The sequence below is a fragment of the Flavobacterium psychroterrae genome, assembly GCF_018380615.1.
Taxonomy (GTDB): Bacteria; Bacteroidota; Bacteroidia; order Flavobacteriales; family Flavobacteriaceae; genus Flavobacterium; species Flavobacterium psychroterrae.
Map to the genome: position 1 here is coordinate 1 of NZ_JAGYVZ010000018.1, position 115,343 is coordinate 115,343.

Annotated in this window: 92 protein-coding genes and 1 pseudogene (1 of these 93 running past the window's edge); 49 read left to right on the forward strand and 44 right to left on the reverse strand. The window is 34.1% G+C overall.

Annotated elements, in window-relative coordinates; all coding sequences use genetic code 11:
• The 5 genes and pseudogenes from KHA90_RS17645 to KHA90_RS17665 all read left to right on the forward strand — a co-directional run.
• Nucleotides 1-108: pseudogene (locus KHA90_RS17645) on the forward strand (IS982 family transposase); the annotation flags it as partial.
• 196 nt (nt 109-304) lie between these two features.
• On the forward strand, nt 305-1,747 hold the full coding sequence (locus KHA90_RS17650) for a hypothetical protein (RefSeq protein WP_213303758.1): 1,443 nt from the start codon (nt 305-307) through the stop codon (nt 1,745-1,747).
• Nucleotides 1,748-1,840: 93 nt separating this feature from the next.
• On the forward strand, nt 1,841-2,359 hold the full coding sequence (locus tag KHA90_RS17655; protein ID WP_213303760.1) for a ferritin: 519 nt from the start codon (nt 1,841-1,843) through the stop codon (nt 2,357-2,359).
• 80 nt (nt 2,360-2,439) lie between these two features.
• Nucleotides 2,440-2,625 carry a hypothetical protein gene (locus KHA90_RS17660; protein ID WP_213303763.1) on the forward strand — a complete coding sequence of 62 codons (186 nt, stop codon included), beginning with the start codon at nt 2,440-2,442 and terminating at the stop codon, nt 2,623-2,625.
• A gap of 88 nt (nt 2,626-2,713) precedes the next feature.
• Nucleotides 2,714-3,406, forward strand: a complete 693-nt coding sequence (locus KHA90_RS17665) for a DUF2461 domain-containing protein (RefSeq protein ID WP_213303766.1) — start codon at nt 2,714-2,716, stop codon at nt 3,404-3,406.
• Nucleotides 3,407-3,475: 69 nt separating this feature from the next.
• Here the strand turns inward: KHA90_RS17665 and KHA90_RS17670 are convergent, their stop codons facing one another.
• Complete coding sequence (locus tag KHA90_RS17670) at nt 3,476-3,805, reverse strand: single-stranded DNA-binding protein (protein ID WP_213303768.1); 330 nt, start codon at nt 3,803-3,805, stop codon at nt 3,476-3,478.
• A gap of 176 nt (nt 3,806-3,981) precedes the next feature.
• Here KHA90_RS17670 and KHA90_RS17675 point away from each other — a divergent pair, with 176 nt between their 5' ends.
• From KHA90_RS17675 to KHA90_RS17685, 3 genes are read left to right on the forward strand one after another with little or no spacing between them, the layout of a single operon-like run.
• Nucleotides 3,982-5,511: a carbon-nitrogen hydrolase family protein gene (locus KHA90_RS17675; RefSeq protein WP_213303771.1), complete on the forward strand. Its 1,530-nt coding sequence runs from the start codon at nt 3,982-3,984 to the stop codon at nt 5,509-5,511.
• Entirely contained in the window at nt 5,508-5,855 is a 348-nt protein-coding gene (locus tag KHA90_RS17680; protein ID WP_213303774.1) for a hypothetical protein, read from the forward strand. The genes KHA90_RS17675 and KHA90_RS17680 overlap by 4 nt, the downstream gene beginning before the upstream one ends.
• 12 nt (nt 5,856-5,867) lie before the next feature.
• Nucleotides 5,868-8,261: a M28 family peptidase gene (locus KHA90_RS17685; RefSeq protein ID WP_213303777.1), complete on the forward strand. Its 2,394-nt coding sequence runs from the start codon at nt 5,868-5,870 to the stop codon at nt 8,259-8,261.
• A gap of 58 nt (nt 8,262-8,319) precedes the next feature.
• Here KHA90_RS17685 and KHA90_RS17690 read toward each other — a convergent pair whose 3' ends face one another.
• Nucleotides 8,320-8,715, reverse strand: coding sequence for a rhodanese-like domain-containing protein (locus KHA90_RS17690; RefSeq protein WP_213303779.1), 396 nt, complete (start codon nt 8,713-8,715; stop codon nt 8,320-8,322).
• A 145-nt stretch (nt 8,716-8,860) separates the two neighbouring features.
• Between KHA90_RS17690 and KHA90_RS17695 the strand changes: the two genes are divergently transcribed.
• The 10 genes from KHA90_RS17695 (at nt 8,861) to KHA90_RS17740 (ending at nt 18,856) form a co-directional block, all read left to right on the forward strand.
• Nucleotides 8,861-9,763 carry a LysR family transcriptional regulator gene (locus KHA90_RS17695; protein WP_213303782.1) on the forward strand — a complete coding sequence of 301 codons (903 nt, stop codon included), beginning with the start codon at nt 8,861-8,863 and terminating at the stop codon, nt 9,761-9,763.
• Nucleotides 9,748-10,197: a GNAT family N-acetyltransferase gene (locus tag KHA90_RS17700; protein ID WP_213303785.1), complete on the forward strand. Its 450-nt coding sequence runs from the start codon at nt 9,748-9,750 to the stop codon at nt 10,195-10,197. The genes KHA90_RS17695 and KHA90_RS17700 overlap by 16 nt, the downstream gene beginning before the upstream one ends.
• A gap of 121 nt (nt 10,198-10,318) precedes the next feature.
• Nucleotides 10,319-11,143 carry an SDR family oxidoreductase gene (locus KHA90_RS17705; protein ID WP_213303788.1) on the forward strand — a complete coding sequence of 275 codons (825 nt, stop codon included), beginning with the start codon at nt 10,319-10,321 and terminating at the stop codon, nt 11,141-11,143.
• A 149-nt stretch (nt 11,144-11,292) separates the two neighbouring features.
• Nucleotides 11,293-11,769: a methylated-DNA--[protein]-cysteine S-methyltransferase gene (locus KHA90_RS17710; protein ID WP_213303791.1), complete on the forward strand. Its 477-nt coding sequence runs from the start codon at nt 11,293-11,295 to the stop codon at nt 11,767-11,769.
• 137 nt (nt 11,770-11,906) lie between these two features.
• Entirely contained in the window at nt 11,907-12,620 is a 714-nt protein-coding gene (locus KHA90_RS17715; protein ID WP_213303794.1) for a 3'-5' exonuclease, read from the forward strand.
• Between the two features lie 77 nt (nt 12,621-12,697).
• On the forward strand, nt 12,698-13,774 hold the full coding sequence (locus KHA90_RS17720; protein ID WP_213303797.1) for a winged helix DNA-binding domain-containing protein: 1,077 nt from the start codon (nt 12,698-12,700) through the stop codon (nt 13,772-13,774).
• A 311-nt stretch (nt 13,775-14,085) separates the two neighbouring features.
• Nucleotides 14,086-15,525: a nucleoside recognition domain-containing protein gene (locus KHA90_RS17725; protein ID WP_213303799.1), complete on the forward strand. Its 1,440-nt coding sequence runs from the start codon at nt 14,086-14,088 to the stop codon at nt 15,523-15,525.
• A gap of 281 nt (nt 15,526-15,806) precedes the next feature.
• The gene (gene tnpA, locus KHA90_RS17730; RefSeq protein ID WP_213303802.1) at nt 15,807-16,268 is read left to right on the forward strand and encodes an IS200/IS605 family transposase; all 462 of its coding nucleotides are present in this window, start codon (nt 15,807-15,809) and stop codon (nt 16,266-16,268) included.
• A gap of 182 nt (nt 16,269-16,450) precedes the next feature.
• On the forward strand, nt 16,451-17,182 hold the full coding sequence (locus KHA90_RS17735; RefSeq protein ID WP_213303804.1) for a hypothetical protein: 732 nt from the start codon (nt 16,451-16,453) through the stop codon (nt 17,180-17,182).
• Between the two features lie 69 nt (nt 17,183-17,251).
• The gene (locus KHA90_RS17740) at nt 17,252-18,856 is read left to right on the forward strand and encodes a fumarate hydratase (RefSeq protein WP_213303807.1); all 1,605 of its coding nucleotides are present in this window, start codon (nt 17,252-17,254) and stop codon (nt 18,854-18,856) included.
• Between the two features lie 174 nt (nt 18,857-19,030).
• On the opposite strand, the gene KHA90_RS17745 is transcribed toward KHA90_RS17740, so the two are convergent.
• The 3 genes from KHA90_RS17745 to KHA90_RS17755 form a co-directional block, all read right to left on the reverse strand.
• Nucleotides 19,031-19,531 (reverse strand): PAS domain-containing protein, encoded by a 501-nt coding sequence (locus KHA90_RS17745; protein ID WP_213303810.1) that lies wholly within the window; start codon nt 19,529-19,531, stop codon nt 19,031-19,033.
• Nucleotides 19,532-19,630: 99 nt separating this feature from the next.
• Nucleotides 19,631-20,713: a DNA polymerase IV gene (dinB, locus tag KHA90_RS17750; protein WP_213303824.1), complete on the reverse strand. Its 1,083-nt coding sequence runs from the start codon at nt 20,711-20,713 to the stop codon at nt 19,631-19,633.
• A 104-nt stretch (nt 20,714-20,817) separates the two neighbouring features.
• On the reverse strand, nt 20,818-21,324 hold the full coding sequence (locus tag KHA90_RS17755) for a hypothetical protein (protein ID WP_213303827.1): 507 nt from the start codon (nt 21,322-21,324) through the stop codon (nt 20,818-20,820).
• A gap of 157 nt (nt 21,325-21,481) precedes the next feature.
• On the opposite strand from KHA90_RS17755, the gene KHA90_RS17760 reads away from it, so the two are divergent.
• Both KHA90_RS17760 and KHA90_RS17765 read left to right on the forward strand, forming a co-directional pair.
• Nucleotides 21,482-22,216 carry a metallophosphoesterase family protein gene (locus KHA90_RS17760; protein ID WP_213303830.1) on the forward strand — a complete coding sequence of 245 codons (735 nt, stop codon included), beginning with the start codon at nt 21,482-21,484 and terminating at the stop codon, nt 22,214-22,216.
• A 50-nt stretch (nt 22,217-22,266) separates the two neighbouring features.
• Nucleotides 22,267-22,794 carry a DUF6646 family protein gene (locus tag KHA90_RS17765; RefSeq protein ID WP_213303833.1) on the forward strand — a complete coding sequence of 176 codons (528 nt, stop codon included), beginning with the start codon at nt 22,267-22,269 and terminating at the stop codon, nt 22,792-22,794.
• 197 nt (nt 22,795-22,991) lie between these two features.
• Here KHA90_RS17765 and KHA90_RS17770 read toward each other — a convergent pair whose 3' ends face one another.
• The 8 genes from KHA90_RS17770 to KHA90_RS17805 all read right to left on the reverse strand — a co-directional run bounded on the left by KHA90_RS17770 (nt 22,992) and on the right by KHA90_RS17805 (nt 34,214).
• Nucleotides 22,992-23,879 (reverse strand): SAM hydrolase/SAM-dependent halogenase family protein, encoded by an 888-nt coding sequence (locus KHA90_RS17770; protein WP_213303836.1) that lies wholly within the window; start codon nt 23,877-23,879, stop codon nt 22,992-22,994.
• A 150-nt stretch (nt 23,880-24,029) separates the two neighbouring features.
• A complete protein-coding gene (locus KHA90_RS17775; protein WP_213303839.1) occupies nt 24,030-26,810 on the reverse strand; it encodes a M4 family metallopeptidase in 2,781 nt (926 codons plus the stop codon).
• 366 nt (nt 26,811-27,176) lie between these two features.
• Nucleotides 27,177-27,830 (reverse strand): CoA transferase subunit B, encoded by a 654-nt coding sequence (locus KHA90_RS17780; RefSeq protein WP_213303842.1) that lies wholly within the window; start codon nt 27,828-27,830, stop codon nt 27,177-27,179.
• A gap of 95 nt (nt 27,831-27,925) precedes the next feature.
• Nucleotides 27,926-28,822 (reverse strand): class A beta-lactamase, subclass A2, encoded by an 897-nt coding sequence (bla, locus tag KHA90_RS17785; RefSeq protein ID WP_213303845.1) that lies wholly within the window; start codon nt 28,820-28,822, stop codon nt 27,926-27,928.
• A gap of 173 nt (nt 28,823-28,995) precedes the next feature.
• Nucleotides 28,996-29,697 (reverse strand): CoA transferase subunit A, encoded by a 702-nt coding sequence (locus KHA90_RS17790; RefSeq protein WP_213303847.1) that lies wholly within the window; start codon nt 29,695-29,697, stop codon nt 28,996-28,998.
• Between the two features lie 391 nt (nt 29,698-30,088).
• Entirely contained in the window at nt 30,089-32,395 is a 2,307-nt protein-coding gene (locus KHA90_RS17795; protein ID WP_213303855.1) for a penicillin-binding protein 1A, read from the reverse strand.
• Between the two features lie 12 nt (nt 32,396-32,407).
• Nucleotides 32,408-32,887 (reverse strand): gliding motility lipoprotein GldH, encoded by a 480-nt coding sequence (locus KHA90_RS17800; RefSeq protein ID WP_213303859.1) that lies wholly within the window; start codon nt 32,885-32,887, stop codon nt 32,408-32,410.
• Nucleotides 32,871-34,214 (reverse strand): PSP1 domain-containing protein, encoded by a 1,344-nt coding sequence (locus tag KHA90_RS17805; RefSeq protein ID WP_213303862.1) that lies wholly within the window; start codon nt 34,212-34,214, stop codon nt 32,871-32,873. Before KHA90_RS17805 ends, KHA90_RS17800 begins: the two co-directional genes overlap by 17 nt.
• A 343-nt stretch (nt 34,215-34,557) precedes the next feature.
• On the opposite strand from KHA90_RS17805, the gene KHA90_RS17810 reads away from it, so the two are divergent.
• The 3 genes from KHA90_RS17810 to KHA90_RS17820 all read left to right on the forward strand — a co-directional run bounded on the left by KHA90_RS17810 (nt 34,558) and on the right by KHA90_RS17820 (nt 38,050).
• The gene (locus tag KHA90_RS17810; RefSeq protein WP_213303865.1) at nt 34,558-35,739 is read left to right on the forward strand and encodes an ankyrin repeat domain-containing protein; all 1,182 of its coding nucleotides are present in this window, start codon (nt 34,558-34,560) and stop codon (nt 35,737-35,739) included.
• 34 nt (nt 35,740-35,773) lie between these two features.
• Complete coding sequence (locus KHA90_RS17815) at nt 35,774-37,114, forward strand: ankyrin repeat domain-containing protein (RefSeq protein WP_244860415.1); 1,341 nt, start codon at nt 35,774-35,776, stop codon at nt 37,112-37,114.
• Nucleotides 37,115-37,294: 180 nt separating this feature from the next.
• On the forward strand, nt 37,295-38,050 hold the full coding sequence (locus tag KHA90_RS17820) for a hypothetical protein (RefSeq protein WP_244860417.1): 756 nt from the start codon (nt 37,295-37,297) through the stop codon (nt 38,048-38,050).
• A gap of 72 nt (nt 38,051-38,122) precedes the next feature.
• On the opposite strand, the gene KHA90_RS17825 is transcribed toward KHA90_RS17820, so the two are convergent.
• The 10 genes from KHA90_RS17825 to KHA90_RS17870 all read right to left on the reverse strand — a co-directional run bounded on the left by KHA90_RS17825 (nt 38,123) and on the right by KHA90_RS17870 (nt 48,712).
• A complete protein-coding gene (locus KHA90_RS17825) occupies nt 38,123-38,353 on the reverse strand; it encodes a ferredoxin (RefSeq protein ID WP_199003158.1) in 231 nt (76 codons plus the stop codon).
• Nucleotides 38,353-39,594, reverse strand: a complete 1,242-nt coding sequence (locus KHA90_RS17830; RefSeq protein ID WP_213303871.1) for a peptidase U32 family protein — start codon at nt 39,592-39,594, stop codon at nt 38,353-38,355. The genes KHA90_RS17825 and KHA90_RS17830 overlap by 1 nt, the downstream gene beginning before the upstream one ends.
• 6 nt (nt 39,595-39,600) lie before the next feature.
• On the reverse strand, nt 39,601-40,968 hold the full coding sequence (gene trhO, locus KHA90_RS17835) for an oxygen-dependent tRNA uridine(34) hydroxylase TrhO (protein ID WP_213303874.1): 1,368 nt from the start codon (nt 40,966-40,968) through the stop codon (nt 39,601-39,603).
• Nucleotides 40,969-41,253: 285 nt separating this feature from the next.
• Nucleotides 41,254-41,664 carry a BrxA/BrxB family bacilliredoxin gene (locus KHA90_RS17840; protein WP_056247939.1) on the reverse strand — a complete coding sequence of 137 codons (411 nt, stop codon included), beginning with the start codon at nt 41,662-41,664 and terminating at the stop codon, nt 41,254-41,256.
• 145 nt (nt 41,665-41,809) lie between these two features.
• On the reverse strand, nt 41,810-42,277 hold the full coding sequence (locus KHA90_RS17845; RefSeq protein ID WP_213303877.1) for an ArsR/SmtB family transcription factor: 468 nt from the start codon (nt 42,275-42,277) through the stop codon (nt 41,810-41,812).
• Nucleotides 42,278-42,657: 380 nt separating this feature from the next.
• Nucleotides 42,658-43,821, reverse strand: coding sequence for a lycopene cyclase family protein (locus KHA90_RS17850; protein ID WP_213303880.1), 1,164 nt, complete (start codon nt 43,819-43,821; stop codon nt 42,658-42,660).
• An 18-nt stretch (nt 43,822-43,839) separates the two neighbouring features.
• Nucleotides 43,840-44,304: a thioredoxin family protein gene (locus KHA90_RS17855; protein WP_213303883.1), complete on the reverse strand. Its 465-nt coding sequence runs from the start codon at nt 44,302-44,304 to the stop codon at nt 43,840-43,842.
• 290 nt (nt 44,305-44,594) lie between these two features.
• Nucleotides 44,595-46,856: a TonB-dependent receptor gene (locus tag KHA90_RS17860; RefSeq protein WP_213303886.1), complete on the reverse strand. Its 2,262-nt coding sequence runs from the start codon at nt 46,854-46,856 to the stop codon at nt 44,595-44,597.
• Nucleotides 46,857-47,436: 580 nt separating this feature from the next.
• Nucleotides 47,437-48,348 (reverse strand): NAD(P)/FAD-dependent oxidoreductase, encoded by a 912-nt coding sequence (locus tag KHA90_RS17865; RefSeq protein ID WP_213303889.1) that lies wholly within the window; start codon nt 48,346-48,348, stop codon nt 47,437-47,439.
• Nucleotides 48,349-48,358: 10 nt separating this feature from the next.
• Nucleotides 48,359-48,712, reverse strand: a complete 354-nt coding sequence (locus tag KHA90_RS17870; protein ID WP_213303891.1) for a MerC domain-containing protein — start codon at nt 48,710-48,712, stop codon at nt 48,359-48,361.
• Between the two features lie 93 nt (nt 48,713-48,805).
• Here KHA90_RS17870 and KHA90_RS17875 point away from each other — a divergent pair, with 93 nt between their 5' ends.
• The 3 genes from KHA90_RS17875 (at nt 48,806) to KHA90_RS17885 (ending at nt 51,886) form a co-directional block, all read left to right on the forward strand.
• Nucleotides 48,806-49,198: a Fur family transcriptional regulator gene (locus KHA90_RS17875; protein ID WP_213303894.1), complete on the forward strand. Its 393-nt coding sequence runs from the start codon at nt 48,806-48,808 to the stop codon at nt 49,196-49,198.
• 74 nt (nt 49,199-49,272) lie between these two features.
• Nucleotides 49,273-51,144 (forward strand): Nramp family divalent metal transporter, encoded by a 1,872-nt coding sequence (locus KHA90_RS17880; protein WP_213303897.1) that lies wholly within the window; start codon nt 49,273-49,275, stop codon nt 51,142-51,144.
• A gap of 88 nt (nt 51,145-51,232) precedes the next feature.
• On the forward strand, nt 51,233-51,886 hold the full coding sequence (locus tag KHA90_RS17885) for a metal-dependent transcriptional regulator (RefSeq protein WP_213303899.1): 654 nt from the start codon (nt 51,233-51,235) through the stop codon (nt 51,884-51,886).
• 122 nt (nt 51,887-52,008) lie between these two features.
• On the opposite strand, the gene KHA90_RS17890 is transcribed toward KHA90_RS17885, so the two are convergent.
• The 6 genes from KHA90_RS17890 to KHA90_RS17915 all read right to left on the reverse strand — a co-directional run bounded on the left by KHA90_RS17890 (nt 52,009) and on the right by KHA90_RS17915 (nt 57,662).
• Nucleotides 52,009-52,410, reverse strand: coding sequence for a hypothetical protein (locus tag KHA90_RS17890; protein WP_213303902.1), 402 nt, complete (start codon nt 52,408-52,410; stop codon nt 52,009-52,011).
• 187 nt (nt 52,411-52,597) lie between these two features.
• Nucleotides 52,598-53,380 (reverse strand): enoyl-CoA hydratase/isomerase family protein, encoded by a 783-nt coding sequence (locus KHA90_RS17895; RefSeq protein WP_213303905.1) that lies wholly within the window; start codon nt 53,378-53,380, stop codon nt 52,598-52,600.
• 10 nt (nt 53,381-53,390) lie between these two features.
• Nucleotides 53,391-54,806, reverse strand: coding sequence for a sensor histidine kinase (locus KHA90_RS17900; RefSeq protein ID WP_213304106.1), 1,416 nt, complete (start codon nt 54,804-54,806; stop codon nt 53,391-53,393).
• 125 nt (nt 54,807-54,931) lie between these two features.
• Nucleotides 54,932-55,471: a CopD family protein gene (locus KHA90_RS17905; protein ID WP_213303920.1), complete on the reverse strand. Its 540-nt coding sequence runs from the start codon at nt 55,469-55,471 to the stop codon at nt 54,932-54,934.
• Nucleotides 55,472-55,561: 90 nt separating this feature from the next.
• Nucleotides 55,562-56,575: a ferrochelatase gene (gene hemH / locus KHA90_RS17910; protein WP_213303923.1), complete on the reverse strand. Its 1,014-nt coding sequence runs from the start codon at nt 56,573-56,575 to the stop codon at nt 55,562-55,564.
• A gap of 214 nt (nt 56,576-56,789) precedes the next feature.
• Nucleotides 56,790-57,662 (reverse strand): helix-turn-helix domain-containing protein, encoded by an 873-nt coding sequence (locus KHA90_RS17915; protein WP_026982335.1) that lies wholly within the window; start codon nt 57,660-57,662, stop codon nt 56,790-56,792.
• Between the two features lie 228 nt (nt 57,663-57,890).
• Between KHA90_RS17915 and hemA the strand changes: the two genes are divergently transcribed.
• From hemA to KHA90_RS17970, 11 genes are all read left to right on the forward strand, one after another.
• Nucleotides 57,891-59,141, forward strand: coding sequence for a glutamyl-tRNA reductase (gene hemA / locus KHA90_RS17920; RefSeq protein ID WP_213303926.1), 1,251 nt, complete (start codon nt 57,891-57,893; stop codon nt 59,139-59,141).
• Nucleotides 59,142-59,246: 105 nt separating this feature from the next.
• On the forward strand, nt 59,247-60,170 hold the full coding sequence (hemC, locus tag KHA90_RS17925; RefSeq protein WP_213303939.1) for a hydroxymethylbilane synthase: 924 nt from the start codon (nt 59,247-59,249) through the stop codon (nt 60,168-60,170).
• Nucleotides 60,170-60,844 (forward strand): uroporphyrinogen-III synthase, encoded by a 675-nt coding sequence (locus KHA90_RS17930; RefSeq protein ID WP_213303942.1) that lies wholly within the window; start codon nt 60,170-60,172, stop codon nt 60,842-60,844. The genes hemC and KHA90_RS17930 overlap by 1 nt, the downstream gene beginning before the upstream one ends.
• Nucleotides 60,845-60,922: 78 nt before the next feature.
• Nucleotides 60,923-61,948, forward strand: coding sequence for a uroporphyrinogen decarboxylase (gene hemE / locus KHA90_RS17935; protein WP_213303945.1), 1,026 nt, complete (start codon nt 60,923-60,925; stop codon nt 61,946-61,948).
• Nucleotides 61,949-62,039: 91 nt separating this feature from the next.
• Nucleotides 62,040-62,738 carry a hypothetical protein gene (locus KHA90_RS17940; protein WP_213303948.1) on the forward strand — a complete coding sequence of 233 codons (699 nt, stop codon included), beginning with the start codon at nt 62,040-62,042 and terminating at the stop codon, nt 62,736-62,738.
• Between the two features lie 2 nt (nt 62,739-62,740).
• The gene (locus tag KHA90_RS17945; RefSeq protein ID WP_213303950.1) at nt 62,741-63,118 is read left to right on the forward strand and encodes a hypothetical protein; all 378 of its coding nucleotides are present in this window, start codon (nt 62,741-62,743) and stop codon (nt 63,116-63,118) included.
• A gap of 2 nt (nt 63,119-63,120) precedes the next feature.
• Nucleotides 63,121-63,666: a GNAT family N-acetyltransferase gene (locus KHA90_RS17950; protein ID WP_213303953.1), complete on the forward strand. Its 546-nt coding sequence runs from the start codon at nt 63,121-63,123 to the stop codon at nt 63,664-63,666.
• Nucleotides 63,656-64,078 (forward strand): hypothetical protein, encoded by a 423-nt coding sequence (locus tag KHA90_RS17955; protein WP_213303956.1) that lies wholly within the window; start codon nt 63,656-63,658, stop codon nt 64,076-64,078. Before KHA90_RS17950 ends, KHA90_RS17955 begins: the two co-directional genes overlap by 11 nt.
• 6 nt (nt 64,079-64,084) lie before the next feature.
• The gene (gene hemF, locus KHA90_RS17960) at nt 64,085-64,987 is read left to right on the forward strand and encodes an oxygen-dependent coproporphyrinogen oxidase (RefSeq protein WP_213303970.1); all 903 of its coding nucleotides are present in this window, start codon (nt 64,085-64,087) and stop codon (nt 64,985-64,987) included.
• Nucleotides 64,988-65,073: 86 nt separating this feature from the next.
• Nucleotides 65,074-66,015 carry a DUF4421 family protein gene (locus KHA90_RS17965; protein ID WP_213303973.1) on the forward strand — a complete coding sequence of 314 codons (942 nt, stop codon included), beginning with the start codon at nt 65,074-65,076 and terminating at the stop codon, nt 66,013-66,015.
• Between the two features lie 48 nt (nt 66,016-66,063).
• Nucleotides 66,064-66,966 (forward strand): fructose bisphosphate aldolase, encoded by a 903-nt coding sequence (locus KHA90_RS17970; RefSeq protein ID WP_213303976.1) that lies wholly within the window; start codon nt 66,064-66,066, stop codon nt 66,964-66,966.
• 97 nt (nt 66,967-67,063) lie between these two features.
• Here the strand turns inward: KHA90_RS17970 and KHA90_RS17975 are convergent, their stop codons facing one another.
• Both KHA90_RS17975 and KHA90_RS17980 read right to left on the reverse strand, forming a co-directional pair.
• On the reverse strand, nt 67,064-68,845 hold the full coding sequence (locus tag KHA90_RS17975; protein ID WP_213303979.1) for a hypothetical protein: 1,782 nt from the start codon (nt 68,843-68,845) through the stop codon (nt 67,064-67,066).
• Between the two features lie 3 nt (nt 68,846-68,848).
• Nucleotides 68,849-69,481 carry a hypothetical protein gene (locus KHA90_RS17980; protein ID WP_213303982.1) on the reverse strand — a complete coding sequence of 211 codons (633 nt, stop codon included), beginning with the start codon at nt 69,479-69,481 and terminating at the stop codon, nt 68,849-68,851.
• A gap of 268 nt (nt 69,482-69,749) precedes the next feature.
• Between KHA90_RS17980 and hemB the strand changes: the two genes are divergently transcribed.
• The 3 genes from hemB to KHA90_RS17995 all read left to right on the forward strand — a co-directional run bounded on the left by hemB (nt 69,750) and on the right by KHA90_RS17995 (nt 71,672).
• Entirely contained in the window at nt 69,750-70,742 is a 993-nt protein-coding gene (gene hemB, locus KHA90_RS17985; RefSeq protein ID WP_213303985.1) for a porphobilinogen synthase, read from the forward strand.
• A gap of 2 nt (nt 70,743-70,744) precedes the next feature.
• Nucleotides 70,745-71,146: a c-type cytochrome gene (locus tag KHA90_RS17990; protein ID WP_213303988.1), complete on the forward strand. Its 402-nt coding sequence runs from the start codon at nt 70,745-70,747 to the stop codon at nt 71,144-71,146.
• Nucleotides 71,147-71,222: 76 nt separating this feature from the next.
• On the forward strand, nt 71,223-71,672 hold the full coding sequence (locus KHA90_RS17995; RefSeq protein ID WP_213303991.1) for a GyrI-like domain-containing protein: 450 nt from the start codon (nt 71,223-71,225) through the stop codon (nt 71,670-71,672).
• A gap of 58 nt (nt 71,673-71,730) precedes the next feature.
• On the opposite strand, the gene KHA90_RS18000 is transcribed toward KHA90_RS17995, so the two are convergent.
• A complete protein-coding gene (locus tag KHA90_RS18000; RefSeq protein WP_213303994.1) occupies nt 71,731-73,791 on the reverse strand; it encodes a M13 family metallopeptidase in 2,061 nt (686 codons plus the stop codon).
• 211 nt (nt 73,792-74,002) lie between these two features.
• On the reverse strand, nt 74,003-76,063 hold the full coding sequence (locus tag KHA90_RS18005; protein ID WP_213303997.1) for a M13 family metallopeptidase: 2,061 nt from the start codon (nt 76,061-76,063) through the stop codon (nt 74,003-74,005).
• A gap of 202 nt (nt 76,064-76,265) precedes the next feature.
• Here KHA90_RS18005 and KHA90_RS18010 point away from each other — a divergent pair, with 202 nt between their 5' ends.
• The 5 genes from KHA90_RS18010 (at nt 76,266) to KHA90_RS18030 (ending at nt 80,613) form a co-directional block, all read left to right on the forward strand.
• Nucleotides 76,266-77,189, forward strand: a complete 924-nt coding sequence (locus tag KHA90_RS18010) for a DMT family transporter (RefSeq protein WP_213304000.1) — start codon at nt 76,266-76,268, stop codon at nt 77,187-77,189.
• 185 nt (nt 77,190-77,374) lie between these two features.
• Nucleotides 77,375-78,040: an SCO family protein gene (locus KHA90_RS18015; RefSeq protein WP_213304002.1), complete on the forward strand. Its 666-nt coding sequence runs from the start codon at nt 77,375-77,377 to the stop codon at nt 78,038-78,040.
• A 104-nt stretch (nt 78,041-78,144) separates the two neighbouring features.
• Nucleotides 78,145-78,384: a FeoA family protein gene (locus KHA90_RS18020; protein WP_017495803.1), complete on the forward strand. Its 240-nt coding sequence runs from the start codon at nt 78,145-78,147 to the stop codon at nt 78,382-78,384.
• Entirely contained in the window at nt 78,384-80,483 is a 2,100-nt protein-coding gene (feoB, locus tag KHA90_RS18025) for a ferrous iron transport protein B (protein WP_213304005.1), read from the forward strand. The genes KHA90_RS18020 and feoB overlap by 1 nt, the downstream gene beginning before the upstream one ends.
• Before the next feature lie 7 nt (nt 80,484-80,490).
• The gene (locus KHA90_RS18030; RefSeq protein WP_173968938.1) at nt 80,491-80,613 is read left to right on the forward strand and encodes a FeoB-associated Cys-rich membrane protein; all 123 of its coding nucleotides are present in this window, start codon (nt 80,491-80,493) and stop codon (nt 80,611-80,613) included.
• Nucleotides 80,614-81,188: 575 nt separating this feature from the next.
• On the opposite strand, the gene KHA90_RS18035 is transcribed toward KHA90_RS18030, so the two are convergent.
• The 3 genes from KHA90_RS18035 to KHA90_RS18045 all read right to left on the reverse strand — a co-directional run bounded on the left by KHA90_RS18035 (nt 81,189) and on the right by KHA90_RS18045 (nt 83,846).
• Nucleotides 81,189-81,842: an HD domain-containing protein gene (locus KHA90_RS18035; protein WP_213304008.1), complete on the reverse strand. Its 654-nt coding sequence runs from the start codon at nt 81,840-81,842 to the stop codon at nt 81,189-81,191.
• A gap of 218 nt (nt 81,843-82,060) precedes the next feature.
• Nucleotides 82,061-83,053, reverse strand: a complete 993-nt coding sequence (locus KHA90_RS18040) for an acyl-ACP desaturase (RefSeq protein WP_213304011.1) — start codon at nt 83,051-83,053, stop codon at nt 82,061-82,063.
• A 52-nt stretch (nt 83,054-83,105) separates the two neighbouring features.
• Entirely contained in the window at nt 83,106-83,846 is a 741-nt protein-coding gene (locus KHA90_RS18045; RefSeq protein ID WP_213304014.1) for a lysophospholipid acyltransferase family protein, read from the reverse strand.
• 126 nt (nt 83,847-83,972) lie between these two features.
• Between KHA90_RS18045 and rnpA the strand changes: the two genes are divergently transcribed.
• The 4 genes from rnpA to KHA90_RS18060 all read left to right on the forward strand — a co-directional run bounded on the left by rnpA (nt 83,973) and on the right by KHA90_RS18060 (nt 86,938).
• On the forward strand, nt 83,973-84,377 hold the full coding sequence (gene rnpA, locus KHA90_RS18050) for a ribonuclease P protein component (protein ID WP_213304017.1): 405 nt from the start codon (nt 83,973-83,975) through the stop codon (nt 84,375-84,377).
• Nucleotides 84,378-84,469: 92 nt separating this feature from the next.
• Nucleotides 84,470-84,739: a hypothetical protein gene (locus KHA90_RS25455; RefSeq protein ID WP_244860419.1), complete on the forward strand. Its 270-nt coding sequence runs from the start codon at nt 84,470-84,472 to the stop codon at nt 84,737-84,739.
• A complete protein-coding gene (locus KHA90_RS18055) occupies nt 84,723-85,298 on the forward strand; it encodes a DUF4349 domain-containing protein (protein WP_244860421.1) in 576 nt (191 codons plus the stop codon). The genes KHA90_RS25455 and KHA90_RS18055 overlap by 17 nt, the downstream gene beginning before the upstream one ends.
• A 2-nt stretch (nt 85,299-85,300) precedes the next feature.
• Complete coding sequence (locus KHA90_RS18060; protein WP_213304032.1) at nt 85,301-86,938, forward strand: S41 family peptidase; 1,638 nt, start codon at nt 85,301-85,303, stop codon at nt 86,936-86,938.
• A gap of 63 nt (nt 86,939-87,001) precedes the next feature.
• On the opposite strand, the gene KHA90_RS18065 is transcribed toward KHA90_RS18060, so the two are convergent.
• The 8 genes from KHA90_RS18065 to KHA90_RS18100 all read right to left on the reverse strand — a co-directional run.
• Complete coding sequence (locus KHA90_RS18065) at nt 87,002-87,997, reverse strand: hypothetical protein (RefSeq protein ID WP_213304034.1); 996 nt, start codon at nt 87,995-87,997, stop codon at nt 87,002-87,004.
• Between the two features lie 236 nt (nt 87,998-88,233).
• On the reverse strand, nt 88,234-88,683 hold the full coding sequence (locus tag KHA90_RS18070) for a GNAT family N-acetyltransferase (protein ID WP_213304036.1): 450 nt from the start codon (nt 88,681-88,683) through the stop codon (nt 88,234-88,236).
• Nucleotides 88,684-88,706: 23 nt separating this feature from the next.
• Nucleotides 88,707-89,675: a DUF4837 family protein gene (locus KHA90_RS18075; RefSeq protein ID WP_213304037.1), complete on the reverse strand. Its 969-nt coding sequence runs from the start codon at nt 89,673-89,675 to the stop codon at nt 88,707-88,709.
• Between the two features lie 47 nt (nt 89,676-89,722).
• Nucleotides 89,723-91,561 carry a LysM peptidoglycan-binding domain-containing protein gene (locus KHA90_RS18080; RefSeq protein WP_213304049.1) on the reverse strand — a complete coding sequence of 613 codons (1,839 nt, stop codon included), beginning with the start codon at nt 91,559-91,561 and terminating at the stop codon, nt 89,723-89,725.
• Between the two features lie 110 nt (nt 91,562-91,671).
• Nucleotides 91,672-92,859 (reverse strand): phosphoglycerate kinase, encoded by a 1,188-nt coding sequence (locus KHA90_RS18085; protein ID WP_213304052.1) that lies wholly within the window; start codon nt 92,857-92,859, stop codon nt 91,672-91,674.
• Between the two features lie 145 nt (nt 92,860-93,004).
• A complete protein-coding gene (locus KHA90_RS18090; protein WP_213304055.1) occupies nt 93,005-93,979 on the reverse strand; it encodes a PorP/SprF family type IX secretion system membrane protein in 975 nt (324 codons plus the stop codon).
• A 44-nt stretch (nt 93,980-94,023) separates the two neighbouring features.
• On the reverse strand, nt 94,024-111,567 hold the full coding sequence (locus KHA90_RS18095; protein ID WP_213304069.1) for a T9SS type B sorting domain-containing protein: 17,544 nt from the start codon (nt 111,565-111,567) through the stop codon (nt 94,024-94,026).
• Nucleotides 111,568-111,697: 130 nt separating this feature from the next.
• Nucleotides 111,698-115,343, reverse strand: the 3' portion of a protein-coding gene (locus KHA90_RS18100) for a PorP/SprF family type IX secretion system membrane protein (protein WP_213304082.1). 1,169 nt of this gene lie beyond the right edge of the window; 3,646 of the gene's 4,815 nt are visible here — the last part of the coding sequence; its start codon lies beyond the right edge, outside the window; it ends in the stop codon at nt 111,698-111,700.

The following is a 115,343-nucleotide window of genomic DNA, read 5'->3' on the forward strand; positions in this document are numbered from 1 at the left end:
TTTAAAACAAGAATATTAGCAAAAATAGCAGCACTTACATTGGTTCAATATATTAACAAATTTATATTTGACAGACCAATTAATAATATTAAAAATCAAATAATTTAATTTCACCCAACGGGTTAAAATAATATATTTTTACAATCAAAAATCAAGTCCTAAAGAAATTCTTTAGGACTTTTTTTATACCTTTAAGTTAAATAATTGTCCGCTTTGTTTGTGTCTGTATTATTATAATAACCTTATAAATAATGACTTAAAAATAAAGAGATAAATTTGGAATAATTATTGTTGCTTAAAAATCATGAAAAAATCATTACTATTTCTTCTACTAATCTACAAATCAGCATTGTTAGGTCAAACAGTATTGAATACTTATCCAATAGATTTAAAAAGATATGATGAAAAAAATCAGGTTCTGAATGTAGAGAATACAACGACACATGATGTTTTTGCTTTTGTAGTAAATTCTCAAAACCTCACCATCTTAAAATATAATAGCGCTTTATTTTTAAAAGATGAATTTATTCTTTCACGTGCGAATATAGCAGACAAAGCCCTAATTGGTTATAGTTTTAGTGAAGATGGAAATCCAACTTTGTATTGGTCAGTAAAAGATTTTTCAACCATTTTGGTTATCAAATATTACCTTGAAAATAAAACTTATAAAATTTTAAATTTTAAATATCCTTCTTCGCAAGAGTACGTAGTAGGTGCTTTTCAGAAAAATAATTTATTTTATATTGTCTCTAAGGATATTTCAAAACCAGCATTAACAACTTATACTTTTACAAATGGAATGGTAGAAGAACGAATATTTGATTTCTCTGAGTTCACTTTTAAGAATAGAAAAACACAATCTGTGACTTTCAGTCAAATTCTTGCCGAAAATCCTATTGAAAAAATTGAATCAGATGAATATAGTCCTTTGGATAAAAGCACAAAAAAAAGCAAAATGTATATGATGGGCAATCACCTCATATTGACTTTTGACCATAATCCTAAAGAGACTCAAATTTTTGACTTGAATTTGGAAAATCATGAGATTATCGAAAATAAAATTTCCCAATCTGTCACTAAAAGTCCAAGAAGATTAAGCAATTCTTTTTTTTATAATAATAAAATATACCAGATCAATACCACTCAGGAGGAACTTTTATTGGATATAAAGGATTATCATTCCGGTGAAACAATCAAAACTTTTAAAGTATCTCAAAATGATACAATCCGTTTTAAAAGTTCGCCTTTATTAATGCAACGTGATATCGAAAAACCAAGAGAATTAAAAAAAACAAGTAAGTTTTTACAGCGTCTTTCTTATACAGACATTGGGTTATCTGTTTTTAAAAGCAACGAAAACACTTTAATCACTTTGGGAGGAGTTCCAAGAATCGAACAAATAATGTATGCTGTTAATGATGGATTTAATTCATGGGATTATACGCAGACATTTCACAATGAAACTGTATTTTTTGAAAGCACATTGAATAAAAACAATGAATTTGTAAATTTAATACAGCAACCTCTAGCGCTTGACAACATTAACTATTTTTTAGATCATAATAGAAAAGCATCATTACCAAGCATTATAAAATTTAAGAATTATTACATTCTTGGCTATTACGACACTTCAAAGAAAGAATATATAATGCGAAAATTCACAGATGGATTTATCTCCGAAGAACCACAAAATCCGATAATTGATAAAGCTGTTTTTTCAAAATCTTTTCCGGTTGAGAATCCTTAAACTTATTGAGAATTAATCCAAATGTACTGGGTTTATGGATTTCCAAAAAACGGAATGGATTATTTTTTCTAACTTTACAAAAAAGTCATTATTATGTTATCAAAAAATATAGAAGCAGCATTAAATAAGCAAATCCGCATAGAGGCAGAATCTTCACAAACCTACCTTTCTATGGCTTGTTGGGCTGAAGTACACGGATTAGAGGGAATTGCACAATTTATGTATACCCAATCAGACGAAGAGCGCGCACACATGCTTAAATTAGTTAAGTATGTAAATGAACGCGGAGGTCACGCTCAAATTACGGATCTAAAAGCCCCAAAAACATCTTATTCTACATTTAAAGAAATGTTTGAAGCACTTTACAACCATGAGATTTATGTTTCAGAATCTATTAATGAATTGGTACACATTACTTTTTCTGAAAAAGATTATGCAACACATAATTTCTTACAATGGTACGTAGCAGAACAAATTGAGGAAGAAGCAACAGCAAAATCTATCCTTGATAAAATCAACTTAATTGGGGATGATAAAGGGGGATTATATTTATTCGACCGTGATATTCAGCAATTAACAGTTACAAGTTCTATTGCTATTAACCCAAAATAAAAAAGTTAAAGTTTATTTAGAATACTTAAAAATAACTATTTTCTTTTATATTTGCTCCTGTTTTTAAATACGGAGGAAAATTGAGCAAGAAAGAAAAAGATAAGGACAAGAAAAAGGACAAAAAGAAAAAGAAGAATAAAGAAGTCCTTGACAAAATCAAAAAGTTGGAAAACTGTAAATCATCTTGTTGTGAGAAATACAAAAAAAGTGAAAAGAAACGCTGCTCGCGTTGTCCTATGTTTGATTTATTTAAAAAAACTGCTTAACAAAATATATAAAAACCCACCAATAAATTTGGTGGGTTTTTAGTTTAATTACAGTTACCTTCTTATCTTAGAGATTCAAAATCAACTTATGAAAAACAATATTATTATACCTAAATCCAGTCTTGATTTTTTGACTCAACTCAAAGAAAACAATAACAAAGTCTGGTTTGATGCTAATAAACCTAAATACCTTGAAGAATTAAATCATATTGAAACTTTCGCAGGAGCTTTACTTCAGGAATTATCCAAAACTGATGTTTTAGAAACGGCTTCAGGCAAGAAAAGTGTTTATAGAATTTACCGTGATATTCGTTTCGCTAAAGACAAAACTCCTTTTAAAACCTTTTGGGGAGGCAGTTTTACTCGAGCAACAAGTCAAAGGCGCGGTGGATATTATTTTCATCTCGAAAAAGGAAATAGTTTTTTTGCAGGCGGTTTCTGGGGACCAAATGCGGGAGATTTAAAACGCGTAAGAAGCGAATTTGCTCACGATTCTAAACCAATGCAAAAAATATTAAAGTCAAAAATATTTGTCAGCACTTTTGGAACTTTACAAGGCGAACAACTTAAAACGGCCCCAAAAGGATATGATGTGACTCATGAAGCGATTGATTTATTGCGTTACAAACAGTTTTTGATCATCAAACGTTTTACTGATGATGAAGTTTTAAGTCCAGATTTTTTAAATCTGGCTTTAGAAACCTGTCAAAACATGAGACCCTTTTTTGACTATATGAGCGAAGTACTTACAACTGATGTAAATGGCGCTTCGATTATATAACTACATCAAAATTATAAAACCCTACAGGTTTTAAAACCTGTAGGGTTTGAATATCAAATTTTTTAAACGTTATTTAAGCAGCAAAATCTCATTGACAACGACTTCGGTTACATATCTCTTCTCCCCGTTTTTATCATCATAACTTCTGTGGGTTAACTTTCCCTCTATCGCTACTTCTTTGCCCTTCACCACATATTTCTCAATAATTTCAGCAGTTTTCCCCCAAGCTGTGACACGATGCCATTCGGTTTGCTCGACTTTTTCACCTTTATCATTGGTGTATTTATCGTTTGTAGCAATAGTCAAATGAGCTAATTTCCTCCCATTTTCTAATGTTTTAATTTCCGGATCGTTTCCTACATTACCAATTAATTGTACTCTGTTTTTCATTGCATTCATGGCGTATATTATTTAAATGTTCATATAAAGAATTCGTTTATCAAATTCAACATGGCAAAGATGCGACGAGCTTCAAAAGTTATTCGGTTGTAAACTAATTACTTTCGGTTGTAACTAATTGTAAGCGTTTGTAAATGGAAATAATTTTTTGTATATTTAACAGAAATCATACTACAATGCAAACAAAAATCAATAAAGTCGAATTAAGAAATTTAGAATTCGATGACTATCAGCAGTTAAAAAATTCAATGGTTGAATCCTATCCTGAAATGGCTAATTCATACTGGAGAGCAAATGACATAAAAAAATTATTATCAATATTTCCTGAAGGTCAATTAGTTATATTAGTTGACGGAATAGTTGTGGGATCTGCACTATCACTAATCGTAGACGAAAAGCTTGTAGATAAAAAACACAACTATAGACAGATTATTGGCGATTATACTTTTTCAACCCATAATAAAGATGGCGAAATCTTATATGGGATCGATGTTTTTATCCATCCTCATTATCGCGGTTTACGTTTGGGACGTCGTTTATACGATGCCCGAAAAGAATTATGCGAACAATTAAACTTAAAAGCGATTGTTTTTGCAGGAAGAATTCCAAGTTACAGCCAACATTCAAAAAAGCTGACTCCAAAAGCTTATATTGACAAGGTAAAACATAAAGAATTACATGATCCCGTACTTTCATTTCAGTTAAGCAATGATTTTCACGTGTTGAGAATCATCAAAAACTATCTTGAAGGCGATGAAGAATCAAAGGAATTTGCTGTTCTTTTAGAATGGAATAATGTTTATTATGACGAAAGTCCAAAACTTATTAATCTAGAAAAAAGCGTTATCCGTTTAGGATTAGTACAATGGCAAATGCGCCAATTAAATAATCTCGAAGAGTTTTTTGAACAAGCCGAGTTTTTTATTGATGTAGTTTCAGGTTATGGAAGTGACTTTGCTTTGTTTCCGGAACTATTTATTGCGCCCTTAATGGCAGATTATAATCATTTATCAGAAGCTGAAGCTATTCGTGAACTTGCAAGATATTCTGACCCAATCAGAAAACGTTTTCAGGAATTTGCTATCTCTTACAATATCAATATTATCACGGGAAGTATGCCTCTTTTAGAAAACAACAATTTATTTAATGTTGGCTTTTTATGCAAAAGAGACGGAACTTCAGAAATGTATACTAAAATTCACGTTACGCCAAACGAAGTGCAACATTGGGGAATGAAAGGCGGATCGCAATTTAAAACCTTTGATACGGATTGCGGTAAAATTGGAATCCTGATTTGCTATGATGTTGAGTTTCCGGAACTTTCCAGAATTTTAGCTAATGAAGGAATGAATATTTTATTTGTTCCGTTTTTAACCGATACTCAAAATGCTTATACACGAGTTAAACATTGTTCTCAGGCGCGTGCGATTGAAAACGAATGTTACGTTGCCATTGCCGGTTGCGTTGGGAATTTACCAAAGGTAAATAATATGGACATTCAATATGCGCAGGCATCTGTATTTACGCCTTCGGATTTTGCTTTCCCAAGTAATGGAATAAAAGCAGAAGCAACGCCAAATACAGAAATGACTTTGATTGTGGATGTTGATTTGAATTTGCTAAAACAACTTCACGAACACGGAAGTGTAAGGATTTTGAAAGACAGAAGGACTGATCTATATGAAATTAAAAAAATAGAAGCATGAAAACATGTCTCGAATGTTCTGATAAAATTGTAGGTCGGGAAGACAAGAAATTCTGTTCGGATAGTTGTCGGAATGCTTACAACAATAAGATAAATAAGGACAGTAATAATTTCATGCGAAATGTAAATAACAAATTACGAAAAAATTATCGTATTTTGTCTGAATTAAATACGGAAGGGAAATCAAAAGCAACGCGGGATAAAATGATCAATAAAGGTTTTGATTTCGATTTCTTTACCAATATCTTGCAGACCAAAACAGGAAATACCTACTACTTCCTCTATGATCAAGGATATCGCTCTTTGGAAAATGATTATTTTATGCTTGTTAAAAAAGAAATATAGTACGCATTCATCATGAAAAAAAACCCTACCTCAATTCTGGCCATAGTCTGCATTTTAGCAATTCTTGGTATCATTTACGCCTCAATGATGCCACAATGGATTTCGAAAAATGAAGAAGCTCTTGCCGAATTTTCTACTGAAAGAGCCTTAAACCAAGTCGAAATTATTGCTCAAAAACCTCATTATGTGGGTTCGACCAATCATGAACTGGTTGCAAATTATTTAAAACTTGAACTTAACCGGATAGGTTTAGAAACTTCTGTTCAGGAAGGTTTTACTTTAAATGGAAAGGGTCTTTTAGTTAAATCCAAGAATATTCTTGCCCGAATAAAAGGAACCAACAACTCAAAGGCACTTTTGCTATTATCACATTATGATAGTGCTCCACATTCATTTTCAAAAGGTGCAAGCGACGATGCCTCAGGAGTTGCTACAATTTTAGAAGGAATTCGTGCTTTTTTATACGCAAAACAGCCTCACAAAAATGACATTATTATTCTGTTTTCTGATGCTGAAGAATTAGGTTTAAACGGTGCGGCACTTTTTGTAAACAAACATCCGTGGGCAAAAGAAGTTGGTTTAGTTATCAATTTTGAAGCAAGAGGTTCATCAGGACCAAGTTATATGCTGATGGAAACCAATAAAGGAAATCAGGCACTTGTAAAAGAATTTTCTAAAGCAAAAACGCAATATCCGGTTTCGAATTCTTTGATGTACAGCATTTATAAAATGCTCCCAAACGATACTGATTTAACCGTTTTTAGAGAACAGGGAAATATTCAGGGATTCAATTTTGCTTTCATCGATGGTCATTACAATTATCACACGCAACAAGACGATGTTCAGCATTTAAACAAAACTACATTAGCACATCAGGGAACTTATTTGATGCCATTGCTTAAATACTTTTCAAACGTAGATTTAAACTCAACAAACTCAACCGAAGATGATGTTTATTTTAGCGCTCCGTTCTCTTTCATAAGTTATCCTTTTGCATGGGTTTTCCCCATGACAATTATCGCTTTAGGCTTATTGATTCTTTTTATTTTTATTGGAAAAGCCAAGCGTGTGATTACTTTCAGAGAAATTTTCAGAGGATTTGTTCCGCTTTTAGGATCAATAGTCATTTCAGGATTAGTTACTTTTTTAGGATGGAAAATTATCTTAGAAATCTACCCACAATATTCAGATCTCCTAAACGGATTCACGTATAACGGTCACGCTTATATTGGCGCTTTTGTCACATTAAGTATTGCCATCTCTTTTGCTTTCTATCACCATTTTTCAGAAGCAAAAATTACAATGAACCATTTTGTAGCGCCTTTGCTACTTTGGATTATCATTAATGCATTTCTGGCGAATAGCTTAACTGGTGCTGGTTTTCTTATTATTCCGGTTTATTTTGGAATACTATTATTCGGGGTTTTTGTCATCACGCAGCATTATAGTTTAGGCATGAACTTATTATTCAGCATTCCTGCTTTAGCAATTGTAGCGCCCTTTATAATCATGTTCCCGGTTGGTTTAGGACTTAAAATTTTATACGGAAGCGCAATTCTAACCGTTTTACTTTTCGGACTATTACTTCCTGTTTTTGGTGCATTCTTTAAAAAAGGGGTCTGGACGATGCTCTTTTTTGCCCTTTCGATTGGATTTTTCATATACGCAGGTTATCATTCAGGTTACGAACACGGAAAAGCAAAATCAAACAGTTTAGTTTACATTTATAATGGTAATACAAACTCAGCAATTTGGGCAACTTATGACACGAATTTAGACCAATGGACTAAATCATATTTAGGAGAAAAAAATCAAAAAGCAGTTGGTCTAAATGCTCTTCCACTAGCAAGTAAATACAATTCAGGCTTTACTTATAGCGCAATTGCTCCAGTTGTTAATGTGCCAAAACCAACAATTGCATTTTTAAAAGATAGCGTTGTGGGGAATAACAGATATCTAAAAATAAAAATCACACCCAACCGAAAGGTAAACCGTTATGATATTTATGCGAATCCAAAAATGAACTTTTTCAACTTTAAAGCCAACGGAGTTGAAACTTCAGGTCAAAAAGGAAATCGTTTAGAGCGAGAGGGCGGAAAAATATTATGTTATTATGTTGTTGGAAATGAACCGCTAGTTATGGATTTCTACATTAATAAATCGTCTGTTTTTGATATGGATTTAATAGAAAGTTCATTCGATTTGATGACAAATCCTTTATTGCAGGTCAAACCAAGAAGTGACTGGATGATGCCAACTCCTTTTGTTTTGAATGATGCAATTTTAATTCAACAAAAAATTAAGAGATATACAGAACCGGCCACTGCTTTAAGGCCAGCAACTACAGTAAAAGATACTACCATAATTGCAAAAGATAGTTTAACACCAGTTGTAAAGCCGGAATAAACACATTCAGTTTTAAAATAAAAAAGGCAAACTTTAATTATAAAGTTTGCCTTTTCATTTAACAAGCACATTCGATTTTTGAGCCGGATGTTATTCCGTTTGTACCTTCGGTGGCATAACCGTCAAACTTCCACCACTCTATTCCGCCAATTAATTCTTTTACTTTAAAGCCTAATTTTGCCATATTCAAAGCGCCTCTAGTTGAAGCATTACACCCAATTCCGTCACAATAAGTAATATATAAAACCTCTTTATCCAGGTGTTTTGTTGCTTCCATCGTCATTTGGCGATGAGGAATATTAATCGCCGTTGGGATATGTTCGGCTTCAAAGCCAAAAGCCTTTCTGGCGTCAATAACAATTACTTTTTCTCCATTATTTAAAGCTTCAAACAAATCAGACGGATCCATTTCGAACGCCAGTTTATTCTCATAATGTTTAATTTGTTCTTCCATTTTTTCAGTTTAGTGTTTTTAGTTATTCAAAAGTAATCCAACATTATCGTCAATAAAAACGAAAAGAATTCATCAAGTTGATTACTTCTTTTCATGAATAAGCCATCCTGAAATTTCGTTTCTTTGTATTCTAATTCCCGAAAAAATGGAAATACGTCATTTACGATTAATAAAAGCAATTGTTGAAGAAGGAAGTATCACTAAGGCGATTGACAAATTGCATTTGACGCAATCAGCGTTGAGCCACCAACTTAAAGAAGCGGAATATCAATTAGGAACGCCCATTTTCCTGAGAACGAATAAAAAATTAGTTCTGACCAAAGCCGGTGAAAAAATCTACGAATTGGCAAATGAAATTCTGGACAAACTTTCACAAGCCGAATCTCAAATCAAGCAAATGGTGTATGGAGAACATGGCGAAATCAGAATTAGCACAGAATGTTTTTCGAGTTATCATTGGCTGCCGCCGGTTTTAAAACAATTTCACTTATTATATCCCAATGTCGATTTGAAAATTGTAACCGAAGCAACCCATATTCCTTTACAAAAATTATTAGAAAATGTAATTGATATTGCGATTATAAGCGATCAAATCAAAGACAATAACATCAAATATATCGAGCTTTTTCAGGATGAAGTTGTAATGGCAGTTTCTGAAAATCATGCCTGGGCAAATAAAAAATACGTCGTTGCCGAAGATTTTATCAACGAACATTTATTGATTCATTCTCTTCCGATGGAAACGGTTACAATTCACCAATTTGTTTTGGCTCCAGCCAAGGTAACTCCAAAAAAGATCACGCCTTTACCTTTAACCGAAGCTTCTCTGGAAATGGTAAAAGCCGATATGGGCGTAATGTCAATGGCAAAGTGGGCATTGTTACCACATTTAAAAAACAATCCAATTAAAGCCATTAAAATTGGGAAGAATGGTTTGAAAAGAAAACACTTTATCGCAATCAGAGAAAATCAGCAATATCCAGACTATTTTCATCATTTTATTACCTTTTTACAAAACGAAATCAATCTTCAATGGAATATTCAGTAAGAAATTGCCAAGTTTCGGATTTATCTCAACTTGTAATTCTATGCCAAAAACACGCTGAATATGAAAAAGCCAATTTTTCTCCGGAAGGAAAAGAAGAAAAATTAAAGGGAGCATTATTTGGTACAAACCCGAAACTCTATTGTTTAGTAGTTGCTGCAAAAGAGACAATCATTGGTTATGTTTCCTATACGTTTGATTATTCGACCTGGGATGCCGCAAATTTTATGTATATGGATTGTTTATTTCTCGAAGAAGAAGCAAGAAGTTTCGGAATTGGCGAAATCTTAATCGATAAACTAAAGCAAATCGGAATAGAGAAAAACTGTATTAACATACAATGGCAAACGCCACAATTTAACGAAAGAGCGATTAAATTTTACAATAGAATTGGTGCAAAAGGAAAAGATAAAGTTCGATTTACATTAGATTTGTAGCAAACAATTCTTTAAAAAAATAATCTCGCAAAGGCGCTAAGACGCAAAGTTTTTTCGTAATTTTTGTCAATGTATAAACTTTGAACCTTTGTAACTTAGCATCTCTGAACCTTAAAAAACAATGACACAAATAAGCATCTTAGGCTGTGGATGGCTCGGTTTGCCTTTAGCCAAAAAATTAATTGGAAAAGGATATTCGGTAAACGGATCTACAACTACTCAAAATAAACTTTCAATTTTAGAAAGCGCTGGAATAAATCCGTTTTTGGTTGCGCTTGAAAGCGAAAGTATTACAGAAAGTATAAAGGATTTTTTAGACAAAAGTGACATATTAATTATCGATATTCCGCCGAAATTGCGAGGTAATAATGCTGATTCGGAAAATTCTTTGAGAAAGATTTTCGTGGATAAAATCGATAATTTGATTCCGTTTATAGAAAAATCGACGGTAAAAAAAGTACTTTTTGTAAGCTCAACTTCTGTTTATGGAGATGAAAACGGAATTATTACGGAAGAAACTATTCCGAATCCGGAAACTGAAAGCGGAAAGCAATTACTTTTATCTGAAGCAATTCTTCAAGAAAATGAAAATTTTGAAACTACAATTCTGCGTTTTGGTGGATTAATTGGCGAAGATCGTCATCCGGTGAAGTTTCTGGCAGGAAAAGAAAACCTCGAAAATCCAGACGCGCCTGTAAATTTAATTCATCAAAAAGATTGTATTTTTATCATTGAACAAATCATAAATCAGTCAAAATGGAATGACGTTTTTAATGCCGTTGCGCCTTTTCATCCTACAAGACAAGATTATTACACTCAAAAAGCACAAGAACAAAACCTGATTTCACCAAAATTCACCGTTGAAAAATCAAATATCAAAAAGACTATTTCAAGCAATAAGGTTGAAAACATTTTGAGTTATCAATTTGACCTGGACGTTTATTGAACCATCTAAGTTCATGTAAACTGTTTTTGTTAAACTTTGCGTAAGACCTTTATAAATTTACACCACAATCCAAGAAAACTTAAATTTACTTATATAACTTATATAGTTAAAACAAAAACTTATCGAACTTTACCATTCAATCAAAAACCATGGAAACAGTTTATATAAATTCGCCTTTAGGAATCACCAAAATTGTTGGAGACGAAGATGGAGTTACTGTAATCTCTGTTTCAGATGTGGGCACAGATGAAATTTCTGGGGAAATTCCGGAAGTTTTAAAAGAAGCTGTTTTGCAACTTCAGGAATATTTCTACAAAAAAAGGACTGATTTTGATTTTAAACTAAACCCAAAAGGAACTGAATTTCAGCAAAAAGTATGGAAATCTCTATTAGAAATTCCGTACGGAAGAACTATCAGCTATATGGATCAAACTAAAAAGTTGGGTGATGTGAAAGCGATTCGGGCTGTTGCATCTGCCAATGGTAAAAATCCGTTATGGATTGTGGTTCCTTGTCATCGTGTTATAGGCACAAATGGATCGTTGACGGGTTATGCCGGAGGATTATTCCGTAAAAAATGGTTAATTGAACATGAAAACCCAACAAACCAACAAAGTTTGTTTTAGTTTTTCGCCACTAACTTCACGAATTACCACAAATTAAAATTATAGCTTTATATTTACAAAATACTTAATTTTAGTGTAATCTTTTTTAACACAATCAATTCATGCTATCTGTGTAATTTGTGTTTAAACATATAATAATGATTGAAAAAATAAACCTCAACAATATTTTATTTCTTGATATAGAAACGGTTCCTGAAGAGGAAAATTTTAATTCGCTTGACGCGGAAATGCAAACACTTTGGGATCTTAAAACGCAATATCAGCGAAAAGAAGATTTTACGCCTGAAGAATTTTACGAACGCGCCGGAATTTGGGCAGAATTTGGAAAAATCATCTGTATTTCGGTTGGATACTTTACGATTAAAGGTGATATTCGGAATTTTCGCGTGACTTCGTTTTTTGGTGATGAAAAAAAGATTCTGAAGGATTTTAATAATTTACTGAACAATCATTACAATCAACCTCAACACTTGTTGTGCGGACATAATGCAAAGGAATTTGACATTCCGTTTATCGCCCGTCGCATGATCATCAATCAAATCGCAATTCCTGAAAAACTGAATTTATTTGGTAAAAAGCCTTGGGAAATTCCACATTTAGATACTTTAGAATTATGGAAGTTTGGCGATTATAAACATTTCACTTCTTTAAAGCTATTGACTAAGATTCTCGGTGTTCCATCGCCAAAAGGCGATATTGACGGAAGTCAGGTTGGACATGTTTATTATGTCGAGAAAGATATTGATAGAATTGTTACTTATTGTGAAAAAGATACGATTGCCGTGGCTCAGGTTTTTTTGCGTTTACGTCGTGAAGATTTATTGATTGATGATGAAATTATTCATGTATAGTTTTTTTTTAGAGGTACAAAGGTTCAAAGTTGCAAAGGTTCAGAGGTTAAACATATAGGTTTTTATTTTTTTAGAAAATGACACATCAGGAAATATCTCCTCATCGACTTGCTTCACAAAAGCTTTATAAAACAAGCCCGAGTTCACCGCAAGAAATTGTACGCCATTTAGGCGCCATGCAAGCTCAGGATTATGCAATGGCAAAATGGGCGATTGGTTCTCGATGTGATGCTTCTGAGACAGCAATTGAGGAAGCTATAAATTCGGCACAAATTATCAGAACTCATATTCTTAGACCAACATGGCATTTTGTTTCGTCTGAAGATATTTATTGGATGTTGGATTTATCTGCTCCACAAGTCAAACGTATTATTATTTCAGAAACCAAAAAATATGGTTATGATGAAAAACAATTTGACAATATTAATTCAAATATCGAAAAAATACTAGCAGGAAATAATTATTTGACACGTAATGAAATCATGCAGGAATTGACTATTAGAAAGGTTCCCGGTGGATCTTATTTAAGTCCTGTGCTTATTATGATGTATGCAGAATTAGATGGTTTGGTGTGCAATGGAAAAATGAAAGGAAAAAAAAATACATACGCCTTATTAGAAGAAAGAGTTCCTAAACCAAAAACCAAATTAACGAAAGAAGAAGGTCTTGCAAAATTAACCAAACGCTACTTCGAAAGCCACGGTCCTGCTACACTTCTCGACTTTTCGTGGTGGTCTGGTTTTCCGCCTACAACTTGCAAAATCGTCATTAATGCACTAGAGTTGCAATTGAATTCTGTTGAAATTGATGGCCAAATGTATTGGTTTGGAAATCAAATTCACGATGAAACCAACTTCCGCGAAAGCGTACATTTTCTTCCTGCTTTTGATGAAATTCTCATTTCTTATAAAAGCCGTGAAGCTTCTATTTTAATGGAACACCAATCGAAAGCTTTCACTAATAATGGAATCTTTAAACCAATTATTCTGGAAAATGGAAAAGTTATCGGAACCTGGAAAAGAACTATCAAAAAAGATCACGCGAAAATAGAAACACAATTTTTTAATGAAACCGAATCATCAAAAAAAGAAATTTTATTTGATGGTATTAAGGCTTTCGAGAATTATTTGGAAATGAAAATTATTATTGAATAATATCATGTTTTGTGAATATTTATACCGCTCCTATGGAGCTCTTTATAACGAACCGTATATATTTTCTATAAGTATAACGCCCTTCCAAGGCTTAAAAAACTCCGCTAGGAGTGTAATATTTATAAAACATTAATAGGTCATTAGTTTTAAGCCCCAGCAGGGCAACATATTAATAAATTTATTATGAAATAGAATCGGGACAATTTTAATTTGATGACTGAAAATACAATTTGGATCAATACTTCTTTTTCGATATCAAAATCGTTATGCATTTTATCTCTAAATAATTACATTTACAAAAAATTAGCATTATGGTATTAAGTAGATTTTGGTTAACGATTTTTATCTCTTCGATTGTCTTTATTGTGGTCAGTTTATTTACTGCCAATACTTATACTATTGATTCTGTAATAAATGGAAAGAAAGACGATCCTATTTTAGTTTCTGAAAAATATATCGATGAACTTCCTGCTTTTATAAAAGACAGCATCAAAAAGGCACCGGATCAAAGTATGATTATCAATCGTGATACTCTTAATTCTGATACTACATACGTTTATAAAAATAAAACGGTAAAGATTTTCAGTGGTCTTCAAAAATCTGATGGTTTATTACCTACTTGTAAAAGTACTTTGGTCGATTTAATCTTACCACTTATTGCTTATCTGGCTTTCTTTTGCGGATTAATGGAACTTTTAATTATTTCCGGAGCATCGGGAAAATTAGCTAAAGTATTGAGTCCGGTATTTGTAAAGGTTTTTCCGAGTATTCCCGAAAATCATCCTTCTATATCTTATATGACTTTAAACTTTGCTGCCAATTTCCTCGGATTAGATTCGGCTGCAACACCATTTGGACTTAAAGCTATGGAAAGTTTACAGGAAATAAATCCGGATAAAGACAGAGCAAGTGATGCTCAGATTATGTTTATGTGTCTGCATGCTTCTGGATTAACATTAATTGCGACTTCAATTATTGGATATCGCGCTGCTGCTAATGCCACTAATCCTGCTGATGTTATGCTTCCGTGTATCATTACCTCTTTCATTGGTACTATAGCAGCTTTTCTAATCGTGGGAATTAAACAAAAAATCAATTTTAAGAGTGCTTCTCTTCTTATCGTATTAATGGGATTAATTGCCGCCATTGTTGGACTTTTGATGTATGTAAACCATTTGGATATCATTGGAAAAAATTATTTTACTTCTAATCTTTCAGGATTAATATTGATTGGAATTATTGCATTCACCTTGATTTTCTCCTTTAAAAATGAAAAGAAATTTACTGATGCAAATACAACTGTTTTTGACACTTTTGTAGTTGGTGCAAACAATGGTGTTAAAACCGGAGTGACTATTTTTCCTTATGTATTGGGAATGTTGGTTGCTATTTCTTTATTCAGAAACAGTGGTTTATTCGAAATTATTAGTGATGGAATCGCATTTGTTTTTTCGAATATGGGTGTAAGTAAAGAAATTACAAACGCATTACCTGTAGCAATGCTTCGTCCTTTTAGTTCTGCTGGTTCTCGCGGGTTTTTAATTGATTCTATGAATACATTTGGTGCAGATTCTTTAACTGCAAGATTGAGCAGTATTTTTCAATGCAGCGCCGAAAGTACTTTTTATGTAATTGCAGTTTACTTTGGTTCTATTAATATCAAAAATACGCGTTACGCTTTAGGCACAATGCTTTTGGTGGATCTTATTTGTGTTATTACGGCGATTTTTGTGGCTACTTGGTTTTTTTAAAAATCTAATTCTTTACGTAAAAAAACTGGACTGAAGTCCAGCCCTACAATATTGGGCGAGCCGATGGCTCTTTATTTAGAGTTCTTGAAAACTGTTATTTTGTAAAACCGGACTCCTTGCAGATTTATATATGAGCCGAGCCAATGAAAGTTCCGGAGGAACGGTTTATTTTGTAGAGCTGGACTTCAGTCCAGTTTATATGCGAAAAATATTTTCAATAATTTTGTAAGAATATTTTGTATTATTGTAGTGATCTAAATCATAAATAATGCACAATTAAAATGTCAAATACATATCATCAGGTTTACATTCAGGTAGTTTTTGCAGTAAAATACAGAGAAGCAGTTATTTCTAGTGAATGTAAATCACAAATATTAAGTGTTATAGGAAATCTAATAAATGAATCGGGTTGCAAAACAATAATTGTAAATGGAACTGAGGATCATGTTCATTGCTTTTTAGGTTTAAAACCGACTATTTCTATTTCGGAATTAATGAAAAGTGTAAAAGGAAAATCATCGAGATTTATTAATGAACATCAATTAACAAAATATAAATTTGAATGGCAGGAAGGATATGGTGTTTTTTCATACAGTCAATCTCATATTGATGCTGTTTATAAATACATTGCCAATCAGGAAGAACATCATAAAAAACAAAATTTCAAAGATGAATATTTATCTTTTTTGAATAAATTCAATATCAAATTTGATGAAAGACATGTTTTTGAAAATTTAATTTAATCAAAACTGGACTGAAGTCCAGCCCTACAATATGATCGAGCCGATGGCTCTTTTTGTAGAGTTCCGGAGGAACAATTTATATTGTAGAGCTGGACTTCAGTCCAGTTTAACAAAACAATTATATTATAACGCCGGATTTCAATACCATTTAACATATACAAACAATACACAAATACCACATAATGAAATTACAAGCCCTTATAATTTTATGCCTTCTAATTGGTTGTCAAAAACCCAAACCAGAAAACCAAATAGCTGCAGCAACTCCTTCAACTAAAACAGAAGAAATTGTTGCAAAACAAGAAAGCTTTCTAAAAACCGATACAATTTCTATTTCTGAAGATGTTGAAACCTATAAAAGCAATTATGTTCTGGCGCATCTTTTAGAGCAAAAAGTAGATAAAGACAGTGTTGTAACGGCAAAATACAGACTTGATTTTTATGAGAATAAAACCAAAACTGCTTCATCAAAACTTACCATTAAAGGAATCGAAAAAGGATCAGAATGGGGAATTATCTACGGATTGAATACAGAAACTGAAAAAAGTTCTTCCTTTATTCAAGTCCGTTTTGGATATCCTGCCTGTGGTTATATGCAAAACAACTATTTATACTATTTAAAAAATAGTGATGTGCAACTTGTACATGAATGGTATAACATTTCTGACAGTGGTTGGGGAAACTGGGTTGAATTTGAAAGACCAACATCAAAAGCCAATACCGAATCGTTTTATTGTAAAACAGTTTCTTTTGAGCCTGATGATAATGACGAGAACATGGGAACAGTTAAACATTCGGATTCTACAGTTTTTCGCTTAAGCGGAAATCGCTGGAAAAGTCAATTACTTTCGACAAAAGACAAGGCTTATTTTGAGAAAAGAATGTCTTTTGATGAGTTTCATAAACAAGAGTAAACGCTATAACATAGCTTATTCAAATTCTTTCTTAGGGAAATAATTTTTAACTTTGTCAAAAACAAAGAAATGATTGATTTTATATACCAAGACCCTTATCCTATTTTAAAGGATGATACGCAGTACCGCAAAATTACTTCTGATTTTGTAAAAGTGGAACAGTTTGGCGAACGTGAAGTTTTAACCGTTGATCCAAAAGGTTTAGAATTATTGGCAGAAGAAGCCTTAACAGATGTTTCGTTCATGTTAAGAACTTCGCATTTACAAAAACTACGCAAAATTCTTGACGATCCTGAAGCTACAGATAACGATCGTTTTGTAGCTTACAATTTATTACAAAATGCTTCTGTTGCTGCCGAAGGTCAATTACCAAGCTGTCAGGATACCGGAACAGCGATTGTAATGGCAAAAAAAGGCGAAAGCATCTTTACTGGTGTTGATGATGCTGAATGGCTGAGCAGAGGAATTTTTAATACGTACCAAAAACGTAATTTACGCTATTCACAGATTGTCCCAATTTCAATGTTTGAAGAAAAAAACTCAGGTTCAAATCTTCCGGCGCAAATTGATATTTATGCTAAAAAAGGAACTTCATATGAGTTTTTATTTATGGCAAAAGGTGGTGGATCTGCTAATAAAACATACTTATATCAGCAAACAAAATCATTATTGAATGAAAAATCAATGGATGCTTTTGTTCGCGCAAAAATTAAAGATTTAGGAACTTCGGCTTGTCCGCCTTATCACTTGGCTTTAGTAATTGGAGGAACTTCTGCGGAAGCGAACTTAAGTGCTGTTAAAAAAGCATCTGCAGGATATTATGATCATTTGCCTACTTCGGGAAATATGTCGGGTCAGGCTTTTCGTGATATTCAATGGGAAGAAAAAGTTCAGAAAATCTGTCAGGAAAGTGCTATTGGCGCTCAGTTTGGCGGAAAATACTTTACACATGATGTTCGTGTCATTCGTTTGCCTCGTCATGCAGCTTCTTGTCCGGTTGGATTGGGGGTTTCTTGTTCTGCTGATAGAAATATCAAAGGAAAAATTACGAAAGACGGAATATTCGTTGAGCAATTAGAGGTAAATCCAAAGCAATTTTTACCAGAAACAGCTCCACATTTAGAAGCTCCGGTTGAAATTGATTTGAATATGCCAATGGCTGATATTTTAGCTAAGCTGACTCAATATCCTATCAAAACACGTTTAAAATTAAACGGAACTGTGATTGTAGCTCGTGATATTGCACATGCCAAAATCATGGAAATGTTAGAAGCCGGAAAACCAATGCCGGAATACTTTAAAAATCACCCTGTTTATTACGCAGGACCTGCAAAAACTCCGGAAGGAATGGCTTCAGGAAGTTTTGGACCTACAACAGCAGGACGTATGGATGTTTATGTTGATGAATTCCAGAAACATGGCGGTAGTATGATCATGCTTGCAAAAGGAAATCGTACGAAACAAGTTACCGATGCGTGTAATAAATATGGCGGATTCTACTTGGGTTCTATTGGCGGACCTGCGGCAATTCTAGCACAAGACAATATCCTAAAAGTTGAAGTTGTTGATTTTGAAGAATTAGGAATGGAAGCGGTTCGTAAAATTACCGTTAAAGATTTCCCTGCTTTTATTATCACGGATGATAAAGGAAATGATTTCTTTGAGAATTTATAATTTTAAGTTGCTGAGAGACTAAGTTACTGAGTTGCTAAGTTTTTTAGTGTTATGAAAAAAGTTTGTCAAAGTTTAAAACTTGGACAAAGCTATATAAAATTAAAACCGCCTATTGGGCGGTTTTTGTATTTCTTATTATATAATTTTTGTGGCAAAAAGGCTTTGTGATAAAAACTAAGCACTTAAAACTTCTTTTTCGAAAGCTATGAAATGCGTAAGTTTTCCTTTTAAGTTAAAAACCGGAGCGCCATTAATTTTACATTGATACGTTCGTCCGTCTTTTCTATAGTTTTGAATTGTTTTTTCAAACGGAATCTGTAATTTGATTGCTTCTCTTATTTCCTCTAAGTCGGTTTTACAGGTTGTGGGTCCCTGAAATATTTTCGGTGTTTTTCCCAGAACTTCTTCTTCTTTATATCCAGTCATTCGTCTGATTCCGTTTGAGGCAAAAACAATCTTTAAATTGAGGTCTGTTACTACTACAACTTCTTCTTTAATGCGTTGTTCAATGTCCAGATTCTTTTGATCCCAGGTAAATTGATTTGAAATTTTATTTACTTTTTTCAAATCATTGAAAATATTTTTCAGTTCATTTAAATATTCGTAATGAAAATCCCATGCTAAAATAGGAACTGAATTACGATGTGAAACTTCATCAGAATTAGCTTTTTTCATCTTAAATAATTTAATGATATAATATCTTTTTACTCAAAGATAAAACGAAAATCACGAATTAACTTACGATTATCCTGATTTAACTAATGTTGAAGCATTTTAAAAAGCAAATTTTAGCTGAACTATAACCGCTTTCTTTTCTTCGGTATTTAAATTATTAAGGGAAATGCCCAGCAATCTAACGGAATCTTTCATTCGTTCCTGATACAATAATTCTTCTACTGTTTCTAGAATCAGGCTTTTATCTGAAATAAAATAAGGAAGCGTTTTACTACGCGTTTGCTGGGTAAAATCACTGTATTTAATTTTAAGAGTAACGGTTTTACCTGAAATTTTATGCTTTTTTAATCGTCTTTCAAGTGTCGTCGCAATGATATCGAGTTGTTCAAGCATAAAAATTTCAGATGTTAAATTGACATCAAAAGTATTTTCTGCCGCTACAGATTTCGTAATTCGATGTGATTTTACTTCGCTATTATGAATCCCACGAACTACATTGTAATAAAAAGCACCGGATTTCCCGAAATGTTTCTCCAGAAATTCAACCGATTTACTTTTAAGATCAACTCCGGTAAAAATTCCTAATTGATACATTTTTTCTGTTGTCACTTTTCCAACGCCGTAAAATTTTCTTATTGGCAATTCTTCTAAAAAAGCTTCAACTTCGTCAGGATTCACCGTTTTTTGTCCGTTTGGTTTATTGATATCGCTGGCAATTTTCGCTACAAACTTATTGACTGAAATTCCCGCCGAAGCCGAAATTCCCACTTCATTTAAAATTCGCATTCGAATTTCCTGCGCCAATAAACTCGCACTTGGATTTCCTTTTTTATTTTGTGTTACATCCAGATAAGCTTCGTCAAGCGAAAGTGGCTCAACCATATCTGTATAATCGTGAAATATTTCATGAATTTTGGTAGAAATCTCTTTATACCGATCAAAACGCGGACGTACAAATATAATTTTCGGACAATATTTCTTAGCAAGGACTCCGCTTATTGCACTTCGTACGCCAAATTTTCGGGCTTCGTAACTTGCTGCCGAAACTACTCCTCTATTTTCTGAACCGCCTACGGCAATTGGTTTTCCGCGTAAAGCAGGATTATCCATTTGCTCTACTGAGGCATAAAAAGCATCCATATCAACATGGATTATTTTTCGATATGTAGGCATTTCAGACATGCTACAAATTTAGAGAGGAATGCACAAATATGAGATGAAAATAATCATAAAAAAAAGCTACAGTTTACACTATAACTTTATAATACTTTGAAAATAAAATGTTTTTAAAATTCTATTCTAACTCCAATTTGGTTTGAACTTGCAATTAAAGTTGTTTTCGGAGCTGGTTTATAGGTATCGGCTAAACCCGCATTATACTTTTCTATTGCAGATTTAACCTTTTTCGAATACCCAATTTTAATAGGTATTGATGCGATTATTAAAACACCACCAATTATCGCGGCAGTCATATTTGTTTTTTCCGACTGAGCAGAAGGATAATAGCTATTTCCTGAATATGTAGTATTATCTGTAGTCAGACCAATAATCACATTTGTTGCTACTAGACCAATTCCTCCATACAAAAACACATTCCCAAAAGTTTTTTTAGTTCTTCCTGAATTGTACAATGCTAATGCTTCAGGATTATTGGCAAGTAATTGTCTCACCTCATTTGAAGGGATTTTTTTGTCCTCAGCATTGTAAACTGCACCTCCGCTTCTATAGGTAAGTTGTTGAGAATAGCTTGCTAACGTAAGCATAAAAAATAAAATAGATAGTTTTTTAGTCATGGTTGGATTTTTGTTTTTGGTTTTAATCTTAAATTTATGATGTACTTGGCAACGTATTTATTCAAAATCAATTTGTAGCTGAACAAAGATTATCAACTAAATGTTCCCAAACAAATCATTTTCTTTATTTTTGTACTTCTACACGAAATAAAATAAAATGCGAACATTTGTTATAGGCGACATACACGGCGGACTGCTCGCTCTTGAGCAAGTAATGAAAAAAGCTGAAGTTACTACTGAGGATACTCTTATACTTTTAGGCGATTATGTTGATGGATGGAGCCAGTCTCCTCAGGTTATAGACTATTTGATTGACTTGAAGAACAAGCAAAAATGCATTTGTATAAGAGGAAATCATGACGAATTGTTATTGTCCTGGTTCAAAACCAAAACCGAAGAGATTGACGAAGAGATGTGGTTCAAACACGGAGGTGAAGCAACTGTTCTGGCTTATAAAAAAATAAGTGAAGAAAAAATTCAAACTCATATTGATTTTTTAGAATCATTAGAAGATTATTATCTTGACGATGAAAACCGTTTGTTTGTTCATGCCGGATTCACCAATTTGAATGGTGTGGTTTGGGAATATTTTCCGAAATTATTTTACTGGGACAGAACGCTTTGGGAATCTGCACTTGCTTTAGATCCAAAATTAAAACCGGAAGATCTATATTATCCTAAACGTTTTACTATTTATAAAGAAATATACATTGGTCATACTCCGGTAACCCGGATTGGAAAAACGGTTCCGGTTCAAAAAGCCTGCGTATGGAATGTAGATACTGGCGCCGCCTTTAAAGGTTCTTTAACGATTATGAATGTCGACACTAAGGAATTCTGGCAAAGCGATCCACTAAACGAATTGTATTCTGCTGAAAAAGGTAGGAATTAATCTATAAAAAGTTATTTTTGCATTTATAATTATAATTAATATTTAAGTTTATGAAAAAGGTTATTACACTTTTGTTTCTAGTATCATTTGGATTTACACAAGCTCAACAAGCTTATAAAGGAAAAGGAGATGTTAAGGTTAACGTTGGGGCTAATCTTCAGGATGGAGGTTCAGGAATTCAAGGTTCAGTTGATTTTGGTTTAGGTGAAAATTTCTCTTTTGGTTTTGTTGCTAATTACTTATTAGGTGTCGATAATTTCAATGGTTTTTATCACAATAATCCAACTCCATATACTGATTACAAACCTGATTTTGGTGACCGTTTTGATGCTAAAGCAAGAATTAATGCTAATCTAAGCAGCGTTATTGGTGTTGAACAATTAGATGTTTATCCAGGTTTAAGTGTGGGATTACATAATTTTGGGGGTCATGTTGGTGGTCGCTATTTCTTTACTGAGGGATTTGGTGTGTTCACAGAAATTGGTTTCCCTATTGCAAAATATGGTAATAATGATGGCGTGTTTGATCATTTAAATAATCAGGCGACTTTTAGTTTAGGAGCTTCTTTTAATTTGTAAGCATTACTAATAATCATAAAAAAAGCATTCATCTAAACGTGAATGCTTTTTTGCTTTAAGATAATCTTGAAAATTAAGCTGTAATCCTGAGTGAAGTTGAAGGCTTGTCAATTTTAACGGGGCCTCGACTCCGCTTTGCCTGACAAAAAAGCTGCTCATTTTGAGCGGTTTGTTTTATAAGATAATATTGTTGGAAATTATTTGCTGAGTAAAATAGTCCAATCTGCTCCGCTGTAAATTTTATATTTTTCTGAGAAACTGTATTGGTTTACCGCTAATGAAAAGTTCAAAAGGCTATTGAAATAACAAACATTTGTTCCTATTGCAACTTCACCAAAGGTATTTACCAGTTTGAGTTTTCCTTCATATGCCTTTTTAGTTCCGTTGAAGATCTGGATTTTAACTAAATCTCCTGCTTTCAGGTTTAAATTAGCAAATGTTTTTTTGTCAATATTCGTCCATATATTTCCGTATTGAATGTCTAAAATTGGAATTCCGCCTTTGATAATTCCTTTCTCGAATACCGGTTTCTGATAATCGATTTTTACGATTTCGTTTGGCAATTTTGGTCCAACTTCTTCAAATGTAATTGTTTTTGACGCTAAACGGGCTCCTGTAAATGCATATACATCACGACCGTGAAATGTATAAGATTCGTTTGAATTCTGACGACGATTTTTAACTTCATCGATTTCACGAATTTCCTGAATCCCTAATTGTTCCGCAATAAGAGTTAATGTTCCGTTATCCGGAGTAACAAAATAATGACCTGATTTAGTCAATAAAACTATTGAATGTCTTGATGTACCAACTCCGGGATCGCAAACTGATACAAACACAGTTCCAGCCGGATAATATTGTGCAGTTTGTGACAAACGATACGCCGCTTCCCAAATATTATACGCCGGGATTTCATGAGTTACATCAAATATTATAATATCGGTTGAAACTCCCATTGCAACTCCTTTCATCGCAGATACTGCTCCATCTTTCAAGCCAAAATCTGATTGAAAAACTAGTACATTATTTTGTGCAAAACCATTGAATGTAATTACACACAAAAAAAGCAATAAACGTAATTTCATTTTTTCTCCTTTTTAATGTTGTTTATCAGTAAAGATCGCAAAGTTTTACGCAAATTTTGCTGTTGACTTACGGACATTAAAAAATAAATTTCATAGAAAAGCCCCGCAAAAGTATTTACGGGGCTTTTCATCTTTACTAATTCAAAACTTTTATTTTTTGGCGAATTTTTTAACGATTCTTTTACTTCCGTTATTTAATTCAATGATATAAACTCCAGTATTTAAATTGCTTACATCAATTGGATTTCCAGAAAGTTCTCCAGTACTTACTTGTTGTCCTAATGTATTTATAATTCTAAAAGTATATCCTGTATTGTTGGATAATGAAACATTCAGTTCTCCTGCAACGGGATTTGGATATAAAGCAAAACTTGAAGTTTCAGTAGTTTCAACTAATCCCGCAACGATTTCTTCATTAACAATTGCGCCCGAAGCGGTAATGTTTATTGAATAATCTTCAACCTGGCCGTAAGAGAAAGCCTCACAAGCAGTTGGAATTGCATTATATTTCATAGAAACTCTAACTCTGGTTGTCCCTAGAGTTGCAGTTGCAGGAATTGTAATTGTTCCTGTTGCCGTAGTTGCTGTTGAAGTTGCTTTTGTGTAAACTGTTTCTCCTGCATCTGAGAAATCACCGTCTTGGTTATAATCTATAAAAACAGCATATGCTTCACTGTAAACAGAAGATGTCCAGGATGGAGTAATAGTGATTGTATATGCACTTCCTCTTGCTGCATTTGTAGAAATTGCTGTGTAGTTTTCATAACCGGCAGTTCCTGTTGAAGTATTATTAATGGTACCAAATACTACTTTACCAATTCTTTCATCTGCAGTACTATTTCCCTGAGATGTACAATAAGTTACGCCTGCAGCAGTGGTTGTTACATTTACAGTATTGCTTGACGCTGAAAGATTTCCGGCAGCATCTTTAGCTTTTACGCTGAATGTATAAGCTGTTGATGCAGTTAAACCTGTTACAGTATAACTTGTAGTTGTAGACGAACCTTTTAGCGTTGTTCCCTGATAAATATTATATCCTGTTACGGCTACATTATCTGTAGAAGCTGTCCATGTTAAATTAGTTGTTGTTCCTGTAGTTCCGGAAGCTGCAAGAGAAGCCGGAGCTGATGGAGCAACCGTGTCTGTTGATCCTACATAAGCTGCACCTACTCCAACGGCGTAAAACGCATTTGTTGTTGCAATAACTTCGGCAGAACCTGCACCGTATAAATCAATAGCAGATTGTATTCCCGAAGTTCTGGCATTAGCATAAGTTGAATTTGCTGTTAGATACACACTCTCTAAACGGTACGCAATTTTTGCAGCTTTGTCAATTGTGATACCTGTTACGTTATATATGCTTCCAATATCATTTGTTCCTGATTTACCTACTGATAAAATATAAAACCAGTGATTTAATACTCCTGAATTAGTATGAACTCCACATTGATCATTATTATTTGTTGGTGTACAGTTTACGTTTACCCAATAAGTTCCGCCGTAAGTATCCGGTTGTCCTTCAGAGTTTGGATCGCTCATAGAACGTAGCGCCAGATGACCGCTTCTTCTTTCAATATCTTCTCCAACTAACCAGGTTGATTTTGTTGGCGCTGCGCGATATTCAATACAAGCTCCCCAAATATCAGAGAAACCTTCGTTCATTGCGCCTGATTCCTTTTGATAGGCAAGATTTGCTGTATAAGTACAAACGGCATGACCAATTTCATGTCCGGCGACATCCATTGCTGTTAAAATATCAAATCCACCAGTTCCCGTTCCGTCACCGTATGTCATAACACTTCCGTTCCAGAATGCATTATTGTTGTTTGGATATCCTGCTGCAACTAAATTATAGTGAACATAACTTTTAATTTTTGCTCCGGCATTATCAAAACTATTTCTGGCGTGTACAGCTGACCAATAATCGTAGGTCATTTCAGCACCCCAATGTGCGTCTAAAGCACCATTATCTTTATTAGTATTATTATACTCTGCTGCTGTCCAGTTATTGTCAGCATCAGTAAAATTTGTTGTTGGATACGTTGCCGTTCTTGCAGAGTTGTAAGTCTGAACTCCGTTTCCGCGTGTTACATCAGATAAAATATAAGACGATCCGCTTAAACTTGTTTGAATAGTTTGAGTTCCGCTATAACGAGTCGCTGCATTTGCTGCAACAAATGCCATAGCAGCTGCATTATTCTTTTGATTTTTGGCTGTAGCCGAAGTTCCTTTGCTGTGAACACCATCATGAAGATGTTTTATCGTGGCATTATAAAACAATGCTGCTCCGGTTTGAGCATCGATATAAAGATCACCACGACTTAAAGGTTTAGTAGCATAAATATCAAATTTATATGCCAGTCTTACTTTATCGCTTTTTCTTTCTAGTCCTTGTTCTTCCATTGCAGGTAATAGAACAAGTTCTCCTTTTGGTTTTTCATATCCCATTGCTGCAGCATCTTCAGGGCTTTCCCATAAATATTTTTGGGCTCCTGTGTAAGCAATTGCTTTGGCAAAAGCTGCCTGACTAGATAATTTTGGGTTAGTTTTTACATTTTCAAGATTATAATATTCTCCGTTCATGGAGGTTACTTTTCCTGCTTTTGAATGTAATGTGTAATTGGCAAATTCAACTTTAACGCCTTGTTCGTACAATTGAAATTTTTCATGTGTAAAACCTTCTTTATCTGATTCTGTTTTAATTTTTGAAAAAGATTGATTGTCTTTTAAACCTAGTTGTTCTTTAAAAACAGTATTATAATCTGCTTCCTTGTAACTGGATTTATCATTAAAGGTGATTAAACTGGGTTGTCCGTTTTCTGAGACACTTTTCTGAGTAATCCGTTTATCAGTACTTTGTGCAAAACCTGCCACTGAAAATGTAAGAATGACAACGGTTGATGCCATAATTTTTGGTAATTTTCTTTCCATAATTAAATTTTTTTTGAGTTTGGTTAAATGATTACAAATAAAATATTTAATGTAGGTAAATACTTTATTTTGAGATAAAAGTATTTTATTTATGTTAGATAATCGATGAAATTTGCCGTTAATCGATAAAACGCAACATTTTTTACTTTAAATTTACTTTTATTTAACAAACCATGAATATTTCACAAAAAATGATGGCGAAAAATAATTATATGATTGATTTGTAACAAGTTAAAATGCTAAAAAGTGCTTAGATGCCAATTTTACTGGAAATAAGTGCTTTTTAAACTTGAAATTTATTCGTACAAAAAAAGGCTGACCTTTTTTAAAAGCCAGCCGTTTATATATTTATTAAAAGTAAGAATTTTAAATATCCATTTCCGGAATATCTCCTTCAATGATTAAATCAGCTTCGGTTGAAGCGATGATATGTTCTACAGAAACACCAGGAGCTCGTTCTAAGAGCTTAAAGCCCTTTTGAGTCACTTCCAGAACTGCTAATTCGGTTACAACCTTTTTAACGCATCCTACGCCGGTTAATGGCAGAGTGCATTTTTTTAGAATTTTAGATTCTCCTGCTTTATTAACGTGCATCATGGCAACAATGATATTTTCGGCGGAAGCCACTAAATCCATTGCTCCTCCCATTCCTTTTACCATTTTACCGGGAATTTTCCAATTTGCGATATCTCCGTTTTCCGAAACTTCCATCGCGCCTAAAATGGTTAAATCTACTTTCTGGCTGCGAATCATTCCGAAACTAAAAGCCGAATCAAAGAAACTGGCTCCCGGAAGCGTTGTTATGGTTTGCTTTCCTGCATTGATAATGTCAGCATCTTCTTCTCCTGCAAAAGGAAAAGGTCCCATTCCCAGAACGCCATTTTCGCTTTGAAATTCAACTGCAATATCTTCTCTGACATAATTCGCTACCAAAGTTGGAATTCCAATACCAAGATTGACAAAATACCTGTCTTTTACTTCTTTTGCAATTCGCTTTGCAATATCTTCTTTTGTTAACATAAGTTCAATGTGTCAATTTGGAAATTAGACAATTAGATAATATCTTACTTTACGTAATCTATATCAATTTTCTAATTATCACATTTTCTAATTATCTAATTTGTTTTATCTGTTTGCGGAAAATAATCCCACGTCGCTTTGGTAATATCCGCGATTATTTTTTCGGTAACTTCTTTATCTTCTGTAATGTTTTTTAGAAAGACGGCAATAATCAAATGTTTTCCATTTGGGAATTTTACAATCCCTACATCGTTCATTGCGACTCTTAAATTAGCATCGTTTGTTCCGGAAATTCCAGTTCTGTGTGCTAACTCTGTGTTTTCAGGAAGACCGGCTTTCATCCATGTAAGTCCTCTTGAAGTTTCTATCATTATCTGATACAAATACTTTGTTGTTGTTTCTTTTAGAATTTCTCGTTTATAGAATTTTTCAAGTAATTCAACTGTTGCTAATGGAGTTGATGTATTCACATACAGATTCTCCCAAATCATCATTTGCTTTTCGTTGACTTTAATTACGAAGTCTTTAATGCCTTGTTTATTGATAAATTTCTGAACTGTTTTTGTTCCGCCAATTAGGTTAAGAAGAATATCGCATCCATTATTATCACTATGTGAAACGGTATATCTCAACAATTGATCTAAAGTCAAATACATATTTCCATTTGGATATTCTTCACGAATTGGACTCCAGGTCTCAGGAAGAAGATCTTTCTTTCTGACAAATATTTTTTGATTGAGTGAAAGTTTGCCTTCGTCCACTTGATTCAAAACCGTTAATGCAATATGAAATTTAAAAACGCTCATTAATGGAGATTTTAAATTTCCGTTAATACTTAGAGTGTCTTTATCTTCAATATTTTTGATAGCTATTCCTACCGTCGCATTTTTAGCTCCAATTATCTCTTTAAGTTGTTTTCGAAGATCATTTGTTGTTTGAGCAAAAGTCTGAAACGATAAAAAAGAAATTAAAATTATAAAATGTTTATTCATGTTTTTGAATGTATCTAGAGAATGTACCAATGAGAAAATGTGATAATTCGATATACTTAAGATGCAAGATGCTTAATTTTTACTTTATATAATCAATCTTAATTAATTAAATATCAAGTTATTTTAATATTAAAAAAATTAACGCAACGTGTTTGCGTTATGTAATTAATTATCTAATTCTTCTGCCTTACTGTGCGCTGTTCAATACGTTTCTCAAATTTTTCTCCCTGAAAGATGCGTTGTACCATGATTCCCGGAATATGAATTTGATTTGGATCTAAGGTGCCAACGGGAACAAGTTCTTCAACTTCGGCAATGGTGATTCTTGCGGCTCCAGCCATACATGCATTAAAGTTTCTTGCAGTTCCTTTAAAGATTAGATTTCCGGCTTCATCACCCTTCCAAGCTTTTACAATCGCAAAATCAGCCTTGAAAGCTTCTTCCATAATATGCATTTTACCATTGAATTCACGAACTTCTTTCCCTTCCGCCACTTCGGTTCCATAACCTGCCGGTGTAAAAAAAGCTGGAATTCCGGCTTGTGCAGCACGACAACGTTCTGCCAGAGTTCCTTGAGGAGTTAACTCAACTTCTAATTCTCCGGAAAGCATCTGACGTTCGAATTCAGCATTTTCACCAACGTAAGACGAAATCATTTTCTTGATTTGTTTCTTCTGCAAAAGCAATCCCAAACCAAAATCATCTACTCCTGCATTGTTTGAAATACAAGTTAAATCTGAAATTGTTGTATTTACTAATGCTGCAATCGTATTTTCAGGAATTCCGCATAAACCAAAACCACCAAACATAATGGTCATTCCCGTTACGATTCCTTCTGTAGCTTCCTGAACGTTATTTACTTTTTTTGTAATCATAACAAACTGTCTTTATTAGCGTATATATTTGATAAAAATAAGATTTTTAGATTAAATTATAACGATTTCGTAATGATTTTATTTTTGGAGTCTTAAATAGCAATATTCACTAACCTAATATATTTCGTAGAAAGTATATTGTTAGTAATATTTTGTCCCGTAGGGACTATACGTAAGTTTATTAAGGTTTTTAAAGGTATAGTCCCTACAGGACATTTTTCTGGACGCTTATAACATTATTTACTACCAATATTTAACTCTTAACGTAGTAAAGTGTTATGCTTTCTAATAGTTTCAAAAGTAAAACCATATATCTCCAAAAAATTATCCCTTTATATCTTCTAAATTCAGAAGGCACAAAGGGATAATTATATTAAAAAGCGAACTTAAATTACAATTCGAATTCGTCTGTATTTTGTTCTGTTGCTGTTGTATCTTTTACAAGTGCCGGTCGACTGTAACAATCTACTTTTATAGAAAGATTAGCCGGACGTTCAAACTCTGCTTTCGAAACCTGAAGTCCAGGATCTGCATAGCAAAGTTTCATAAAGTAACCCCAAATTGGCAATGCCGCCGTAGCTCCTTGTCCGTAAGTTAAGCTTTTGAAACGTGCTGAACGATCTTCGCAACCTACCCAAACTCCAGTTACCAGGTTTGGCACCATTCCCATAAACCAACCATCAGACTGGTTTTGAGTTGTTCCTGTTTTACCCGCAATTGCATTTTTAAACATATAAGGATATCCTGTCCAGCGATTATCTCCACTTCCTCCTCCTTGTGTACGCAAACGTGCACCAGAACCCGTTTCTGTAACTCCCTGAAGTAGTTTAATTACAGCAAAGGCAATATCTTTATTCAAAACATCATGAGATTCAGGAATTGGCTCATAAATAACCTCTCCGCTTTTGTTTTCGATACGGCTTAAAAATTGCGGTTTAACATAAACTCCCTGATTGGCAAATGTACCATAAGCAGCAACCATATCTTCTACAGTAATATCGACAGCTCCTAAAGCAATCGAAGGTTGTGCAGGAATTTCAGTTTTAACTCCCAATTTATGCGTTAATTCTACAACTGCTTCGGGTCCTACACGATCTATTAATTTTGCAGAAATTGTATTGATTGAGTTTGCCAAACCTTGCTTTAACGTAACCATTCCGCGGTATCTGTTATCAGAGTTTCGTGGCTCCCAATCTGCCGTAACATTATGACGCCCTTTATGAATCATAAATGGTCCGTCAAGAATTGAATCACAAGGAGACATATTTAATTGTTCAATTGCTGTTGCGTAAACAAACGGTTTAAATGTAGAACCTACTTGTCTCGCCCCTTGTCCAACGTGATCGTATTGGAAATATTTATAATTGATTCCTCCAACCCACGCTTTGATATTTCCGGTTTGAGGCTCCATCGCCATTAAACCAGATTGCAAAAAGTGTTTGAAATAACGAATAGAATCCATTGGAGTCATTACTGTGTCGCGTTCTCCTTTCCAGGTAAATATGCGCATTTTTGTTTTTACTTTGAATGAGGCAATGATATCATCTTCGCTTTTATCCAGATCTTTCATGATTGCCCAACGCGTTGAGTTTTTCATGGCCTGCATCATAAGTTTATCTGTTTCTGCCTTAGTAATATTTACAAATGGTGCATTTTTATTGTTTTTCTGTTCTATAAAAAATTGCTGTTGCAAATTTTTCATGTGTTCAGAAACTGCTTCTTCAGCGTGCAACTGCATTCGGGAATCAATAGTCGTGTAAATTTTTAAACCATCTTTATAAATATCATAATCAGAACCGTCTGGTTTTTTATTTTCAGCAACCCATTTTTTCATGTAATCACGAAGATATTCTCTAAAATATGTAGCTGTTCCTTCACGGTGACTTTCTAATTTAAATTTTAAGGCAATTGGTAAAGCCTGCAATTTTAATTTTTCTGAAGTAGAAATCATTTTCGCTTTTTCCATTTGAGAAAGCACGACGTTACGACGGTTTTTTACTCCTTCAGGATTACGAACTGGATTGTACAATCCTGAGTTTTTGAACATTCCGACTAAAATAGCCGATTCGTCCATTGTTAAATCTTGTGGATCTTTAGAGAAATAGGTTTGTGCTGCAGAACTTACTCCAACAGAATAATTTCCGAAATCGTAAACGTTACAATACATTGCAAGAATCTCATTTTTAGTATATTGTCGTTCCAGACGAATCGCAATAATCCATTCTTTTATTTTTTGCAAAATCCTGAAAGGAAGAAATCTGGATCCTTCACCATGGAACAATTGTTTTGCTAATTGCTGTGTCAGCGTACTCGCTCCACCGTTTGTTCCTAAGCTAAAAACAGCTCTTAAAGTTCCACGTCCGTCGATTCCTGAGTGTTCGTAAAAACGAGCATCTTCGGTCGCGACCAAAGCTTCGACTAAACTTTTTGGTAAATCAGAATATTTAAGCTGAGATCTGTTGGTTTTAAAATACTTGCCAATAACTACTCCATCAGATGAAATGATTTCTGTAGCCAGATTAGAATCCGGATTTTCTAAATCTTCAAAAGAAGGCATCGATCCGAATAATCCCCAGGATGCAAATAAGAAGAATGCTAAAACACCTAATAAAGAATAGGCAAAAATTCTCCAGAATTTCTTTTTATAGTAGTTAATATCTTTAGTACTATTAGGTTGATTGTTTTTTTTGGTAGCCATATAACTATTTTTCTAATCTTTTTGTTCTATTCTAAAACCTACGTCTGTAATACCATCTAAAGCCTGAACTCCAGGAATTTTTCCTGATTCCCTAACGGCTTGCTTAATGTGTACTTTGTAATTTCCTTTAAACTTTACATCTTCTTTGTAAAACAATTTACTTTCTTTTATGTCAGTAAAACCGTTCCCAAGTAATGTTCCGTCAGGTTTTGCCATTTCATATTCTAAAGTATCCACTTTAGTGAAACCACTTGGTGTTTCAATAGCCACAATTAAGAATAAATTTTTGAATGGATAATTGTTATTGTCCCTTAAATTTATAAATAAATTGTATTTTTTGGTTGAATCTAAAACTGGCAGGTCAAAAGTTACAATACTGTCTTTGTTCCATGCACTTCCAACAGATTTATACTCATCAAATACTCTTTTTTTATCACAAGAAAAAAGGAGTATTGCCACCAGAAAAAGAATCCCGCTATTTTTTATTCTCATTTTTAGTAATAATTATAGGTTTTCTAGGTTCAGCCGGTTTAGCATCGTTCGAATTCTTAGGTTTATTCGACTGATTTGGCTTATTATTATTCGGTTTGCTTCCTTTGTTTGGATTTGGATTCGCAGCTCCTGCAGGTTTATTCTGATTTGGAGTTATCTGAGTTTTGTTTGGAGTTGCCACAATCGCTGCTTCAGCATTTGGTTTGCGTTTGCGATTTGGTTTTTTCTTTCTTTTTGGCTGGTCAAAACGAGTTAAACTTTCCTGCCCCATTGCATTATTAAAGTCTTTTTCAGGCTCTAAATTCTCTTCAATAGCAAAATCTTCTAATGACGAAACTTTGTTTTTCAATTTATTCTCGGCAATAATTTCTTTTACCTGATCAATTTTTAAAACATGCCAGTTGGCAAAATTATTCGTGTATGCAAACCACATTAATCCTTTAAAAATATCTTGTTTCTGACAGATTGCATCTCCTTTTTCAGTCACTAATTTAGTGTCATAATCCGGGAAATCTTTTAAAGCATCCATGTAAGTATCAAGCTCATAATTTAAGCAGCACTTTAATTTCCCACATTGTCCTGCTAATTTTTGTGGATTCAAAGAAAGTTGTTGATAACGAGCTGCAGAAGTATTAACGCTTCTAAAATCTGTAAGCCAGGTCGAACAGCAAAGTTCACGTCCGCAAGATCCAATTCCGCCTAAACGGGCCGCTTCCTGACGGAAACCAACTTGTTTCATCTCTACTCTTGTACTGAATTCTTTTGCAAAATCTTTAATCAAAAGTCTAAAATCGACCCTGTCATTTGCTGTATAATAGAAAGTAGCTTTTGATCCGTCTCCCTGAAATTCAATATCTGATATTTTCATTTCAAGTTTATGCTGAATCGCTAATTCACGCGCGCGAACTTTCATTGGTTCTTCGCGATCACGTGCTACAGACCAAATGTCAATATCTTTTTGAGATGCTTTTCGGTAGATTTTTGGAACTTCATTACTTTCGTGATTTACCCCTTTTTTCTTCATTTGAATTTTAACTAATTCTCCTGTCAGGGTAACAATCCCGATATCGTGTCCCGGTGATGCAACAGTTGCTACAATATCACCAATACTTAACGTTAATTTTTCTGTATTTCTAAAAAATTCCTTGCGTCCGTTTTTAAAACGCACCTCAACACAATCAAAAATTGCCTCTCCATTAGACGGGCTCATGTTCGAAAGCCAGTCAAAAACCGTCAATTTATTGCAGCTATCGGTGCCGCAAGTCCCATTATTTTTACAACCTTTTGGTGCACCACCATCTGAGGTTGAACAACTTGTACATGCCATAATTATATATGTAGTGTTGCAAAAAAGCAACTTAAGTTCATAAACGTTTGATCGGTAAAGATAGTATTTTTTTTAGTTTGCTTTTTATGCATTAAAACTAAAGCATTGTTAAATACAAAAATGCTGTTTGTTCTGTAAAAAACAGGTTTTTTCTCAAACATTTTCAAACTGAAACAATTCTCTCAAAAAACACCTTATTCTATTTGTTTTATAACTTACGGAATCCTTTTTTTCTTTTTTTAATTACATTTATACGTTTTAATCTTCACATTTAATTTTTTATTTCACAAACTCATCTAAATAATAATTAAGTTTTATCTTTCATATCTGATATTTTTTTAACATGCATACACAACACAAAATCGAAGAGTATATTTTTCAGGGAAATTTCGATGCTGCCAGAGAATCTTTAAAAAATGGAGAATCCTTTTCTGAGCAATATCTTAAAAACAATCTTTCTCAAATAACAGCCAAAATTTTTGACGCAAAAGCTATTGATTTATTAGAAGCTTTGATAAAAGCAGGTTTTATTGAAACCGATATTTATGAATTAGACAATTTTGACAAATCTATTTTTAATACTGTTGCCAGAAATTTAAAAGATGACGATGAATCTCTATCTTTTTTTAAAGCGTTAATGTCAAAAATGGACAATATTAACGATGAAATTGGCGATCAGACTTTACTTGGCTATTGCATCGAGAAAGGAGCTGCTATAACAATCATTAAGAGCCTGATTGAAGATTCTGGCTGTAATACCCAATTCAAAAACAATGCGGGAGAAAATTTAATTTATTGCGTTATAAACATTTACGGCTTAGATTCAGAAAAAGGATTAGCTTACATTGGTTTATTACTGGAAAGCGGGCTCGATATTAATGAAAAAAATATCGTTGGCACTACTCCATTAATTTGCGCTGTAAAAAAGCTAAAAAAAGAATACATTTCAATATTACTCGATAATGGCGCAGATGCAAATGAAACGGATAACCTGGATAACAATGCTTTTTATTATGCTGTCGCCGAGCAATCTTCTTATGAAATGTATGATCTTTTAGCTAACACTTCTACAGCAAATCTCAACACAATCAACAGAGACGGAAGAACGTTATTGACGGAATATATCCGATCCATGTCGGATTCAGAAACTAGTTTAAAATTTTTAGAACGATTACTATCAGATGGAGCTGACATCAATTATTGTTCTCAATATTATGGAAAACCAAAGTCAGGATTGGATTATATAGTAGAAAAAAAAGAAGGCATATTAAAATCGGCATTAGAGATTTTATCACTTGACCTGAACGAACAGGATAATGAAGGCAATACATTATTGCATAAAGTTTGTGATTACGACATCAATTATAGTACCGAAGCTGCAAAAGAAACTTATAGAAAAGTAAAGCTACTGCTTGAAAATGGCGCTGATAAAACGATTACCAATGATAAGGACGAAACGGCCTTTATGATTGCTTCCAGAGATAATCTGAAAATAAAAACGGTCGAACTTTTAATGAAATCCTAATAAAAATTTATATAAAAAATAGCCATATATGTCCATGTCATTTATAATTGCCTGTGAAAAAGGCAACAGAAAAATAGCCGAATTACTGCTTAAAAACAAAGAAGTTGATGTAAAATATACTGATGAAAAAGGCAGGACAGCTTTGCATTATGCCGCCCACAGAGGATATCTGGATATTGTAAAACTATTATGTGAAGATGGTGCAGATATCAATTATGAAGATCATCAGGGAGAAACACCTTTGTTCTTCGCCTGTTTGCAAAAACAAAAACAAACAGCCCTCTATCTTTTAGAAAATGATGCAAAAATTAAAATCAACGACAAAAATGGCAACAGTCTTTTGCATTTAACGGTTCAGACGGGACAAGTTGAACTTGCTTCAAAATTACTAGATGCCGGAATAGATGTAGATCTTTTAAACAATAATGGAGAAACACCACTTTTAATTGCTTCGGAAAAACAAAACCGCGAAATAATACAATTACTTTTAGATAAAGGGGCCAATATTAACACTACTGACAAACAAGGAAATACCTCTTTGATTTTTGCGTGTTACACTAAATCATTACCAATAGTAACATTGTTGCTGGACAATGGCGCTAATATTAACCACATAAATCATGCTGGTAAAAATGCCCTTTTGATCGCCTGTTACGAAACCAACAGAATGCTTGCCAAATTATTAGTCGAAAGAGGCGCTGATGTATTTACCTCAAGCAGTAGCGGTTACTCACCAATTTGGTATGCATGCGCCAACAATCAAAAAGAAATTGTTGCTTTATTTTTAGACAATGGTGTTGATGTAAACTTTAGCAAACCCGTAAGTACTGATACCTCATCTATGAACGATTATCTGGATTGGATCGTCAGTGCAACCAATACAGCATCAGATGCTGATTTTACACTCAACAAAAATTACAATTACGGAGGCGAAAGTTTATTGCATGTTGCCACTAAAAAAGGCAACTTAAGCATGGTCAAACTGCTTATCGAAGCAGGAGCAAATATCAATATACAAGATGAATCCGGAAATACACCTTTGCATTACAGTGCGGCAAATGGCAAAAAAGATGTAGTAAAGTATTTACTTGAAAACAATGCCGATGCTACAATGGTAAATGTGAAAGAACAAAAAGCCATTGACTATTCGAATGTAAAAGGGTTTAATGAAATTACCGAAATGATTCTGAAAACTGCACCATCCGGAATGGTTATTACTCCAATTACAACAGCTCCAACAGAAGAAATCAGCAGCACAGCAAGTTCTATCGAAGGAAAGAAAAAAGCGTTATTAGATCTTAAAGAGCTTTTGGATGCAGGAATTTTAACATCCGAAGAATTTGAATCAGAGAAAGGTAAAGTTTTGAAAGGATAAAAATTTAAATTAGTAAATTATAAAAAGACCTGTTTTTAAGTTTCATTACAAAACAAGTCTTTTTCTTTTTCAGGATCGAACAGAAAACGAATGTTTGAATATGTGAGGAAAAATGGTAACGGAAATTAAAATCTAAAACCACAGTAAGACAACAGAATCTAAAAAACTGAATACATTCATATGAATAAATATATACTTTATTTAGGAACAATCTTAATACTAATAGCAAACGTAGGCTGTAAAGATCCTAAAACTAAAAAAGAACCGGCACAAATTCAGGAAGTATTAAACCACGTCGAAGAAATTCCTGAAAATGAAGCTTTAGAAATTGAAAAAGAAAAAAATCCGGAAGATTTTCTGCCGAAAGGTTATGTGATTTTCGAGAAAATTTTTGGCGATTTAAATAAAGACGGGCTGGAAGATTGCGCTCTTATTATCAAAGGAACAAATAAAAGCAAAATTGTTAAAGATGAAAGCCGTGGGGAATTAGATCGTAATCGCAGAGGTATTATCGTTCTATTAAACAAAAATAACGGTTATGAACTGGTTACCAAAAATTATGAATGTTTTTCATCTGAAAATGAAGAAGGCGGTAATTATTTTGCACCAGAACTAGTTGTTGAAATAATCAAAGGAAAACTTTTTATACATTATGCCCACGGAAGATACGGATACTGGAGATATATGTTTAGGCTTCAAAATTCAGATTTTGAACTTATAGGCTATGATTCAAGTAGTAATAATGGACCAACGATTCTTAGGGAAACGAGTATCAACTTCTTAACCAGAAAAAAGATTGTTAGCGAAAATACCAACCCGGATATCGATAATGAAAATGAGATTTTTGAAAAAACTGAGTCAAAAATCAGCAAAACCAAACTTCTTAAATTATCAGAAATTGTAGACTTTGATGAGATTGAAGTTTCAGAAGACTAATAATAGCTTAAAATTTAAAACCCTATTTCTGCATAATACAAAATAAGGTTTTCCTTTTTTTAAACTATTTCCCTAAGTCTCCTTAACCGTAATAATCTTGACTGGACAAGCTTTTGCCGCCAGTTCACAACTTTCAACAATAGTGTGATTGGGAGATTTTAAAGTAAAAAATCCTTTTGCATTTACGGAATGAATCAAAACTGATTTTCCATCTTTTTTAGACATTTGAAAATGCACCGGATCCATTTCTACGCAGTAATTACAGCCGATGCATTTGTCTCTTTGTAAAGTTATAATGACCATTATACCTCTACAATTTTATATAATTTATCAGACATTCTGATCCTGAAAGGTAATTTAAAAGTACAATCATCACCTTTTGTAGCTTTTTCAGACACAACGTCATTTACAAACATTTTGTCGATAATCATTTCCTGCGCTCCCGTACTTGGTCCGGTTACTAAAATTTTATCTCCAATTTTAATATCATAAGCTTCAATTTTAAATTGCCCTACTTCTGCTTTTGGAAAGTAATGCGTTCCTTTGCCTACATACACTTTCTTTTGCGTTGCAGCAGATCCAGCAATATCATTCCACTCCCCTAATTCCTGACCCAGATAATAGCCTGACCAGAAACCACGATTGTAAACTGTGTTCAAAGCTTCCATCCAAGTGGCGATCTTTTCTTTAGAAAAAGATTTCTCATAATAAGAATCAATAGCTTCACGATACGTTTTAATAACCGTTGCTACATATTCCGGTGCGCGACCACGGCCTTCAATTTTTAAAACCTGAATTCCCGAATCTATAACCTGATCCAGAAAATCAAGTGTACATAAATCTTTAGGCGACATCATATATTCGTTATCCAATTCAATTTCAAAACCAGTTTCCTGATCGATAACGGTATATTTTTTACGGCAGTTTTGTTTGCAGGCACCACGATTTGCAGAAGAATTATGCGAATGCAAACTCAAATAACATTTCCCGGAAACCGCCATACATAAGGCTCCATGTCCGAAAATTTCAATTTCAACTAAATTTCCGTTTGGACCCTTTATTTTTTCCTTCTTAATTTGATCCGTGATGCTTTTTACCTGACGCAAACTTAATTCACGGCTTAAAACCATTGTATCAGCAAATAAACTATAGAATTTTATAGTTTCGATGTTCGTGACATTCAATTGAGTCGAAATATGAACTTCCATTCCAATTGTTCTTGCCATAGCAATTACTGCCTGATCAGAGGCAATTACCGCGGTAATATTGGCTTCTTTTGCTTTGTTCAGTAATGTTTTTACGACAGATAAATCATGATCGTACATAATGGTGTTCAATGTCAGATAACTTCTTACGCCTTTTGCTTCACATCGATTAGCAATTTCCTGTAAATCATCCATGGAAAAATTTACACTTGAACGCGCACGCATGTTGAGTTGTTCTACACCAAAGTAGATAGAATCCGCGCCATTATCGAGCGCAGCCTGAAGTGACTCAAAGCTCCCTGCGGGAGCCATAAGTTCAATTTTGTTATTAAATGTCATGATAAATTATTCTAAAACTTTATAGATTTTATCCGACAATCTTATTCTGAATGGTATTTTGAAAGTACATGTATCGCCTGAAACTGCTTTTTCAGATTCAATATCATTTACAAACATCTTTTCGATTATCAGTTTTTGTTCTCCGGTAGTTGAACCTTTGATTAAAACAGTATCTCCAACTTTGATTTCGTTTTCTTCAATTAAAAACTGACCAATAGATGGTTTTGGAAAAAAGTGAGTTCCTTTTCCTATATATTGTTTTTTGATTTTTGCTTCTTTTTTAGCCACTGTTTTTGATTGTACCAAATCACTAAGATTAGGAACAGCAGCTAATGGATCCTGATTATTTTTGAAAGTCAAAACGTCAGATTTCCCTTTTTTGAAAATTTTATTTCCATTTTTAATCCCACGTCTGATGGCTTTTTGCTCTTCTTCGGGCATATGAATTATCGACACACATTCAGTAGAACAACAGCCTTCCAAGGACTGAGCACATTCTTCACATTGAATAAAAAGTAAATGACAACCTTCATTAGCACAATTCGTGTGTGCATCACAAGGTTTTCCGCATTGATGACATTGTGAAACGATATCATCTGTAATTCTTTCGCCTAAGCGATGATCAAATACAAAGTTTTTCCCAATGAATTTACTCTCTAAACCTTCCGCTTTTACCTGACGGGTATATTCAATAATTCCGCCTTCAAGCTGATATACATTTTCGAAACCTTTATGTTTGAAATAAGCACTTGCTTTTTCGCAACGGATTCCGCCTGTACAATACATCAACAATTTCTTGTCTTGTTTGTGTTCTGCTAATTGCTCTTCGATAATAGGCAGACTTTCGCGAAAAGTATCAACATCTGGACGAATCGCTTGAGTAAAATGACCAATTTCGCTTTCATAATGATTACGCATATCGACCACTACAACATTTGGATCATTTAATAAGTCATTGAATTCTTTGGCTTTCAGGTGAATTCCAATGTTTGTTGCATCAAAAGTTTCATCATCTAAACCATCAGCTACTATTTTATCACGAACTTTTACTGTCAATTTTAAAAAGGAATGATCATCATGCTCAACCGCAATATTCAAACGAATCCCTTTCATAAAATCATACTTTTCTATGGTATCTTTAAATTCATAGAAATGATCTGCCGGAAGAGACAATTGAGCATTGATTCCTTCATGGGCTACATAAATACGGCCTAAAACCCCAAGCGGATTCCATGCTAAAAATAAGTCGTTACGAAATTGGGTTGGATTTGAAATTTGCGCATAAGCATAGAAAGACAACGTTAATCGTTGTTTTCCGGCATCATCAATCATGATGGCTCTTTCTTCTGCGCTTAAAGTGTTATACAGTTGCATGCTATAAACTAATTTAAGTTGAGAAATTATTTGAGGTGCAAAAGTAACTAAAAAGGTTCAAAGTTGCAAAGGTTCATAGCTACAAAGGTGCTGAGAATCTAAGTTACTAAGGTTTTAAGTTCAAAAAATGAATTTTAAAAATAAAGGGGCTTTGTATTTATATTTTTGGGACGACGGAAAAGACCTAGCGGACACCGGATTAGCTTCAAATAAAAAAGACTGCCTAAATAGACAGTCTTGATATAAACTTATAATCTTTAGTTACTTAAAACCTCAGCAATTTAATTAGCAGAATTCGTTAAAAGCATCTTGCAAATTCTCAGCGATTAATTCAGCTGGACGACCTTCAATATGGTGACGCTCTAACATGTGAACCAATTCTCCGTTTTTGAACAAAGCCATAGAAGGCGATGATGGAGGAAAAGGGAACATATGTTGTCTTGCAGCATCAACAGCTTCTTTGTCAACACCAGCAAAAACTGTAATTAAATGATCTGGTTTTTTAGCACCTTCTAAACTCATTTTTGCTCCCGGACGTGCATTTCTTGCAGCACAACCACAAACAGAGTTTACAACAACTAAAGTGGTACCTTCAGCTTTGATAGCATTATCTACAGCGTCAGCACTATGTAAATCTTGAAAACCTGCAACTGTCAATTCAGCTTGCATTGGTTTTACCATTTCTTCTGGATACATATCTCTTTATTTTAAATTTTACTTTTGAACTGCAAAGTTACAAAGTTTACTCGCAACTACTTAATTTGAAGTATAAAGTTTTGTTATAGTTGGATAATCAATTTTGAATTAAATGAATTAACGTAATAACAACAGAGAATCTTGCTTAATTTACAGCAATTTCAGAATATAATATTGAATTATCTTTATGCTCTATTTTATTTTTTTTATCTGGAAATTGATAATTGTATTGTTTCAAATGGCTATTTTTACCCCGTATTTTATGTCTTGTTGCAAAGACAGTTGATTTATTCTGTTCTAAAATTTCAATAGTTGAAAGATAACTGGTGAGGTATTTTTTAAGTATTTGTATTTTATCAACCTCAATAGAATAGATTGTTTTTTTTCCTTCGTTTTTTATATTTACCAGATTTGCCTTTTTTAATTCTAATAAATGTTTAGATATTGTGGATTGAGCCAATGGAATTAACTCAACAATTTCACCACAAGTTCTATTGTCTCTTTTCCATAAAAGCGTCATTATCTGGATTCGTGTCGGATGTCCGAGCGCTTTACAAATTTCTCCTATTGTTTTAGTTTCTATATCAAAATTTAAGTGTTTAGTCACTCCCATAATCTGCCAGTTAATTCATTATCGTAAATAAACGATTACATTAGACCTGCCTTATTTTTGCAGGTTTTCTTACTCCTCTTTTTTTCGGTACTTTGCAAGTTTTGAAATCTATATTGAGCAAATTAACTTTATTCAAATATGAATTCAGCATTATTTCCGAATTTGCAAATCTAAACAGCGATTCGTCTTTGTAGTTACCTCAAAAAGTCATTTAATAAGCAGAATAGGACATTTATTGACAAAGTAATCAATCCCTGCTAAGTTAAGATTCAAAAAAATAAACACCGCTTTTCAAGGCATCAACTATTTTTTTCGATAAAAGAATTGTCGCAAATTTATAAATGAAAGATTTAGAAGTCCGACAGAAATGAAATAATTATTTACTTGAACAAAACCCGAAGCAAAGCTTTTATAAAAGGGAATTTGGGGCATTTTAAAATCACCTTCAAATCTTCAAGCAAATTTGTCTCTTCATCTAAAAATTTAAAGATTAGGGCTGGATTTCCTTTTTTGAATAAAGAAGAAAAAATACTGCTTCCCAATTCATTATTACGATGCAGAATGTCTAAAAGCAATAAATCATAGAACCAGAATTTATTTTTTTTATGAAAGGTGGACATTTTAGCGGAAGAATTATTCTGAACAAACTTTATTAATTCTGAAGATTTTTTATCTGAGTTTTTAAAGGTATAACCTGTACTTGCTTTTGTCCAGCCGCCGGCAGTTCCTATATTCAGAACTCTTTTAGTGTTTTTTTTCCAAAAAGGATAACACGTCATCGGAATACTGCCTTGCTCCTTCTCAATAATTTGATATTGATCGACTCCGAGATTTCTTAAGTAAATTTGAATCTCATTTTCATATTCTTCTTTTGGAAGAAGGTCTTCAGAAAACAAAGTATATTCAACTAAAGCTTCAGTTTTTGAAATTGGCAAAACATACATAAAACGAGTGTTTCCTCTTTGTTCTACCGAAAAATCCATGAAAGTAGCTTGTTCCGAATTGAAGATTTCAGTTTCGCTTTTTATAAACCAGCCCACAAAATGTTGTTGTAAAACTGGATATTTCGTTTGATTTAAAGCTAAAGCTTTGGTATAAATACTATTGAATAAATAATTACAAGTATATCGATTGGCTTCTGTTCCAATAAAAACGTGAGTTTCTAATTCGTTAATATCGGTCACTTTTTCATTTAAAAAAGTAATATTTTGATGTTTTGATATTTCCTGAAAAACAAAATTATAAAAGTCCAATCCCCGAATTTGACTATACTGATAAGGTTTCAACTCTAAATTACGATTAAAATTTTCATTGGCAAATAAAGCCGAATCCCATTTTTTAAAGATTATAGAATGCCAAAGAGTTTCATCTTTAGACCAAAAACACCAAGTTCTGTCATTGGTTTTCTTAGAATCTTCGTCTAATAATAAAATTGATTTATTACTGAATTTCGTTGACAACACCATTTTATAAACGGTCATCAAAGCAGCTAAACCCGTTCCGGTAAAAATATAGTCGAAGTGTTTGATTTCTGAAGATTGCATCCTCAAAAATAGGAAAATTTATTGTTCCACTTTTTCTAAAAGCAATTTAAAATCCTTTGTACTTAGATAATTATTGTACTGTAATATGATTTCGTTTTTCTCATTCAAAACACACAAAACAGGATAAACAATCTGATTATTCATTGTTCCCAATTCTAAAGCCAGTTCATGAACGCCAACATTATTTCCTGATGGTTTATATTTAAAAGTCTGATTATTAAATTTAATATCTCGTTTTTCCTCAGCATTAAAATCAATAAAATAAAAATCCGAATTCAGCTTCTCAATTATTTCCTGATTTTTGAAAGTCGTATTTTTCATTCTTTGGCAAAACTGGCACCAATCGGTATGAATAAAAACGATTATTTTTTTCTTTTGAATCTGCTGCAAACTGTCTATTGCCTCAAAAGATTTGCTTTTAAGTTGGCAGAATCCTGTTGAAGTAATTCCTAAAAAGATTATCAGTAGTATTAGCTTTTTCATTGGTTTTGTTTTTGCCACCGATTTAAAGGAGTAAAAAAGATTTTATCTTTGTATCTCGAAGAAAGTTTGCCACGAATTTCACGAATTATCACGAATATAATTTGGCAAAAAAACACTTTATATTGTTTTTCTACCGATTAAAAGATTAGATGCAATTGTCATCCTGAACAAAGTCGAAAACCTGTAAATTGGATCGGGGCTTGACTCTGCTTAGCCTGACAAATCTTAAATTAAAATTTAAATGCAATTGATAAAATCTTTTTTAATCAATGAAATCTGTGGCAAAAAAATTATCTCAAAGTATATCTCAACCCAAAAAACCCGCGAATGGTTTGGTTTTGCCCATAAACATAAGTCGTATCAAAAGTCAACCCGTACGGATTATCAGCTGTTACCAAAACTTTTCCGGCAGCATCATATTGCACATTTTTATCAAAAGGATCATTGGTTCTCGAAATCAAAAACGGATTATTTTGCTTTGGTGTAAAGTTCAATAAATTCTTTATTCCTCCATAAAGTTCAAAATTCTTCCATCCAAAGTAGGTAAACTGAATATTCTGAATACTATACCATGGCGATTTTGGACTTCTGGGATCTAAATCGCTTAATAAAGGCAAATTCATCGGACTGTAAACATTCCCTGTATAATCCAGTAATAAATTTAACGCTTCTACTTTATACGACATACTCCAGGTTCCTGTAAATTTCTCCGTTAAAAAAGGAGTTTGTGAAATTCCGTTTTCGATGTTTTTGTTGTCTAAAAAAGTCGCGCCAACAATCATTTTTAATCCAGTTGGAAAATTAACATCGACATTGGTACTAATTCCCTGGCTGATTGCATAACCATTTATATTATCATAAATGATCTTATTGGGATCCGTTTCATAATCAGATATTATTTTATTACTGAATCTGGTATAAAAAGCCGTCGTTTCAACTCCGATAAAAGTTCCGTTAGTAAAGTTGATTTTCTGAATATAATTTAAATTTGCATTCACAGATTGTTCCGGTTTCAAATCACTTTTAATGACAACATCTCTGGAACCTGTGAGCGCTGCGTGATCTTCGGTAAATAAATTCACTACCCGAAATCCGGTTCCGGCATTTAATCTAAAAATTGTGTTTTCATTTTTCTTCCATCTATAAGCTACTCTCGGTGTGGAGATAGAACCGTGAATCGAATTATAATCGTAACGCATTCCTAATAAAATCTGACTTTTTGGAGAAAGCGTAATTTCATCCTGAACAAATATTCCCGGCAACCAGGTACTTTCGGCTTCTTTTGTTGCGGTTGTATTATCATCGTAATACGAATATCGGGTTGCAATTCCGGCAAGCAGATCATTTCGACCCAATTTTTTATCCCAGGTCAGTTGCAAAAATCCTATTTTTTGATTTGCAATATACGATGTAGTTCCATATCGACTATCCTGATAATGCACGTTTCCGGAAAATGAAAGCATCAATTTTTCTTCAAATGGCAATTGGTAACTTCCAATCAATTCACCTCTTTTAGTATAAATACTTTCGCCGTAAATCTCATTGCCACCTCGGTATTTTTTCTCCCAACGAACGTCTCCGCCCCAGCGATCTTCATACATTCCGCGTGCGGCAATCGTAAACAAACGATTATTTTCTCGTTGAAAACTCCATTTATTAAATACCGAAATCCTTTCAGAAAGCGTCACATCAGTAAAACCATCTTTATCTTTATCAACAACCTGATTATAATCGAAATAATTGATTCCCAAGAGTGTCGTTGATTTTTTAGTCGGGCTGAATTTCATTCCCAAATCGACATTGGTTTCTAAATATGAAGTGGTAAAAACATCTGCCGAAAACAATGGCGCGTTGGTTGGATTCTTGGTAATAATGTTGATTAAACCGCCAACCGCTTCACTTCCATACAAAGAAGATGCGGGACCTTTTACGATTTCGATTCTTTCGACCAAAGAGTTCGGAATTCCTGATAAACCATAAACTGTTGAAAGACTGCTCACGATGGGCATCCCGTCAATTAAAACCAAAGTATAAGGTCCTTCTAATCCATTTATGTGAATATCGCCCGTATTACAAACACCACAATTAAGTTGCGGACGAACTCCGTTTATGTTTTGTAACGCTTCATAAATACTCGGCGTTGGATTTCTTTTGAAGAAAACCGGTGAATAAACCTCAACCGGAACAGCACTTTCTAACCTTTTAACCGCTTTTAAAGTTCCGGAAACCACAACTTCATTAAGTTGATTTTCATTATCTGTCATTTCAAAATCATACGATTGGACAGAATCTTTAATGACTTCGATTTTCTTCTTTAGTGTTTGAAAACCTACTTGAGAAACCTGAATAGTATAATTTCCAATTGCCACATTTTCGAAAATATAATATCCCAAACTATCCGTAATTGTTTTATGTTTTGTTCCTGATAAATGAACGTTTACAAGCTGTAATTTATGGCCTTCACCTGAAATAAATCCAGAAATATTTGAAGTTCCCTGTGCAAACGAAAATTGCAAACTAAACAAAAGCAATATCAAAAATAGTTTTTTCATTGTATTAAAATTAAATTTAGACAAATCTAAAAATTAAATTCGACAAATGATGTTTACACAACTAAAAACTTTTAAAAGTGTTTTAATTCAATACTTTGGGTGAAATTTTAACACATAGAAACATAGAATTTATAGTTTCTTTTTAGGAAATAAAAAAGAAAGCTAGCTTTCTAAAACATAGCTAGACTATCTGAATTAATCTAAAATTGAAACGTCTTTTTTTAAGTGATTGCAATAGTTATGTTATCCAAGGTTTAATGTACCGTTAGGCACTAGATATTGGTAGTTATTAATTCACAATTAGTTTAGCGTGCTCGATAGCTGTTGCGTACCTGTGGCACGCTTCAATTATATTTCAATTACTATTTTCTACCAATATTTAATGCCTACGGCATAAAAAAAGAAATTTCAAACATTGATTTAAATAGTTTCTTTATGTTTTAAAAACCGAACATCTTGATTCTTTTTGTAGCCCCTAGCTTCAGCTAGGAGAACAGGATTGAATTAAAAAAAGCTTTAGCTAAATTTTATAGGTTTAGCTAAATATTTTTGTTTTCGTTAACATTCACTCAGATTTAAGTTAAACAAATTCTAAATCAATAAGTTCTTTATTAATCATTGCTCCCGCCAAAGATCCAGAAGAAACTGCCATTGCAACAGATCTTGCCTGAATATGACAATCGCCACTGGCAAAAATTCCGGGAATTGTAGTTTTCATAAAAGTATCTACTTTTAATAAACCCTGGTCCGTTAATTCGCACCCTAAAAATTCCGGTAAAGTACAATGCTGCTGAAAAGGAGCTCTGAAATAAATTGCCTTTACACTTCTTTTTGATTCATTCTTAAAGATAATATTCTGAACAATTCCGTTTTCATGTTCTACCGAGTCAATTTCATCTTCGATAATTTCAATATTATGTTTCTTAAGAATTTGTGTTTGCTCTAACGTTAAAGTTGATTTTCCGTTTGTTATTAATCTCAAATCTTTTGTCCAATTCGAGATCAGTTTGGCATATTCAAAACCCATATCACCATTGGCGAGTATGGCAGTTTTTTCTTTTTTTACTTCATAACCATGACAATATGGACAATGTATTACTGAAATTCCCCAACATTCAGCAAAACCAGGAATTTCAGGAAGCAAATCTTTTACGCCAGTCGCGAATAATAATTTTTTAGAATTGAATACTTTTCCTGATTCAGTTTTGACTTCAAAACCGTTATCTGTTTTATCTGCACTTATTGCCAGACCCTGATAAAACTCAACCGTATCATAATACTCCACCTGAAGTTTGGCTTTTGCCGAAATAATCTCAGGCTTTTCACCATCTTGTGTAATAAAATTATGTGAATGTGGCGTTTGTCTGTTGCAAGGCAAACCACTATCAATAACCAAAACGTGTCGTAAAGAACGTCCCAAACTCATTGCTGCCGAAAGTCCGCTATAACTCCCGCCGATAATTATAACATCGTACTTACTTTTGTCTATCATAATTTAATATTTAATGATTTCTATTTTTGTGAAATTTGTAGTTAAAAAGGTGTCCGATGATCATTCCCACCCCTCCAATAAAAATAAGATCAAGATGAATATCCAGAAAAAGTTCGGTCAAAACGCTTATCCAAATTAAAGCCATTGAAATAATTAGTATCGATGAGATCAAAATACTGGTTTTCTTTATAATTTTGAAAATGGCAAAAAGTCCCATCGTAGCAAAAAGCAAATCGATAAAAGAATTGTGGCTTAAACCTAACGGCAAAACTGTTAAAAGTGGAAAAACCAGACAATGAACCAAACAAATGGTTGCACTTGAAATTCCTAAAATATCGTAAAAAGGTGTGGTGGATTTCTTCATTTTCAGTACATTTGCTTAATGCAATTTTGTTGCAAATATATCAATTAATTTTAAAAGCAACTATGTTGCATTAAAATTTTTAATTCTATAAAAATGAAAACAACACGTAATACAGCAGCAAAGACAGCCGTTTTAGAGATTTTTGGCAAATCAAAAACTGCGCTATCACACACAGAAATTCAAAAGCAAATAGGAGATTTATGCGATCGCGTAACAATTTACAGGATATTGGACCGATTGGTTAATGATGATATCGTACATAAAATAGTAAATCTTGACGGAACTGTAAAATACGCAAAATGTCATCATCATGCTCAACGCGTCCACATTCATAATCACGCACATTTTAGTTGTGAAAACTGTTTGGAGATAACTTGCCTTGAAAATGTGAAGCCGAGTTATATCCTTCCGCACAATTATAAAGTCAATGATATAAACTTTACGTTATCAGGATTGTGCCCAAATTGTTTAAATTCCAACAATTAAGATTTAGACTTGTCTAAAAATATTGTTGAGTGAATATAATTTTTCTATATATTTGTTAAAACAACATTTTAACAATGGGTAAATCTTTAGAAGAAGTTCACCAATCGGTTGCAACAGAACATAAAAAAACTGGTTTCAGAAAAATATTAGCCTTTTTAGGTCCTGCATATTTAGTAAGTGTAGGATATATGGACCCCGGAAACTGGGCGACAGATATTGCCGGTGGTAGTCAATTTGGGTATTCATTACTATGGGTTTTGTTAATGAGTAACTTAATGGCATTGTTATTACAAAGTTTAAGTGCACGACTCGGAATTGTTACACAACGTGATTTAGCGCAGGCTTCAAGAGAAACGTATTCAAAATTCATCAATTACATTTTATACTTTCTATCCGAAATTGCCATTGCAGCTTGTGATCTTGCCGAAGTATTAGGAATGGCAATCGGGATAAATCTTCTTTTTGATATTCCGCTTATCGAAGGAGTTTTGATTACCGTTTTAGACACTTTCCTTCTTCTATTCTTAATTAATAAAGGAATCCGTAAAATGGAAGCTTTTATAATTGTTTTGGTCGCAATTATTGGCTTTTCTTTCATTTTCGAAATGATTTTTGCAGAACCGGAACTGGATAAAGTAATCTATGGACTTATTCCCTCAATACCTAATTCTGCCGCTTTGTATATCGCTATCGGAATTATTGGAGCAACGGTAATGCCTCACAACTTATATTTACATTCATCATTAGTACAAACCCGTAAATTCGACCGAACTCCGGCAGGAATCAAACAAGCATTAAAATACAACCTTATCGATTCTACAATTGCTTTAAACCTTGCCTTTTTTGTTAATGCTGCTATTTTGATTTTGGCAGCAGCCACATTTTACAAAAACGGAATGTTTGAAGTTGCCGAAATTCAGGATGCGCATAAGTTTCTTGAACCCTTATTAGGAACTAAGTGGGCGCCTGTTTTATTTGCAGTTGCCTTAATTGCCGCAGGACAAAGTTCTACTGTAACGGGAACTTTAGCGGGACAAATCGTAATGGAGGGCTATTTGAATTTAAGAATTCAGCCTTGGGTTCGCAGAATCATAACGCGTTTGATTGCCATTGTTCCGGCTGTTGTAGTGATTTTAATTTATGGAGATGGTATAACCGGAAAATTATTGATATTAAGTCAGGTTATTTTGAGTTTACAGTTAGGTTTCGCAATTATTCCGTTGATTCACTTTGTGAGCGACAAATCTAAAATGAAAGGGTTTCATATTTCCAGAACTACTCAAATTGTTGCCTGGATTATCGCTTTAATCATTGTTTCATTAAATGCAAAATTGGTTTACGACGAAATTAGTTCATGGCTTGAAGCTGCAAGTCATCCTATTATTCTATGGCTTACAGTCGTTCCGCTTGCTTTTGGATTTTTAGGTTTACTACTTTATATTGTTTTCAAACCCTTTATTGCAAGAGCAAAATCAAATATTGACAATCATTCGCCTCACAATTTAAAATTAAAGTACGAGCCAAAAGAAACTTACAATAAGAAAAACATAGCGATTTTAGTTGATTTCTCTAAAGCCGATGAAGCTGCGCTTAACAATGCCTTTGAATTAGGCGGAATCGACGCGCAATATACCTTAATTCATATTGTAGAAACCGTTGGCGCATTAATGTACGGGCAGCATGTTGACGATCATGAAACAACTATAGACGAAAAATTATTACTGGAATACAAAGAAATGCTTTCGCAGAAGGGCTTCAGGATCGAAACAGAACTTGGTTTTGGAAAACCTAACACCGTAATTCCGAAGATTATTAATGCAGGAAATTTTGATATTCTTGTTATGGGAACCCACGGCCACACTGGATTAAAAGATATTTTATTTGGCACCACCGTAGACAAACTGAGACATAAAATTTCAATACCTTTGTTGATTGTTAAGAAATAGGCACAAAGCAACAGAGTTACAAAGGGACAAAGGTTTAGAAACTTTGAACCTTTGTCCCTTTGCAACTTTGAACCTCAAAAATAAAAAAATGACTTTCTCAGAAGAAAATTATCTAAAATCGATATATCACCTTACTACTTCTAACGATTCAGAAGTGAGTACGAACGCTATTGCGGAAATGATGGAAACTAAAGCTTCATCGGTTACGGATATGCTTAAAAAACTGTCTGAAAAAGATTTGGTAAATTATAAAAAATACCAAGGTGTTTCTTTGACTGAAAACGGTAAGTTAGCGGCTAAAATGATTGTTCGTAAACATCGTTTGTGGGAAGTGTTTTTGGTTGAAAAACTGAATTTTTCCTGGGATGAGGTTCATGATATTGCTGAGCAACTGGAACACATTAAATCAGAACAATTGATTAATCGTCTGGATGATTTTCTAGGGAATCCTACAGAAGATCCGCATGGTGACCCCATTCCGGATGCCAATGGAAGAATCGTTAAGATTGAAAAGTATTTACTTTCTGAATTAACAGAGAATCAAATAGGAGTTTGTGTAGGTGTAAAAGACACTTCATCTGAGTTTTTGAAATATCTGGACAAGCAGGAAATCGCTTTGGGTTCGCAAATTGAACTTTTATCTAAAGAATTGTTCGATTTATCTGTTAAGATTAAAATTAATGGTCGTGAATTGTCTATATCGAATAAAATTGCTTCGAATTTGTTTGTGAAGCTGGTTTAAATTATTTCACAGAGATTCACGGAGAATTGCACGAGGTTCACGAAGATTTTTTATAAAGTTCCGGAGGAACGAACCGTTTTGTAGCAACGGATTTTAATCCGTTGACCACAAAGTTTTATAGTTTAAACAATTCCCTTCTCTATCATTTCCAACATTACAGGCGAAGCGTTTTTAAACGTTGGTTCCTGCTCAATAATACTTCCTGCATTTTTCTTGTTTACTTTAAAAGTCACATCGTTGTCTGTTGTGAACAAAAGCGCAGTCAAAAACGGATTTTTGATGTAAGTCCCCAGCATTAATAAAGCTTCGTCTAAAGTATGAATGCTTTCAATTTCTTCGGTTTTATAACGTGTAGTAAGCGAAATGGAATAGGTATTATCCTCGTTTATAACTAATCGAAAATAGATGTTCTTAATCTCGGTATCGCCAATCGTTTTTGCTAAAGTAAGTTTGGCAAAAGTGCCGGCTTGAATGCTTTCTTTAACGCGTTCGCAAAAAAGAGCAAATATAGGTTCGTATGACATGATTTTTATTTTTTAGTTGCTAAGGCTCTAAGATGCTAAGTCACTAAGTTTTTAATTACTTTGAGCAGTTTTGTGTTATTTTACCGCAAAACTGCACTAAATTTTTCGCAGAGTTAAACAAAGCTTTGTGTAAAATTTTCTTTGTGAATCTCTGTGTGCAATCTTTGCGTTACTCTGTGGCATAACTTTATTTTCCTGTAAATTCGGCTTTACGTTTTTCTAAAAATGCTGTTGTTCCTTCTTTAAAATCTTTAGTTCCGAAACATTTTCCGAATGATTTTATTTCAGTTTCGAAACCATCTTTACCATCTTTATAATTGGCATTGATCGCTTTTATTGCTTTAGTAATTGCAAAAGGAGCATTTTTAATGATTTTTTGAGCAATTGCTTTAGTAAAATCTAATAATTCGGCTTGTGGTACTACGTGATTTACCAGACCGTATTGCTTTGCTTCTTCGGCAGAAATCATGGCTGCAGTCATAATCATTTCCATTGCACGACCTTTACCCACTAATTGTGGCAATCGTTGTGTTCCTCCGTAACCCGGAATTAATCCTAAACTAACTTCCGGCAATCCCATTTTTGCGTTGTCTGAAGCGACTCTAAAATGACATGCCATTGATAATTCTAATCCGCCGCCAAGAGCAAAACCGTTTACGGCAGCAATTACAGGTTTCTTAAGGTTTTCGATAAAATCGAATAGTGATTCTTGTCCTTCGGCAGCTAATTGTGCGCCTTCTTCAACAGTATAATTTGCAAATTCCGAAATATCCGCTCCGGCAACAAATGCTTTTTCGCCACTTCCTGTAATTATGATTACTCGAACGTCATCATTTTTTCCTAATAATTTTACCGCTTTACTTAAGTCGCTAATAGTATCTTTATTTAAAGCGTTTAGTTTTGTAGGTCTATTAATGGTTACGGTTGCAATTTTTTCTTCAATTGAGATTAAAAGATTTTCGTAGTTCATGACGGTTAGTTTATGAGTTTGTGATGGGCAAAGAAACTGTGAATGTCGTTCCTTTTCCGTAAGTTGATTCAAAGGTAATTGTTCCTTTGTAATTTTCGATGATGTTTTTTATAATTCCGAGACCAAGACCCATTCCACTTGTTTTGGTGGTGAATTTTGGTTCGAAAATGCGGGCAGTATCTAATTTCTGAATTCCTATTCCGTTGTCTTTCACAGCAATTTCAACGTTGTTATTTCTGCGTTTTACCGTAACTAAAATAGATTTATAAAACTGACTTTCAGGAATCGCCTGTGTCGCATTTTTAACCAGATTGGTAATAACACGAATCAACTGTGTCCGATCCATTTTTGAAATAATTTCTTCTTCTTCACTTTCAAAAGTGATATAATCTTCGTTGAAAATATCTAAAGCCAATTCAACAACTTCAACCACATTTAAAGTTTCATTTTGCTGTGCCGGCATCGAAGCAAAATTGGAAAATGCCGAAGCAACCGCTGTCATCGTATCAATTTGCTGAATTAAAGTTTCAGAATAATCGTTTAACTTTTGTTTTACATCCGGTGCTGTCGGGTCAAACTTTCGTTGAAAACTCTGAACCGTCAACCTCATCGGCGTAAGCGGATTTTTAATTTCATGCGCGACTTGTTTTGCCATTTCGCGCCATGCTTCTTCACGCTCACTTTGGGCTAATTTTATGGCGCTGGTTTCGAGTTTGTCCACCATTCCGTTATAGGCTTTTATAAGAAAATTGACTTCCTTGCTATTGGCTTCTAATACGATTTTCTCGTTTTTCTGATCCAGATTGGTCTCTTCTAAACGATCTGAAATGGTTTTCAATGATTTTGTGATATAAGTCGATAGGAAATACGCCAAGGCAAAAGCCACCACTAACATAAACGAATATACCTGACTTAACCGAATCAGAAAAGTGTTCAATTCGTTGTCATAATAGCCATCGTCCTCTAAATATGGGAGATTTAAAACGCCAAGTGGTTTGAATTTTTCGTCTTTGATCAAACTGTAAGATGATCTGTTTTTGACTCCGTCAATGGTTTTAATATCTACAAAACGCTTTTCGATGGATGAACGGACTAATTTCAGGATATATTCCGGAATGGGCGGTGCTACTTTATCAACTGCAAATGATTCTTTGGATGATTTTAGTAATTTTCCGTCAAGGCTGTAAATATTGATTTCAATTTTGTGAATCTGTGCTAATTCGTGGATTTTATCTTTAAAAATCAAATCCAGATTACCTGTTTTTAAAGGATAAGTTGTCGTTGATAAAACATAATTGATATGTTCTTTTACGGCATTTTCTTTGCGTTCGAGTCTTTCCTGATGGTATTCTTTGGCTTCATTTTTAAACTGAATAATCGAAATGGAAGCTAATAAAAAAGATGCTACAACAATCAATACAATCATCGAAAGGAAAATCCTGACACGAAGAGAAAGCATCGACATTTTGAAGTTGTTAAGCATAGTTTTTTAGTATTCAGTCTCAGTTTTCAGTCTCAGTCTCAGCATAAACTGAAAACTGAGACTGAAAACTATTTTTTCTCTCGTATTCTTTTATAAAATCGGAAACCAAGCATTATTATAATGGAAAATAAAAAGATTCCGATTACACCGAAAATCCAGTTGATGGCACTTTTTACAATTATTAAAAAAACTACAGCAAATAGTATAATTGTTGCACCTTCATTCCATAAACGCATAAAATTGTTGGAATATTTTACCTCATCATTCTGCAATTGCTTAAAAATCTGATGGCATTTTGCATGATATAAATAAAGTGCAAAAACGAAACCAAACTTAACCTGCATATAATCCAAATATATTAATCCAGGATTGAGATACAATAAACTAAATGCAAAAAGACTTGCAAAAACTGCTGATGGCCATGTAATAATGTACCACAAACGGTACGTCATGATTTTGTATTGAGCTTGCAAAATTTCCTTTTCGGGAGATGGTTTTTCGTTGGCTTCTATTTGATACACAAACAAGCGCACAATATAAAACAAACCCGCAAACCAAGTTATTACAAAAATAAGATGTAACGATTTTAAGTAGTTATAATATTCCATACTTTTTGTTTCAAGTTTGAGGTTTCAGGTTTTTTTTAAAAGTTGATTTTCACGCAACAATCTTTGTTCTTTACTCTTTACTCTATTTTCTTATTTAGCCCACTTGTTAATCCAATTCCCAACGGTTTCACACCATTCGTCATCGTCATTCAAACATGGAATTGCTAAGAAATTTCCACCTCCGTTTTTCTCGAAATCTTCTTTGGCACGCATCGCGATTTCTTCCAAAGTTTCTAAACAATCAGAAACGAAAGCTGGTGTTACAACCGCCAGATTCTTGATTCCTTTTCCTGGCATTTTATCGATTTCAACATCTGTATAAGGCTCTAACCATTTGTCTCCCGCTAAACGCGACTGAAAAGTTAAGCTGTATTTATCTTCCGGAAGTCCTAATAATTTCACCACTTGTTTCGTCGTTTCATAACATTGGTGACGGTAACAGAAATCGTGCGCCGGAGATGGCGTGTTACAACAAGAACCATCAATTTTACAATGCGATTTCGTTACATCGGTTTTACGAATATGACGTTCCGGGATTCCGTGGTACGAGAATAATAGATGATCGTAATCAAAACCAACTAAATGTTTCTGAATCGAATCGGCTAAATTCTTGATATAATCTGGTTTGTTGTAAAACGCAGGAACGTCTGTAAATGTCATTTGTGGAAATTTCTTTTTACGGATTTCCTCGGCTTTCACTAAAATAGTCAAAGTCGAAGCCATTGCATATTGCGGATATAGTGGAAAAAGTAAAACTTCTGTAACTCCTTTATCGTTTAATTCCTGAAGTCCTTTCTCGATAATCATACTTCCGTAACGCATTGCCAAAGCAATGGGAACATTTACCAATGGCTGCACTTTTTTCTGCATTCTTTGTGAAAGAACAACTAACGGAGAACCTTCATCCCACCAGATTTTTTTGTAAGCATGTGCAGATTCTTCCGGTCTTTTTCTTAAAATAATTCCACGAACTAATAACGCTCTCAACAAATACGGAACATCGATCACGTATTTATCCATTAAAAATTCGTCTAAATACGGTTTTACGTCTTTTGGTTCCGGACTTTCCGGAGATCCTAAGTTTACTAATAATACGCCTTTCATTATTTTCTTTCTTTTGGCTTGAAGTTTTAGGCTTTAAGCATTTGTTTATTTTAATTTTCATCAAAAGTAGCACTTGCCACTTTTTAGAAATATGATAATTATTATTTTTTATTTATTGTTGAATATCGAAAATTGATTCTCTATTTCTTTTATGGGAAATTCTCTCGCAGATCTTGCAGATTTTTTAATTCGTGCAAATTTGTGAAATTTGTGTTTAAACATTCGTATTAATTGACATTAAATATTTTTTAGGAGTTGTTGCAAATTTCTTTTTGAACGCCGCAATAAAGTGGCTTCCGGTGCTGTAGCCAATTTTCAATCCTACTTCGTTTACATTATAAGATCCGCTGTCAAGTAGTTTTCGGGCGAAGTCCATTTTGTAATCAAATAGAAATCCATAAACCGTGTCTCCGTAAATTTGTTTGAAACCCATTTTGAGTTTCTTCAAATTCAAACCAATTTCATCTGCCAGTTCTTGTAATCCTGGGGGTTCGGCCATATTCGCGATGATGATTTCTTTTGCTTTTCTGATTTTCAGAACGTTATCTTCATCAATCAAAAACGGACATTGTTCTGCATTTGGATCTTCGGTTCTGTTAAAATACAAACTCAATAATTCATATCCTTTTCCTTTATAATAAAGATTTTTTATGGATGGATGTAAGTTATAATGAAACAGTTGACTCAAAACAATCGCCATTGACGGACTAATATTTCCTTCGTTATAATACTTCTTGTCTTTATTATCAGGACTTAAAAAAGTAATATAATCTGCTTCTGCAGAAAACAACGCGTGAAATTTCTTAATCGAAACAATTACGGAGATCACCCAGGAATTTGGAGCCAATTCTAAATTCAGCGGTAATTCTTTCTGCGGATTGTACAAAAGCAACGATTTTTCTTCTTTTAAATCTAAAGCATAACTGCCTTGATTAAACAAGAATTTGGCGTTCCCTTTTATCCCGAAATGAAACTGTATCAAACCACTACCTACTTCGTGCTGTCCGAAAAAGGGCTCTAAACTGTCATTTTGAAAACGAATAAGCGTAAAGTCGTCTTCAATTTTAATAATTTCCTGAGAACTCATAGCGATGTTTTTTTAGAATAAAAATCAAGATAATCATTTGACCTTATTTAGAATCACTCTAAATAAAAGGTTTCTAACCAATTGATTTTGCTACAAAAATACTTCTTTTTACATAAAAACAGCTCTTTAGAAACAAAAAAACATGTAGCGATACAAAAAGTACTTTGAGCGTTACTTTTATAAACACTATAATCATAATTTTGTTGACACTTTTATGAAAGTGAATTTATGGAAAACAATAACGTACCGAAACATCTTTATTTTTACTCAGTTGGTCTGAGTTATAAAAAAGCCGATGCTGAGGTAAGAGGTAAATTTAGTTTGGATGCAATTGCAAAAACGCGCTTGCTGGAACAGGCTAAAGAAGAAGGAATTGAAAGTTTGATTGTCACTTCGACCTGCAACAGAACCGAGATTTATGGTTTTGCAGAACATCCATTTCAATTGATAAAACTAATTTGTGATAACAGCAACGGTTCAGTCGAAGCTTTTCAGAAAGTTGGTTTTGTCTACAAAAATCAAGAAGCCATTAATCATATGTTTCGCGTAGGAACTGGTTTAGACAGTCAGATTTTAGGCGATTTTGAAATTATTTCACAAATCAAGACCAGTTTTGCCCATTCAAAAGCTATGGGATTGGCCAACACTTTTTTAGAAAGATTGGTAAATGCTGTAATTCAAGCCAGTAAAAAGATCAAAAACGAAACTGAAATTAGTTCAGGCGCAACTTCGGTTTCTTTTGCATCGGTACAATACATTATTAAAAATGTAGAAGATATCGGCAATAAAAACATTCTACTTTTCGGAACAGGAAAAATCGGAAGAAATACTTGTGAGAATCTTGTAAAACATACTAAAAACGAGCATATTACTTTAATAAACAGAACTAAAGACAAAGCTGAGAAATTGGCCGGAAAACTAAATTTGATTGTTAAAGATTATTCAGAGTTACACTTAGAACTTCAAAAAGCAGATGTTGTTGTTGTCGCTACAGGCGCTCAAAACCCAACAGTTGACAAAGCTATTTTAAATCTAAAGAAACCTTTATTGATTTTAGATTTATCTATTCCGAAAAACGTTCACGAGAATGTAGAGGAATTAGAAGGCGTGACTTTGATTCACATGGATTATTTGTCGCAATTGACAGATGAAACTCTTGAAAACAGAAAATTACACATTCCAGCTGCCGAAGCGATTATCGAAGAGGTAAAAGAGGAATTCGTAACCTGGACAAAAGGACGCAAATTTGCTCCAACAATCAATGCTTTAAAAGAAAAACTGAATGCTATAAAGGTTTCAGAATTAGATTTTCAAAGCCGAAAAATTGCAGATTTTAATGAAGCTCAGGCTGAAATCATTAGCAACAGAATCATCCAGAAAATCACTACACATTTCGCTAATCACTTAAAAGACGACGACACCATGGTTGATGAAAGCATCGAATGGATCGAAAAAGTCTTCAAAATAAAAGCATCTTAAAAACATAAAATTTTTCACCATATTAGTTATATAAGTAAATTTAAGCATTGCGTTGATAAATTTTAAATGAACTTATATAACTAATATGGTGGGAAAACATTAAACATGGCTGAAAAAATAATCAGAATTGGAACTCGCGATAGCGAATTGGCACTTTGGCAAGCACATACTGTCGAAAAAAAACTAAATGATTTAGGTTATAAAACTTCGATTGTTGCTGTAAAATCTACAGGTGATATTATTCTCGACAAACCTCTTTACGAACTCGGAATCACCGGAATCTTCACTAAAACTTTAGATATTGCTATGATCAACGGCGATATTGATATTGCTGTGCATTCCATGAAAGACGTTCCCACGGCTTTACCAAAAGGTATTGTTCAGGCGGCAGTTTTAGAAAGAGCCAATGTTCTTGATATTTTAGTACATAAAGGAAATCCTGATTTTGCCAATCCAAGTACTATTGCAACCGGAAGTTTAAGACGCCAAGCGCAATGGTTTAACAAATACCCAAATCATACAGTTGTTGATTTACGCGGAAACGTAAACACACGTATGCAAAAACTACAAGACAATAACTGGGATGGAGCTGTTTTTGCTGCTGCAGGTCTGGAGCGCATTAACCTTAAACCAGAAAATTATATTGATTTGGATTGGATGATTCCTGCTCCTGCACAAGGAGCAATGCTAGTTGTGGCAATGGAAAATGACAATTATACACTGGATGCGCTTTCGCAATTAAATCATATCGAAACTGAGATTTGTACCTATATCGAACGTCAGTTTTTAAGGACGCTGGAAGGCGGTTGTACCGCGCCAATCGGGGCTTTAGTTCGTTATAATGAAGACGAAGATACTTTACATTTTCAAGGTGTTTTACTTTCGCTTGACGGAAAACAAAAACTCGAAATTGACAAAACAGTCGATATATCAGAATGGAAAAAACTTGGATTCTTCGCTGCTCAGGAAATTTTAAACAATGGCGGAGTAGAATTGATGGCATCTATTAAAGAATCTTTAAAAAAATAATGAGTAAATCAATTCAAATATTATCTACAAAAAAGCTATCGAACGAGCAGAAACAAGCATTGGTAAAAGCCAATATTGAAGTAACCGAAGCTGATTTTATTCAAACGCAAAATAAACCTTTCGAACTTAAAGATGTCAATGAAAATTTGATTTTTACGAGTCAGAATGCGGTTCATAGTGTTTTATCAGATCCTAAATCAGAAGAATTAAAAAGCAAAAATGTATTTTGTGTTGGTTTAAAAACCAAAATATTACTGTCTGAAAGCGGATTTAATGTTGTGGCATATACAGGATACGCCTCAGATTTAGCTGAAATCATTACTTTGATTTACCGCAACGAAAGCTTTACTTTTTTCAGCGGAAATCTTCGTAGAGAAACGTTGCCAAAAGCATTAAAAGATGCTGATGTTAAGCTAAATGAAATCCAGGTTTATGATACGTCATTGACTCCGCAAAAAATGAAAACTACTCTAGACGGAATCTTATTTTTTAGTCCTTCTGGCGTTGAAAGTTATTTGAAAGACAATACAATTAAGAAAGAAAAGTGTTTTTGCATTGGAGAAACTACTGCAGAAGCTTTAGAAAAAATCACAAAAAATATCATCATTGCAGATCAGCCAACGGTTGAAGATGTGATCGAAGATGTAATTCTTGAATACAGCAATAAGCTTTAAGCCTTAGGCAATAAGCAAAAAAAATTATAGTTAAACATAGCTTAAAGCCTAAAGCTTAAAGCCTAAAGCAAAAAAAAAATGTTAAAAAACGACCTATTTTTAAAAGCATTAAAAGGAGAAACTGTTCAACGTCCGCCAGTATGGATGATGCGTCAAGCCGGAAGATATTTACCTGAATTTATCGCTTTGCGTGATAAATATGATTTCTTTACAAGATGTCAAACTCCTGAATTGGCTGCTGAAATTACAGTTCAGCCTATTCGCAGAATTGCACCTGATGCAGCGATTTTATTCTCAGATATTTTAGTTATCCCACAAGCAATGGGAATCGAAGTTTTAATGAAAGAGAATTTTGGTCCGTTTTTACCAAATCCTATTCGTTCAATGGCAGACGTTCACAGAGTTTACGTTCCGGACATTCAGGAAAGTTTGGGTTACGTAATGGATGCCATTAAATTGACTAAAGAAATGCTGAACGACGAAGTGCCATTAATTGGTTTCGCTGGTTCACCTTGGACAATCTTCTGTTATGCAGTTGAGGGAAAAGGTTCTAAAAGTTTTGATACTGCAAAAGGTTTCGCTTTCTCAAACCCGGCTGCAGCACATACACTATTACAAAAAATTACAGATACTACAATTTTATACTTAAAAGAAAAAGTAAAAGCGGGAGTTGATGCGGTTCAGATTTTTGATTCTTGGGGAGGAATGCTTTCTCCTGTTGATTATCAGGAATTTTCATGGAAATACATCAACCAAATCGTTGAGGCTTTGGCTGATCACGCTCCGGTTATTGTTTTCGGAAAAGGATGCTGGTTTGCTTTAGGCGAAATGGGTAAAAGTAGAGCTTCGGCATTGGGTGTAGACTGGACTTGTTCACCAAGAAATGCGCGTTATTTGTCTGGTGGAAACATTACACTACAAGGAAATTTTGATCCGTCAAGATTGCTTTCTCCAATTCCAACCATCAAAAAAATGGTACATGAAATGATTAATGAGTTCGGAAAAGATAAATATATCGTAAATTTAGGTCACGGAATTTTACCAAATATTCCCGTAGATCATGCTAAAGCGTTTATTGACGCGGTGAAAGAATACGGGAACTAATATAGTATTCAGCTTCTAGTCGCAGTTTTCAGTTTCATTTCAAGTCTGAAAACTGCGACTGTGACTGAAAACTTTAAAAACCATGCCCTAGATGTTTGCAAACATAAACTTCACCAGAAACTCGCCATTTTCTTTTATAGAATATGGATTTCAGGCGTATTATGCTACTTTGTTTTTGATGGTGTGGATGCATCCGGAAGAATATAATATTTCTATGGTCAATGATTTGGCTATTTTAATGGCTTTTGAGTTTATTATGGTTCACTCAGGGGTATTTATGGCGGTTATGCCAAAAAAACTTTCTCTTTTTGTGTTTTTCCCCATGTATGGATTGTTTGCATATGGTTTTAATCATTCTGTAATTAATACAAATATTTTTTATATTTATTTGCTGACGGTTTTAAACCGAATGCGATTTGCTTTTTCGGATGTTAGTCTGGAAGTTCGCGCAGTACAAGTAGGAAAATCTGTTGCCAGAGTAATGTTGTACTTCTTTTTAATTTTTGCCGTATGTTTTGGAAACGAGTTGATTCCGAAATTAGGATTAACAGAAGAGTTTTTAGAAAAATCAAAATATTTTGATACTGTAAAAGCGAGCGGATTATTTATAGATAAACCGTATGTACCAATATGTATGGGTTTTATATATTATTCTCTGCCAGTTTTATATTTTATTTACCGAATTATCAAAAAAATCGGCAATAGAAATAATGATCCTTTTCAAGAAAAGAATTTAATCTTTAGCAGAACAATATATAGTCAGAAATTTAACTCTGATAAAAAACAATAAACATGCTGAACAAAGGCCTTAGAGACGAAGAAAGTATTAGAATAGAGAATACTCTAAGAACTCTGCACGCGTTGATTTTTGTTCCGAAGTTTTGGAATGTTGAAGAGATAAGCCTAATAGACGAACAATTAAAGAGTTTTGGTTTAAGCTTAGAGAGAACAATTGAAATTCCAGAAGAAGAATTAATCATTCTGCTACAAAATTGTCATTTAGATTGGAATCAACAAGAGCAATTTGCAGATATATTAGTTGGTTTATCCCACGAAAAACAATTTGATTTTTTAGGTAAAGCACTTGCCATTTATCAATATATTCAGCAGGAAAGCAAAGTTTTTTCCTTTGGAATAAATACTAAAATCGCTTCGGTGAAAAAGAAATAACAATGAGTTTTACAGAATTAAAAATAGACAGAATTGAAAATATTCTTCCAGAAGAGTTTTATAACCTCATCGATAAGAATAGAAATCATATTGGAAAAACTTTTCCGGTGACTTTGGCAAATTCAAATTCTTTAAAGAAAGCAGAAGATTTTCTTGCAATCAGTCTTGACAAAGAAAAAAATAGTGAAGGTTTTTATTTTTACGCCAGAGATCTTAAAACCAACGCTTTAATTGGCTATTTGTGTATAAAAACAATTGATTACCGCATTTCAAAATGTGAATTAGGTTATTTTGCTGACGAAGATTATCAGGGAAAAGGTATTACATCAAAAATGGTTTCTCAAGCACTTGAATTTTGTTTCAATGAATTAAGTTTGAATAAAGTTTTTATCTGCACTTCAGAAATTAATTTGGCAAGCCAGAAAATTGCATTAAAACACAATTTTAAACAAGAAGGAATTTTGCGAGACGAGTTCAGAAATGGTGATGGTGAATTACAAAATACTGTTTATTTCGGATTGTTAAAATCAGAATATAATGCAAATTAAGGATAAATTTCTTGTACTAATTATTTGCTTTAGTTTATTTTCTTGTAAAACCTACACTATCAACCCCGAAAACTTTAAAGAGCAATTTGCAAATATTGAATATGACTTATCCACATCTACTAGTATCACTGGTTCAATTCATTATAACGGTTATCACATCAAAAAAATTAGTGTAACAGATAAAGATGGAAATACACAATTATTGGAAAACATGCCATCTCTTGAAATGCGTGTTACTTTAAACAATGGAAATCGAAAGATTGTTTACTTTGACAGCATGAAACTTGAAAATGACACTTTAACTGGACATAAGTCAAGGTTTTTTCCAAAAACAATTACAAAGATTCCGTTTTATGACATAACAAAGATTGAAATACAAGAAGGTAGAAAGAAAATAAAATATAAAAATTAATCTCACATGAAAGATAAATTTTACGCATACATACAAAAATTACAAGATCAAATCTGTGCCGGATTAGAAGCTGTTGACGGAACTACGAAATTCCGTGAAGATCTTTGGGAACGTCCTGAAGGCGGTGGCGGAAGAACACGAGTTATAGAAAACGGAAATGTTTTTGAAAAAGGCGGTGTCAACATTTCAGCCGTTCACGGAAAATTACCTGAAGCCATGCAAAAGATGTTTGGCGTTGGTGAAGCAGATTTTTTTGCCTGCGGTTTAAGTTTGGTTTTGCATCCTAAAAACCCTATGGTTCCTACGGTGCACGCCAATTGGCGATACTTTGAAATGTATGATGAGTTAGGAAAGGTAATCGAACAATGGTTTGGTGGCGGACAGGATTTAACGCCTTATTATTTGTTTGAAGAAGATGCCAAACACTTTCACCAAACTTGTAAAACAGCTTGTGACAAACATAATCCGGAATTTTATCCAAAATATAAAAAACAATGTGACGCTTATTTCTGGAATGCGCATAGAAACGAAGCGCGCGGCATTGGTGGTTTATTCTTTGATTATTGCAAAGCAAATGAACAAATGTCAATGGAAGATTGGTTCAATTTCGTAAGCGAAGTTGGCGATAGTTTCTTAGAAGCCTACGCTCCGATTGTTGAAAGAAGAAAAAATCTTGAATATAGTCCAGAAAATAGAACTTGGCAGGAAATTCGTCGTGGTCGTTACGTTGAGTTTAACTTAGTTCACGATAAAGGCACTTTATTCGGTTTGAAAACCAATGGAAGAATCGAGAGTATTTTGATGAGTTTGCCACCAAATGTACAATGGGTTTACGATCATCACGCAGAAGCGGGAAGTATCGAAGAGAAATTGGTCAATGTATTAGAAAATCCTGTTGACTGGATTTAATACGATTGACCCAAATTTTAATTTATCACATCAGAACTTCATTTTAAAATTGTAATTTAGATATGTTTTTAAATTCCAATTTTAAAATGAAGCTAAATCTGATTTATATAGCATTTTTCGGAAGTGTTTTTGGGTGTTTCGCCCAAAAAGACACATTACAGAACCCTTATTTTAAATCATACGATGATAAAGTTACGGCCAGTATTTACTATCTGGACACTTCTAACAATTTTCAGATTGGATTTAATTCCGAAGGTCAAAAGAAATATGTGGATCTCAATCCTAACCGACGTGAACAAGTGGGCGTTGGTTTAAGTTACAAATTTATTGATATCAGTTTTGGTTTTGCACCGAAGTTCTTTAGCGAAAACAAAGACAATTCAGACTCTAAGCTTTTTAGTTTCAATACCCGTTTTTACTATAAAAAATGGATGCAATCTTTTACTTTTATCAACCAAAAAGGATTTTATATCAGCGAAGGTGCGGTAAATGTTTTTTTACCAAAAATGCGTACGACAAAGATTGGAGGAACGACTTCGTACATTTTCAATGATAACTTCTCATATAAAACATTAGTCAATCAAAACGAATGGCAAACGAAGAGTTCAGGAAGTTTTATTCCGAGTTTTTCATTTTATTACACTAATCTTAATTTAAACAATGCTCCAAATTCTTCAAACGGGGATATTTATGTTTTTTCGTTAGCTCCCTCCTATTTCTACAATTTTGTAATCAGTGATCGCGTTTTAATAGGAACGGGACTTGCTTTTGGAGCGGGAATTAATGATGTCGACGGCGATGTTTCGGCATTGTACCAATTAGACTTTAATTTAAAGCTTGCCTATAATCGAGATCGTTTCTTTGCTTTTGCTAGTTTAAACACGCTGAATTTTCTTCAGAATGATTCGGCGGAAGCCAGATTAAATGACAATATATCAACTGTAAAATTCAATATCGGATATCGGTTTGATCCTCCAAATAAAGTAAAAGAAGTCTATGAAAAAGTAAATCAAAAAACAGGACTTTAAATATTAATCAGATCACTATCGGGATTATAATCTAAAATTAAAAACATTATGAAAAATAGAGAGACATACATCGCGCAATTACATCGCATGCATTCCGGAAAGGGATTTATCGCTGCATTAGATCAAAGTGGCGGAAGTACGCCAAAAGCATTATCGCAATATGGAGTTGAAGAGAGCAGTTTCACAAATGACGAAGAAATGTATACTCTTGTACATGAAATGAGAACCAGGATTATCAAAAGTCCTGCGTTTGATAGTGAATATATCTTAGGCGCTATTTTATTTGAAAATACAATGGATCGCAAAATCGACGGACAATGGTCTGCGGATTATTTATGGGACAATAAAAAAATAGTTCCATTTTTAAAAGTAGATAAAGGTCTTGCTGATCTTGCAAATGGCGTGCAACTGATGAAGCCTATTGCTAATTTAGATGAATTGTTAACCCGAGCCGTAGAACGAAATATTTTTGGAACTAAAATGCGTTCTGTTATTAAAGAAGCTAATCCGACAGGAATTCGCGAAGTAGTTGAGCAGCAATTTGCGGTTGGTTTACAAATTTTCGCAAAAGGACTTATCCCAATTATAGAACCTGAAGTAGATATTTATAGTGCTGATAAGGAAAAGTCAGAAGAAATTTTAAAAGAAGAAATCATAAAGCAACTTGCCTTACTTGATAAAGATGTAAAAGTGATGCTAAAACTTTCAATTCCAACTGTGAATGACTTTTATAGCGAACTTATGACTGACGGGCATGTTGTGCGCGTTGTTGCATTGTCTGGTGGATATGGTCAGGACGAAGCAAATCTCAAACTTTCGCAAAATCACGGATTAATTGCAAGTTTTTCAAGAGCTTTGTCTGAAGGATTAACTGCAGGACAATCTGACGATGATTTTAATACTAAAATCGGAACGACAATTAAAGAAATCTATACGGCTTCGATTACATAAAACCTTATTTGTAGAAAGTTTATATCAGCGAAAGCAATTCATAAAAAAATCCCCGGGATAAACATTCTGGGGATTTTTGTTTTTATATAATTTTAAATTATTTACTTAATTCGTCAGCTAAGTCTAATGTTTGTAAAATGATATTTTTATCAGATTTTATAGTGTTTAGCTTAAACTCAAAAATCAATTTATTATCTATTAGTTTTTTAGGGGATTCAAATGTGAAATCTCTAAATTGCTGTGATACCATTTTTATTTTCTTTGATTCAGTTGCTTTTGCATCGCTGGTTTTATTGTATGCATTTGCAATTCCATCAAGATTTAATTGACCGGAAATGTAGTTTTTCTTTAATGCTTTTTTTGCTTCTTTAGTAAAAGCTCCTTTTCCTGTAGTAAAATAATCCAGTGTATTTGCAATAACTACAACATCTTTATCTTTTTTAATAAATACATTTCCGTAATCTTCTGTGCCAACAATCTGATAAAAATCACCTTTTTGAATTAAAATCTTTTTGCGAATTCCTAATTGAATCAGTTTATCTCCAAATGTAGGATGCGTTGATGTAAAAACTACTGAAAACAGCGGAATGTTCTTTTGTATTTTTTGTTCCGTTACGGTTTCTTCATAATTTTCATCATAACCGTACGATTTAGTAGTTACTTCAATCTCTTTCATATTGTACAAAAACATACTTAAATCACCATCAAAAAGCGTTGCTGTAGCTTCTTCATCGACTATTGTCGATATTAAATCGGCTATAAGAGTTACATCTTCTTTAACAAGTTGTGGGTTTTGAAATAATTGAGCCGTTAATGACGGAAAATTTTCAAGAGCTGCTTTGCTATTTATGTGGTAAGACATATATCCTAATGGCTTTTGATCAGGAAAATAATTAAAGATGTTCTTGTTTACTTTTCTGTTTGTGATTTTTTCAGCGACTGTTGCCATTGATTGAGAATATTCAATTATTTCTTCAACACGGGCGTTGTCGTTATCAAAGTAAAAGTCAAGATTTATTCCTTTTACGAGATTCGAGGCATTTTGTTGTAGTGGCAAAAATTTATTATAACTGGCAAACTGGGATAAAGCACCATACGTTTCATTAAATTTACTCATTACTGAGCTGTAATTAAGCCATGACGAAATATCGGCATTAATATTTACTTTCTCTGAACTTGGCGTTACAAAACCATTTTCGAATAATGACTTTATAAAAAGGCTTTGCTTTTCTGATTGTGAAGCGCTAAAATCTGCTTCGGCTTTTTCATATTCAGCATTATCACTTCCGGAATAATCTTCTTCGGATTCTTCTTCAGTTGCATCTACTGCAACTTCTACTTGTTCCTGATAAGGTTCTGTAACGGAAATAGAATCTGCCTCATGATTCCAATTGTATTTATCTGAAGTATATTTTTTAGTCAATTCAACAATTACCAAATAATTATCATTCCATGCTAATGACATTTTTTGATTTTTTGGAGTATAAACTGAATATTTTTCGAAGTCCTGAATCACCGGAACCTCAACAGAATCTGTGTCTTGATTTAGAGTATGTTTTTCGATCAGAAACTGTTTGAAAGTTACTCTGCTTTTTATCGGAATTGTAACCTGATAATAGGGAATACTGTCCGTAAAGTTTCCGTGAACGGTAAATTTTTGATCCAGTTGAAAAAGTGCCACATATTTTTCTAAATCAAGATTGGCTTTACCTTCTTTGTATTTGTTCATCAACGGATGATTTAATACATCGGCAATATTTACTTTTTTAGAAAGCTGGTTTCCATTAAATTGAACAAAATAATCGTATTGTTTTTGATTGGCTTGACCAAAAGTCAAATGAATGGCGAATAATAAAAGGAAAGTGTAAAAATACTTCATAAATCAAGGAGTTAATTGGATGGTATTGTTCATTAATGCCGATTTTTTAAGTACGCTATACATACTTTGTTTTAAAAATACGGTCTTTTTATTTTTAGAAATTTTACTGTTTGGATTCTCGACAGCCACAACATCTTTATCAAATGTATAAATCGCTATTATATTCGCCGCTTCAAGATCTTGTTTTTTCTTGGGATCTTTCATCAGTTTTTCAGGAATTGGATACGAAGCAATCCTTTCGAAGTTTTTGGCATTGCTACTAAAATGAATCTGATCGCTTTGATTATTTATACTATTGACAACGGCATTAAGCGCTTTGACATTGGCATAATCGAGTTTGATAATGAAAACGTAATTTTGAAAATCAGTTTTTGTAGTGACATTTGAAATTCCATTAATTTTTGAAGCTTTTATTTTAAAGTCTTCGAGTTTTTTGGTGATTTCCTGTTCGTTGGGAATTTTTACGCCATCGATTTCTTCGAGCCAGATAGCAGATTTAGTCTTGAACCATGATTTCGAAAAGTCGACCATCAGCGTATATTCACCACTTTGATCATCGTGATGTTTGATTCTTTCTGTTATTTCGAAACAGCTTGTTAAGAGTAAACAACAGCATAAAGCGAGAAATTTCTTCATTGGGCAAATTTAATTGGAAATTTTCTAAATACAATAGTAACGCCATTCTTAATTAATCTTTCAAACTCTAAATTTTTAGATAATATTAACGGATTCTGCTTTAAGCTAAACGCCTTATCTGTTCCTTTTTCTTTAACTTTGCACCACATTAAAAAGATTAAATAATCTTCAAAAAAACAACTTCACTTTTAGAAACAATGATGAATAAATCTGCATTCAAAAAGAATTGGATTAAAGTCTGAAATCTAAAATTAAAATCTAAAATTATATGTTCCCATTACAAAGAAACCGCCGTTTAAGAACCAATGAATCTATTCGTTCTTTAGTTCGTGAAACAAGTTTGAGTCCACAAGATTTTATGCTTCCAATGTTTGTTGCCGAAGGAAAAGACGTAAAAGTTGCTATTCCGTCAATGCCGGGAATTTACAGACATTCCTTAGATAATACCATCAAAGAAGTTAAAGAAGCTTGGGATTTGGGAATTAAAGCGGTAAATATTTACGTAAAAGTAAGCGACAATCTAAAAGATAATAAAGGTGTTGAAGCCTGGAATAAAGATGGTTTGATGCAACAAACTATCCGCGCTATTAAAGATGCAGTTCCTGAAATGATTGTAATGCCGGATGTTGCTTTAGATCCCTATTCAATTTATGGTCATGACGGAATTATAGAAAACGGTCAATTGATTAATGATGCTACTGTTGATGCTTTGACAAGAATGAGTTTAAGTCATGCTGAGGCTGGAGCCGATTTTGTTGCGCCAAGCGATATGATGGATGGACGTGTTTTAGCAATCAGAAAAGCATTAGAGGAAAACGGACATCACAATGTGGGAATCATGAGTTATAGTGCAAAATATGCTTCGGCATTTTACGGTCCTTTTCGTGATGCATTAGATTCTGCTCCGGTAGATTCTCAAAATATTCCTAAAGACAAAAAGACATATCAGATGGATTATGCAAACCGAATTGAAGGAATTCGTGAAGCATTATTAGATGTTGAAGAAGGTGCAGATATTGTAATGGTAAAACCGGGAATTGCATATTTAGACATTGTTCGTGAGGTAAAAAATGCCGTTCATGTGCCAGTTGCCGTGTACCAGGTATCTGGTGAGTACGCTATGGTAAAGGCTGCAGCGGAAAGAGGATGGTTAGATCATGACAAAATTATGATAGAGCAACTTTATTGCATTAAGCGTGCAGGAGCAAGTATTATCTCTACTTATTTTGCAAAAGAAGCTGCTTTACTTTTAAATAAATAATCATGAAAAATGTATTATTCTTATCTGCCGTTTTAGCTTTTGCATCTTGTAAAAAAGAAACTGCTGAAACTACAATTCAGGATCCAACTGAAAATTATTCAGAAGGACATTCGGCGGAAGGCAAAACTCCGGAAGCTTTAGGGAAACAACTTTTTGAAGGACAGGGAAATTGTATTTCATGTCATCAGGTCGATCAAAAAGTAATTGGGCCAAGTCTTCAGGAAATAGCTAAAATTTATAAAGACAAAAAAGGCAATATTGTAACTTTTCTGAAAGGTAATGCAGATCCAATTGTTGATCCCGATCAATTTGCGGTTATGAAAACTAACTTTCCCGTAACTCAGGCAATGTCTGACGAGGAACTAAAAGCGATAGAAAGCTATATTTACAGCCATTTAAAGTAATATTTACAATTATTGCTGACATACTGTTGTCATTGCACCATTTTACATTTACAGCTTAATTTAAAATAAGAGCAAAATGATAATTGAAAAATTCAGTGTAATTGGTATTTCGGTAAGAACTACAAACGAAAATGGAAAATCTGGAGAAGATATTCCTGCGCTTTGGAACAAATTTATGATGGAGGAAATTCAGAATAAAATTCCAAACAAAGTTTCTTCAGACCTTTTTTGCATTTATACCGACTATGAAAAGGATCATACCCAACCTTATACCACTATTTTAGGTTGTAAGGTTAAAAGTTTAGATGTGATTCCGGAAAATATGACCGGAAAAACAATTGAAACAGCAAATTACGAACTGCTTATTGCTAAAGGGAATCTAAATGAAGGTATTGTTTACAACAAATGGCTTGAAATCTGGAACTCAGATTTAGATCGAAGTTTCACGGCAGATTTTGAAGTTTACGGAGAGACAACCCAAAATCCTAATGATGCAGAAGTCGATATATTTATCGCAGTTCAATAAAATATATAAAACAAAAACGGCGCTAAAATTAGCGCCGTTTTTTATTGTTATTTATAGATTACCAGATTTTAACTCTTTTTTCCGGCTCTATGTACATTTTATCACCTTTCTTAATTCCGAAAGCCTGATAAAAAGTATCTAAATTCTGAATTGGCACAACAGCTCTGTACATTCCAGGAGAGTGTGGATCTGTTTTAACCTGACTTTTTATAGCTTCGTCTCTTGATTTAGTTCTCCAAACTGTAGCCCATGAAATAAAGAAACGTTGTTCTGGTGTAAATCCGTCGATTAATCCAGGATTTCCATTTTCTTTTAAATACAATTGCAAACCATCATAAGCAGCATTTGTACCTCCTAAATCTCCAATATTTTCACCTAATGTAAATTTACCATCTACGTGAATTCCAGGCAATGGTTCTAATGCGCTGTATTGAGCCGCAAGTTCTCCACCCAAAGCAGTAAATTGTTTTAGATCTTCTGGTGTCCACCAGTCAACAAGATTTCCATCTGCATTGTAACGTGCACCTGAATCATCAAAACCGTGAGAAATCTCGTGTCCAATTACAGCACCAATTCCACCATAATTAACTGCTTCATCAGCTTGATAATTGTAGAAAGGAGGTTGTAGAATTGCAGCAGGGAAAACAATCTCGTTATAAGATGGATTGAAATAGGCGTTTACAGTTTGAGGAGACATTCCCCACTCTGTTTTATCAACTGGTTTACCCAATTTAGCTAAATTTTCAGCATACGCCCATTTTGATATATTTCTCAAATTGTCAAAATAAGTTCCGCCTTCATTAACATTTTTAAGTTCTAAAGCTGAATAATCTTTCCACTTGTCCGGATATCCAATTTTGATTGTTAATTTATTTAATTTTTCAATTGCCTTAACTTTTGTTTCAGCAGACATCCAAGGCAAAGCATTGATTCTGTTTTTGTAAGCTAGCATTACATTAGCAATCATTTTCTTTGCTTTATCTTTTGCTTCGGCAGGGAATAATTTCTCTACATACAATTTTCCTAAAGCTTCTCCGGTAGCACCGTTAATAACCTGCAATGCCATTTCTTGACGAGGACGTTGTTTTAAAGCTCCTGTTAATGTTTTTCCGTAGAAATCGAAGTTAGCATCTTCGATTTGCGTAGTTAAAGTTGAAGCAGTTTTGTTTAATATTGACCACTTTAAATATTCTTTCCAAGCTTCTACTTTCTTTTCAGTTAACGTTTTTTCTAAAGCAATCATATAACGTGGCTGCGCAACGTTTACTGTATCTAATTTAGACATTCCAATTCCGGTAAAATATTTTTCCCATTGAATTGAAGGTGTATTCTTTTTTAAATCAGCAACTGCTGTTGGATTGTATTGTTTTCTACGATCTCTGCGTTCAACACGGTCTAATCTTGGAGCAGACAATTCAACTTCAAGCGCTAAGATTTGTTTTGCACTTTCTTTTGCTTTTGCAGGAGATTCTCCAATAAACTGCATCATTCGCGCAACGTGTACTTCGTATTTTTCACGTTTTTCTTTTGAATCTTTATCATCAGAGTTGTAATAATCTTTGTCAGACAATCCTAGACCTCCGGGACCTAAGTTTACTGAGTTTTTATTACTGTTTTTAGCATCTGCACCAACATACACTCCAAAGAAACCAAGACTACCCTGAGGTTGCATTTCAACAAAGAAATTTTGTAAATCAGTTACGTTTTTGATTGCATCAATTTTCTTCAAATAAGGCTGAAGTTCCGTTATACCTCTTTTATTACGTCCTACAGTATCTAAAATAGTATTAAACAATGCAATTGCTTTACCCTGATCTGTAGTTGATTTGTACTTAGGATCTTTTGATGCTTGTTTTAAAATTGCAAGTGCATCGTTATCTGTCTTTTGACGTAATTCATTGAAACTTCCCCATGAATTTCTGTCACTTGGAATTTCAGTTTTATCTAGCCATGCTCCGTTTACGTATCGAAAGAAATCTTGTCCAGGACTTACTTTAGTGTCCATATTAGAAAGATTGATACCCGGCTCTTTTGGTTTTGCATTTTGAGCGTTTACTGCAGTTATGGTAAACATTGCAGAAACAACACAAAACATAGGATTTCGTAGTTGTTTAATCATTTTAATTTATAGTTTTTAGTATATCCACAAACATATTCTAATTATTTCATAATTAATGTTAAATTTTTCTAATAATTGACTCCAAAATTATGATGTTATTACAAAAATGAATTTTAACCAAAATATATTTATAAAACAAAGTGTATAACGTACGTTATTAAATAAAACAAAAAACGGCGCTGAATCAGCGCCGTTTAATAGTTTATATCAATTACCAGATTTTAACTCTTTTCTCTGGACTTACATACATTTTGTCTCCTTTTTTAATACCAAAAGCATCATAAAAAGCATCAACATTTTGAATTGGTACAACAGCTCTGTACATTCCAGGAGAATGCGGATCTGTTTTTACCTGATTTTTAAGTGCTTCATCTCTGGTTTTTGTTCTCCAAACGGTTGCCCATGAAATAAAGAAACGCTGTTCTGGAGTAAATCCGTCAATTAACCCCGGATTAGGATGCGATTTTAAATACAATTGCAAACCATCATAAGCAGCATTAATTCCACCTAAATCTCCAATGTTTTCACCTAGAGTAAATTTACCGTCAACGTGAATTCCCGGCAATGGTTCTAAAGCACTGTATTGATCTGCTAAAGCAGTACCAAGCGCCGTAAATTGTTTTAAATCTTCAGGTGTCCACCAGTCAACTAAATTTCCTTGTGCATTATAACGTGCTCCTGAATCATCAAACCCGTGAGAGATTTCATGACCAATTACTGCTCCAATTCCACCATAATTTACAGCTTCATCTGCCTGATAATTATAAAACGGAGGTTGTAAAATAGCCGCTGGAAATACAATTTCATTATAAGACGGATTGTAATATGCATTTACAGTTTGTGGCGACATTCCCCATTCTGTTTTATCAACCGGTTTGTTTAATTTTTCAATTCCTTTCTTGAAATTCCATTTGTCAAGATTACGGTCGTTTTGGAAATAACTTCCGCCTTCGGCTACACTTTTAATTTCAAGTGCTGAATAATCTTTCCATTTATCAGGATAACCAACTTTTATCGTGATTTTATTTAATTTTTCATTTGCTTTAACTTTTGTTGCCGCAGACATCCATGTTAAATTATTAATACGATTCTGGTACGCCAGGATAACATTGTGAATCATATCCACTGCTTTAGTTTTTGCTTCAGCAGGAAATACTTTTTCTACATATAATTTTCCCAAAGCTTCACCAATACTATTATTAACAACCTGTAATGCCTTCTCTTCACGTGGCAATTGTTTGATAGCGCCTCTTAATGTCTTGCTGTAAAAATCAAAACTAGCCGTTTCAATATCAGTTGATAATTTTGTAGAACTTGCATTCAGCAAATCCCATTTCAAATATTCTTTCCATTGCGCTACTTTGTTTTGAGTAAAAACAGTTTGTAAAGCTTTCATATATTTAGGCTCCATAACCACGACTGTGTCTAACTTTGCCAATCCAAGACCTGTAAAATAAGCATCCCACTTAATCGTTGGAGTTAGTTTTTGAAGTTGAGCAATTGTCATTGGGTTATATTGCAAACGACTGTCTCTGCTTTCAACTCTGTTTAATCTCGGTTTTGATAATTCTGTTTCCAAAGCCAAAATCGCAGCGGCACTTTGTTTTGCCTTTTCAGGAGATTCGCCAATAAACTGCATCATCTTTGCCACATGAAGCTCATATTTTGCACGTTTTTCTTTAGAATCTTTATCATCAGATGTATAATAATCTTTATCAGGTAATCCTAATCTGCTTACGCCAAGACTAACTGTATTTTTAGAACTATTTTTTTCATCAGCTCCAATATATATTCCAAAAAAACCTGAACCGCCTTCCGGCTCCATTTCAACTAAATATTTTTGAAGATCAGCAACATTTTTAATTGCATCAATTTTTTTAAAGTAAAATTGCAAAGGCGCAGTTCCGGCTTTATTTCTTCCAACTGTATCTAAAACTGTCGAGAATAAATTAACTGCTTTTCCCTGATCTGTATCTGATTTGTATTTTGGATTTTTAGAGGCATCTTTCAGGATTGACATTGCATCTTTATCTGTTTTTTTGATCAGTTCATTAAAACTTCCCCAAGTTGTACGGTCATTAGGAATTTGAGTCTGATCAAGCCAGGTTCCGTTTACATATTGAAAAAAATCCTGACTCGGACTAATTTTACTGTTCATGTATGAAACATTAATACCCGGTTCCTTTGCAGTTGCATTTTGAGCTTTAACCGCTGTAAATGAAACCGTCATAAATAAAGCGCAGAATAAAGGTCTGCTAAGTTGTTTTTTCATTTATATTTAAATTTTTGGTCATAATACAAACGTATTCCTAATATTTGAAATGCTATGTTAAAATTTTTGAAATAATCGTAAAAACGCAAATTTTGACAACATTTTGAATGGATACTATCGAATTTTTTCATGCATTTAAAGTTTGTTTTCTACCGATTATTAAAATTGTTTTCGGAATATTTGCTGATCGAATTAAAGACAAATGAAAACAAGAATACATAGTGCTGCTTCAGGAAAAATTGATGCTATCGGATTACCGATATTGGCATTATTTTGGGTAAGTTTTTTTTGGGGAACAACCTGGCTGGCTTCAAAAGAAGGTGTACGATATATGCCGGCATTGCAATTGGTTACTATTCGTCAGTTTTTAGGCGGAATATTATATGTGGGTTATTTTTTTATAAAGAAAGAGCCCTGGCCAAAAGGTAAACAATGGCGTACAATTTTGGTTCTGGCCTTTTTGAATTTTGTATTAAGTAATGGCTTGAGCACTTGGGGCGTTAAATATATGAGCAGCGGATTGGGCGCCATAATTACTGCACTTTTCCCTATCTGGATTATTATTATCAATTTTTTTAACGGTCATAAAATTGCTCGAATGGCTTTGCTTGGAATTCTGATTAGTTTTGGAGGTATTTGTATTATTTTCATCGATTATATTGCTGATATTTTAAAACCTGAATTTCAATTCGGAATTATTCTAATGGTTATTTCAACGTTTACATGGACTTTTGGACTTTTACAAACAAAGAAAAAAGCGTTAAGTTTTAATCCGTACTTCAGTTTAGGATTGCAGATGTTGATTTCAAGTGTGTTTTTATTCGGAATTACCGAAGCTTCGGGAATTAATATTCCGCTTAGCGAAATCCCAATGCCATCATGGTGGGCAATTGCTTATCTGGTGATTGTTGGGTCTGTATTAACTTTTATCGCCTTTATTTATTCATTGCAAAATCTTCCTACTGAAATAAGCAGTATTTATGTTTACATTAATCCTATCGTAGCAATGGTTTTAGGAGCTTTTATCTTTGGAGAAACCTTAACAGGAGCAATCGCCATTGGGGCAGTTGTGACTTTAACGGGAGTTTATATGGTCAATAAATCTATCAGGAAAATTAAAAAATAAGCTTGCGACGAATTAGCGCTCGAATTTTTTTATCAAGACAATTGCAAAAAAAGAAAGTTTTAGATTAGTGTAAATTCGTGAAATTCGTGGCAAAACCTTTTTTAGAATATGTTGTCTTTGTTAAAAGCAATACTTAATTACCGTTTTAAAAAGTGCTTTTTGTATTTTTGCGCCAAATTGTTTTTATGAAATCTCTTCTGTACAAATACCGAAAATTCTTTATTGTTCTAATTGTATTTTCAGCTGTCACCATAACCTTATTTTATTCGGCTTTAAAGCCACAAAAAACATTACCTATTTACAATCCTGCTGACGTAAATCCAGAATTGGTTGACAGTACAATTCAATATAAAAGCAAATATCACACCATTGCAGATTTCAAGTTTGTCAATCAAAACGGTGATACGATTACTCAAAAAAACTACGAAGGAAAAATTTATGTAGCTGATTTTTTCTTTACAACTTGCGGTTCTATTTGTCCAAAAATGTCAACAAATCTGGAAGAAGTTCAAAAAGCAATTTTAAACAATCCTAAGGTAATGCTGCTTTCACATACCGTTTTTCCTGAAGTTGACAGTATTCCGGTTTTAAAAGCTTATGCCATAAAACATCATGTTGTTGACAGTAAATGGAACTTGGTTACCGGAGATAAAAAAGAGATTTATACCATGGCGAGAAAATCATATCTGGCGGTGAAATTAGGTCGCCCTGATCAATTGTATGATATGGTTCATACCGAGAATTTTGTTTTAGTCGATCAAAAAAGACGTGTTCGCGGTTTTTATGACGGAACAAACAAAGAGGAAATCAAACGACTTTTAGAAGACATCGATTTCTTGTGTAAAGAGTAAAATCCCTTATTTTTAGAAACATTTAGCATTTAGAAAAGTGTTAAATACCTTTGAATAAAGAATAATTGCCTACTTTTGCAATCTAAATTCAATCTAAATAAGCTTTGCAAAATACAATACATACCCTGAAAAAAGGCGAAAAAGCCATTATCAAAGATTTTGATATCGATTTGATTCCTTTAAAGTTATTAGAGATGGGATGTTTGCCGGGAAATTTAGTTGAATTACTTCAAATTGCTCCTTTTGGAGATCCGTTATATTTAGATATTAATGGTTCACACGTAGCCATTCGTGTTGAAACTGCTCGTGAAATTGAAGTTGAACTTATCAAAACCAATTTGTAATGAGCATTCAAAATATTAATGTTGCCCTTATAGGGAATCCAAATACAGGAAAAACTTCAGTTTTCAATCAGCTTACAGGACTAAATCAACAAGTGGGGAATTATCCCGGAATTACGGTTGAGAAAAAAATTGGGTTCTGTAAATTGCCGCATAACATTAAAGCCAATATTCTCGATTTACCTGGAACGTATAGTTTGAACGCAAGTTCTATGGACGAAAGTGTTGTGATTGAACTTTTACTGAACAAAAACGACAAATTATATCCGGATGTTGCGGTAGTTGTAACAGATGTTGAAAATCTGAAAAGAAATTTACTGATTTACACTCAAATAAAAGATCTTGAAATTCCAACGATTTTAGTCATTAATATGTCGGATCGTATGGAAAGTAAAGGAATAACTTTAGATATTCCGTACCTGGAAGAAAAACTTCAGACTAAAATTGCTCTGGTAAGTTCCCGTAAAGGTTTGGGAATTGACGAATTAAAAGAATTGATTGTTTCTTATAAAACGCTTCCTCATCAACCTTGTTTAAATGCTTCGGTTATTGATGCTGAATATTTTAAAAAGTTGCAACACGCTTTCCCCAATCAGCTTTTATATAAATTATGGCTGGTTATTACACAAGATGTGAATTTTTCGAATTTAGATCGAAATGAAATCAGAAGTACTTTTACAAAATCACATTCAGAATTAAAACGTTTACAGCAAAAAGAAACTATTAAAAGATATCAATTCATCAATGATGTTTTGAAAGAAGGTTTAAAAGTCGATGCCACAATGGCAAAAGACATTAGGGCCAAACTTGATCGTGTACTAACACATAAATTTTGGGGTTATGTTATTTTCTTAGCCATTTTATTTGTGATTTTCCAGTCGATTTTTAGTTGGTCAACAATCCCTATGGACTTTATTGACAGCACTTTTGCTTCTTTAAGCAGTTGGGTGGCTCAGGAGTTACCAAGCGGTATTTTAACCGATTTACTTTCGCAGGGAATTGTACCCGGAATTGGCGGTGTTATTATCTTTATTCCGCAAATTGCCTTTTTATTTCTCTTTATTTCCATTTTGGAAGAAAGCGGATATATGAGTCGTGTTGTCTTTTTGATGGATAAAATCATGCGTAAGTTTGGACTTTCGGGAAAAAGTGTCGTGCCTTTAATTTCAGGAACTGCTTGTGCTATTCCGGCAATTATGGCGACCCGAAATATTGAAAACTGGAAAGAACGCCTTATTACGATATTAGTAACGCCGTTCACTACTTGTTCTGCCAGATTACCAGTTTATACTATTATTATTTCTTTGGTTATACCGAATGAACGCCTTTTTGGATTTTTAAACATGCAGGGTTTAGCCTTGATGTTATTGTATCTATTAGGATTTGGAACTGCAATTCTTTCGGCATATATCTTAAATAAAATATTGAAAATTAGCGGTAAAACGTATTTTGTTGTTGAAATGCCGAGTTATAAATTACCACTTTTTAAGAATGTTGCCATCAATGTGGTTGAAAAAACAAAAGCGTTTGTAGTTGGAGCAGGAAAAATCATTCTAGCTATATCTGTTATTTTATGGTTTTTAGCGTCTTACGGGCCTGGAAGAAATTTTAACGAAGCAGAAGAAATTGTAAAAGAAAGATTTGTCAACACGCCAATTGACGAAGCAACGTTTGAAAACGAAGTGGCTTCTCAGAAATTAGAGAATTCATACATCGGGATTATGGGTAAAGCTATCGAACCTGCGATTTCTCCTCTTGGTTATGACTGGAAAATAGGCATTGCAATTATTAGTTCATTTGCTGCACGTGAGGTTTTCGTGGGAACTCTTGCTACAATTTACAGCGTGGGGAGCAGCGATAACGAAGCGACTATAAAAAGCAAAATGCAGGAGGAAATAAATCCGCAAACAGGTCAGAAGATCTTCAATTTTGCTTCGGGAATTTCATTATTATTATTTTACGCCTTTGCCATGCAGTGCGCGAGTACGCTTGCTATTACTAAAAAAGAAACGAATTCATGGAAATGGCCTGCAATGCAACTCGTTTTAATGAGCGGACTTGCTTATTTTGTAGCGCTTTTTGCTTATCAACTTTTAAAATAAAACGATTATGGTACAAGAAATTATTGCCTTCGTTATATTATTTATCGCCATTGGCTTTTTGATTAGAAAGTTCTTCTGGAAATCTAAAAAGAAAAAGGATTGTGGAGATGGGAATTGTGGGTGTTCTTGAGAAAAAGGTTCTAAGGTTCTAAGGTTCAAAGTTGCAAAGGTTCTGAGGTTTTTGCTAAGATTATTATAGAAAACAAGTTTAGAGGTTTCACAAAGTTTTTACATAGCGATTTATTGTCACACTGAGCAAAGTCGAAGTCTGCAAAGTTGTTTTATTTTCAACGACTAAAAGCTATTGAATTTCACACACTTCATTATAAATTAAAATACAAAGCTTCACAAAGAACTTAAAATTCTTGTGAAGCTTTTTGCATTATTCTACAATAGCATCGCAAAATAAAAATGTCTTTTTTCAACATTTAAAAACCTTCTATGGCTTATTTATCAAATTTTTGAAAATTATTTTTGTCAAATTTAATTCACTAAAGAAATGACTAAATACGAAAAAAGTGAAATTGCAAGAGATAAAAGGGTGACAAGAGTTATTTGGTTTTTTCTGGGCTTTTTATGCGCTTTCATAATAATGACTCTTTTAAAACATAAATTCTAATAATGGTAGTTTTCAGTCGCAGTCACCGTTTTCAATTCTGACGTAAAGTAAACCGAGACCGAAAACTGAGACTGAAAACTAAAAACTTACTTCACTCCTTCCCACTCTGCATAAAACTGCGCCAGAAACGTTTCCATAAAGCGATGTCTTTCGGCAGCGATTTGTTTTCCGGTTTCGGTATTCATTTTATCTTTTAAGAGTAAAAGTTTTTCGTAAAAGTGATTTATCGTTGGGGCATTATTTTTTTTGTACTCTTCCTTCGACATATTCGTTACCGGAGCAATTTCAGGATTATATAAGGCGCGGTTTTTAAATCCTCCATAATTGAAAGCTCTTGCCACTCCAATTGCTCCTATTGCATCTAAACGATCCGCATCCTGAACGATATCTAATTCTGTCGAAGAGAACTTCTTTTCAAAATTTCCGCCTTTATATGAGATGTTTTCGATGATATTCACGACGTGTTGAATAATAGCTGTCGAAACATTTTCTGATTCTAAAAACACACGCGCTGTTTTTGGCCCAATGGTTTCGTCTCCGTTATGAAATTTACTGTCGGCAATATCATGAAGCAAAGCGCCTAATTGAACTACGAGCAAATCACATTCTGTTCCTTTTGCTATTAAGTGTGCATTTTTATATACACGTTCAATATGAAACCAATCGTGTCCGCCTTCGGCATCATTTAGTTTTTCTTTTACAAAAGTAATTGTTTTGTTTAGTAGGTCGGTATTATTCATTGCTGGTATTTTGTTGTTGGTAAATTGCCCGCCGATTTAACGGATCAAACAGATTTACACAGATTTTTTCTATATTTTACATTTTATAAAATCCTTTAAATAAAAATGTTGATTGTCAAAGCTTGAAAACTCTAACAATCAACATTTTCAATATCAATATCAATTGCAAAAATCAATTTTAAATCTAAAATCAGAAATCTGCTATCTAAAATTAAGATCTACAATCTGGCAGGTTCAACCCATTTAAAGATGTGTGATTCTTGCGGAATTACTATTCTTTCAGAGATTCTAGCCATACGACCTGGTAATTTCATTAAGTAATCACGGGCTTTTTCGGCTTCATCTGTTAAACCGGACATTTTATCAATTTCCCACTTATCCATTAATTTCTGCATGATGTCTACGTAATCGCTTGCGGTGTAAACACCAATACGTTGTGCAGAATCAGAAAATTGTTCGAAAGCAGAACTGATCTTTTGACCTGATTCTCTTAAAAAGTGTGCAGGCATAACGATTTTTTGTTTCATCATATATTGAAACGCTAGCATCATTTCGCTTGGATCTACTGCAAAAATACGCGTAACAAATTCGCTATAGGCATGGTGATGGCGCATTTCGTCACCAGCAATCATTTTACACATTTTAGACAACTTGTTATCACCAAATTTCTTCGCCATTTGAGCTACTCTATTGTGTGAAACATACGTTGCTAATTCCTGGAAACTGGTATATACAAAGTTTTTGTATGGGTCAGATCCCGTTCCAATATCAAAACCGTCGTTAATTAAATGCTGTGTTGTCATCTCGATTTCACGCATGTTGACACGACCGGACAAATACAAGTATTTATTTAAAAGATCCCCGTGACGGTTTTCTTCTCCTGTCCATTGTCTGATCCATTTAGACCAACCGTTTCCACCATTTTCTATTTGATTTATTCCTTCCACGTCCATTAACCATGATTCGTATGTTGGTAAAGCCTCTTCGGTAATTGTATCACCTACAAGCGTTACCCAGAAATCATATGGTAATTCTTTGGCAATTTCACGTAACTCTTTTACCTCCTCAAAGAAATTTTCTCCTTCAGAATTAGGCAAAAAGTCTGACGGCTGCCAAATTTTTTCCACCGGAATTAAATACTGTTCAACGAAGCTATCCACGTTTTTTTCCAAAAACTGCATTACTTCTAATCTAATGTTTTTTATAGACATTACTTATTTTAGATTTGGGATTTATGTTTAGAATATTTCTAAAACTATAAATCTATTTATACTCGTTTACTCCTTCTACAACTGCCTTCTCTGTCATCGCCATTAAATCGGCAAAATTATAGTCTTTTACTGCTAAAGCTTTATGAACTGTAAAGGTAAGGCGATTTCCTAAACCAACAGGAAAAAAACCATATCGCACCATTTTCCATGAATTGTTGATACTTACCGGTACTATATACGCCGAAGGTGCATATTTACACAGAATCTTCAAACCGTTTTGAGCAAATTCTTTAGGCTTTCCTGTTTTACTTCTTGTGCCTTCAGGAAAAATAACAGCAGATCTTTTGTATTTCTCAATATATTCTGACAAGCCTTTGATTGCCGGAATGGCTTGTTTAGGGTCTTTACGGTCAATTAAGACAGATCCTCCGTGGCGCAAATTAAAAGATACACTTGGAACTCCGCTTCCTAACTCTTTCTTGCTTACAAATTTACAATGAAAACGTCTAAAGTACCAAATCATTGCTATGATATCGTACATGCTTTGGTGATTAGAAACAAAAATAATAGGAACTCCTGTTGGAATTGTTTCTCTGTTTTCAATCTTGTAGGTTGTTCCAACAAGATTTGTACATCTTAAAAGAAAAAAATTTAAATAATCTACACTTTTTTTATGAGCCTGATAACCAAAAACATTTAGGCAAATCCACTGTATTGGATGAAATACAAGTAAACACAGACTAAATATTATGTAATATATAGCAGATATTGGATATGAAATTATTTTTTGCATGCTTTAAAAAATTAATGCCCAAAAGTAATAAATAAATTTTTAGCCGTATAAAAATTGAAAACAATAACCGTTTTATTGTTTAATTGTACCTTTGTACTATAAAATTGCAAATTTTTTCTGAATTAAATGAACTTTACTTACCCAAAAAATGAACGCTTAAAGAGCAAAACGACAATTGATTTACTTTTTTCTGATGGGAAATCGGTTTCTAAATATCCGTTGCGTTTGGTTTACCGTCAAGCGGAAGTTGGCGCAGAAGAAAAAATCAAAATGGGCGTTTCTGTTTCTAAGAAATATTTTAAAAAAGCTGTTGATCGCAATTATTTCAAACGTGTTCTTAGAGAAACATATCGTTTGAACAAACATTTACTTCTGGATAATATTGAACAATCGTATTCTATTATGTTTTTTTATCAGACGAAAGACAGATTATCTTACGAAGAAATCAATACCAAAACGATTCAGTTGTTTGAGAAATTCCTTCTTCAGGTAAATAAAACTCCTGATTCTGAAGTCAAAATTGAATCGTAATTCTAATCTGATAGTTATCAGAAAAACTTTATGAAGCTTATTAGATAGAAAATTATAAAAAAATTGTAGTTTTAGCTCTAATTTGAAATTTTATGAGATACATTTTCTTTTTATCCTTAATTTTTTTAAGTCTTGTAAGCTGTAGTAAATCTGAGCCTGTCAGCAATGATTTAGCGATTAGTACTGTAAAGCTTCCGCCAAAAAGCGACTCTAATTATACAGATGCAAAATTTAAAAGTGCAGCTGCTACATCTAAAGAAACCCCACAAAAAATAATCAAACAAGCTTCACTGCGTTTTGAAACTAATGATTTAGAAAGTACTTTTAATCAAATTCAGACTGCAATTGCAGCAAATAAATAAAGGAACTGTTCAAAACGATTCTGAAGGAAAAGATTATGATAACGCATACAGAAATCTGCTTATACGTATACCAAGCGAAAATTTTGATCAGTTTATAAGCTCGGTTTCAAAAGGTGTTTCATATTTTGAAAGAAAAGAGATATCATCTGAAAATGTAACTGAACAATATATTGATCTTGATTCGAGATTGAAAACAAAACGAAAACTTGAAGAGCGATATCTTCAGATTCTTCAAAAAGCCACGAAAATAAGTGAGATTCTGGAGATTGAAAAACAAATTTCGACCATTCGTGAAGAAATTGAAGCTAAAGAAGGTCAACTGAAATATTTAGAAAGCTGCGTTTCTGAAAGTACTGTTACAATTGAATTTTATAAAACCATTGCCCAAAAAGAAGGCGTTAAAACTTCCTACGGATCTAAACTCTGGACTGCTATTGAATCCGGATTTTTTAGCCTTTCAGAATTTTTAATATCAATCATTAGTCTTTGGCCATTTATTATACTATTTTGCGTATTCGCCTATTTTATTAGAAAAAGATTTAAAAGAAAAAAAATATAATCATGTATCCTTATTTCAAAAAGAAATTCATCATACCAACTGTTGCGGCAGGATTTTTATTTATTGGAACCAGTTTCAAAGACGATTTTTTTGAAATTGCCAAACAAATCGAAATCTTCACAACGCTGTTCAAAGCCGTTAATACCAATTATGTAGACGAAACTAATCCAGGCGATTTAATGGACAAAGCCATTAAAAGCATGTTGGGAAGTTTAGATCCATATACGGTTTACTTTAATGAGCAAGATGTTGTAAACTTTAAGATTAATAATACTGGTGAATATACCGGAATTGGTGCTTTAATTTCAAGAAAAAAAGACCGCTTAATTGTTCGCGAACCTTATAAAAATTATCCTGCTGATAAAGCCGGACTTAAAGCAGGTGACGAAATTATTCAGATTGGCGATGTTTTGATTGCTGATTTCAAAGATGATGCTTCGCAATTATTGAAGGGAACAAAAAATACCAAGATTACTATAAAATATCTTCGTCAGGGAAAAACGTTTACAACCGAATTGATTTTGGATGAAGTTGACATTAAATCGGTTCCGTTTTTTGGGAAGATTGATGACAAAACGGGTTATATCGTTTTGGCACATTTTAGCCGTAAAGCATCAAATGAAGTAAAAGACGCTCTTGAAAAACTAAAAGCCGATGGAGCGAAACAAATTGTTCTTGATTTGAGAGGAAATCCTGGTGGATTATTAAATGAAGCAATTGATATCTGTAATTTATTTGTTCCGAAAAATGAAGTTATTGTTACTACAAAATCAAGAATCGAGAAACACAACAACACTTATAAAACGACGAAAGAACCTGTAGATACTGAAATTCCTTTAGCTATTTTGGTAAACGGAAGAAGCGCATCAGCATCAGAAATTGTTTCTGGAGCTTTACAGGATTTAGATCGTGCCGTGATTTTAGGAAGCCGCAGTTTTGGTAAAGGTTTGGTACAACGTTCTGTTGATTTAACTTACGGAACGCAGTTAAAAGTTACTATTTCTCGTTATTATACGCCTTCTGGTCGATGTATTCAGGCATTAGATTATGCTCATAAAGACAAAAATGGCGTTGCTCAAAAAACAGATGCAAAAAATTTCAATGCTTTTAAAACCCGTAAAGGAAGAACGGTTTATGATGGTGGCGGTGTTTTACCGGACATTGAATTAGACGAAGCTAAAATGAGTTCAATTACGACTGCGTTATTAAGAAACGACGGAATCTTTGACTATGCAACAACGTACTATTATAAGAATCCGAATTTAGGAGATAAAATCCCCACAGTTTCGGATGCTGATTACCTGAGTTTCAAGCAATACTTAAAAGCGAATAAAATAAGTTTTGATACTGAAACTGAAGTAGCATTGAAAAATACTTTGGCTGCAGCCAAAAATGAAAAAATAGACGAAACTATTGCTCCGGAATATCAACAATTATTAGCAGCATTGGAGAAAAGTGAAACTACTTTATTAGATAAAAATCAAAAGGAAATCAGAAACCTGATTCAGGAAGAATTAATTAAAAGATATCAATATCAGGAAGGTTTGTACCAATATTATATTAAAAACAATTCCGAAATAAAGAAAGCTGTTGGAGTTTTAAACAATCAAACTGAATATAAAACGATTTTGAAAATGTAGAAAATCTTTTTAAAGATGCTTAAATTGAACTAACTTAAGCATCTTTAAAAATCAACAAACCTGTTAATCAATACTATCGGCCATAAATTTTTTTTGGTTATTGAAATAATTGGTTATGTATTTTTCTATTTCATTTCTTGAATAAGGCCAATTTTCCTGCCACAATTGTAATTTACCGGGCAGATCAATATCTCTGCACCCAGGATCCAGCATTTGTAAAAATGACTTGCCTATTTCACTAACAATTAAACGTTCCGTTTTATTTTTTTGCAATAAACCTGAATCTAAAAGTCCTTTTAAAATTGAACCGATCGAATTGGGATTGCCAATTCCAAAAACAGAAGCTTGATAAGTACCACTTCCTTTCCAGTTCTGTGCCATAAATATAGCTTTACCTATAGAAGTTGATCGTCTTTTGCTTAATTCATATAAAAGCTGCAGTGAATATTTACTTATACTATAGTCTTTTTTTATTACTCCTGTTTTTCGCAAACATATAGTAAAAAAATGCAGGGAATTAATATTATAATTATAATCAAAAAAGCGTTTCGCCATACCTGCATTCAGTAATTTATAAAATTCCGGATTTTTGGTAGTTATAGGATTTTCAAGAGCATATTCAATTGCCTGATTAGTAAAAACCTCAGGTACAATCACTAACCTTTCTTTATTTGCTTCATGGAAACCAAGACATTCATTTAATAAAATATCATAATCAATAAGAGACGAATACCACAAATGACCTAAATATGAAATTGTATGGGCATTTTTAAGTATGTTGACTGCACCGTGTCGTTTGACTTTTATACTTTCATTTGTAATGTGCAATACCAACCCATAATTTTTAACAGTAGATGTATAGACAGGATATTTAATGACGGGAAAAAATGCCGGATGCACATTATTATCATAATCGAACACAAATCTATATTTAGGAATTATCCGAAAAACATAGATATTGAATCCTGGCCAGCGTTGTAAAAGATGTGGCTTTATGATCGCTAGCTGATAATTAGTAAGACTACTTACAAATACAATGCTGTTGTTACTAATATCCATTTAATAAGTATTTCAATTTGCATTTTGAAACAATTATTACATTTTGCAGTGACTACAAATAATTGATAAATAATTAGTTACAAAAAATAAAAACCGAAATTACTTTAAAACATTTTAGTTGTTTAACAGTAAAAGACATTAAACTAACAGATTAAGTTAAAACGAATTGTCCTAATATTTTAAAATTATTATTTATAATTAAAAAGCCCAAAATCAATGATTTTGGGCTTTTTAATTTATATGTTTCTTGTCATTTCAATATGCGGAATATCATCCTCCAAATACATTTCGGTGGTTTGAACGAATCCGTGGCTTTCATAAAATTTCTTTAAATATAACTGTGCACCAATAGTAATTTTATCTTTATTGAAGTTTGATTTTATCCCTGCAATGGCTTCACGCATTAAATCATGTCCCCATTTTTTTTCTCGATAATTGGCATCAACGACAACGCGACCAATTGAAGCATTATCAAAACTGATACCGGCATCAAATAAACGTGCATAAGCAACGATTTTATTATCGTATTCCCCAATTAGGTGTAATGCCAGCTTATCTTTTCCGTCAAGGTCTAAATAAACGCAATTTTGCTCTAGTACAAAGATCTCACTTCGTACTTTGAGTAAATCATATAACTCATGAACCGTTAATGCTTCAAACGGCTTTATTTTCCATTTTAATTCCATTCTTTATAGTCTATTCTTTAAAATTATCTTCTATCTACTTTAACTGATTTTATAATAGCTTCAAGATCCAGCATTAAGTCTCTTTCCTGATTTGAGGGCGAATAACAAAATCCTTCAATAACTAAAATTCTGTTGTACTTTTTGTCTACAATTGCATAATTGATAAATGGTCCCGCCATGAAATCATTTTTTAATTCCCAGGTGCCTTTGGTTTCAAATGTATTTTTTTCGTCTAAAATTGTGGCTGAAAAATAAGGAGCATAGGCTTCACCGGTAATCATTCTGGTATTTGGTTCCCTGCCTTTGATGTAACTTCCAACTGAATCGCGCATTTTGATAATATTACCAATAACGTTTGAACTCTTTTTAAAATTGCGAAGTGGAATCTGATATATAAGTAAACTGGTATTACCGCTTATGATATCTTTTTTGAGCCAGATAAAGTTCTTTTTATGCAACATATATTCATAACCTGTTGGAATTTGCAGATCAATATGAAATTTGTTTTTTATAACTGCAGGATTCAATAATGATTTGCTGTTGTCTTCCTGAATTTTCTCAATCTCTGCATCTCGGATAATTTTAATTATTTGTGTCGAATTGAGTTCTATACTACAAATAATATCATCCACAGATTTTCCGTAGATACGAAATGTATTATGGGGCAAAGATTTGCTGTGGGTAATTTCGAATTTATCTGTAGTGGCTTTTTTTACTACAATAATACTGCGGCTATCAGTTACAAAACCTTCAAGTAAACGCGCAGGATATTGATTTATGGTAAATAAAGGTTCCTCTTGAGTAAGGCCAAGAACGGGTGAGGCAAATTTATTTCGAATACTATCGCCTACTTCTCCGTACCATAATTGATCGTCGATAATAATCGAAATCGAATTTGTTTTACCGGATACCGGCTGGGATTGCTTTTCGCCTTTTAAACACGAAATTAGCAGAAACGGGATTAGTAGCAATAAAAAATGGGTTTTATTCATTTTCTTAATTTATGAAATAAAACCCAAATTTATGTAAGATTTTTTAACTATCCGTTTATTTTAAGTTTCATTCCTGGTTTAATTTCTCCGTTTTTAATGTTATTCCATTTTTTAATATCTGAAATTGTAACTCCAGGATATTTTTTAGAAATACTGTATAACGAATCTCCTTTTTTAACGTAATAATCTTCTCCAAGATCTTTAGATGAAGGTACTTTTTTCTTGAATGAATCAATCGAAGAGTTTGAAGCGATTGCAGTTGTTACTGCATTTTCATCAATAATTTCAGGAACTGCTTTAGAAACTACTAAAGTTTTCCCTAAACCGATATTGTTTGAAGTTAGATTATTAAGTTCTTTTAGCTCAGCAATAGTCGTACCGAATTTTTTTGCGATACTTCCTAAATTATCTCCGGATGCAACTTTATATTCTTGTGATTGTGTATTCTTTTTATCTTTATCATCAGCTGATGCAATAGCCTCTTCTGATTTTTTCTCTACTGCAAGAGTCGATTTTATTTCTTTAAAAGTTTTAGTAGCAGGATCGTAATCTGTTTTAATTTTTAGGTTTCTGCCAAGCGCAACTGCATTTGATTTAAGATTATTCCATTTTTTTAAATCAATAATATCAACATGGTATTTAGAAGCAATAGTACCTAAATTATCTCCTTTTTGAACTTTATATGATTTATAATCTGTATCGATAATGTTCTCCAGTTTTGCCTTTGCTTTTGGCGTAACTTTTAAAGCTAAACGAGTTGACATTGTTTTGTTTTGTGATTGATATGCAGCGTATGCATAGATCTTGTCTTCGTTTGAAACAAATGTGGCTACTTTATCTTTTGGTAAACGTAAATAATGTGCTTCACTTTGGTAAAAAGGTACCACGTTTAATTTATAAGAAGGGTTTAAAAGTTGTATTTGAGATTGTGGCATGTCTAACAAATCTGCGATTTGCTTGAATGACATTTGAGCTTTAATCTGAACTGTATCTGTTTCAAAGTTTTTAACTAATGCTCTTTCAGGATTGATACCATGTTCTTTATGGTATTCAAAAAGATACATTGTTGCTAAAAAAGCGGGAACATAACCTTGAGTTTCTTTTGGAAGATGGCTACGAATGTCCCAGTATTTTGTTTTTCCTCCTGAACGGCGAATTGCTTTGGTAACATTTCCCGGCCCTGAATTGTATGAGGCTAAAACTAGTTCCCAGTCGCCAAACATGCTATACATTTTAGTCATGTACTGTGAACATGCGGCTGTAGCTTTAAGCGGATCGCTGCGTTCATCAATATACGAATCTATTTTAAGGGCATATTGTTTACCTGTTCCGTACATGAATTGCCAAAGTCCTGTGGCGCCCATTTTAGAAACTGCTTTAGGATTTAAAGCAGATTCTACAACGGCTAAATATTTAATTTCTAAAGGAACGTTTTGTCTTGCAAAAGCGTCTTCAAAAATTGGGAAATAATATTCTGATAAAGCCATTAATCGAGAAAACGATTTTTTACGGTTCTTAAGAAACGACTTTATTATATTTTCTAAACCTTGATTGTATTCTATGTCAAAAGGTGATTTCTCATTCATTGCCTGTAAACGCTGTTTAAGCAATTCAGTTGGCAATTCTTCATCTACAGTAACGTCTGTATTAATGGTTTGAATGTCTTTTGTAAGGTCATCATAAATATCTAAGCTTACTAATTCGTTCATCCAAAGACTGTCTACGCGTGTTGCGAGTTCATCTTTTTTGAAAGAGCTTTTAACTGAATCTAAATAGGATACTTTTACAATTGGTTTTAATTCAATTTCTGTCTTTGCAATTTCCTGCGAAAACATTGATATTGAGAATAAAACGGAAACCATTATTGATATTTTCTTTACAATCATATAACATTTTTTTAAAATTCTATAAATCAAACGATTATACAAACCTTATTTTTGCAAACTTAAACAGTTTATGCATGTAAATTATGTAAAAAAATGTTAATTGTGATTTTTTAGTCTAAAATCGCGGCGATTCCAGGTAAAACCTTTCCTTCTAACATTTCAAGCATTGCCCCGCCACCAGTGGAAACGTAGCTCATTTTATCTTCAAAACCGAATTGTTTTACTGCTGCTACTGAATCTCCTCCTCCAACTAGTGAAAAAGCTCCTTTTTCTGTAGCTTCGGCAATATATTCCCCTAAAGCGATTGTTCCTTTTGCGAAAGATTCCATCTCAAAAACTCCTAATGGACCATTCCAAAGAATAGTTTTTGATTCTAAAATTACTTTTTTGAAGTTCTCTAATGATTTAGGACCTGCATCAAGACCTTGCCATCCGTCTGGAATTTCTTTTACGTCTACAACTTTTGTATTTGCTGTATTTGAGAAATCATCAGCTGCGATAACATCAACGGGAATGTGAATTTGTACTCCTTTTTCTTTAGCTAATCTTAAAATTTCAAGTGCTAATTCTTGTTTGTCATCTTCACAAATAGAATTTCCAATTTTACCACCTTGTGCTTTAATGAATGTAAAAGTCATTCCGCCGCCAATGATCATGTGATCTACTTTGTCTAAGATATTTTCTATTACTGTAATTTTAGAGGAAACTTTAGATCCTCCAAGAACTGCAGTAACTGGTTTCTCGCTATTTTTTAATACTTTGTTTAAGCTTTCTATTTCTTTTGCCAATAATGTTCCAAAACATTTTTCTGTTGGAAAAAATTGTGCAATAATAGTTGTTGATGCGTGGGCTCTGTGTGCAGTTCCAAAAGCATCGTTTACGTAGATATCTCCAAGTGAAGCTAATTCTTTTGCAAAAGCAACATCTCCAGCTTCTTCTTCTGCGTGAAAACGTAAATTTTCAAGTAGTAAAACTTCTCCTGGTTTTAAATCTTTGGCTGCAGCCTGGGCTACTTCTCCAACGCAATTTTCAGCAAATTTAACCTCAACTCCTAAAATTTCTGAAGCTGTTTTTAAAATATGTTTCAACGAATATTTTTCTTCTACTCCTTTTGGTCTTCCTAAATGCGACATCAAAATTACGCTTCCGCCTTGTGCTAAAATAGCATCAATTGTTGGTTTTGCAGCTTCGATACGTGTTGCATCAGTTACCTTAAAATTTTCATCCAGTGGTACGTTAAAGTCAACACGGATAATTGCTTTTTTATTTTTAAAATCGAAATCGTTTAAAGTTTTCATTAGATAATTTTTTAGTTTTTTGAAAGAAAAACAAATATAGAACTTTTAAAGTATCATAAATATAAAAATAATCTATCTATAACAGCGAAAACGTTATAAGTTAAGAAAAAAAACAAATTAGCTAATAAATTGTTGAAAATGCTCTTTAATCGTGAACCGGACTTTGTGTACAAGGACAATTACTGATGGCTTGCAAGAAGTCGAAACCAATAGTTATAGAGTGTGTACCTGTATTGTAGTTTCCTAAATCGTTGAACATTACCTGATATGAATATCCAAAATAGAATTTAGATTTCATGAAACCAACCATTGGTCCTACTGATAATGGTTTTGGAAACTGGTCATTTAAGAAACGGTATGAAACTCCTACCCAATAGTAATCTTCGTAACGATTGTAACGTCTGTATTTGAAGTTGAAATCGGTTGTGGAACGTTGATCACTTGCAAAGTATTGGTAATAAACAGACGGCTCGTATTCGATACGGCTATTTTCTCCATCTTTAAAAACATATCCGGAATATACCTGATAATTTGAAAGTAAGTTAGGTTCTACTCCTCTGTATTTATCTGTATTTTTCTTTAAAACGTTATTGGCATTAAAACTTATGTAGAAATTTTTATTACGATACAAAGCACTAATATCAAAGTTACTATTCGCATTATAACGATTATCTGTAACTCCCGGATCAATAAAAGGCTGATTGGGTGTACTATTAAATTCATCTGTATCAATACGAAAAGTATTTATGTTATACGAAAGTCCGAATGATAAGTATTGTTTAGAATAATAATTTAAAATGATATGGTGCGCAAAGGAAACTTTTGCTCCTGTTTGTCGCGTGTAACCATTTTTATCGTTGTAAACATTAATACCAACTCCTGAACGATCCAGAACTCTAAAATCGGCATAAATCGATTGATTATCGGGAGCATCTTTAATACCAACCCATTGTGTAAGTCCATTGGCTCTAATTCTAAGGTTATCACCAATACCGGCAAATGCAGGTGAAATAACAAAAGGATTGTCCGCTAAATATTGCGTAAAAACCGGTAGGTTTAACTCTTGGCTGTAACTTGTTGTTACAGCCATGAGTACTAAAGATAAAATAAACTTTTTCATTGTGATAATTTTTTTAGATAACATGATTAGGGGCTCTTATTTTGTTATCTGTATAAAGTGAAATGTCCTACAAACTCTCTCGCATCTTTCTCGTCATTCAATTTAAGAACATACCAGTAATCTCCTGAAGGTAATTCTGCACCATTGTATCTACCATCCCATTTTTGACCGTAATGGTATTTAGCAATTACACGACCGTATCTGTCAAAGATTGAGAATTCAAGGTTGTCGTAAATATTAGTACAACCAGGTCCCCATGTATCGTAAATACCATCTCCGTTAGGAGTAAAGTAATTATCAAGACACACATCGATGTATATTGCAGGAACAGTTATTGTTACTGTACATCCGTTTTGATCTCTTACTACAACTACATAGTCTCCAGTTTTGTAGATTTTGTATTTGTTTGAAGATGTAAACGGCTCTCCGTTGAAACTGTATTCATAAGCAGGTGAACCACCAGCTGCAGTAACTGAAATTATATTCATTTCTGCTTGTCCTGTAGATTCTGCAAGAGTTAATGGATCGTATGCTTTGATGTCGAAACTAATCGTTGGTACTTTACAACCGTTTGTATGTCTCGCTACAATAACGTGTCTACCCGGAGCAACATTTGTAAAGATGTTACTTTCCTGGAATTGATCATTGTCAAGTGCATAATCAATTTGTTTAAAGTCGATATTGCTTTTGTCAATTGTAATAGTTACCATGTTTGATTGTGCATTGTTCACACAATCATAACTGATTTCTACAGTTGGGTCAAGAACTACCGGTAAAGGCATATTCTCTACAAACTCGAAACTACATCCCTGAGCATCGTTAACATAAACTGTATGAACACCACCTGAAAGGTTAGTAAAATCAAATATTGTCTGATCTATTGCTCCCTGTGTATATGTACCGTTTTTATCATCAAGACTTACGCTATATGGCGCTGTACCTCCTCTAACTTCGATACTAAATGCTCCGTCTTTATCATCCTTACAAACTTCAGGAATCATAGAATTTGCAAGTTCAGTAACAATAAGTGGTTTAGGTTGTGTAATTTCAATTTCATCTACTACATAACAACCATTTTCGTCTTGTGTAACTATGGTATAAATACCAGCAGTTAATTTCTCGAATGTGTTTTTAGTATCAAACTGATTCAAGTCTGGTGAGATAGCATATTTAACTAAACCTGTACCACCAGCATAACTCATCACGATTTTACCATTGTTTTCTCCAAAACAAGAAACATTTGTTGCTACGTGTGTAGTACTTAAACCTACAGCAGGTTCTTTGATCTCTACAGATTTAACTACTGCATCACAATCACCACTTACAACTCTTACATTATAAGTTCCTGCGATCAGTCCTTCAAATCTACCGTCAGCTTTTGGTCCTTGTAATATACCACCGGCAGTAGTTTCTAAAGTATAAGCATAGTTTCCTAAAGCTCCGTTTGCAACTGCTACGATTACTCCGGTTTCTTCACCTGTACATTTTACAACTGCATTAGTAATATCTAACTCTAAAGTTAATGGTTCTAAAACATCAATTTTAATTTCATTAGAAATACTAGCCACACAATTATTAGCATCTTTTACAAAGTATTGGTATTTACCAACCGGAACCTGTATTGTAACAGAACCTGTAAATGAAGGTGTGCTATATGTAATACCATCTGCGCTATAAGTGTACGGAGCGTTTCCGCCTGTTGCGCCTAATGTTAGGATAGTTTCTGTATCACATGTTTGTGATGATGCTAAACTTAATTCAGCAATAATTTCTGTTGGCTGTGTAATAACAATATTAGCTGATGTTATTGAACAGTTATATCCGTCAGAAACTGTGATACTATATGTTCCTGCAGGTAATCCTGTGAAAACAGGATCAGTTTGCGGACCTGAAACTGCAACCGGGTTTACTGATAAGTAATTTAATGTATACATATAATTACTTCCCTGACCACCTGTTGTAGTATTAATAGTAATTACACCGTCTCTACCACCAAAACAAGATAACATTGCTGCATTTGGTGTAGCATTTACCTGAATAGGATCCGGTACAACTAATGTAACTATTTCAGAATCGATACAACCTTTACCATCTTTAACATTTACTGTGTAAGTTCCTGCTTTTAATCCTGTAAAGTTACCATCTGTTCTATAATTAACTATTGGCGCTCCGTTTAATACTAATTCATAAGTATAATTATTATCCCAACCACCTGCTGCAGAAGCAGAGATTTCACCGTCATCATAATTTACTGATGTACATGTTATTGGGCTACTTGTTATTTGAATGTCTAATTTAACTGAAGGCTGTGCGATTGTAAACACCTTAAATACAGTACATTCTGGTTTCTCTTGTAATTTAGCCGTTACAGTATATGTACCTGCAACAAGGTTTGAAATCAATTCCGGACCAGCACTTGCAGATGTTCCTGAAATTACTGCAGGACCTCCTGTGATAGTGTAATCGAAAATACCTGCATCATCTGAAGGATCAGTTTGATTATCTACAAAAGTTAATTCAACGCTTCCTGTATTTGTACCGAAACAAACTTCTGTTACAATTGGATTAACTTTAATATCAAATGTATTAGGATCTGCTACATAATGCGCTTTTTGAACGCTACATCCTGTCGCTGGGTTTGTTACTGTTATAATGTAACTTCCTTTTGTTAATCCTGTGAAGTTACCGTTTGTTTTAGTTTGGTCATAAGCGTTATCAGTTCCTTTTACAGTATAGTTTAAAAGAACTGGTGTTCCTCCTGTTGTTCCAACAGTGATTGTAATTTCTTCATCAGAAACACAAGTGATAGCAACATTTGCAACATTAACCACATCTAAACTAATGAATGGATTAACTTTTACAGGTCCTACCGGAGCTCCTGAACAACCATTACTATCCGTAACGTTTACAGTATAATCACCTCCTAAGAAATCAGATTCTGTATAAACATTTTGATCTCCTTTTTGAACTGAAACTCCATCTCTGAAGAATTCATAAGTATAAACTTTTGAACCTCCTATATCGTTACCAATTGTACCAACTGTTACTGTTGCATAGTTAGAAGCATTCGTACCAGCAGCACAACCGTATTGTACAATTACCGGAACCGGAACCACAATTAATGCTGGTTGTGGCACTGTAATATCTTCTGATGCCTCACAGTCTCTACCTGAAACAACTGTTACAGAATAATCACCAGCTTCAAGGTTTTCAAAAGCAGGACTTGTTTGAAGTGGTCTTGTAACAGCTACTCCTAAAGCAGTAGTACCAGTTAATCTATATCTATAGACTGGGTTATCATTTATACCTGGTAACAAACTTGCTGTAATTGTTCCATTGTTTCCACCGAAACACGTTACCGGAGTTTGTTCAAGAGCAATTCCTGTAATTAATGTAGGTTCTGATACATTTACTTTTACTTCAAAAGTACAACCTGTAATTATGTCTCTTACTCTTACAATATGATCACCTGTAGTAACACTGCTAAATAGTGCAGGAGTAGTTGTAAGAATAGCTCCACCATCTAATGTGTATCTGTAGTTTGCCGTTCCTGAACCACCAGTTGCAGTTGCTGATATACTACCAGCATTTGTAAAATTACAAGTTGGTAATGCAGTAATAGTAGCCTCTAATTGTAATGCCGGTGAAATAACTGCCGAACCTAGAACTTTTACCTCACATTCATTAGCGTCTTTAACAGTTATATCATAAGTTCCAGAAGCGGTTACTGTGAAAGTATTGCTTGATTGGAAACCGTTTCCAATGCTGTATTGGAATGGAGCCATACCGCCAGTTACATTAACTGTAATTGTATACTCACCAGTTGTAGTTGGACATTGACTAGGAATTACCGTTGTGAAAGTTGGTAATGGATCTGTATCAATTACTATTGGTATGAATGTTTCACAATTTTTAGCATCGATTACATAAGCTCTCCAGTTTGTACCATCAGCAGGATTTAAAACAGTACTATTACTGTTTGTGTAATCAGTAGCTATTGGAGTACCAGTTCCAAGGATAAATGCGTATTTGTAATCTGGAGTTCCTCCCGCTGCGATTACAGTAACCTCAGCACCTTTATTACAATTAGCATTAATATTTACCGTTTCAGTTAATGCTAATGCAGCTGGCTGACCTACAGTTACTGAAGCAGTAGCTAAACAATTAGTTATATTATCAGTTACCTGAATTGTATATGTACCTATTGGTAAATTAGTTAAAGTAACCACTTTACCTGTCTGAGTTAATGTACCAGTTGTAGGACCAGCAATTAAAGCAGCAGTATATGTTCCTGCGAAGTTATCAACGTCGAATTTAACAGAACCATTTGATTCACCGTTACAAACAACATCATTTATTAACTGACCCGCAGTTGTAATATTAATTAGTGCATCAACAGTGTAAGTTGCTTCATCTGTACAACCATTATCATCTGTAACTTTAAAAGTATAAGTTCCTGCCGGTAACAAGTTGAATACTCCACTTGTTGCTCCGGAAGTGTTTGTAACAGCACTTGCAGGAGAAGTAATTTCGAAAGCTAATGATCCTATACCATGACTAACATTTACAGTAACTGTACTTGTAGTATTTGCTGTAGGTGCACACCAGATTGGCGTTCCTGTAACAGTATCAATAGTTGGAGGATCTAAAGCTGGTATAATAATATCTACCGGAGTAGCAATTACACAGTTATTAGCATCTTTAACATAAGCTGTTACAGTTCCTGAAGCAGATGTTACGTACGTATTTGTTGTTCCGTAACTAATTCCTCCGTTAAAACTATATTGATATGGAGAAGTACCTGTACCAGTAGTTACATTAATTGTAACGGTTGCAGATTGTGCAGCATTTCCTGGACCACAAGTTAATCCCTGAGTTAAAACAGCTGTAGCAGCTAAAGCTAATGGCTCAGTTATAGTAGCTTTTATTAATACTGATTCACATTCTTTGGCATCTTTAACGACGATATCATAAGTACCTGCAGCTAAATTTGTAAAGATATTAGTATCTACAAAAGCAGCTCCGTTAATACTGTATTTGTAAGGAGCTAATCCGTTAGCAGGAGTAACTACAATACTACCATCTGTACCACCTGTACAACTAACATTATTTTGTTTAGATGTTGCACTTGGTGTTGTTCTTGCCGTAACTTCTACCGAAACAGAAGTTGCCTGACATCCCTGACTATCTGTTACTCTGAAAGTATAAATTCCAGGAACATTAGTTGTATAAGGCAATGGTAAAGCTACAGCAGTAAATGTTCCACCATTGAAACTAACTTCAAAAGTATTGTAAGTTAAAGTTCCCTGAGTTGCCAATAAATTTATAGTTGCATCACCAGCACAAGTATAATCTTGTGTTAGTGTAGCTTTTAATAATAATTGCTGATTCAATGTGTAAGGTCTTGATACAATACAACCATTACCATCTTTAATGTAGAATGTGTAGTTTCCTGGCGCATTCAATACAAAATCAGGGCTTGATTGATATCCGTTTCCAATACTGTACATTGGTGTTCCAACATAAGTTCCAGTAATTGTAATTGGAACTGGACCTCCTGTATAGCAATATGGAACAGTTGAAGTACCAATTGTAGGGAATGCATCTGAAGCGATCACTACATCTAATTTAGTGGTACAACCGCTAGCATCCATTGCATAGAAATCCCAGTTTGTATTTACTGTTGGATCAAGTACTGCATTTTCAACAGTATCATAGTCACCAGGAACTGGTGTAAATCCATCGATACCAAATGCATATTTGTAACCAGGTGTTCCTCCAGTAGCTCTTACGATTACTTGCGCTCCAAAATTACAATTAGCATTTTTATTACTGATTAAATTAAGAACAATAGGACTTGGTTGTGTAACATCTACTGAAGTAGTTGCTGTACATCCTGTAATTCCGTCTAAAATTTGTACTGTATAAGTTCCCGGTACTAAACCAGTCACGTTTACAGTATTTCCTGTTTGAGTTACTGTTCCTGTTGCAGGAGTTACTGTTGCAGTATAAGTTCCTGCATAATTCGCTACTGTAAATTTAACAGCGCCTGTAGCTCCTCCATTACAAATAACATTGCTTACTAATTGACCAGCAACAGTAATGTTTGTAACAGGTTTAACAGTATATGATTCCTGATCTTTACAACCATTACCATCTGTAACTTCAAATAAGTAAGTAGCATCAGCTAATCCTGTAAAGATTCCGCTTGCAGCACCTGTAGTATTTGTTATTGCACTTGCCGGTGCAAGAATTGCATAGCTTAAACCTCCTGTACCATTAGTAGTTGTTATTGTAACAGTACTTGTGGTGTTAGCAGTAGGAGTACAATAAATAGGTGTTCCTGTAATATTTGTTATTGTTGGTGGGTTTAACGCCGGAATATTAACTCCATTTACAAAAGTGAAGATACATCCTTTAGCATCTTTAACTAAAACATTAAACGTTGTTCCAACAAATGACTCATAAGTATTAGTTGTACTGTAATTTGTACCATCAAAGCTGTATAAATATGGTGCAGTTCCCTGAGATGCAGTTACTGTTACCAATGCTTTTGTTGGTGCATTTCCTGTAGTACAAGTCAATGGCGTAGTTACTACAGATGTAGCAGTTAATGCCGTTGGCTGCGTAATCGTAATTGAACCACTTGGATACAGACATGATTTTGAATCTCTAACGGTAACAACATAAGTTGTACCGGCAGCTAATCCTGTAAATACATTTGATGTCTGGAAAACTCCTGCTCCTAATTGATATTGGTATGGACCAACACCAGAAGTAACATTTACAGTAATTGTACCATCTGTACCACCATTACAACTAACATTTGTTTGTGTAGTTGTAAATAATGTTGGTTGAATAGGATCTAATTTGAAAGTTGTCGTTGCCTGACAAGCAACTGGCAATTTAGCATCGCTTACTCTAAAAATATAATCTCCTAAAACACTTGTATTAAGAACATTCGTTGGCATCGTCGTATAAGTAACACCTGCATCTGTAGAATATTCGTAAGTATAAAGTGTGTTATATCCTCCAGTCGCGGTCAAAGTAATTTGAGCGTTTGTTGGAATACAATCTAATTCTCTGGTAAGTTTTGCCGTCAAAAATAATTGCGGTTTAACTTCATAAGGAACAGTTGCAATACAACCATTTCCATCTTTAATTGTTAAATTATAAGTTCCAGCCGCATTAAATGTAAACGTTGGACTTGCTTGGAAAGTACTTCCGTCTACACTATAAGTGGCTCCGCCAACAATTGCAGGATCTACTGTTCCGGTAATTGTGAATGTAAATGGAGTACCAGCGTAACAAATTGCAGCAGGTGCAGTAATTGTTGGATCTGCATCTTTATTTAATATAATATCAAAATCTTTAATACAACCATAAGCATCTTTAGCATATACGGTATAACTACCTGCATTTGCATTAAAAGTATTATTAGTTAACCAACCTGTACTCGCAGCAGTTGGTGCCGGAGCAGTTTGCAACAATAGTTGATATGTATATGGTGCTGTACCATCATGTCCTGTAGCCGTAATAACCCCTGAAATAGGATTACAATTTGCGTTTTTAGAAACTGCAGCCGTAACTGAGAACAAAATTGCAGATTGAGTAATGTTAAACGGAACCGTAGCAACACTACATCCTGCATTTGTAGCACCAGCTGTTTCTTTTACAAGAACAAAATAATTACCAAAAGGCAATGGTCCAAGATTAGAAAGCGTAAGAATATCATTTGCAGGAACTGAACCTGTTCCGGTAATTCCTGTTGATACTAATGATTGAGCATTAAATATCTCATAACTAATAGGAGTTGCAGCAGGATATGTGCTTGAAATTGTAAAAGTTACTTTACCATCTGCACTTCCTGTACATGTAATATTATTTGCTATAAGAGCATTTGTTTTTAATGTTGAATTTGTTGGAATTGGAGTTGTAGCTGTTTCATAATAGTAACAACCTGTTCCAGTTCCACCATGTGCTAAGTCAGCATCATATACGATAAAAGTATACGTTACACCTGGCAATAAGTTTGTAAAGGTTGTTTTTTTACTTCCTGTAGCATCTTCAGGTAACCACGTACCTGCAGGATACACAGGAACAGTTCCTGTATAAATACCAAAGTAAAACGGACCTGTACCAATAATTGTCGTTGACGTTCCTATAGATACAACTGCAGATCCTCCAGTAGAACAATCTGCTGGTGGTGAAAATACATTTATATCCAAATCGTCTGGTGGAGATGCAACTAATATGTTATTTACTGATGTAGTACAACCGTTTGCATCAGTAATAATGATTTCGTATAAACCAAAATCAACTACGTCAAATACTGCTGTAGCACCAGTTTGATTTGTAAATTTTTGATCATAACCATTAACTCCTGTTACATGATAAATATAATTTGGAGTTCCGCCACTTACACTGTTAATTGTGATTCTTCCTAAAGAAACCCCACCTGTAACACATGTTATTGGCGTCGCTTTGTAATCAAGTAAAATAGGCGTTGGCTGCGCAATTGGTATAGAAAATGTATCTGTACATCCTTTTGCATCAGTTACTTTAATAGTATATACACCTGCGGCTAAACCAGAGGTTTGTGTACCATAATCAAATCCTGTAGTAGTATTTAAAACATTATATACAAATGGCGCTTGTCCTTTTGTATTGTCAATAGTAATAGAAATTGCAGCTGTAGCATCACTATTACAATTAATAAATGCTGTTTGTACAACATTCGTAATATCCGGATTCACTGCAGGAATTATAACAATAGGAGTTGTAGTGTCAATACTACATCCTTTAGCATCAGTTACTCTAAAAGTATAACTTCCAGGAGTCATTGTGTTGAAAACGTTCGAAGCCATAGCAGTGTAAACACCGCCAATTACATATCCGTAAGTATAAGCAGTAGTTCCACCTGTTGCTGTTAAGGTAACCTGCGCATCAGTTGCAATTGAACATGTAATGTTTTTATCTAAAACTGCACTTAATGTCAATACGTTAGCAACAACTGCAACATTACTGTCTGCTGTACAACCGTTTCCGTCTTTAATTCTAACTGTGTAACTTCCTGGTGTAGTAATTACAAATGTATTACCAGTTTGGTAAGATGCACCGTTGTCAATACTGTATGTTACCGGAGCAACTAATCCAGCACCCGGAGTTGCTGTAATAGTATAAGTTCCCACACCAAAACACTGACCTGTTGCTGAAGCAGTAACAGTTGGAACAACATCTTTTGTAATTGCAATATCTAATTTGAATGTACAACCATTTGCATCAATAATATGAACATCCCAGTTTGCATTTACTGCAGGATCTAAACTAGCAGTATTTGAATTAACATATGCTCCGATTGGTGCATTGTCTTGTACAAATGAATATCTGTAAGCTGGTGAACCACCTGTAACATTTACTGTTACACTTGCAGTTGTAATAGAACAGTTTCCGTTTACAGTTGTATATGTTGCTGCTAAAACTGCAGGCTGATTAATTATAACCGAAGCTGTTGCTGTACATCCAGTTCCTTCATCTGTAACAATAACAGCATAAGTTCCCGCTGCCTGATTAGTTAAATTGATAACTGCAGCAGTTTGTCCTGTAACAGCAGTTCCGCCGTTAACAGTATAGCTATATGTAGTTGCAAAACCTGCAACTGTGTATCTCGCAGAACCAGTAGTTCCAGCGTTACATAATACATCACTTGTTTTTGTTCCAATAAGCGTTATTGGAGTAACTGGATTTATAGTGTGCGCTTCTGTATAGAAACATCCGTTTGCATCTGTAACCTTGAACATGTAAGTTCCAGGTGCAAGATTTGCAAAGCTGTTAGATGTTTGTTTTGCGATAATAACCGGAGACGGAGCAATAGTTTCGTATTGTAAAACAGCTACTCCATTTACAGCCGTTAATGTTACTGTAGTCGTTGTCGCTGTACAAGTAACTGCTGCTGCTGCAAAAGTTAAATCTGTTGGAGGGTTTAATCTCAATAATGTTCCTGAACCCGTAATTGTACATCCTTGCGCATCTTTAACAGAATACGTATAAGGTTGATCTGCACCGTTATCGTTTAATGTAAATGTATTAGTAGTTACAAAACCACCTCCGTTGAAACTATATTCGTAAGGAGAAGTTCCTGTCAATGCTGTTACATTAATTGTAATTGTACCGGCAACTTTTCCGTTACTTATATTACAAGAGAAAGGAACTGCTGTTACCGTTGCTGCCAATTGAGTTGGAGCAATTAAAGTAACACTAACTGTTCCTGTACAGCCTTTAGCATCTTTTACATAAAAAGTGTAAGTACCAGCGGCTAATCCTGTAAATAAAGAATTTTGACTGTAAACTGTACCGTCATTACTATATGTAAATCCGCCTGCACCACCTGCACCTGTTAATTGTACAGAACCATTACTTCCGCCATTACATGTTGGATTAATATGTGTATCGGTAACAGTTGGGCTTGTAATTGTATTTACTGTTGTTGTAGTTGTAGATGAACAACCATTTGCATCCGTTACTACGAAAGTATAACTATCTGCATTTGGAAGAGTTACCGGATAAGTAAATGTTGCCGTTGAGAAAGGCGCGCTTGGTGTACTTGCAGCACCGCTTCCTTTTGCAACAGTATAAGTAAATGGAGCTTTACCACCAGAAACTGCAACTGTAATAGTTGCGTTTGGTGTTGGAGAACAATCTAATTCTTTTGTTACTGAAGCAAGAGCAACTAATTGAGGGAAAATTGTTAATGCAGTGTTTGCCACAGCAGTACAACCGTTTCCGTCTCTTACTGTTACTGTATATGTTCCAGCTGGAACATTAAATATATTGCTTGTCTGGAAAGATGTACCATCAATACTGTACGATAAAGGATTAATTCCAGTACCTGTAGCAGTAATTGTAAATGTAGTTGCTGCACCAGAACATTGGTTGTTATTTGTTGCAGTAACTGTAGGCAGAGCATCGCTATCAATATGGATACTATTAGTAGTAATACAACCATTTGCATCTTTTGTATAAACATCCCAGTTTGCATTTGCTCCTGAATTTGTATCAACTAAAAGAACATTACCACTTACAAAAGTTGTTGGAGCAGTAGCTCCGCCTTGTACAACTGCATAAGTATAATTTGGAGTTCCTCCGGTTGCTGTTACTGTAATTTCAGCGTTATCATTATTACAGTTGATTTTTGTTGACGTTGCTGTAAAAGTCAATGGATTTAATGGCTCATTAACTATTACAGTTGCAGAATTAAGACATCCTGTTGCATTATCTCTAACCTGAACTGTATATGTACCTGCTGGTACATTAGATAAAGTCAAAGTGTTACCAGATTTTACTAATGTTCCTGTTCCTGCAGTCAATGTTTGTGTGTAAGCACCAATTGTTGCGTTTCCAGAAACTGTAAAAGTAACTTTACCAGTTGAACCACCTTTACATAATACATCATTGTCTTTATTTCCAACAATAGAAATTGGAGTGACAGCATCAATTGTATAAGGTTTATCAAAATAACATCCGTTAGCATCAGTTGCTCTAAAGTTATAAGTTCCTGCTGCTAATCCTGCAAATACACCCGTAGTGTTTGAAGCTACAGAAGCTGCTGGAGATGTAATTGAATATGTAATTGTTGCTACACCATTTACAGCTGTTGCCGTAACGGTAGTTGTAGTCGCTGCACATGTTACTGCAGCAGCACTAAATGTAATATTCGTTGGAGAATCTAATTTATTAATAATAATTGTCTGAACTCCGGTTTTACAACCCTGAGCATCGCTAACTACATAAGAAATTGTTTGGTTTGTACCATTATCTGTAACCGTTAAAGTACGTGTATTTGTAAACGTTACTCCACCATCAAAACTATATTGATACGGTGCTGTTCCAGTTGTAGGAACTGCAATTGTAACCGTAGCCGACTGTTTTACATTTGATACATTACAAGTAAATTTAGTAGCACTTGCTGTAGCGGTTAAAGTTGTTGGTTGAGTAATAGTAACACTTCCAAGTGCTGATTTACAACCTTTACTATCCATTACCTGGTAAGAATATGTTCCGGCAGCTAATCCTGTATAATTTGATTGTGCGATAAATGCTGTTGGTGCAGGTACAACTGTATTATTATAAAATAAGTAAGTATATCCTCCTGAACCTAATGAACCTACTAATTGTACAGATCCTGTTAAAGCACCATTACAAGTAGCGTTAACCGGAGTTGCTGCTACTGTTGGGTTTACAATTGGGCTAACAATTGCACTTACAACTGTTACACAACCTTTAGAATCTGTAATTTCAAAATAATAAGTATCTGCCGTATTTGCAGCAGAGTAAGTAAATGATGTTCCGGTTACAGCAACACTTGCACTGTAAGTTCCTGTACCTTTTTTCACTTTATAAGTAAAATTAGCAGAACCTCCTATAATATCAACTGTAATCGCTGCATTTGGTGAAGCAGTTGTACAATCTAATGTTTTAGAAATTGTTGCACTACCTTTTAATTCTGGTGCAATTACGATATTACTTATCGTTGCTGTACAATTGTTACCATCTGTTACAACAATAGTATGAGTACCAACTCCAACATTTGTAAATGTATTTGAAGCCTGAGCTGGCTGACCGTCTAAACTATAAGTTAATGCACCTGTTCCTGTTGCTGTTACCACAAGAGTAGATTGATTTACAGTATCATAACATAAGTCTGAAGTAGCAGCTAATGTTGCAGTTGGTGCAACTGGTGCACTAATATCTACACGTACTGAAGCCGGAGATGCACAAGAATTTGCATCACGTGCTACTACTGTGTAAGATCCTGCAGCTACATTAGTAAATACGTTAACACTTTGAAATGCAACTATTACTGTTGTACCATTTGATGCACGTAATTCATATTGATAATTTGGAGTTCCTCCAACAGCTGTTGCTGTAATAGACGCTCCATCAGTACAAGTAGGCTGTTTTGTAACCTGAGCTGTAACTGTTAAAGCTGCCGGCGCTTTTACCTCATGTGTTAATGGAAATACACAACTAGTAGCAGAAGCATCGTAACGAACTTTTATATCATAATTTTTATTTGTTAATCCGGTAGCTGTTACAGGAGAAACTTTTGAGTTAACCCAAGTAACTCCATTATCTAATGAATAATCAAATCCGTAAGGTAATTTGAAGTTTTGAGCCGAAATTGTAATTTCACCATTATTAGATCCAGCACAAGTAAGATCTTTTGATCCAGTTACTGCTGCTGTAAACGCTTTATCTGTACCTACAACTACTGGGAAATCTTTTGTAGCAAGACAAGATTCCGGAATCTGACGAACCCAGATATCATCAATAAGTACATCATTACCATTAAATTCATTACTGTAAGATCTAATTACAAAACTTAAATTAGTTTTACCAATACCCGGATTTAATGTTAACTCTTTATATTCCCATTTTTCAGATTTAGGAACAACCCATGGATTTGTTGTATCGGTCGTAGCAACAATTTCTTCTACTCCTCCTACGTTATTTAAATTATTAACTAACTGAATGGTTAATTTTGGATCAGCGTGTGTTGTTGATGTTTTTACGATAAGGTTTTCTGCCCATAATGAAATAATTACAGACTGATTATCAATAACATCTTTGATTGGTTTACTATATAAAATACCACCAATTCCTGCAGAACCTCCCACGTTTACACATAAAAATCGTCCTAAAGGATCTTGTGGAAGTGTATGATCTTTGGCAAAAATCCAAGAATTTCCAAAATTAGTTTTAATAGAACTTGCTACTGCATATTTACCATCATTAATCTGGTAATCGTCAAAACCACCACAAGGGTAACCTACAGGGTGAGGCGTAGATTCATCTTCAAAACAGTAGGCAGGATTAATTCCGGGAGTAGTTGTATAACCACCTTTACCAAAATCTTCCTGTAGTAAATTACTATAAGTTGAAACTGTAGTTACAGTGTATTTAACCGAAATTGTATGAGTACCAGAAGGAACATTTAAAAATATATTACTAGTAATTGGAGTATTAGGAATTCCATTTCTAAAATATTCATAACTATAATTTGCCGAAGTTCCGTTTGTAACCGTTACAGTACTTGTTGCAGAACCATCACAATTAAATACAGGATCTTCAACTTTAATAGTTGGTTCAGCTGGTTTTTGATCTAAAGTAACAGTATAAGGAATTGTATATTCACAACCAACTGCATCTTTAATTTTTAAGATGTAAGAACCTGGCAATACATCTTTTTCATTAGTAAGCTGCCATGTTGCTCCACCATCAAAACTATATTGATAAGGAAGAGTTCCTCCCTGTGCATTGTTAATTCTTAATTTACCCCCTTGTTGACCAAGTGTACATCCTGCCAACGCTGCAACACCACCAGATGCTGTAACCGCAGAAGTTGGTCCTAAAATGACTTTTTTCTCTGCTAGATCTGAACAATATTTAATAGTAGGCTGACCAAATTCTGGTGTGTAAGATATACCATATCTAACCACTACATTATATGTTCCAGGCTGTAAATTAGAGAATACAGGATTTGTTTGAAAAGTTCCTCCATTATTAATACTGTAAGACATACTATATCCGTTAGCATTAGTAACATTTATTCTAATTTCAGAGTTATCATTATAACAAACACTATTTGTATTTGTAATTGTATAAGTTGGTTTTGTACTATTTGGAACTACAACTGTTCTTGTTAGTGTACAGTTGTTTTTATCTACAATTTTAATTACATACGTTCCCGGAGCAGTAACTGGATACTCATTTGAACTTTGAAAAACGGTATCACTATTTATAAAATAAGAGTACGGAGAATTTCCACCTTCAGTAGTAATTTTAATTTTTCCGTCACTACAAGCTGTTAATGGTTCAACTAAAGTAGCTGTTGCTTTATATTCGTTCCAAACCTGACCTATATAAATATATTTTGTGTCCTTACAACCATCATCTGTAGAAACTTCTACAGTATAGTTTTGGTTTGTAGCTAAATTATCAAAAGTATATTCAGCTACAGCAACAGGTCCTACATTATATAGTAAGTTTCCGTTATTGTAAACTTTATAATAGTATTGTGGGTTAGCATCATTTACAGCGACTTTAATTCTACCTTTTTCTCCATAACACAATGGTTGCGTAACTTCTGAAACAACAGCAAAATTTCTTTGTCTGATTTGAATATTTGGAACTGTAAAAATACAAGGATTTTGAGTTACACCAGTTTGTCTGATGTATACTGTATAAAATCCAGCTGTAGTTACATTAAAAATATTACTTGCCTGATAAGTTGTACCATTAATGCTGTACTCATATCCTGCAGGAACACCTCCAACTGTAATAGTTCCGGGTTTTCCACAAATAATATCTGTATGTTTTTCTGTAGGGTTTAATGAGTTGGTAAATACATTAAAATAGAAACGGTTAAAACAACCACCTGCATAATTTAATGTCAACCTGTATTGTCCCGCTATCTTCGCTTCATAATTTGGTCCGGTCGCAACCTGAGTCCAGGAACATGAAGTACCTTCATTAGCACAGCTTGCACTAATTGGAGCGGCACAACTTGTCTCGTCCAGTTTTTCCCACACAAGGGTCGAACCATCGGATATATGAGTTTCGATTAATCTGGAATCATTTGCACCACACAAGAAAAGATTAGGTAATTCTTTTCCGTTATTTGGACAAATTAATACTTCACCTTTATAAGGAGCTTTTGCATATGGAAGAACAGGATTAGTAGTTGTTGTACCAAATCTTGTTACTGTAAAAGCCTGATAAATTGATCTACATGGAGCAGCAGCTAAATTGTAAACATAATATACTCCAGGATCTTTTACTTTAAGAATTTGTCCTGTTCCTATTTGTTTAGTACGAGCTTCGTCACTATACCAAGTATAAGAAGTATATCCATTAGCAGCAACCAAATCAACATCCTCTTTACACAAAGTAGCAGTTGCAGTATATTTACATCCATCTACACCTACTAAAAAGTTAGTCGCTTTTGGAGTTAATATACATCCTGTATTGGTGTTAACACTTGGATCATCTGAAATTTGAAAATCAGGATTTAAAGTTCCTTTGTAAGTTGCATATGCCGAGTTATCGATACTATTAGAACATGCCTCACTTAATGAATTACAATCAGGAACAACCTTAACTTTAAAACTGATGATTTTATCTGATATTGAATTTGCTTTAACTACAGAATCATCAATTTTAAATACAATACTTCTGGTAGCAGGATCATAACTTTGAATAGTTACACCTGCCGGTAAAGGATTGATATCTGTAGGATAATTAAAGATAATATTAATAGGCAATTGATCTCTAATTGTTAAACCTTTAGCATCATCATTACCGGTGTTTTTAAACCCTATTTCATAATTTAATTGTTGACCTAATGTTACATCCTGGTTTCCAATATCTACACCCGCAGAATTTTTTACGATTTTTGTAAGTACAATATGCGGTTCAATAATGTCTACCGCAAAGGCATTAAAATAATAAAAATAAACATCCTGGGTACTTCCTAACCTAATATTTGCCGAAGTCGCATTATTATCAATTACTATTCCCCCGGGTTTTAAAAGAGTTCCCGGATTATTAATATTTAAAATACCGGCATCATATCCTAGGGTATTTTTACTGGCGGGATTTCGATTTAAGAAATTTTCTGTTTTATCCGTAGCCGGATCAACATAAGTTACACTACTGTTAAAGAAGTTATTTGATGGTCTGATAATTGCATTTGCCGCATTCGTAGCAGTAATTTTTGTACCATTAATTTCCAAGTAATCTCCTTCAATAGGGTAATCACCCTCTAGGGCCGCAAAAGCAAATTTCACACGAACAGGACCGGTAGGAATAGTTTTAAATCCGGAAACTGGAATATCTAACGTTGTTGCTCCACCAATTCCGCTAAAACCATCAAACGAAGTAATAAATTTTGCAGGTAATGTTGGATCTTCATAAACAACAAAAATAGACCAACCTGCAGATAAACCAGTTCCACCATTTGTTCCTTCACTAGATTTAACATTTGCAACGGTATACAATCCCTGAGCATTTGTTTGTCCGGCAACTAATGAAGTAATATCTGCATAACACGCATATGCCTTGTTATTATCACCACCAATTGGTGCTGCATTAGCATCATGAATGATCTGACCAGTAATATCATTATAGCCACCTGTAGGTAACTTAAGTTTTACTTTTTCAATATTTGTACGATCATTTTGCTGAAGAATTGCTCCCCAATACAAACCGGCATAAACGATTTTATAACAAGCAGGTTTAGGCACAGTCAATGTAGCACTACTAGAACTGAATGTAGTGTTATCATTATCAACATCTATATACTTCATATCAAAGTTAGAGTTGTATCCACCGTCATTGTAAGCAACAGTAGGCCTTTCATTTCTTCCTGCATCTCGATTTAGGATATTGTTACCAATAAGCAACATATCTCCTTTTAATCTCTTGTCAAATCTTGGCGTAAATGGCTTTAGATTTTGAGAAATTACAAAGTAACTTTGAAAGAAAATCAAAGCTAATAAAATCAATCTTAGGTTAGTAGGTTTTTTCATAATCATTTTTTTGTTTACTTACATCTTATCCTCTAAGGGGCATTAGTGAATAAAACAATTAGTATTCTATAACATTTATTATTATGCCCTTCTTAATTGCTTAAGAAGGACCGAGTCAATCTTATTCTTATTAATTCTCCACTTTTACGATAGCCATTTTCCCGTTGTATGGTTTATTTCCTTTTGCTTCTAATGCCTTAGTTGCTTCAGATAAACCTTCAAACTTCTCGTAATAGATGTAATATTTACTTGTTGTTACATTGTAAAAGAAATTAACATCTGAACGTCCTGCTGCCACCGCTTTCGTTAAGAATTGATCTCTTTTTTCAACACTGCTGTGAACCGCAATAATTAAATAATAACCATTTTCAGAATTTTTAATATTCTTGATAATCTGCATATTTGACTGGTCTTCACCAAAATCAAAATCACTTGCAGTTAATGGTGTACTACTTGGTTTTGTTGTCTCTTTTATACGTTTAAGAGCGGCAACGTCCTGCGCATATCTTCCCTGATCATTTTCGTAGGCTGCACGTTTAATTCTACGTTTTTTCTCAATTTCAGTTTCTGCTTTAATACGTTCTAAATTTGCAAGTAAAGTAGCACTGTCTTCTTCCATTTTTAATTGTGCTGCTTTCAACTGGTTGATCTTTTCAAGATACGCCTTGTTCAAAGCATCATTTTTATTCGGGAATTTTTTAAGTCTTTCGTTATATAAATTAGTCAGCTTATTGATTTCATCTTTCTGCGCTCTGTTAGCTTCAGCAAGTTGTAATTTTAAAGCCTCTAACTGACTATTTTCTGCCGCAACACTTTTAAATGGTTTTGGTTCTTTATAAATTCCTTTTTCACTTAAGTCATTCTCTTCTCTCAAGTCATTCAAATCTCTTTGTTTATTTGCCACTGTTGTATTGAACTGAGACAATAAATCTTTTTGATTTTTACTTGAATTCTCTATAGATTGAGTTAAATCCTCAATTGCTTTTGCCGTATCATCTCTTGGAGCCGAAGCCGCTTTTGCAAGCGCATCTGCAGCTGCATCAGCTTTTGCTTTTGCATCTGCTAATAATTTTGCTTCACGTGCTTCTTCAGCTACTCTTAATAATCTTGATTCTTCTTCAGCCTTTAATTTTTCATTAGCTTCTGCATCAGCTTTCGCTTTTTGATCTGCTAATAATCTTGCTTGTTCAGCTTGCATATCGGCTTTTGCTTTTGCATCAGCATCTAGTTTAGCTTGTTTTGCATCTGCATCTGCTTTTACTTTTGCATCAGCGGCTAATTTTGCCTGAAGTGCAGCTGCATCCACTTTCGCTTTTGCATCAGCAGCTAGTTTTGCTTTTAAAGCGTCTGCATCAGCCTTAACTTTTGCATCAGCATCTAGTTTCGCTTGTTTTGCATCTGCATCTGCTTTTACCTTTGCATCGGCAGCTAATTTCGCCTGAAGTGCATCTGCATCTGCTTTTGCTTTTGCATCCGCAGCTAGTTTTGCTTTTAAAGCGTCTTCATCAGCCTTAGCTTTTGAATCGGCAGCTAATTTTGCTTGTTGAGCTTCTGCATCAGCTTTCGCTTTTGCATCTGCAGCTATTTTCGCTTGTATTGCGTCTGCGTCAGCTTTCACTTTTGCATCCGCAGCTAATTTTGCTTGTAATGCTTGTGCATCAGCCTTAGCTTTTGCATCGGCAGCTAATTTTGCTTGTTGCGCTTCTGCGTCAGCTTTTGATTTTGCATCTGCAGCTAACTTAGCTTGTTGAGCTTCTGCGTCAGCTTTCGCTTTTGCATCTGCAGCTAGTTTCGCTTGTATTGCGTCTGCATCAGCTTTCGCTTTTGCATCAGCAGCAAGTTTCGCCTGAAGTGCGTCTGCATCCGCTTTCGCTTTTGCATCAGCAGCCTGTTTTGCTTTTTGTCCTTCAGCATCAGCTTTTGCTTTATCAGCAGCTAATTTCGCCAAACGAGCATCTTCTGCTTCCTGTAATTTTTGAGCTTCTGCATCAGCTTTTGCTTTTTCAGTTGCTTCAGCATCTGCTTTTACTCTTGCATCGGCAATTAATTTAGCCTGTAATGCTTCCATATCAGCTTTTGCTTTTGCATCAGCAGCTAGTTTAGCTTGTATTGCGTCAGCATCTGCTTTCGCTTTAGCATCTGCAGCAAGTTTTGCTTGTTGTGCTTCCGCATCGGCTTTAGATTTAGCATCTGCAGCAAGTTTTGCTTGTTGTGCTTCTGCATCGGCTTTTGCTTTAGCATCTGCAGCTAATTTTGCTTGTAATGCTTGTGCATCCGCTTTCGCTTTTGCATCTGCAGCAAGTTTCGCTTGAATTGCGTCTGCGTCAGCTTTTGCTTTTGTATCTGCAGCTAATTTTGCTTGCTGTGCTTCTGCATCCGCTTTCGCTTTTGCATCAGCGGCTAATTTTGCTTGTAACGCTTGTGCATCGGCTTTCGCTTTTGCATCAGCAGCTAGTTTTGCTTGTATGGCATCTGCATCGGCTTTCACTTTTGCATCTGCAGCTAATTTTGCTTGTATTGCGTCTGCATCTGCTTTCGCTTTGGCATCAGCGGCAAGTTTTGCTTGTAATGCTTCTGCGTCAGCTTTCGCTTTTGCATCAGCAGCTAGTTTTGCTTGTATTGCATCTGCAGCTAATTTTGCTTGTATCGCGTCTGCATCTGCTTTCGCTTTTGCATCAGCAGCTAGTTTTATTTTCAATGCTTCAGCATCGGCTTTCGCTTTCGCATCAGCTTCTAATTTTGCTTTCGCAGCAGCTTCAGCATCTGCTTTTGCTTTTGCATCAGCAGCTATTCTCGCTTCTCTGGCTTCTGCGTCGGCTTTCGCTTTAGCATCGGCGGCTAGTTTTTCTTTTAATGCAGCATCTTCAGCAGCTTTTGCTTTTGCAGCAGCAGCTAATTTTGCTTTTGCAGCAGCATCAATATTTGCTTTAGTATTTGCAGAAAGTGCAGCAGCAGCTTTAGCTTCAGCAGCTAATCTCGCCTGATAAGCATCAGAATCTGCTTTAGCTTTAGCATCAGCAGCTAAAATAGATTGTAAATCTGCAGCTTCAGCTTTTGCCTTCATGTCTGCTTTACGTTTTGCTTCGGCAGCATCAGCTTTTGCTTTTGCATCGGCAGCTAACTTAATTTTCAATGCTTCAGCATCTGCTTTAGCTTTCTCATCGGCTGCTAATTTTGCTTTTGCAGCATTTTCGGCATCAGCTTTTGCTTTTTCAGCAGCTAATTCTGCTTGAGTTTTTTGTGGTGTTGCAGTTTCTGCAGCTTTTGCTTTTGCGGCAGCTTCGGCATCTGCTTTAGATTTATCTGCAGCTAACTTATTTCTCAATGCTTCGGCATCGGCTTTAGCTTTATCAGCAGCTAATTCTGCTTGAGTTTTTTGTGGTATTGAAGCGGCAGCTTTTGCTTTTGCAGCAGCTTCAGCATCTGCTTTAGATTTATCTGCGGCTAGCTTAATTCTTAATGCTTCAGCATCTGCTTTTGACTTATCAGCAGCTAATTGTGCAGCTGTTTTTTGTGCAGTGGTAGCACCTGGTTTATTTGCAGCAGCTTGTGCTCTTGCAGCAGCAGCAGCATCAACTCTTGCTTTATTATCAGCAGCTAATTTTATTCTGCGTGCTTCAGCATCTGCTCTTACTTTATCTGCAGCTAATTGCGCTTGTGTTCTTTGTTCTGCACCAACTGCTCTGTTTGTTGTTGCTGTTTGGGCTCTTGCAGCGGCTGCGGCATCTGCTTTAGCTTTAGCATCGGCGGCTAATTTTATTTTAATGGCTTCAGCA

Coding starts and splice junctions, on each gene's coding strand:
- KHA90_RS17860 (WP_213303886.1), bottom strand. CDS start 46,856: ATGAAAAAACTATTTTTGATATTGCTTTTGTTTAGTTTGCAATTTTCG.
- KHA90_RS18010 (WP_213304000.1), top strand. CDS start 76,266: ATGAAAACAAGAATACATAGTGCTGCTTCAGGAAAAATTGATGCTATC.
- KHA90_RS17840 (WP_056247939.1), bottom strand. CDS start 41,664: ATGTATCCAGAAGAAATGGTAAAACCAATGCAAGCTGAATTGACAGTT.
- KHA90_RS17915 (WP_026982335.1), bottom strand. CDS start 57,662: ATGAGTTCTCAGGAAATTATTAAAATTGAAGACGACTTTACGCTTATT.
- KHA90_RS17905 (WP_213303920.1), bottom strand. CDS start 55,471: ATGGAATATTATAACTACTTAAAATCGTTACATCTTATTTTTGTAATA.
- KHA90_RS17650 (WP_213303758.1), top strand. CDS start 305: ATGAAAAAATCATTACTATTTCTTCTACTAATCTACAAATCAGCATTG.
- KHA90_RS18090 (WP_213304055.1), bottom strand. CDS start 93,979: ATGAAAAAGTTTATTTTATCTTTAGTACTCATGGCTGTAACAACAAGT.
- hemA (WP_213303926.1), top strand. CDS start 57,891: ATGGAAAACAATAACGTACCGAAACATCTTTATTTTTACTCAGTTGGT.
- KHA90_RS18035 (WP_213304008.1), bottom strand. CDS start 81,842: ATGAATAATACCGACCTACTAAACAAAACAATTACTTTTGTAAAAGAA.
- KHA90_RS17945 (WP_213303950.1), top strand. CDS start 62,741: ATGCTGAACAAAGGCCTTAGAGACGAAGAAAGTATTAGAATAGAGAAT.
- KHA90_RS17900 (WP_213304106.1), bottom strand. CDS start 54,806: ATGATTGTATTGATTGTTGTAGCATCTTTTTTATTAGCTTCCATTTCG.
- KHA90_RS18065 (WP_213304034.1), bottom strand. CDS start 87,997: ATGGATATTAGTAACAACAGCATTGTATTTGTAAGTAGTCTTACTAAT.
- KHA90_RS17865 (WP_213303889.1), bottom strand. CDS start 48,348: ATGATAGACAAAAGTAAGTACGATGTTATAATTATCGGCGGGAGTTAT.
- KHA90_RS25455 (WP_244860419.1), top strand. CDS start 84,470: ATGAGATACATTTTCTTTTTATCCTTAATTTTTTTAAGTCTTGTAAGC.
- KHA90_RS18000 (WP_213303994.1), bottom strand. CDS start 73,791: ATGATTAAACAACTACGAAATCCTATGTTTTGTGTTGTTTCTGCAATG.
- feoB (WP_213304005.1), top strand. CDS start 78,384: ATGAGCATTCAAAATATTAATGTTGCCCTTATAGGGAATCCAAATACA.
- KHA90_RS17870 (WP_213303891.1), bottom strand. CDS start 48,712: ATGAAGAAATCCACCACACCTTTTTACGATATTTTAGGAATTTCAAGT.
- trhO (WP_213303874.1), bottom strand. CDS start 40,968: ATGCAACTGTATAACACTTTAAGCGCAGAAGAAAGAGCCATCATGATT.
- KHA90_RS17655 (WP_213303760.1), top strand. CDS start 1,841: ATGTTATCAAAAAATATAGAAGCAGCATTAAATAAGCAAATCCGCATA.
- KHA90_RS17700 (WP_213303785.1), top strand. CDS start 9,748: ATGGAATATTCAGTAAGAAATTGCCAAGTTTCGGATTTATCTCAACTT.
- hemH (WP_213303923.1), bottom strand. CDS start 56,575: ATGAAAGGCGTATTATTAGTAAACTTAGGATCTCCGGAAAGTCCGGAA.
- KHA90_RS17940 (WP_213303948.1), top strand. CDS start 62,040: ATGTTTGCAAACATAAACTTCACCAGAAACTCGCCATTTTCTTTTATA.
- KHA90_RS17805 (WP_213303862.1), bottom strand. CDS start 34,214: ATGGCATGTACAAGTTGTTCAACCTCAGATGGTGGTGCACCAAAAGGT.
- KHA90_RS17740 (WP_213303807.1), top strand. CDS start 17,252: ATGATTGATTTTATATACCAAGACCCTTATCCTATTTTAAAGGATGAT.
- KHA90_RS17955 (WP_213303956.1), top strand. CDS start 63,656: ATGCAAATTAAGGATAAATTTCTTGTACTAATTATTTGCTTTAGTTTA.
- KHA90_RS17980 (WP_213303982.1), bottom strand. CDS start 69,481: ATGAAGAAATTTCTCGCTTTATGCTGTTGTTTACTCTTAACAAGCTGT.
- KHA90_RS17795 (WP_213303855.1), bottom strand. CDS start 32,395: ATGGCTACCAAAAAAAACAATCAACCTAATAGTACTAAAGATATTAAC.
- KHA90_RS17845 (WP_213303877.1), bottom strand. CDS start 42,277: ATGGGAGTGACTAAACACTTAAATTTTGATATAGAAACTAAAACAATA.
- KHA90_RS17855 (WP_213303883.1), bottom strand. CDS start 44,304: ATGAAAAAGCTAATACTACTGATAATCTTTTTAGGAATTACTTCAACA.
- KHA90_RS17775 (WP_213303839.1), bottom strand. CDS start 26,810: ATGGAAAGAAAATTACCAAAAATTATGGCATCAACCGTTGTCATTCTT.
- KHA90_RS17720 (WP_213303797.1), top strand. CDS start 12,698: ATGACACATCAGGAAATATCTCCTCATCGACTTGCTTCACAAAAGCTT.
- hemE (WP_213303945.1), top strand. CDS start 60,923: ATGTTAAAAAACGACCTATTTTTAAAAGCATTAAAAGGAGAAACTGTT.
- KHA90_RS17685 (WP_213303777.1), top strand. CDS start 5,868: ATGAAAAAAAACCCTACCTCAATTCTGGCCATAGTCTGCATTTTAGCA.
- dinB (WP_213303824.1), bottom strand. CDS start 20,713: ATGTCTGAAATGCCTACATATCGAAAAATAATCCATGTTGATATGGAT.
- KHA90_RS17680 (WP_213303774.1), top strand. CDS start 5,508: ATGAAAACATGTCTCGAATGTTCTGATAAAATTGTAGGTCGGGAAGAC.
- KHA90_RS17765 (WP_213303833.1), top strand. CDS start 22,267: ATGAAAAAGGTTATTACACTTTTGTTTCTAGTATCATTTGGATTTACA.
- KHA90_RS17710 (WP_213303791.1), top strand. CDS start 11,293: ATGGAAACAGTTTATATAAATTCGCCTTTAGGAATCACCAAAATTGTT.
- KHA90_RS17695 (WP_213303782.1), top strand. CDS start 8,861: ATGGAAATACGTCATTTACGATTAATAAAAGCAATTGTTGAAGAAGGA.
- KHA90_RS17690 (WP_213303779.1), bottom strand. CDS start 8,715: ATGGAAGAACAAATTAAACATTATGAGAATAAACTGGCGTTCGAAATG.
- KHA90_RS17970 (WP_213303976.1), top strand. CDS start 66,064: ATGAAAAATAGAGAGACATACATCGCGCAATTACATCGCATGCATTCC.
- rnpA (WP_213304017.1), top strand. CDS start 83,973: ATGAACTTTACTTACCCAAAAAATGAACGCTTAAAGAGCAAAACGACA.
- KHA90_RS17885 (WP_213303899.1), top strand. CDS start 51,233: ATGACTTTCTCAGAAGAAAATTATCTAAAATCGATATATCACCTTACT.
- KHA90_RS17990 (WP_213303988.1), top strand. CDS start 70,745: ATGAAAAATGTATTATTCTTATCTGCCGTTTTAGCTTTTGCATCTTGT.
- KHA90_RS18095 (WP_213304069.1), bottom strand. CDS start 111,567: ATGAAAAAACCTACTAACCTAAGATTGATTTTATTAGCTTTGATTTTC.
- KHA90_RS17670 (WP_213303768.1), bottom strand. CDS start 3,805: ATGAATGCAATGAAAAACAGAGTACAATTAATTGGTAATGTAGGAAAC.
- tnpA (WP_213303802.1), top strand. CDS start 15,807: ATGTCAAATACATATCATCAGGTTTACATTCAGGTAGTTTTTGCAGTA.
- KHA90_RS17950 (WP_213303953.1), top strand. CDS start 63,121: ATGAGTTTTACAGAATTAAAAATAGACAGAATTGAAAATATTCTTCCA.
- KHA90_RS17965 (WP_213303973.1), top strand. CDS start 65,074: ATGAAGCTAAATCTGATTTATATAGCATTTTTCGGAAGTGTTTTTGGG.
- KHA90_RS18085 (WP_213304052.1), bottom strand. CDS start 92,859: ATGAAAACTTTAAACGATTTCGATTTTAAAAATAAAAAAGCAATTATC.
- bla (WP_213303845.1), bottom strand. CDS start 28,822: ATGAATAAACATTTTATAATTTTAATTTCTTTTTTATCGTTTCAGACT.
- KHA90_RS18060 (WP_213304032.1), top strand. CDS start 85,301: ATGTATCCTTATTTCAAAAAGAAATTCATCATACCAACTGTTGCGGCA.
- hemF (WP_213303970.1), top strand. CDS start 64,085: ATGAAAGATAAATTTTACGCATACATACAAAAATTACAAGATCAAATC.
- KHA90_RS17725 (WP_213303799.1), top strand. CDS start 14,086: ATGGTATTAAGTAGATTTTGGTTAACGATTTTTATCTCTTCGATTGTC.
- KHA90_RS18070 (WP_213304036.1), bottom strand. CDS start 88,683: ATGGAATTAAAATGGAAAATAAAGCCGTTTGAAGCATTAACGGTTCAT.
- KHA90_RS17995 (WP_213303991.1), top strand. CDS start 71,223: ATGATAATTGAAAAATTCAGTGTAATTGGTATTTCGGTAAGAACTACA.
- KHA90_RS17715 (WP_213303794.1), top strand. CDS start 11,907: ATGATTGAAAAAATAAACCTCAACAATATTTTATTTCTTGATATAGAA.
- KHA90_RS17705 (WP_213303788.1), top strand. CDS start 10,319: ATGACACAAATAAGCATCTTAGGCTGTGGATGGCTCGGTTTGCCTTTA.
- KHA90_RS18030 (WP_173968938.1), top strand. CDS start 80,491: ATGGTACAAGAAATTATTGCCTTCGTTATATTATTTATCGCCATTGGC.
- KHA90_RS17830 (WP_213303871.1), bottom strand. CDS start 39,594: ATGACATTTAATAACAAAATTGAACTTATGGCTCCCGCAGGGAGCTTT.
- KHA90_RS17880 (WP_213303897.1), top strand. CDS start 49,273: ATGGGTAAATCTTTAGAAGAAGTTCACCAATCGGTTGCAACAGAACAT.
- KHA90_RS17810 (WP_213303865.1), top strand. CDS start 34,558: ATGCATACACAACACAAAATCGAAGAGTATATTTTTCAGGGAAATTTC.
- KHA90_RS17850 (WP_213303880.1), bottom strand. CDS start 43,821: ATGCAATCTTCAGAAATCAAACACTTCGACTATATTTTTACCGGAACG.
- KHA90_RS17825 (WP_199003158.1), bottom strand. CDS start 38,353: ATGGTCATTATAACTTTACAAAGAGACAAATGCATCGGCTGTAATTAC.
- hemB (WP_213303985.1), top strand. CDS start 69,750: ATGTTCCCATTACAAAGAAACCGCCGTTTAAGAACCAATGAATCTATT.
- KHA90_RS17790 (WP_213303847.1), bottom strand. CDS start 29,697: ATGATTACAAAAAAAGTAAATAACGTTCAGGAAGCTACAGAAGGAATC.
- KHA90_RS17760 (WP_213303830.1), top strand. CDS start 21,482: ATGCGAACATTTGTTATAGGCGACATACACGGCGGACTGCTCGCTCTT.
- KHA90_RS17820 (WP_244860417.1), top strand. CDS start 37,295: ATGAATAAATATATACTTTATTTAGGAACAATCTTAATACTAATAGCA.
- KHA90_RS17745 (WP_213303810.1), bottom strand. CDS start 19,531: ATGAAAAAAGCTAATTCTGATGAAGTTTCACATCGTAATTCAGTTCCT.
- KHA90_RS17665 (WP_213303766.1), top strand. CDS start 2,714: ATGAAAAACAATATTATTATACCTAAATCCAGTCTTGATTTTTTGACT.
- KHA90_RS17770 (WP_213303836.1), bottom strand. CDS start 23,879: ATGAAATTACGTTTATTGCTTTTTTTGTGTGTAATTACATTCAATGGT.
- hemC (WP_213303939.1), top strand. CDS start 59,247: ATGGCTGAAAAAATAATCAGAATTGGAACTCGCGATAGCGAATTGGCA.
- KHA90_RS18045 (WP_213304014.1), bottom strand. CDS start 83,846: ATGCAAAAAATAATTTCATATCCAATATCTGCTATATATTACATAATA.
- KHA90_RS17815 (WP_244860415.1), top strand. CDS start 35,774: ATGTCATTTATAATTGCCTGTGAAAAAGGCAACAGAAAAATAGCCGAA.
- KHA90_RS18015 (WP_213304002.1), top strand. CDS start 77,375: ATGAAATCTCTTCTGTACAAATACCGAAAATTCTTTATTGTTCTAATT.
- KHA90_RS18005 (WP_213303997.1), bottom strand. CDS start 76,063: ATGAAAAAACAACTTAGCAGACCTTTATTCTGCGCTTTATTTATGACG.
- KHA90_RS17675 (WP_213303771.1), top strand. CDS start 3,982: ATGCAAACAAAAATCAATAAAGTCGAATTAAGAAATTTAGAATTCGAT.
- KHA90_RS17755 (WP_213303827.1), bottom strand. CDS start 21,324: ATGACTAAAAAACTATCTATTTTATTTTTTATGCTTACGTTAGCAAGC.
- KHA90_RS17780 (WP_213303842.1), bottom strand. CDS start 27,830: ATGTTAACAAAAGAAGATATTGCAAAGCGAATTGCAAAAGAAGTAAAA.
- KHA90_RS17895 (WP_213303905.1), bottom strand. CDS start 53,380: ATGAACTACGAAAATCTTTTAATCTCAATTGAAGAAAAAATTGCAACC.
- KHA90_RS17890 (WP_213303902.1), bottom strand. CDS start 52,410: ATGTCATACGAACCTATATTTGCTCTTTTTTGCGAACGCGTTAAAGAA.
- KHA90_RS17875 (WP_213303894.1), top strand. CDS start 48,806: ATGAAAACAACACGTAATACAGCAGCAAAGACAGCCGTTTTAGAGATT.
- KHA90_RS17800 (WP_213303859.1), bottom strand. CDS start 32,887: ATGAGAATAAAAAATAGCGGGATTCTTTTTCTGGTGGCAATACTCCTT.
- KHA90_RS18080 (WP_213304049.1), bottom strand. CDS start 91,561: ATGATTGTAAAGAAAATATCAATAATGGTTTCCGTTTTATTCTCAATA.
- KHA90_RS18040 (WP_213304011.1), bottom strand. CDS start 83,053: ATGTCTATAAAAAACATTAGATTAGAAGTAATGCAGTTTTTGGAAAAA.
- KHA90_RS17735 (WP_213303804.1), top strand. CDS start 16,451: ATGAAATTACAAGCCCTTATAATTTTATGCCTTCTAATTGGTTGTCAA.
- KHA90_RS17930 (WP_213303942.1), top strand. CDS start 60,170: ATGAGTAAATCAATTCAAATATTATCTACAAAAAAGCTATCGAACGAG.
- KHA90_RS17975 (WP_213303979.1), bottom strand. CDS start 68,845: ATGAAGTATTTTTACACTTTCCTTTTATTATTCGCCATTCATTTGACT.
- KHA90_RS18075 (WP_213304037.1), bottom strand. CDS start 89,675: ATGAATAAAACCCATTTTTTATTGCTACTAATCCCGTTTCTGCTAATT.